Below are 115,343 nucleotides of genomic sequence, written 5' to 3' on the forward strand. Positions count from 1 at the left end.
AATAATCTTCATCACCATAGTAAACATTCGTACGGAAACCAATATTCAGCTTTCCTTGTTTTACATCTTGTGCCTCTTTGATTTCTTTAACATCTGATGTGTTAAGATCACCTTTTCGATCAATTAATTTTGGCGTTCTTTTCTTGAAATCAAACAAATTAGCAGCGAGTCTTTCTACTTCCTCTTCCTTTACATCACCGACTACAAACAAATCGAGTTCATCTTCAGCAAGTGCCTGTTGGTAATATTCATATAAAATCTCTGACGTAATGGAGTCAACATCCTCAAGCTGACCATGTACATATAATGCATATGGTTCCTCTTTACACATTTCCTGAATAACCCGGAAATTAGAATATTTCATTTTGTCATCATAAACAGATTGAATCCGTTGTTTTAATGAACGCTTCTCATTATCCATCGTCGTTTGATTAAAGGTCCGTCCTTCTATATTCGGATTCGTAAGCACCTCGGCAAGAAAACCAAACGCTTTTTCCAATAATGGAGTTGAATCAGATAAAAATTTCTCATTGGCAACTTCCATTGAAAAACTAATGACATGGTATTCACCCTTTTTACCCAAATCTACATGAAACGTCGCACCATACAGTTCATCTAAATAGGATCTTAGCAGCGAGGTTGTTGGAAATTTTTTCGAATTGCTTTGTAACACATGAGGAAGTAAAGCTCGTTTTGTCACGTTTTCCTTTTCCAATGGGGCCTTCATTTTGAATACGATTGTATTGGTTTTATATTTTTCAGTGGGGATAATATGGAGCTTCATCCCATTAACATCTAGTATACTTTCTGTTAAAACACCCATCTACGTTCCTCCTTTAATTTCTGCTTTTTAAAGCATATGTAAACACTAATACGGTTATTTTCTATATTCTCCTCTAAATACCAACATATTCTTACTATACATCTGTTAATTTCTTACAATCAAGTTTTTAGAAAGGAAAACCGATTGCAAGATTATGTCATTGACAACTAATAATAAAATAATCTATAGTTATATTGATTTTTATAGTAAATGATTCGGGTGATATTCACCGGAGAGGTTCATAGCAGATACCCTCTATAAAAAACTATGGCTTTGATGATTAAAATCAACCATATCCAGCTGCGGATATGGTTTTATTTTATTTTTTTCAAGGTTATATGGATGCTATGAGCCTTTCTACATGAGATGAAACATATGGAGGCTTATTTTTTATGTCAACTAGAAAAGAAAATGAGTTAGATGGTGTTACACTTTTAGGCAATCAAGGTACAAAATATGCATTTGATTATGCCCCGGAAATTCTGGAGGTATTTGATAATAAACATCCTAATCGCGATTATTTTGTTAAATTTAACTGTCCGGAATTTACAAGTCTTTGTCCTATCACCGGACAGCCGGACTTTGCAACCATTTACATCAGTTATATTCCTGATCAGAAAATGGTCGAAAGCAAGTCGCTGAAGCTATATTTATTTAGCTTCCGAAATCATGGCGACTTTCATGAGGATTGTATGAATATTATTATGAATGATTTAATCAAGCTGATGGAACCAAGATACATAGAGGTTTGGGGTAAATTCACGCCAAGAGGAGGAATTTCCATTGACCCTTACTGTAATTACGGCAAACCAGGGACTAAATTTGAAAAAATGGCGGATTACCGCCTGATGAATCATGATTTATATCCTGAGACAGTTGATAATCGCTAATATAGAGGTTATGTGAGGAGAATAAGAATGAAAAACGAAAAAGCTGTTGTCGTTTTTAGTGGCGGACAGGACAGTACAACTTGTTTATTCTGGGCGATAAAGAAATTTGCAGAAGTAGAAGCTGTTACATTTGATTATAACCAACGACATGCAACTGAAATTGAATGTGCAAAAAATATTACTTCTACCCTTGGGATTAAACATCATATATTAGATATGAGTCTATTAAATCAATTAGCCCCCAATGCATTAACCAGAGATGATATAGAGATAAAAGAAGACCAAAATGACGGGTTGCCTTCTACATTTGTACCGGGGAGAAACTTATTATTTTTATCCTTTGCAGGTGTTTTAGCCTATCAGATTGGTGCAAGGCATATCATAACGGGTGTGTGCGAGACAGATTTCAGCGGCTATCCTGACTGCAGGGATTCATTCATCAAATCTTTAAATGTCAGCTTAAACCTGTCTATGGACAAATCCTTTGTCATTCATACGCCACTGATGTGGTTAAATAAAGCTGAAACATGGAAGCTAGCAGATGAGCTAGATGCTTTCGATTTTATCCGTGAGAACACCCTAACCTGCTATAACGGTCTAATAGCTGATGGGTGCGGAGAATGCCCTGCCTGTAAGCTTAGAAGAAAAGGTCTTGAAGAATATTTAGACGGAAGAAAGGATTTGTAGTCATGTATGGTTTTCGTATTGTTGATAAACTGCAGAAAATCGATGTAGACATCAAAAGACAGCAGTTAAAATATCATACTAAAAGAGTCCTAGTCAGCAAGGAATTTACCTTTGACGCTGCCCACCATCTTCATGATTATGAGGGAAAATGCAAGAACCTGCACGGACATACGTATAAGGTGATTTTCGGGATTAGCGGATTTGTTGACGAAAGAGGAATCATGATTGATTTTGGAGATATCAAAGAGGTTTGGAAATCAGAAATTGAGATTCATTTAGACCATCGCTACTTGAACGAAACACTTCCGCCGATGAACACGACCGCCGAAAATATGGTCGTGTGGATTTATGAAAAGATGAAGGATGCACTGCAACAGGAAAGTAGAAAGAACCTGTATTCTGGGGCAAGAGTAGAATTTGTCCGCCTTTACGAAACACCTACCTCCTATGCAGAGGCTAGACGGGAGTGGATGGAAAATGAGTAGTATTCCTGTACTGGAGATTTTCGGACCCACTATTCAAGGAGAAGGAATGGTAATTGGACAAAAGACAATGTTTGTCAGAACAGCTGGCTGTGATTATTCCTGCGCCTGGTGTGATTCTTCCTTCACTTGGGATGGAACGGGTAAAGATGATATTAGACAAATGAGCGCAGTTGAAATATGGGAAGAACTGAAAGCGTTAGGCGGGGATGGGTTTTCCTTTGTGACGATTTCAGGCGGCAACCCTGCGTTATTAAAGGGCATTGGTTCTTTCATTGAGATTTTGCAGCAAAATAAAATCAAGATTTGTTTGGAAACACAGGGCAGTAAATGGCAGGATTGGTTTTATGAGATTGATGAATTAACGATCTCACCCAAGCCTCCCAGTTCCGGTATGGTTACTGATTTTGAAGTATTAGATTCGATTCTTGAAAAATTGGAACAAAACCAAAGAAAGCAAAATATTTCTTTAAAAGTCGTGATATTTGACGATATGGATTTTGAATATGCCAAAAGCGTTCACCATCGCTACGTAAACGTTCCGTTCTATCTACAAACTGGGAATGATGATTCCAAAACCTCTGATGATGGTCAGTTGTTACACAGGCTGTTACATAAATATGAATGGCTGATAACCAAGGTTATGCTTGATGACAGCTTAAAGGATGTAAAGGTACTGCCACAATTACACACATATATTTGGGGAAATAAACGGGCAGTTTAATCAAAAAAGTGCAGACTATTGTCTGCACTTTTTTTAAACGATATCTTCTGATGAAGGTTTTGTCATTAATACGGCACGAGGCTTACTGCCTTCATACGGACCGACAATACCTCTAGCTTCCATTTCATCGATCAACCTCGCTGCCCTTGTATAGCCAATACGAAATCTACGCTGCAGCATTGAAACGGAAGCGGTTTGCATGTCAAGAACTAAATCAACAGCTTCACCATATAGCTCATCTTCCACTTCTGCTCGGTTATTCGGAATATCATCCGGAATCATATCTTCCTGATACTGAGCTTTTTGTTGATCAATAACAAAATCCACTATCTCTTCCACTTCTTCATCTGAAAGAAAGGCACCTTGTACACGCACAGGCTTTGAAGCACCAACAGGGAAAAATAACATATCCCCGCGTCCTAAGAGCTTCTCAGCACCTCCCATGTCAAGGATGGTCCTTGAGTCTGTTGCAGATGAAACAGCAAATGCAATCCTAGAAGGGATATTTGCTTTAATAACACCCGTTATTACATCAACAGATGGACGCTGTGTCGCAATAATTAAGTGGATACCTGCTGCACGAGCCATTTGAGCAAGTCTTGTAATTGAATCCTCCACGTCCGAAGAAGCAACCATCATTAAATCAGCAAGCTCATCGACAATAACGACAATATACGGAAGCAGTGGCTGTTGACCTTCTTCCTCAGCATTTTGTCTTCTTATATGCTCATTATAGCCTTCAATATTTCTTGTTCCTGTATGGGAAAATAAATCATATCTTCTCTCCATTTCATTTACTACCTTTTGCAATGCCTGTGAAGCTTTTTTCGGATTTGTCACAACAGGCGCCAGCAAATGAGGGATACCGTTATATACATTTAATTCAACCATTTTTGGATCAACCATCATCAGCTTGACTTCATGTGGTTTTGCCCTCATAAGAATACTTGTAATAATCCCATTAATACAAACACTTTTCCCGCTTCCTGTTGCACCAGCAACAAGTAGATGGGGCATTTTATTTAATTCGGCTAATACTGCTTCACCTGTAATATCACGACCCAATCCAATCATCAGCTTCGATTCAGGCTTATTATTTTGCTTAGATTCCAGGACTTCCCGTAATGAAACCATCGCAATCTCAGTGTTGGGCACTTCAATACCAATGGCTGATTTCCCAGGAATCGGTGCTTCCATTCGAATATCCTTTGCTGCTAAGGCTAAGGCAAGATCATCCGTTAAGCTGACGATTTTACTTACTTTTACACCTACGTCGGGGTGTACTTCATATTTTGTAACAGCTGGTCCAAGGTGTACCTGTGTCACATTCGCTTTTACGCCAAAGCTTTGGAAGGTACGCTCAAGCTTTGCTGCATTTTCTTGAATTAGAGCATATTCCCCACTTTGATCCGTGTATTTAGGCTGTTTTAAAAGATCGATTGGTGGAAGTTCATAATCCACATTTTCAACTTCTATCACTTCGTTAAATGTAATTGGCGGAGTGTCTTCTTCCATTTCGGTCGTCTCTTCTGCCTTTTCTGATTCTGGTTTATCGCTTTGCTGATAAGCACGTTCAGCAAAGCTAGAAATAATCGGTTCCGGCTTAACAATTTCCTCCTGCTCCGCATGTGCCGTATGAATAATTGGATTTGCATCCTTTTTGTCCACTGTCTGCTTTCGTGTATCCGTTTGTTTGACCGTACGTTTTTCTTCTCGCTTCTTTTGCTGATCTTCTTTCCAATTTTGCAAATCATCTTTAAAAGACAGCCATTGTCTACCCATAAAGCGACCAAACGAAGTAAAAACCTTACCGGCAGCCTCGCCGAATGTTTTTCCGGTTAATAGGATAAATCCAATCAATATAAGAACAAAGGCAAGAAGCTTTGTTCCGGCTTCATCAAATAAATAATAAAAAAGCGCAAATAAAACAGCACCTGCCATTCCGCCTCCAAGGTCGGCTGTGCTTGCTTCTCCCCGAACCTCCAGCCAATATAATTCCCATGTATTAGCAATTACACTTGGGTTTACGAATTTATCACCATTTGAGAGCAGTTGAAAAAGAGTAATATGACTTAACAGTAAGAGTGCTGAAATGATGATGTAAATACCGATTAATTTAGTAGATAACAGGAATGGTCGCTTTCGTTTCCACATTAAATAAGCACCATAGATAATCATGCCGATAAGGCCAATCATATACCATTCACCGATAAAAAAACGATAAAACAGTACAACCGCATGACCGACAGCCCCTAAGTTGGCTATTGAAATGATGGAAAGGGCTATTAATAGGAGGGCAACTAATTCATATTGAATCGTTTGTTTGATATGTGTTTTATTTCTGGATTGTCGCCTTTTTCTTTTGGCCATCGTATCACCTTACAGATTTATTGTTTAGTAATGAAGAGAGCAGCCTATTGGCTGCTCTTCATGTTTGCTAGCTTTATTATATCATATCAATGAACCGAACACATATGCTCAAATGTAAAAATCTCCAGCTATTGGTATACCGAAATGCGGAAGCGGCTTGTTCAGACCCGACAAGCATAAGATGGGACGGAGGAAAGGTTGTTCTTTAACCTTTTCACCGGCACAGCTTATGACCTCGAGGGTCTAGCCGCTGCAGCTGGACAATTCGAAATGCGGAAGCGGCTTGTTCAGACCCGACAAGCATAAGATGGGATAGGGGGAAGGTTGTTCTTTAACCTTCTCACTGTCACAGCTTATGACCTCGAGGGTCTAGCCGCTGCAGCTGGACAATTCGAAATGCGGAAGCGGCTTGTTCAATCAGGAAAGTCATGAATACAGCCTATTTGAAAGTATCATCCCCGGACAAAAACGATCATCCATATAATGACTTGGATCACTGCTCATAATTCGTAAGATACGAAAATCATGATTTTCATTCATTTCAACCAATAAAGGGACTCCTTCATACTCAATTACTTTTTGTTTTTCATATTCAAGTTCTTCCGTTTGAAATATGAGTTCCTGCGGCATTGTTGTATATAGTATCATTGCACAAGCCTCTCGTTCTCTTCGCTTTTCAACTCAATTAATTCATTTAATTTCTTCAACGCTTGGCCTATACCGCCTACATCATCAATTAATCCTGAGTTAACAGCATCAATGCCAATCACATTTGTACCAATGTCTCTTGTTAAATTTCCTTTAGCGAACATTAAATCTTTAAACGTTTCCTCACTGATGTTAGAGTGCTTGGTGACGAATCGAATAACACGATCCTGCATTTTATCCAAATATTCAAAGGTCTGAGGAACACCTATGACCAGACCTGTTAATCGAATTGGGTGAATGGTCATAGTTGCTGTTTCTGCTATAAAACTGTAGTCACATGAAACAGCAATTGGAACACCAATCGAATGACCGCCACCCAATACAATCGAAACGGTTGGTTTGGATAATGAAGAAAGCATTTCTGAAATAGCAAGTCCTGCTTCTACATCTCCACCGACCGTATTTAATATAACTAAAAGACCTTCAATTTTAGGATTTTGCTCTATTGCAACAAGCTGCGGAATAATGTGCTCGTATTTCGTCGTTTTATTTTGCGGTGGCAGCTGAAGATGACCTTCGATTTGACCAATAATGGTCAGACAATGTATTTTTGAATCCTGTGATAATTGAGGAACATTTGTCTGTCCAAGCTGCTGGATTTTTTCCATTAATGCCGAAGGCTTATCCTCTTTCGGCTGTTCCTGTTCCTCATTTCCGCTTTCATTTCGAACGAACTCCTTATCCATCCTCTATTCTCCCTTCAAAGACATGATAGGAATAGTATGAGATTAGGAAAGATTTTTCATGCAAACTTAAATGTTAATTATTACTAGTTTTCGTTTTCCACAACTTCTAGCAATTCTATAAAGTGATATAATACTCGAGCCGTTAATCCCCATATCACATGACCTTTATATTGATAAAAATATTCGTCCAAATGGCGCAGCGACCATTTATAATTCTCTCCACCTGGTATTAAATGCAGAGGGAATCTTTCTTCGGGTACTACCTGATAATAAATTTTATACACTTCCGGTTTTGTTTTCTGAAAATACGAAAGTGGTACAGTAAAAACTTCCTCAACCTCCGATTCATTTGGATTTATCTGCTCAGGTTTTGTAATTCGTCCGACAAATGGATAAATAATATTACTAGAAGCATTTAATGTAAAATCCAATGGGATAACGTCTTCAATATCTGATTCCTCTATTCCCAATTCTTCTGATGTTTCACGAATCGCACATTGTCTCTGATCTGCATCTGTTTCATCTATTCTTCCACCTGGAAAGCATATTTCCCCAGGCTGTCTCCGTAAAGTCATGGATCTGACTTCAAATAATATATGTGTTTCATTTTCAATCTCGATAAGAGGCAGAAGCACCGAATATTTAAACAACTCGGCTTGTCCGAGAATAGAAGGCTTTCGGCCCTTTAATTTTTCAATCACTTTTTTTACATTCAACCTATACCACCCCAAGACATAAATTAGTAATAAGTAATATTATCTACTATAACATTCTTTTACTGAGAAATTTGTCAAAGCAATGAATGGCAGCATCATTTGCCTTTATCTTAAGTGAACACTTGAATGACTCAAAAACCCAATAATAAAAATGAGGCCGACTTGAAACGTCATCAGCCTCACTACCCTATTAACTATTATCTATAATGCGTATTGATTATGGCTTTTATTTTACTTCCATAATAATCGGCAAAATCATTGGTCTGCGTTTTGTTTTTTCATATAAAAATTGATTTAAACAATCACGCATATCCTGTTTAATCACTGCCCAATCAAAGGAATCTCTTAAAATACTTTGATCAACAATGTCACGTACCCGTTTTGATGCCTCATCAAGTAGTTTTTCTGATTCCCTGACATAAACAAACCCTCTTGAGATAATTTCAGGACCAGAAGAGATTTTCTTTTCCTTTTTATTTAATGTCACCACAACAATCAAAATCCCATCCTGTGACAATAGCTTACGATCTCGTAATACGATATTTCCAACATCGCCAACCCCACTGCCATCTATCAGTACATTTCCTGCAGATACTCTACCAGCTGGACGTATGCGATCGTTTTTCAACTCTATCACTTCGCCCTTTTCAGGCAGATAGATACGATCATCTGTTAATCCACAATCTTTTGCTACTTTTGCATGTGCCTTCAACATTTTATACTCTCCGTGAACCGGAATGAAAAACTTTGGGTTCATGATATTAATCATAAATTTCAGTTCTTCCTGGCTTCCATGACTGGATGTATGATAGGAATTTTTACCGGCCAATACAATGGCACCTGCACGGAATAACATATCAACTGTTTTAGAAATGAACAGCTCATTGCCGCGAAGAGCTGAAACAGCAAAAACAACGGTATCTCCTTTTTGAATATTCACATGCTTATGGGTTTGCTTTGCCATTTTCTGCAAAGCTTCTATCGGTTCACCCTGTCTTCCTGTAGTTAAAATGACAATCTCATCATCTGGATAATTTTGAATCTCTGAAACAGGAATAATAATCTCATCATGTATCTGTAAATACTCTAGTTTAATGACAATATCAAATATACGCTGTAAGCTCTTACCGACGATTGCCACTTTTCGTCTACTTTCATATGCTGCATCAAAAATATGCTGAATCCGGTTTAAATCAGAGGCAAAGCATGCTGCAATAATTCGTCCTTTTGCATTATAAAACGCATCATTCATTTCCCGTGCCACAACCGCTTCTGAAGGAGTATATCCGGGCTTTTCCGCATCTGTACTGTCAGACAACAAACATAAAACGCCCTTTTCTCCAATTTGTACCATTTTGCCGATCTCAGGTTTGTATAAGTCACTGGCTGATTGATCAAATTTGAAATCACCCGTATGTACAATTACCCCATCAGAGGTATGAACACAAATAGCAACCGAATCCGGAATACTATGATTTGTTTTAAAGAAAGTTATGACTGCCGATTCAAATTCAATGACAGAATCAGAGGTTATTTCTCTAAACACAGCTTTATGCTGAAAATCCTGTTCCTTCATTTTTGTTTCAGCAAACGCAAGCGTTAACTTCGTTCCATATACAGGTACATTTATTTCACGCAAAAGATAGGATAGTGCTCCGATATGATCTTCATGACCGTGTGTTAAAAAGATTCCTTTTACTCTGCTTTCATTTTGTACTAAATAGCTATAATCTGGGATTACAATGTCAATTCCGAGCATTTCATTCTCAGGAAACATCAATCCGGCATCAATGACAAATATGTCCTCATCCACTTCCACGATATACATATTTTTGCCGATTTCGCCTACTCCCCCGATTGCAATAAGTTTAATACTCTCATTTTCTTTTCTCTTCAAGACAAGCTTCCTCCTATGTTGTATTACGCCGATCGAAATCAGATACCCTCATTATACTTGAAATCGGAAAACCTTTACAACTACGAAGTAAGTAATAACTCCATGTATCAGGACCGCATCTAGCTAATACTACACATCTATTTCGGCAATAAGTTACTCCCATAAAAAGTAAAACCAGCCACACAATGTGTTGGCTGGTTTTGAGTTAATTATTTATTTTTCAACTAGTAAAAGCTGGGATAATTCTTCCCGTTCTTTTTCATTTAGTGGTACAAGAGGAAGACGGACAGTGCCGACATCTAACCCTTTTAATTGTAAAGCTGTTTTCACTGGTACAGGATTAGGTGCTTTGAACAATCCTTCCATAATTGGAAGCAGCTGTTGATGAAGCTTTGCCGCACCTTTGATATCACCCTGAAGAAACTTCGAAATCATTTCCTGCATTTCATTTCCAATTACATGTGATGCAACTGAAATCACTCCATTACCACCAATAGCTAGCACAGGTAATGTAACCCCATCATCCCCTGTGAAAAGTTGAAAGTCATCACTCGTATTAGCAATGATTTTTGTCATATTATTTAAATTGCCACTTGCTTCTTTGACTGCAACAATATTATTGATTTTGGAAAGCCGGATGATTGTTTCCGGTTCAATATTGATGGCAGATCTGCCTGGGATATTATACAGCAAGACTGGAAGTGCTGTACTTTCTGCAACCGCCTTAAAGTGCTGGTACAGTCCCTCTTGATTCGGCTTATTATAATATGGGGCAACAAGCATAATCCCGTCAACACCAATATTTTCTGCTTTCTTCGTCAATTCAATCGATTCATATGTGTTGTAATTACCCGTACCGGCAATGACCGATACCCGTTTATCAACTACCTTCACAACATGTTCAAATAATGCTAACTTTTCCTCTTTAGATAATGTCGGTGATTCTCCAGTCGTTCCAGATACAACTAGCGATTCCGTACCATTGGCAATTAAATAATTAATTAGTTGAGTTGTTTTTGGAAAATCAATATGACCTTTACTATCAAACGGCGTTACCATTGCCGTAGATACTCGACCAAATCGTACCATACAACCACTCCTTCCAAATTAGCGATAAGGAGCAGGACCTTATCGGCTAATTTTCTTTATCCAACTCAAACGCATTATGCAGGGCATTGACAGCTGTAGATAAATCAGCTTCTTTAATCAGTACCCAAATCGTCGTATGGCTGTCTGCCGATTGCAGAATACGGATACCGTTCTCAGACAATGCACCAACAATTTTCGAGGTAACACCTGGAACCCCTGCCATACCTGCACCGACAACAGAAACTTTTGCACAATCCCGCTCAACTGCCGGCTCATGTCCAAGCATGCGGAGAACAGAAATTGCCTTGTCTGTCATTTCTTCTGTTACTGTATAGACCACCTGATTAGGAGAAATATTGATAAAATCAACACTAATTTTTTCATTGGCCATTGCTTTAAATACTTCTGCCTGCAAATCATATTGATCCTTTTTGGCAAATACTTTAATTTGGGTGACACCGGACACATGAGCAATTCCCGTCACCATACGGTCTTTAACCATTTTTTCACGAGACATTGACGTAACTAATGTCCCTGGATTATCTGAATACGTTGAACGAATCCGTATCGGAACTTTCGTTTGCATCGCTATCTCAACGGCCCTGGGGTGAATGACTTTCGCTCCCTGATAGGCCATATTACATACTTCTGTGTATGTTACAACTTGCAGGGGTCTTGCATTTTCAGCGATACGCGGGTCGGCCGTCATAATTCCTTCTACATCGGTAAAAATATCGATAAACTCTGCATCTAGCGCTACACCAAGTGCAGCAGCAGACGTATCACTTCCGCCCCTGCCAATCGTGGTGATATCACCATTTTTTGCCTGCCCTTGAAAACCGGCAACTACCACAACATCATAGGTTTTAAAGGCCCACATGACTCTTTCACATCTCATGTCAATGATTTTGGCATTCATATGATCATCATTTGTGCGGAACCCTGCCTGAGCACCGGTTAAAGCTGTTGCGTTAATGCCTTCTTCTAATAACATATTGGTAAAAACAACACTTGAAATAATTTCACCGCATGACAGTAATAAATCTGTTTCACGATTACTGATGGAACTTTTTGAACCATTTACGAGGGAAAGCAGCGTATCAGTAGCATATGGGTCACCCTTACGACCCATAGCCGATACGACAACTGCTACTTTATAACCCTCTTCTAATGCTGATTGAATATGCTTTTTTGCATGCTGGCGACCTTTATCGTCACGGACGGAGGTTCCGCCAAATTTTTGGACGATTATCTTCATCGTAACACCTCTAATATCCATTAGATGTATGGACTATTCATGATTTTTTTTGTTCCTCTAGATGCTGTCTCCATTCATAAACGGGTAGCTGCAGCTACGATTATAACAAGTTCGACCGAGACATACATATATTAGAAAAATAGAATGCTAACAACGATAATTATTTAACTAATCCCAGTTTAATTAGGCTTTCTGCAATCTGAACTGAATTCCATGCAGCCCCTTTTAATAGATTATCGGACACAACCCAAAGATGGAAGCCCTTTTCATCATGTAAATCTTTACGGATACGGCCTACAAATACATCATTTTTTCCAACGCAATCAGCAGGCATTGGATAGATTTGATTTTCTGGATCGTCCTGCAGTACGACTCCCGGAGCATCCTTCAAAAGTTCCTTCAGGTCTGCAGCTGTTACTCCTTCAGTATCCACTTCAATGAAAACTGATTCCGAGTGTCCGACTGCTACCGGAAGACGAACGCACGTTGCAGCAACGCTTAATTCTGGTTTATGCATGATTTTTTTCGTTTCATTAATCATTTTCATTTCTTCATACGTAAAACCATTGTCCTGGAATAAATCAATTTGTGGAATCGCATTAAAGGCGATTTGATAGTGCTTTTTATCTCCCTTGACAGGCAGAATTTTCGGTTCATATTCCTCATTGTTAATGATTGCTTTTGTTTGATCATTTAATTCCTGTACAGCAACGGCACCAGAGCCTGAAACAGCCTGATAAGTAGATACGATGACTTTATTTAGGCCGTATTTTTGTCTAATAGGTTCAAGTGCAACAACCATTTGAATGGTTGAACAGTTTGGATTTGCAATAATTCCATTATGATTTAATAGGTCATTTTCATTTACCTCTGGTACTACAAGCGGTACATTTTCATCCATACGAAATGCACTGGTGTTATCGACGCAAATAGCTCCGCGTTTAACAGCTTCCGGAGCTAATTCCTTTGATACACTTCCTCCAGCACTGAATAAAGCAATGTCAACACCCTCAAAACTTTCTGGTTTTGCCTCTTGTACCGTATATTCAGCTCCATTTACTTGTACTTTTGTACCTGCAGATCGAGCAGATGATAATAAAGTTAATTTTGCAATTGGAAATTGTCTATCTTCCAGTGTTTTAATCATTTGCTGCCCTACTGCTCCAGTTGCTCCAACTACTGCTACGTGGAATCCTTTTTTCTGATCCATTTTTTGCTCCCCTTCCAATTCTGTAAAAATTACGACTATTTTTTTCAATACTAGAACGTCACTTTATTATATGAGGAATATTTCAATTTGGTAAAGCCAAACTAATAAAAAGACGACGTTAATGTTTAGCTATACTATATTATATAGCGAAATGAAGATACACTCTACTTAATTTATTTAATGATGGTAAATTATGCAGATTCTCTCCAAGAAAATGTCTTTGTCACCTCATACAAAGAAGGCGAGGTAATATTGACCTATCGCCATCTTTCTACTATAATAACACTTATTTTAAAACAATCAATCAGGAAACAAATATACTTTTTAGTGAAAAATTAATTTCCATCCTTATATCTTTCAACAATGACTGGTTGTATTTGCTTTCCATTTAATGCTGCTTCAACCGCTTCACTTAGCATGGTCATTCGTGCAACCATTGAATTTGGTTTTTTTATTGGATCATCTTGGCCATATGGAATAAAATAAATGTTTTTAGTTGCCATTAATCTCATTAGATTCACACCATTTAACCCTAGTGCGTCATTTGTTGAAATTCCTAAAACAACAGGTTTTTGATTCCGTAAGGTCGCTTTTGCAGCCATTAAGACAGGAGAATCTGTTAATGCATTTGCAAATTTACTCATTGAGTTACCGGTCAATGGAGCGATAACCATACAGTCAAGCGGAATTTTCGGCCCTAACGGTTCAGCTGCTACAATGGAATCAATTACTTTATTCCCTGTTAATTCCTCTATTCGCGTAACCCAGTCCTCTCCCTTACCAAATCGAGTAGTTGTATTTTTAACTGTAAAGGTCACTACAGGCAGGACTTCCGCACCTGCATTAACTAACTTCTCAATTTCAGGGAAAACCGCATCATATGTGCAGTGTGATCCCGTTAATCCAAATCCAATCCGTTTTCCATTTAAACTCATGATTTTGTCTCCTTTCGCTTATCATAAAGATCCTGTAGTAAAGTAGAAAGGACGCCAGCTAAAATATTCCCCGCTGTTTTAGGGGCCACTATCCCTGGAAGACTTGGTGCTAAAAGAGCTTTTATTCCTCTTTTTTCTGCATATCGAAAATCAGTTCCTCCCGGTTTCGAGGCAAGATCAATGATGAGCGTATGCACAGGCATTTTTGATAGTACGTTTGCATTCACGACCGGATATGGGATTGTATTAATTAATATATCCGTATCTTTAACCCATTGGGTAATATCATCTAGATAGAACGGCGTCAATCCCATTTCAGTAATTCGGGCAATATGTTCGGATTTACGCGCTCCTACATCAACCTTCGCACCTAATAAATGGAATGTTCTTGCAACGCTCATTCCGACTCTCCCTAAGCCAAGGACAGTGACCTTTGATCCATGTATTGTGAAATCTGTGTGCTGAATAGCCATCATAATGGTTCCTTCAACTGTCGGAATTGAATTATAGATGGCAACATCATCTCGTTTAAACAATTGCACTAGAGTACGATCAGCACTTTCAGTTATACTGGTTAAATATGCATTCGTAATACCTGAAAAAATTACGCAGTGCTTCGGTGTCTTCTTAACCATATCCTCTGTGAGAATGACTTTTTCATTTGAAAAAATCGTATCCACGTTACCCTCAAGACTCGTGCCAGCTACCGGCAGGATGATGGCATCTAGTTGAGAAAAATCAAGGTCTGCTATCTTATCCTTTGTTGCTCCAGAAAAAGCATGGTCCAGCTGTTCAAAGCCAACTAAGGAAAGCTTTGCATCCAGTTCTGTTAGTTTTCGAATGATTTCGAGCTGTCTCGCATCACCGCCAATAATGGCAATTTGCATATCTGTCAGCATGAAAGATTCACCTTCTTTTTTAGGGCTTTTGTTAAACAGTCTTTTAGACTATTTTCATTATTTTAGAGTTCGATTCATTTCAAGAAGCCCAATTTTAGATTCATCAACCTAATCCCTACATAGCCATTTGCAATTCAACTAGATGTCTGGTGAGAACTACTTCAACATCATATGTTATATTGACCTAATCGGTGACGCCAATGGAGATTTGTCTTAAGTTAATCAATCCTGATTCCTATTTTTACACTAGGCATTAATCTATTTAATTAAAAAAGACAAAAAAAGGTGACTCAGGAGAGCCACCTTTTTTTATCTTTTTTATTTTTGCATATCAATAATCATCATATCATTGCCAATTTTCTTAATCTGTTCCCATTCAACACGGATCTCTCCACCCTGTTTTTTCATTCCAAACCATTTTAATGTTGGAATAAGCAGTGCTTCTATTTGTCCACTCTGCACATTAATTTCTAGATCAGTCTGTCCAAGAACACCTAATCGTTCTGCACGATTCACATCCACTATTTCTTTCCCGCTTAATTCACTTAATCTCAATTTCTCTCCCTCCATCTAAACAAGTGACCTCCCTATATTCATACTGACAGTTTGGTCCATTTAGACTTTATTTTTTGGAGAAAACTTTGGATTACGTTTTTTTAGTTCATTCTTGTTAAATCCCTTTTGGCAGTTCACCAGAAGGACTTATTAATGAAACAGAGAATTGATCAGTAAACACTCGATTAGCCATTGTATCCACATCTTCTTTCGTTACTGAATCAATTTGTTCCACAATCTCATCAAGTGAACGGTGGAGTCCAAGAAGCAGCTCATTTTTACCATTACGGCTCATTCGGCTGTTTGTACTTTCAAGACTCAGCATTAAGCTCCCTTTTAACTGCTCTTTACTATTTGTCAATTCTTTTTCCGTGATACCGTCTCTTTTTAATACAGAAAGTGTTTCCTGGACCGTTTCAAACAAAAGGTCAAGCTGTTTTGCACCGGTACCTCCATAAATGGTTACAATTCCTGTGTCCTCAAAGGCAGAATGATAAGAGAAAACAGAATAAGCAAGCCCTCTCTGTTCCCTTACATCCTGGAATAAACGGCTGCTCATACTACCGCCCAGAATATTATTGAGAGAAATAAGACTATAGATGTCATCATGTCCGACTTGGAGTCCTTCAAAGCCAAGACAAAGATGGGCCTGCTCTGTTTCTTTCTTACGAGCTACACGATTCATATGAAACACAGGTACTGTTGTCTCTATTTCGCGTTTTCCACCTTCATAGGAGCCAAATAACGCCTCAACTTCTTTAATAAAGGAATCAGAAATATTTCCCGCTATCGAAATCACAACATGTTCAGGTGTATACATATTATGTACATAATCTTTTAACGTATCACTGGTAAAGGTTGATAACGTTTCTTCCGTACCCAGGATTGGATAGCCGAGAGAATGATCCTCGTAAATCGCTTTACTAAGCAAATCATGGACAATGTCATCTGGTGTATCTTCATACATTTTAATTTCTTCATATACCACATTTTTTTCTTTAACCAATTCTTCTTCCACAAAGGTAGAATTAAAGAACATATCTGCTAATACTTCTAATGCAAACTGCGCATGGTTATCAAGAACCTTTGCGTAATAACAAGTATATTCCTTTGACGTAAACGCATTTACTTGACCGCCGATACTATCAAAGGACTCTGCAATCTCCCGTGCAGTCCTTGTTTTTGTCCCCTTAAAGAACATATGCTCTAAAAAGTGTGAAATTCCATTATTAGCAGGAGTCTCATTACGAGAGCCTGTACCGATCCAAACACCGATTGCTACAGACCGTACGGTTGGAATATTTTCTAAAACAACTCTAACGCCATTTTGACATGTATATTTCTTTATCAAGTAAACTCCTCCTGTTCTATACCTCAGTTGCTTTATTCATATCATTCACAATAAAATTCTTCTATGCCAAGTAAGTATATACTAATAACGTTATTTTTTCCAAAAACTTGACTTTTAGGCAAAAATAACTTAATTATTATCTAATTCTTTTACCTTTTTCTCTGGATAGGAATCATCAGGTCTTTCTTCTTTTAATAACTCCGTAATCGTATTGATTTGTAAATCCTTTTCTTTAATCCCTGTAATTAATCTGTCTAAAGACTGTGCTGTTGACGATGTGGGATGCATAAGAATAATGGCTCCATTATGTACCTTGCTCATCACTCTATTGATTAATACATCAGGAGAGGGCTTTTTCCAATCAACTGTATCAACACTCCACATAATGGTACCCATCTGCTCCTGTGCAGCAATTGATATCACCTCATCACGAAAGCTTCCGCTTGGAGGTGCAAACCAAACCGGATTAACTCCTGTTGTTGCTTTGATCACTTCGTTTGTTTTTTCTAATTCCTGACGAATTTTCGCTGATGAACTTACTTTTAAATCTGGATGCGTAAAAGAGTGATTCCCTACCTCATGCCCTGCATCCGTGATCATTTTGGCAAGTTCAGGATTTGTTTGGACCCATCTGCCTTCAAGGAAAAAAGTAGCGTGTATATGATGTTTTTTCAATGTCGCTAACATATCCATTAAATATTCATTTCCCCATGCAACATTGATGATAAAACTTACCATCGGTTTTTCCGGATGTCCTTTATAAATCGGAGCTGCCGGCAGATCTTCAAGATGGACATTGGGTTTTACTTGTTTAAATTGGAGTTTTTCTTCCGAGAATTCTCCGCCCTCTTTCATTTTTCTGTAAGATGCATCGACGTCCACTTTTAAACCATTATACCCAGGTATTGCTTTCCAGATTGGATCTATTTTTGCATCACTTGCAGGAAGCTCATATTTCTCGCTATTCATTTCTATTTCATGATAAAGAGAATCCTTTGACTTACTCACTGCAAGAGAATGATCCCTTTTTTCACTTATAAATTGAGTCGTATATGGATTACTTACCATAATAAAAGCCATCACGAAAATAACTCCAAAAATCATCATTTTTTTCATTGAACCTGCCTCCTCTATATAAATTATGAAAAAGAAGGACAAGGTAGAACGTAAAATGGAATCATGGGAGGTAATGCTTAACAAAAATAAACAGCCAGAGTACTCTGACTGTTTATTTGCGAAAGACGAATATTTATTCTAATTATTTCTGAGCACTTTCTTCATGCTCACGCTGTTCCTTTAAGACAGCCTTACGAGACAGATTCACCCGTCCTTGCTTATCAATTTCAAGAACTTTTACAAGCATTTCGTCTCCAATTTTCACGACATCTTCCACTTTTCCAACGCGTTCCTCTGCTAATTCAGAAATGTGTACAAGACCATCTTTACCTTGGAATATTTCGACAAATGCACCGAACTTCTCAATTCTCTTGACTTTACCAAGATACAGCTGCCCAGCGACAACTTCACGAACAATATCTTCAATGATGTGCTTGGCCTTTTGGTTCATTTCCTCATCAACAGAAGAAATGAATACTGTTCCATCCTGCTCAATATCAATTTTTACACCTGTTTCTTCGATAATCTTATTAATTTGTTTACCGCTTGGTCCAATAACATCACGAATTTTATCAGGATTAATTGACATTGTAAGGATTTTAGGAGCAAATTTAGACAATTGCTCTCTTGGTTTATCAATCGCTGTCATCATGGAGTCTAAAATTTGCATACGCCCTTTTTTGGCCTGCTGCAAAGCCTCTTCCAATATTTCTCGAGAAAGTCCTTCAATTTTAATATCCATTTGTAATGCTGTAACGCCTTTAGCTGTGCCGGCAACTTTAAAATCCATATCTCCAAGGTGATCTTCCATTCCTTGAATATCAGTTAATATAGTATAATGTTCACCAGATTTCACTAATCCCATGGCAATACCGGCTACAGGTGCCTTAATTGGTACGCCTGCATCCATCATGGCCAGTGTACTTGCACAGATACTTGCTTGAGAAGTTGATCCGTTTGATTCCAATACTTCTGACACTAGACGGACTGTATATGGAAATTCCTTTTCATCCGGAATAACTGCTACTAACGCTCTTTCTCCAAGTGCTCCATGTCCGATTTCGCGTCGGCCAGGACCTCTCATTGGACCAGTTTCCCCAACACTAAAATTAGGGAAGTTATAATGGTGCATAAAACGTTTTTCTTCTTCTAGTCCCAAACCATCTAATATTTGAACATCACCTAAGGCACCAAGGGTACAGATGCTTAATGCCTGCGTTTGTCCACGTGTAAATAAGCCTGATCCATGTGTCCGAGGTAAGATGTTAACTTCAGAAGCTAACGGACGAATTTCGTCAACGCCACGGCCATCAGGACGTATTTTATCTTCAGTAATAAGGCGGCGAACCTCTCCCTTAACAAGCTTATCTAAAATTTGTTTAACTTGCTTTAGGGTATCTTCATCCGCTTCTTTTTCTTCATATTTACTCATTACTTGCTCTTTGACCTTTTTAATCGCTTCTTCACGAGCATGCTTCTCTTGGACTTGAATTGCTTGAATCATTTCCGTTTCACAAAGCTCACGAATTTCTGATTCTAAAGCTGAATCAAGTTCAAACAGAACAACCTCGAGTTTCTCTTTTCCAATTTCAGCTACAATGGTCTCCTGGAAAGCAATTAAGCGCTTAATTTCCTCATGCCCAAACATAATGGCTTCCAGCATGATTTCTTCTGGTACTTCATCTGCACCAGCTTCAACCATATTAATAGCATCCTTTGTTCCAGCAACAATTAAATGGATATCACTTTGTTCTTCTTGTTTAACAGTTGGGTTGATGATAAACTGACCATCAATCCTTCCAACTGTTACACCCGCAATCGGTCCTTTAAATGGAATATCAGAAACGCTTAATGCCAGTGAAGATCCAAACATAGCGGCCATTTCAGTCGAACAATCCTGATCCACGCTCATTACCATACTAACAACTTGAACCTCATTACGGAAACCATCTGCAAATAATGGTCGAATGGGTCTATCGATTAAACGACTAGCTAGAATAGCCCGTTCACTCGGACGTCCCTCTCTTTTAATAAAACCGCCTGGAATTTTACCAACTGCATACAAACGTTCCTCGTAATTTACAGTCAGTGGGAAAAAGTCAACGCTTTTTGGTTCTCTTGAAGCGGTTGCAGTACTTAAAACAACTGAATCACCATAACGAACTAATACAGCACCATTGGCCTGTTTTGCTAGCTGTCCAATTTCAACTGATAATTTACGGCCAGCCCAATCTATTGAATATACATGCTTATCTTGTCCCATTCATTTATTACTCCTCTCTACCTGTAATACATTAGAGGTATAGCGAAACATATTCGATCCGCACATACTGATTCTATATATATAAAGCAGTTTTCTTATGTTAAAAAAATAGCTATTACTATTATGTACACTTTTATTAAAAATTAAGCTTTCGTAAAGATACATTTCGAAAACCAACGCAACAATAACCAAAAAATGGTATATGTTTTTTTGCTAATAAAAAAGCGGGAAAATTCCCGCTTTTCATTGACTATCTACGTAAACCAAGTTTATTGATTAGTTCACGGTAACGTTGAACATCTTTATTACGTAGGTAAGTTAATAAATTACGACGCTTACCAACCATTTTCAAAAGACCACGACGTGAGTGATGATCTTTTTTGTGTGTACGTAAATGATCATTCAAGTTATTAATTGATTCTGTAAGGACAGCGATTTGAACTTCTGGAGATCCAGTATCAGTCTCGTGTACTTTGTACTCATTAATAAGTTCGTTTTTGCGTTCTTGAGTGATTGCCATCCTGCTTCACCTCCTAAATTTTCAAATCCCCTATTACTGAGCAAACGTTGGTGAGTCGCTTTGCCAAGCAAAGGTTCAATTTGATACGTTAATAAGAATACATCTTTTTACGATAAAATGCAAGTGTCTGTCCCGTATTTTTCAAAGTAATCAACAGTCTCTGCCTTATCCTTTTCAATTTGTGCAATAAGTCCATCAATTCCTGAAAACTTTTGTTCACTTCGAAGCCTGCGATGCCATTCAATCGTTACCAATTCATCATATATTTCACGGTTGAAGTCCAAAATAAACACTTCAATAGAAGGTTTGTCTGCCTTATCCTTATGAAAGGTTGGTTTATAGCCAACATTGCAAACACCCTGGAATGTCTCGTTATCTTTAGCAATTGTTAACTTTACAGCGTATACACCTGTCGGCGGTAGGAGATAATCATCGTGAATAGCTACATTTGCAGTGGGGAACCCTATTGTCCTGCCTCTTTTTTCCCCATGTATGACTTTGCCATTAGTCTGATAAAAACGACCGAGAAAAGGGGGAAGTTCGTCCATTTCCCCTTCTAAAATGCAGGCTCTGACAGCAGTTGAGCTTATCTTTTGCTCACCAAATTGCAGTTTATCAATGACTGAAAATGTAAATTTTTCTCTTGAATGAAAGGTTAATGTTTCCATTGTTCCCTTTCCCAATCGTCCATATGTATAGTCAAAACCAGCAACAACATGTTTGACGTTTAAATCTATCAAATAACGATCAACATATTCCTGTGGTAATAAATTAGCAAATTCTTCAGTAAATCGAACAACAAAAAAGTAATCAATTCCTAGATTTCGAATTAACCTGATTTTTTCTTCAAGTGGAGTGATATATTTAACATGCTGTACACTTCTCCCCAGAACCACAGAGGGATGAGGATTAAAAGACATAACAGCACTTTTAAATCCCTTTTTGTCAGCTTCTTTTTTGGCAGCAGAAATTACTTTTTGATGTCCAAGGTGCACACCATCAAAAAAACCTAAAGCCATAACTAATGGCGGAATATCTTCTTGTTTCATATGATGCGGATGATCTAGATAATATATTTCCACGTTCTGTCTCACCTTTTCTATAAAGCATGCTTACTCTATGGATCTTAGCACTTTTGATGGTTTCATCAATCCTGGTTTTTCCGGATGATGAATATAAATGGCTAATGCCTTACCGGCTTCTGTTTCAACCACAATTGGATCTTTTTCGTGCTTGCATGTATCAGGGATAGGTAAAACAGCTCCATTTTTGACTTTCTCCGCTATTTTATCACTAATCATATATTTGGGCAAATGGGATAATGCTGCCTCAATTGGATATAAAATATCTTCGATTGTCCCATCTGTCATTTTTGCTTCAATCTCTTCAAATGTAAAACAATCTGTAAGAGAAAATGCCGCTGATTGAATTCTGCTTAAATCTGACATATGTGCAGGATAACCCAGAGCTTCCCCAATCATCACTGCAAGCGTACGTATATATGTGCCTTTACTGCATGACACTCGAAAGCGAAACGAAATTTGCTCTCCACTAAAATACTTGCGGTCATCGAGGAGATCAATAGAGTAAATGGTAACAGCTCTAGTCGGACGCTCAACCTCTATTCCTTGTCTAGCATATTCATACAGTTTTTTCCCATTGACTTTTACGGCGGAATACATAGGAGGTGTTTGTTTAATCGAGCCTGTTAGATCATTTAATACTTTTAGGATTTCACTTCTGTCAATATCGCGATCAATTACTTTTCTTTCAATTATTTCCCCGGATGCATCCTCAGTAGACGTTGAGAATCCAATTGTTACTTCTCCTTCATATGCTTTACCTGCATCCGTTATGTATTCAGCAACTTTTGTAGCTCTGCCGATACAAATCGGCAGTACTCCTGTAACATCCGGGTCGAGGGTCCCTGTATGACCTATTCTTTTCATATGCAGAATTTTTCTTAATTTAAAAACACAATCATGTGATGTCAGGCCCTTAGGCTTATAAAGAGGTATGATTCCTTCCATTATTTCAATGTCCTTTCTTTATTCTGAAAAAAATGGATAGACGAGTGTCTATCCATTTTTTAAATCATTATTGCTCATTTTCATTTTGTTCGTTTGCTTTTTCCTCATCATGAATTTGATGCAGCAAAGTATCAATTCGATGCCCATAATCAATTGATTCATCAAATTCAAACAGGATTTCAGGTGTTTTACGCAAACGAATCCGTTGTCCAATTTCAGAACGAATAAACCCTTTTGCTTTTGCAAGACCTATTAACGTATTTTCGCGTTGCTTTTCGTCACCTAAAACCGATATATAAACGGTAGCCTGCTGCAGGTCACCAGTTACATGTACATCTGTTACAGTAACAAAACCAATGCGAGGGTCTTTAATTTTACGCCCAATGATTTCACCAAGCTCTTTCTTCATTTGTTCCCCAACACGATTTGCTCTCACGCTCATCATTTCACCTCATTTATCAAAGCCATTCTATATCGGTGATGGTCCGTTCCCATTCTGGAAACGAATCAATAAACTTAAGGGCATGCTGCAATTCCACTTCCACTGCTGCACGAGCAGAAGCTACTACAGCAATAGCGATTTTACTTCGTTGCCAAGTATCTTGAAAATCTACCTCTGCAACCGACACATTAAACTTTTGCTTTAACCGTGTCATCACTCGCTGTAAAACTGCCCGTTTTTCTTTCAAGGAGTGAGCATCGTAAATAATGCATTCGAAGGCTGCTAAGCCAACTATCATTAACGTCCCACTTCTTCCATAATGTATGCTTCAATGACATCATTTTCTTTGACATCATTGAAATTTTTAATAGTGATTCCACACTCATAGCCTTGGCTTACTTCTTTTACATCATCTTTAAAGCGTTTTAGATCATCAATTTCCCCTTCAAAAATAACAACGCCATCACGAATTAAACGAATACCGCTGTCACGGGTTATTTTACCGTCTGTTACATAGCTTCCGGCAATTGTTCCCACTTTTGATACTTTAAAGGTTTGACGAATCTCAGCTTGACCAATAATTTTTTCTTCGAATTCTGGATCAAGCATCCCTTTCATGGCAGCTTCAATTTCATCTATCACTTTGTAAATGATACGGTGTAGACGAATATCCACATCTTCTTGTTCAGCAGCACGTTTTGCATTATTGTCAGGACGGACATTAAAACCAATCACAATCGCATTTGATGCAGCAGCAAGAGAAATATCTGATTCATTAATTGCTCCCACAGCCGTATGAATAATTTTAATATTAACGCCTTCTACATCGATTTTTTGTAATGAGGCAGCAAGTGCTTCGGCAGAGCCTTGAACATCTGCTTTAATAATGATGTTAAGCTCCTTCATTTCGCCCTGCTTCATATGCTCGAATAAGTTATCAAGGCTTATTCTTGTTTTTTCACTACGCTGCGCTTGCAAAGCAGATGCTGCTCTTACTTCTCCTACATGGCGGGCTGTTTTCTCATCATCAAATACAACGAATCGATCTCCTGCTTGTGGAACTTCGTTTAATCCGGTAATTTCAACTGGTGTTGATGGACCTGCTTCTTTTACTCTTCGTCCTAAATCATTCACCATCGCACGTACACGGCCAAATGTATGACCAACAACGATTGGATCTCCAACTTTTAATGTTCCGTTTTGTACTAGTAAAGTTGCAACAGATCCCCGGCCTTTATCCAATTGAGCTTCGATAACCGTTCCAACCGCTTTACGATTTGGATTTGCTTTATATTCTTCCACTTCACTTACGAGTAGAATCATTTCGAGTAAGGAATCAATTCCTTCACCTGTTTTTGCAGAGATTGGAACAAAAATAGCATCTCCACCCCATGCTTCTGGAACGAGACCATGTTCTGTTAATTCCTGCATAACCCTGTCTGGATTTGCTGTTGGTTTGTCGATTTTATTGACGGCAACAATAATTGGAACTTCAGCAGCTTTCGCATGGTTAATTGCTTCAACTGTCTGTGGCATAACTCCATCATCTGCAGCGACAACAAGAATGGTAATGTCAGTAATTTTTGCACCTCTAGCACGCATTGTTGTAAAAGCAGCATGTCCTGGTGTGTCTAAGAACGTAATCTTTTTCCCATTCTCGACGACTTGATAGGCACCGATATGCTGAGTGATTCCACCTGCTTCGCCTGCTGTTACTTTTGTATTACGAATTGAATCAAGCAAGGTAGTTTTTCCGTGGTCAACGTGACCCATGATGGTAACAACAGAAGGTCTTTCAACTTGTTCAGCTTCTGCATCATCTGTGAAGTAAACTTCAAGATCTGTTGCATCAATCTTAATCTCTTCTTCCACTTCTACCCCGTATTCACCAGCAATTAATTCAATGGCATCCTTGTCTAAATCTTGATTAATTGTTGCCATTACACCAAGCAAAAATAGCTTTTTGATGATCTCAGATGGTTCTCTATGCAATTTTTTTGCAAGCTCGGCAACAGTTAAAGATTCAGAGAATGTAATTTTAGCAGGTAGTTCCTTTTCCTTCTTCTTCTCCGGCTGTCCCTGATGCTGATATTTACCTTTGTTCTGATTGTTTTTATTTTTATTCTGATTTTGGTTATTTTTACCTTTATTCTTATTAAAGCCGCCTTTTTGATTTGCTTGTGTATTTTGACCTTGAGCAGGCTTTTTAGGTGTCGATTTTATGACATCCTTGGTCTTTACAACATGTTGATCGTCATCCATTTCAGATTGATACTGCTGCTTTGCATTTCCTTGCGACATTGTTGTCTCAGGCTTTTTGTCATCCTTTTTTTGAAAGTAACCATCCAGCTTTTTCACAGCATCATCCTCGATTGTTGTCATATGATTAGAAACCTCTATATTCATGTCTTTTAATTTTGTAATAACTTCTTTACTTGATATATTTAATTTTTTTGCGTATTCGTACACGCGCATTTTACTCATACTTTCACCCCCGCTGATATTTAATCGAGCAGCGTTATCAATTTTTTTGCAAATCCCTCATCTAATAATGCCACCACAACACGCGCATCCTTGCCAATCGCATGTCCTAATATTTCTCGGTTTTCAATGATTTTTAAAGGAACTCCGTAGGATTTACATTTATCTGTAATTTTTTTCGCTGTATTAGTAGAAGCATCGGCCGATAAAAGAATGAGCTTTGCTTTACCGCTTCTAATTTCTTTTACGGATAATTCTTCTCCTGAAATAATTTTCCGCGCTCGATTGGCTAATCCAAGCAGTGATATCCATTGATGTCCATTCATTAGGATAATCGATTCTCCTTTTCGATTAGCTGTAATAACTCATCATATATTGAGTCACCAATTGATACTTGTAAATGATTAGATAACACATTTTTCTTCTTTGCAGACAGAACGGTTTCTTTATCCAAGGAAAGGTATGCGCCACGACCTGATTTTTTCCCCGTTAAATCGACGGACACTTCCCCTTCTTTAGAACGGACGATTCGAACTAATTCTTTTTTTGGTTTCATTTCACCAGTCACGACACATTTACGTAAAGGTACTTTTTTTCGATTGTTCACCCTCATCCCTCCTTGGAATTTTTATCGTTCTTCATCAAAGTCAGTAGATTCCAAATTGAAATCATCATCTACAGCAATATCAAGTTCATTATTTAGTTCAAAATCTAAGTCTTCTTCTGCATCTTCATGATCAAATGTTAATAATGATTCCTCACGAGGGAAAATACCTGCTTCACGAGCATCACTTTCCGATTTGATGTCAATTTTCCACCCTGTCAATTTTGCAGCAAGCCGTGCATTTTGACCGCGTTTTCCAATTGCTAGTGAAAGTTGATAATCAGGCACAATAACCGTTGTTGCTTTATCTCCTTCATTAACTATTACATCAAGCACTTTGGAAGGACTTAGCGCATTTGCTACAAATACAACTGGATCGGCCGACCATTTTACAATATCAATTTTTTCGCCTTTCAGTTCATTGACAATTGCCTGGACACGAGATCCTTTGGGACCTACACAAGAGCCAACTGCATCTACTTCAGGATTATCAGAGTGAACAGAAATCTTTGAACGGTCGCCGGCTTCGCGGGCAACTGATTTAATTTCAACAGTACCATCATAGATTTCAGGTACTTCTATTTCAAATAATCTCTTTAATAAACCCGGATGGGTGCGAGAAACATAGATTTGCGGACCTTTAGTTGTTTTTTCAACCTTTGTCAAGAATACTTTAATACGATCGTGCGGCTTGTATCTCTCATTCGGCATTTGTTCATTGCTAGGCAGAATCGCTTCAATTTTTCCAAGGCTGACATAAATAAATTTAGGATCTTGTCTTTGTACAATCCCTGTCATAATATCCTCTTCACGATCGATAAATTCAGAATAGATAATTCCTCGTTCTGCTTCACGAACACGCTGCGTTACGACCTGCTTCGCTGTTTGGGCAGCAATTCGTCCAAAATCCTTTGGTGTAACCTCAAGCTCTACTACATCTTCAATTTGATAATTTGGATTTATTCGACGTGCATCTTCAAGTGAAATCTCAAGACGAGGATCAAATACTTCATCGACCACTTCTTTGCGGGCAAACACACGCATCGTCCCAGCACCTAAATTAATATCTATTCTTACATTTTGTGCCTGATTAAAATTTCGGCGATAGGCTGAAATAAGTGCTGCTTCTATCGCTTCCATAATAACATTACGAGAAATTCCTTTTTCCTTTTCAAGCAATAACAGAGCATCTAATAATTCACTGCTCATGAGAATGGTTCCCCCTTAATTTACAGTTCTTCCTTTTTAGTTAAGAAAAGCTAACAGCAAGTCTTGCTTGGGCTATCTTTTCATAAGGAATGTCCACATTTTTCTTTCTTGTCTTTATTTTGATTTCAACTGTCACAGTTATTCCATCAAATTGTGTTAATATCCCTTCAAATTGCTTTTCACCTTCGATTGGCTCATACGTTTTAATAAAAACGTTTTTCCCAATTGCATTTTCAAAATCCTTATCCTTTTTTAGGGGGCGCTCGGCTCCAGGTGATGAAACTTCAAGGAAGTAATTGTGTACAATTGGATCAACCTCGTCAAGCTTCTCACTTAACCTCTCACTAACTAATCCACATTCTTCAATATCAATGCCGGCTTCTTTATCAATATACACTCTGAGAAACCAGTCTTTTCCTTCTTTAACATATTCAATGTCAACAAGTTCAAGTCCCATATCATCCAATATTGGTGTGACTAATTGACTAACCGTTTCTGTCACTTTGCTCACGGTATCCCTCCTTTGCGCTTAAGCACCTAAAAATCAAATTCGCCCCGCCGAATTTGCGCCCGGATTTTTATCGAGCTCGCTCGATAAATTACCTTTTAAAACATCCGAGGCATCCGCCGGAGGTATAACTTCATTCATGCTTTTTTGCTTCCTCCACCTCTTATAGAAGAATAGGAATACTGCTGAATGAAGTTAAGATGAATGTAGAAAACTCCTGTATATTGCTTATGCTTTCTTCCTACTGCATGAAGAAAGCTTAGGAGCACAGGAGTTACAAAATCAACCGTATTGTTTAAACAGGGCCGTTTCAAAAAGCAATAACTCACCAGGATATGTATAGACAATACGAAAGAGTGGGTTTCCCCACTCTTAATTACCAGAGTTATCCTTAGTATTTCCAATAAAACTATACCATATCCAAATATTTAATGCAAACAATGAAATGTGGAGACGCCTTGCCCAGCTGCGACAAGCATAAGCTGCAGCTGGACAACACCGTAATGAAAGGGGGAGACTCTGTCTCCCCTTTTCCTGTCATTAGAATAATGATAATTGGTTTTGATCTGGCAGTGCTTCAAGACAGCCTTGATTCTCCAAGAATTCCATAATTGTTTTTGATACCTTTCCCCTTTGCTGAAGATCTTCTTTTGATAGAAACTCTCCTTCTTCACGTGCTTTTACGATATTATAGGCAGCGTTTGTACCTAAACCAGGAATGGCATTAAACGGAGGAATTAATGAATTGCCGTCAATAATAAACTCTGATGCACTTGAACGATATAAATCGACATTCTTAAAGGAATAACCCCGTTCACACATTTCTAGTGCGAGCTCCATCACGGTCAATAGGTTTTTCTCTTTTGTCGAAGCTTCAAGACCTTTTCCATTGATTTCGTCGATTTTTGCCTTTATTGCCGCTGAACCCTTGGCCATTGCATCAAGGTCAAAATCCTCTGCACGAACGGTAAAATAAGCAGCATAATAGAGAATTGGGTGATGCACTTTAAAGTAAGCAACACGAACACCCATTAATACATATGCGGCAGCGTGCGCCTTAGGGAACATATATTTAATCTTTTTACATGAATCAATGTACCATTCAGGTACTTCATTCTTTCGCATTTCCGCTTCCATATCATCTGTCAGGCCTTTCCCTTTCCGCACTGATTCCATGATTTTAAATGCAAGTGATGGTTCGAGACCTTGATAGATTAAATAAACCATAATATCATCACGACAGCCGATAACCTCTGGGAGTGTACAAATATTATTTTGGATTAACTCCTGTGCATTTCCTAGCCATACATCAGTACCGTGAGAAAGTCCTGATATTTGCACCAACTCTGAAAAGGTTGTTGGTTTCGTATCCTCAAGCATCTGCCTAACGAATCGAGTACCAAATTCAGGGATTCCCAATGTACCTGTTTTACACATTATTTGTTCTTCTGTTACACCTAATGATTCTGTACTACTGTATATTTTCATAACTTCCGGATCGTCTGTTGGGATTGTCTTGGGATCAATCCCGCTTAAATCCTGGAGCATTCTAATCACAGTTGGGTCATCGTGTCCGAGTATATCAAGCTTTAATACATTATCATGGATAGAATGGAAATCAAAATGAGTTGTCTTCCATTCTGAATTTCTATCATCCGCTGGAAATTGGATTGGTGAAAAATCGTAAACATCCATATAGTCCGGAATTACAATGATTCCTCCCGGATGCTGTCCGGTTGTCCGTTTAACCCCTGTACAGCCTGAAGCCAGTCTTTCAATTTCTGCCCCGCGCATCTGAAGATTATTATCATTCTGATAGGCCTTAACATAACCGAAGGCCGTTTTGTCAGCTACAGTACCGATGGTCCCTGCACGATAAACATACTCTTCCCCGAACAATACCTTTGTATAGTTATGGGCACGCGGCTGATACTCACCTGAAAAGTTTAAATCAATATCGGGCACCTTGTCCCCTTTAAAGCCCAAGAATGTTTCAAACGGAATATCTTGACCTTCTTTTTTATAGATAGTGCCGCAGTTAGGACAATCTTTATCAGGCAAATCGAAACCGGAACCGACAGAGCCGTCATTAAAGAATTCAGAGTGCTTGCACTCAGGGCAAATATAATGCGGCGGTAATGGATTTACTTCCGTAATTTCGGTCATCGTTGCAACAAGAGACGATCCTACGGAACCCCGTGAACCAACAAGATATCCATCATCCAATGACTTTTTCACTAGCTTATGAGAAATTAAATAAATAACGGCAAATCCATGTCCGATAATACTTTTCAATTCTTTTTCGAGTCTTGCTTCCACAATTTCTGGAAGCGGGTCACCATAAATCTCCTTGGCCATGCTATAGCTCATATTCCGGATTTCATCCTCGGCCCCTTCAATTTTGGGTGTATATAAATCATCCTTAATCGGTTTAATGAAGTCAATCATATCTGCAATTTTATTTGTATTTTCAACCACGATTTCTTTCGCTTTCTCCTTACCAAGAAAGGCAAATGCATCCAACATTTCATTTGTTGTTCTAAAATGAACATCTGGTAGCTTGTGACGATTTAACGGGTTGGCTCCACCCTGTGAGTTGATAAGAATTTTCCGGTAGATTTTATCATTTGGATTTAAATAGTGAACATTCCCTGTTGCCACAACCGGAATGTTTAGCTTTTCACCAAGCATAACAATATTACGGATGATTTCCTCCAACGCTTTATTGTCACGAATAAGTTCTAATTCAATTAAATGTTGATACACTTCTTTAGGATGAACTTCGAGATAATCATAGAATTCTGCAATCTTTTCAACTTCCTCTGGACCCTTTTGCATCATACCTTCAAACACTTCGCCTTTATCACAGGCAGATCCGATAATAATTCCTTCCCGGTACTTAACTAGCTGAGAGCGTGGAATTCTAGGTACCCGATAAAAATAATTAATATGGGCGATCGAAACTAATTTAAATAGATTTTTTAAGCCTATATCATTTTGCGCTAGCAATGTACAGTGGTATGGTCTTGACCTCTGGTAAGCATTTCCTTGGCCCATATTGTCATTTAATTGATCATGGTATTCAATGCCCTTTTCAGCGGTGTCTTTTAACATTTTCATTAGGATATACCCTGTTGCTTCAGCATCATAGATAGCACGGTGATGCTGTGTTAATTCAACATCCAGCTTTTTTGCCAGTGTATTTAAACGATGATTCTTCATCTCTGGGTATAAAAAACGCCCTAGCTCTAACGTATCGATAACCGGGTTAGTTGCCTTCTCTAATCCAATCTTTGTATAGCCCATATTTAAAAATCCCATATCGAAGGAGGCGTTATGGGCAACCAGCACAGCGTCCTCTGCCCATGTATAAAATCTTTTTAATACAGCTTCCACTTCCGGTGCATCCTGTAACATATCATCGGTGATATGTGTCAAATTAATAATTGTTGCGGATAGCGGACGATGCGGGTTTGCAAATGATTCGAAACGGTCAATAATTTCACCGCCTCGGACTTTCACTGCTGCAAGTTCAATGATCGTATCATACACAGCAGATAGACCCGTCGTTTCAACGTCAAATACCACATACGTATCTTCCATTAATTTACGATGGGCCGAGTTGTAAGCGATCGGTACACCGTCATCAACTAGATTTGCTTCAACACCGTAGAGAATCTTGATATCATTTTTTTTCCCAGCACTAAAAGCTTCTGGAAATGATTGTGCGACAGCATGGTCTGTAATCGCAATGGCTTTATGGCCCCATTTTTTTGCTTGACTAACTAAAGAGCTGACAGAAGAAACAGCGTCCATTTGACTCATCGGAGTATGCAAATGTAGTTCAACACGTTTTTCCCCTTCAGGCGCTGTATCTTTTCTGCTTGGAGCCTTTATTTCGTTAACATCATTTCCAATCATGACAAGGTCACGTACAAACGTATCGTTTTGGATGCTCCCGCGAACTTTTAACCACATTCCCTTTTGAACACGATTAAACAATGCCGCATCTTCTTTATCACGAGAAAACATCTTAACAAGAATTGAGCTTGTATAATCAGTAATTTTAAAGGTTAATAACGTACGCCCGCTGCGCAGCTCTTTCGTTTCAGCGGCAAATACATAGCCTTCAATGGCAATACGGCGTTCCTCATCGACTATTTCTTCGAGCTTTCTGAATTCAGCATCATCACGAATGGTTAAACCAATTGTTAAAGGTCCGCTGTCTACGATAACATCCTCTGCATGATCTTCGCGTTTCTGCATTTCAATCAGTGCTTGCATACCGCGCTCTTCATCTTCTTTTTTCTTAGCAAGTAAAAATTGTTGATATTCCTCATTTGCCTGTTCCGTAGAAATTTCTGTATCAATTGCAAATAATGGAAAACCAAACTCTTCATAAATTTGAGTAATTAAGCTGGCATACTTCCTTTTTATAGATAAACCTTCCATGTCATTCCGAACCTTAATTGTCACTTTATTTCCTTGCAATTTGGGAATTTGTTCGTTTAGCAGCTTGGAAAGCGGTGGTGAAATACCGTCTATTTCTTGAATACATTTTCTCCAATAGTCCACTACCAGTTGTTCTGTAATTTGGGGATCTAATACTTTTATTGAGTAAGAAATCTGAGCAATATATGAAAAAGTTGTTTCAAGCTTATTTAAAAAGGTGCTTAGCACATTGTATGGTAAAATTCTCTCGAATAAAAAATGAAAATGCCATTTTCTAGCCTTCTTTTCAATCACCAATTTTTCTATTTGGGCTTTCGAGAAATATGGAACAATGGCATCTTCAGTAAGGTTAAGCTGCTGTAATAAGAGCTGAAAACGCTCATTTTTTCCTGAGTCAATACTCATCTAGATATCTCTCCTCCCGTCTACTATTATTTAAGATAAATACAAACAGTATTATAGCATACTACACTCTTATTTCGATGAAATTCGACCATTCGAAATCGTGCAGAATAGTCTTAAAAAAAGAGTTAGCGCAAAGAAGGATCCGAATAAATCCTTAGACTTAGCGTTAACTCTTTTGATTATTTTTACAGAGCAGAAAGAATTTCAGTAACCTTTCCAATCAATTCATCTATATGAATTTCAAACATTTCTCCTGTTTTACGGACTTTTACTTCTACGATTCCTTCGCTTGCTTTCTTACCGACCGTTATTCGAACAGGTAAGCCAATTAAATCACTATCTGCAAACTTAACACCTGGACGTTCCTGACGATCATCCAGTAAGACATCATAGATTTGATTTAATTCACCGTACAGATTTTCAGCAAGTGCTCTTTGAGCGTCATCCTTCATATTTACAGCGACTAGATGAATCTCAAATGGTGCCACAGCAACTGGCCAGATAATACCCTTTTCATCATTAAATTGTTCGACAATAGAAGCCATTGTTCTAGAGATACCGATTCCGTAACATCCCATGATAAATGGTTGTGTTTTACCATTCTCATCTAAATAGACGGCATTCATCGCTTCACTGTATTTTGTGCCCAATTTAAATACATGACCCACTTCAATCCCTTTTGCAAATACGATCTGTCCTTCACCATCTGGTGACAGATCTCCTTCTTGAATAAATCGCACGTCTTCAAAACGAGTAACAGAGAAGTCACGTTCCGGATTCACATTTACATAGTGGTAGTCCTCTTCGTTTGCTCCGCATACACCATTTACAATGGCCTTGACGGCATGATCAGCAATAATTTCTACTCCCTTTGCATTTACCGGACCAAGTGAACCGATGGAGCATCCAAGAACTTTAATCGTTTCCTCCGGCTCGGCTAATTCTACGATGTCAGCATCATATATATTTTTCAACTTAATATCATTGACTTCATGGTCACCTCGAACAAGAACCAGAACAAACCGATCATCTACCTTAAATAATAATGATTTTATGCATTTCTCTGCAGTAACATTTAAAAAGGCTGATACTTCTGTAATTGTTTTTTGATTTTCGGTTAATACCTTTTTCAATTCCTGCTCTTCCTCATTGCTTCTTTCATATGGAGTTACAACAGGGGCCATTTCAATATTTGCTGCATATGAGGAGGTATCTGAATAGGCAATTGTATCTTCACCGATATCTGATAATACCATAAACTCATGTGTGCCTTTACCTCCTATTGAGCCTGCATCCGCAATAACTGCACGAAAATTTAGACCGCAGCGTGTAAAAATATTGGAATAAGCATTAAAAATTTGAGTATACACTTCATCTAGACTTTCTCGAGAAGAATGAAAAGAATACGCATCCTTCATAATAAACTCTCTACCTCTTAACAAGCCAAAACGAGGTCTCTTTTCATCACGAAACTTTGTTTGAATTTGATATAAAGAAAGCGGCAGTCGTTTATATGATTTTACCTCATCTTTTACGATACTAGTGATTACCTCTTCATGCGTTGGTCCTAAAGCAAATTCCCGGTTATGACGGTCACGTAATCTCATTAATTCCGGACCATATGTATACCATCTACCTGATTCCTGCCAAAGCTCTGCTTGCTGCATTGTCGGCATTAATAATTCAACAGCTCCCGTTGCGTCCATTTCTTCACGGACAATTTGTTCCACCTTTTGAATAACACGTGTTGCTAAAGGTAAGTAACTATAGACACCACTTGCATTTTGGCGGATAAAACCTGCGCGTAATAATAGCTGGTGGCTCTTAATTTCAGCATCTGCTGGGACTTCTCTTAGAGTTGGAATAAGCATCATACTTTGTTTCATCATTTGCACCTCGGATAAGATTAATATGGATAGAATAAGTTTCTTTGTAAGTACCTTATCCTATTATCATTCGTAAATACAAGTGGAGGGCCAATGATTTCGACCCCCACCATCAAGTCCTTTTTTACAAGAAGAACCGTTGTATATCATTCCATGTTACAACCAACATGAGAAGCATGAGCAAGGCAAAACCTAGAAAATGAATCATCCCTTCCTTCTGACGGTCGATTGGTTTACCTCGAACAGCTTCGACTGCGAAGAACAACAATCTTCCTCCATCTAATGCAGGTATTGGAAGAAGATTCATGATTCCAAGATTAATACTTAACATGCCTGCCCATCTCATTAAATAATAAATTCCTGACTGAGCTACCATATCTGTTGATTGATAGATTCCAACTGGACCTGACAATGCATCGATGGAAAATTGACCAGTTAACAGTTTACCAAGTGCCGAGAATATTTCAGTCGTCCAAAAGTAGGTTTCAGTTGCTCCATACGTAATCGCTTTTAGCGGTGATTTTTCAACTGGACTGAATACACCTATTATTCCAACGCTTGTACCGTCTTCTGCTTTTTGCGTTTTTGGTGTTACAGGGATTTCTAGTTCATTTCCGTCCCGTTTAATTAAAAAGGTTAATTCTTTCTCAGGACTTTTCCGGATGACTTCTACTACGTCAGACCAGTTTGATATTTCAACACCATCTATGGACTGAACAACATCGCCTTCTTTCATACCTGCAGAAAGTGCTGCGCCATCCTCTGTCAGCTTACCAAGCATTGGATCGTTTGAAGGTATACCCTGTAATAAGGCAATCAACACGAAGATAACAAAGGCTAAAACGAAATTCATCATCGGGCCAGCAAAAATAGCCATTGTTCGTTGTCCTAGTGTTTTGGAAGCAAATTGACGATTATACGGGGCAATTTGAGATTCTACACCATCTTCAACAATAACAGCATTAGGAAGAATGCTGTATTTTCTCATTACTTCATCATCTTCACCTTCAAGAAAACCTTTTACAAACAGCTCATGCTCGATATCTGCATATTCAACTTCCATAATAATGGCATTAGGAAACTTATCCTTATTATTTAAGATTATTTTTTGTACGTTATCTTCGTTATTCAATACGAGGCCTACTCGATAACCCGGTTTAATTTCAACTACTTCCGGATCTTCACCGGCCATTCTGACAAAACCGCCAATTGGCAGTAAACGAATCGTATAGACGGTTTCATTCTTTTTAAAGGAAAAAACCTTTGGTCCAAAACCAATTGCAAACTCACGACATAGGATACCCGCTCTTTTAGCAAAGACTAAGTGACCTAACTCATGAAAGAATACAAGTGCCCCAAATATAACGATGAAGGCTATTACTGTAGTCAATGTATAACCACCTTTATTTAAAGATAGAGTGTAGAAATGAACGATACTAATCAAAGATCTTTCTCTTATTGTTGCAGAGAATGAACGAAATTCCTTGTTTCACGGTCAATTTCCTCTATTTCCGACAAACTCGGATTCATAATCATGCTGTGACGTTCTAATGCTTGTTCAACTAAATCCTCAATTTGTAAAAAAGTGATTGTTCCCTTTAAAAATTCAGCAACTGCTGTCTCATTTGCAGCATTTAAGACTGTTGGGAATGACCCCCCTGCCTTTCCAGCTTCATAAGCTAATTTTAAACAGCGAAAACGCTCCATATCCATTTCTTGAAAATTCAGCTTTCCGATTTTAGCCAGATTTAATCTCTGTGGAGCAAAAAGCGGGATGCGATCCGGATATGATAATGCATATTGAATAGGAACTCTCATATCAGGACTGCCTAGCTGGGCTATGACACTGCTGTCATGGAACTCAACCATGGAATGAATAACACTTTCCTTGTGAAGCAATACATCAATTTTTTCATACGGGAGATCAAAAAGCCAATGTGCCTCAATAACCTCCAAACCCTTATTCATCATCGTCGCTGAGTCAATTGTAATTTTTGCTCCCATTGCCCAATTAGGATGGTTTAATGCTTCTTCCACTGTTACATTTTGCAGTTCTTCTCTCGTTCGATCTCTAAAGCTGCCGCCGGAGGCTGTTAAAATGATTCTTTCAATAGTCTTTTGGTTTTCTCCTTGCAATGCCTGAAAAATCGCTGAATGTTCACTATCAACCGGTAGAATATCGACACCCTGTCTTTTCGCTGCACTCATAACAAGATGTCCAGCTGTTACAAGTGTTTCTTTATTTGCAAGAGCTATTGTCTTCTTAGCTTCAATCGCATGTAAGGTCGGCTGCAGACCTACACTCCCCATAACCCCATTAACCAGTATATCTGCTTTTTCATAGACTGCTACCTCTGTTAAACCATTTTCACCGTATGTAAAGGAAACATGGGGGAACTCCGACTGAAGTAATTCTGCATCCTCTTTATTCAAGGTTGAAACAAGCTCAGGTGATAAATCAGCAATAATTTTCCGGGCTAATGAGATATTTTTCCCTACTGCCATGGCTGCTAATGAAAATTCATCCCTATGGTTCAATAATATATCTACTGTCTGTGTACCAATTGAACCGGTTGCCCCTAATAAACTGATCTTTTTCATGAAAAACACTCCTAATCCTCAGACAAAACCTTACTTTTTTTAAGATATTAACGAAAATCAATTTACATTCCAAAGTATCGGTTAATCTTATAATAAATGTAAAAAGTGTAGTAAAGGCCAAACAAAAAGAAGACTGTCAAATCTATCTAAAATTCCACCATGCCCAGGTAGGATTGTACCTGAATCCTTTACTTGATAATGACGCTTTAATGCTGATTCAACAAGATCACCAATTTGTCCAAAAACAGAAAGAAAAATAGTCACGAAGGCGAGTAATATGACCGAGGTGTCCATTTGAGAAAATAGACCAAATGGAATACTAACGATAACAGCGCTAACGATACCTCCGATGAACCCCTCAACCGTTTTGTTCGGACTTATATCAGGCCAAAGTTTCCGTTTACCCATTGCACGTCCGGTAAAATAAGCCCCTGAGTCCGTCGCCCAGATGATAAATAACGAATAGAAAATGTACGATAAACCTGCTTCTCTTGTCTCAATGAAATAATAAAACCCCATTCCAACATACAGAATTGACATAATCGAGAAAGCGACATCATCATAAGTAAAACGATTCTTTGTCAATACCGTATAGGCAAATAAGAGAAGGACGGCAATTAATATGATTTCAATTTTTGTTATCTGGATACGCTCTAACAAATCCAGGTATTTTGTTGGAAGGAGAAATATCCATAATGTAAATAACGTTATGATACCTGAAAAAGAAAATAAATTCAGTTTCCTCATTTTTAATAATTCATACATGGCAATCGATGCGAATAAATACGCAAGGATGACAAATGGAATTCCACCCATTAACGTCAGGGAAATGAGGATTGCCCCGAAAATGACGGCTGTAATGATTCTTTGCTTCATCTATATGTCAACACCTTTGTTAGACTCCACCAAACCGACGTTGGCGCCTCTGAAATGTTTCAATTGCTTCAATTAAATGAACCTCTGCGAAATCCGGCCATAAAACATCTGTAAACCAAAACTCAGTATAGGCAAGCTGCCATAACATGAAATTGCTAAGCCTAATTTCACCACTTGTACGTATCAATAAGTCTGGATCTGTCAATCCACTTGTCATCAAATGATTTGAAAAGACTTCCTCATTAATTTCCTGTTCGTTCAGTGTACCATTCTTATAGTCGTTTATTATACTTTTAACCCCTGCAATGATTTCGGATCTGCTTCCATAGTTTAGAGCAAAATTCAAAATTAAACCAGTGTTATCTTTTGTGTCCCTTACTGCCTTTTCTACTGCATTATACGTATGGGATGGAAGCTCCTCTTTGCTTCCGATTATTTCCACCTTAACATTTTCTTCAATTAATTCAGGGAGAAATGTACCGAGAAACTCCTCCGGCAGCTTCATTAAGTATTCAACTTCTGTTTTCGGCCGTTTCCAATTCTCTGTTGAAAAAGCATACAATGTAAGTGTTTTAACCCCTAATTGATTAGCCATTTTCGTAACCTTTCGAACAACCTTCATTCCTTCATGATGTCCGGCTATTCTTGGTAAGGCTCTTTTTTTCGCCCAGCGGCCGTTTCCGTCCATAATAATTGCAATGTGCTCTGGAATAGGCTGTTGTTGCACTTTCTCTATTCGTTCTCGGAGATTGGAAGAAATCTTTGTCTTCTTCCAAATTTTTAATTTACTAAACATGTATAGCTCCTCCAAAAGGTTAATCTCACCCTCCGACAAAAGATGAATCCCCTATTAGTTCAAGGCATACGATTCTACCTTGTTCTATCATACCAAAAATATTCTTTGATAGCTCGATAATCAGGAATCACATCAGCAAAAAAAAATTTTATCCAATTCAGCTCAGTATTCTTACTGTTACCTTTCCATGAGTAAAAAAACCCCCTAATCGATAGAGGGTCCTTTCATTTTCTAAAAATAAAGAATAAAACAAGAAGGTTATACTTCTAGGATTTCTTTTTCCTTTTCTTTCGTCATCGAATCTATTTTGCTGATATTTTCATCGGTCACTTTTTGAATATCGTCTGAATATCCGCGAAGATCATCCTCTGTAATGTCCCCAGCCTTTTCACGCTTTTTCAAGTCATCATTCGCATCACGACGGATATTACGTATCGCAACTTTCGCTTCTTCAGCTTCCTTCTTCACTACTTTTACAAGCTCTTTACGGCGTTCTTCTGTTAAAGCCGGTATCGCAATTCGAATAATACTTCCATCATTTGTTGGGTTTAAACCTAAATCAGACTTTAAAATTGCTCTCTCGATTTCACCAAGGATTGTTTTATCATATGGTTGAATAACTAAGAGACGTGCTTCAGGAACAGAAATACCAGCTAATTGATTGACAGGAGTAGGAGCACCATAGTAATCCACTGTAATGCGGTCTAATAATGATGCATTTGCTCTGCCTGCTCGAATACTAGCCAGCTCACGAGAATATGCCTGAATTGCTTTTGTCATTTTTTCTTTAGCACTCGTAATAATTTGTGTTGGCATAATTATTTCCCCCTAACAATTGTTCCAATTTTTTCGCCCATAACTGCACGTTTGATATTTCCATTCTCCATAATTGAAAATACAATTAACGGAATGTCATTGTCCATACATAAGGAAGAAGCTGTTGAATCCATTACTGCCAATCCTTCTTTAATAACATCCAAATAGGATAATTCATCATATTTTTTTGCATTTTTATTAACGCGAGGATCAGCTGAATAAACACCATCAACGTTATTCTTTGCCATTAGAATAACTTCTGCCTCAATCTCTGCAGCTCTTAATGCAGCTGTTGTATCTGTTGAGAAATAAGGGTTCCCAGTTCCGGCAGCAAAGATAACAACACGTTTTTTCTCTAAATGACGAATGGCTCTTCTACGAATATACGGCTCAGCAACCTGCCGCATTTCAATTGATGTTTGAACACGAGTTTCGCAGCCTGCATGTTCAAGACTATCCTGAAGGGCTAACGAATTCATGACAGTAGCTAACATACCCATATAGTCAGCCGTCGCTCTGTCCATTCCCATTTCTTCACCAATTTTTCCACGCCAAATGTTACCGCCGCCTACTACAACTGCCACCTCGACGCCTAAATCAGCCAGTTCCTTCACCTGTGCAGCAACCGATTTGATTACAGCCGGATAAATTCCAAATCCTTTTTCTCCAGCTAATGCCTCTCCACTTAATTTTAAGACAACGCGTTTATACTTTGGTTTGGTCATAAAAACCTCCATATGTATTATACTATTTATTTACCTGCTTTAAAAACAGGGAACACATTGTGTTCCCTGAAAAAGTTCGTATTTATTATGCGCAAAAATTATTTTTTCATTTGGTTCATAACTTCTTCAGCGAAGTTTTCTGAACGCTTTTCAAGACCTTCTCCAACTTCGTAACGAACAAATTCGCGAACCTTTCCACCTTTAGATTCAACAAATTGACGTACTTTTTGGTCTGGATTCTTAACAAATGCTTGATCAAGCAGACATACATCTTCAAAATATTTTCCTAAACGGCCTTCAACCATTTTAGCAACGATATTTTCCGGCTTGCCTTCGTTCATTGCTTGTTGAGTTAATACTTGGCGCTCATGCTCAACTTCTTCAGCTGAAACTTCATCACGTGAAACAAACTTAGGGTTTAGTGCTGCAACATGCATTGACACATCTTTAGCAGCATCTGCATCTGTAGTTCCTTCTAACACTGTAAGAACACCAATGCGTCCACCCATATGCAAGTATGCGCCAAATGCGTCATTATCAGTTTTTGTTTTGATTTCAAAACGACGAAGGTTCATATTTTCACCAATCTTAGAGATGGCAGCATTAATATGAGCTTCTACAGTTGCACCGTTATCCAATGTTGAAGCAAGTGCTTCTTCAAGAGATGCTGGCTTCGCTTTAAGTAATTGCTCACCTAATTCTTTTACAAGCGTTAAGAACGCTTCATTTTTTGCAACGAAATCTGTTTCAGCATTTACTTCTAAAATAACAGCATCGTTTCCTTCTACAACTACAGAAGTGATACCTTCAGCAGCAACACGATCCGCTTTTTTAGCAGCAGAAGCAATTCCTTTTTCACGTAGGAAATCAATTGCTTTTTCCATATCTCCATCAGTTTGTTGAAGTGCTTTTTTACAATCCATCATACCTGCACCAGTTTTTTCACGAAGTTCTTTAACCATTTGTGCTGTAATAGCCATTATGTGTTTCCTCCTTAAAATTATATGTATTTAGTTCAGTTCATCACTTTTTTACAAAAAAGGTGATAAAGGGAGTTTCCCTCTTATCACCTTTCCCTGTACGGTCTAGCCTATTCTTTACAATTAGAGAATATCTTAAACGCACTTTAAGCAATTACAATTAAGCGTTTGTTTCAACTACTTCTGTTTCTTCCCCTTGCTTCGCTTCTAAAATAGCATCTGCCATTTTACCTGTTAATAATTTAACAGCACGAATTGCATCATCGTTTGCTGGGATCACAACATCGATTTCATCTGGATCACAGTTGGTATCAACCATACCTACGATAGGAATATTTAATTTATGTGCTTCTGCAACAGCGATACGCTCTTTACGAGGATCGATAATAAATAATGCATCAGGAAGTTGTTTCATATCTTTAATTCCGCCTAAGAATTTCTCAAGACGTTCTTGTTGTTTTCTCAATTGAACTACTTCTTTCTTAGGAAGCACTTCAAAAGTACCATCTTCAGCCATTCTCTCGATTTCTTTCAAACGAGAAATACGCTTTTGAATCGTTTCAAAGTTAGTCAATGTTCCACCTAACCAACGTTGATTTACATAGTACATACCAGAACGAATTGCTTCTTCTTTAACAGAATCTTGAGCCTGTTTTTTTGTACCAACGAATAGAACAGTACCACCGTTAGCAGCTAATTCTTTTACCCATTTGTAAGCTTCTTCAACCTTTTTAACTGTTTTTTGAAGGTCGATGATATAGATGCCGTTACGCTCCGTGAAAATATACTTCTTCATTTTTGGGTTCCAACGACGTGTTTGGTGTCCGAAATGTACACCTGCTTCAAGTAATTGCTTCATTGAAATAACTGACATGATGTTTCCTCCTAATGGTTTTTATTTTCCTCCGCCCATTTCATCTCTATATGAAAACTGTCGAAACAGCACCATTCATGTAGATCCGTGAGCGTGTGTATTAACACCGTTTTATAATATAACATATGTATTGATGACATTCAAGCTATTCTTCGTGTTTTTCATGATTTTCATGAAATTTAAGTAATAAAGCAATTTCTGACTTCCCTTTATTAAGCCGCTTTGCCATCTCTTCTACTGTAAAACCCTGCTGCTTCATGATGAGAACTTGAAATAATAATGATTCTTTCAATAGTTCGTTATTTCGGCGTTCAATTAATTTTTCATTCGTTTGCGGAACCTGATTCAGAACCTCTTGTGGTGGCATGTCAGCATGAAAGCTAATAGGCTCCGGCACTGACTCGCTTTCTGATTGGTTTTTCTTTTGCCTTTGATAAGCCCTGACAGCCTGAAGGTTAACAGTGCTCTCTAGTCGTGATGCAAGATCATGCTTTTCTATCTTAGATACAGTAGGCTCGGCCTTTCTATCAGGTTCTTTCATCGTAATCGTTTCGCTTGTTGGGACCTTATAGGTTGAAAGCTGCTCTTCATTCATTTCCTTTACTCGTTCGATAAAACGCTCATTTTCATCCTTCATTTCTAAAAGATATGATGACATTAATTCTTCCATATCTTTTACCGTTTTTTTCTGATTTTCTTCAACCTGCATCAATTTATTTTGTCTTAAAAATAAGATAACGATACCCAAAATAGCAATAATATTTAATACAAAGCTAATTATAATAAAAAAAACGGTCATATGATCCCTCTATCCACTATAATCAATAAACGTTCCTTTATATGGATGCTGCTTTTTCTGCTGTACATCCGTTCTTTTTGTTTTCTTCTCTCTATTCTTCTGTTCATGAGACTGTTTTTCACGATCCTTCAGAAATTTAGAACGATCTAGATGTTCGTTTTTGGTAACCCTGTTTGTCTTGCGTTCAACATCCTTTTGCAGCGCTTCATTTGCATGTTCCACTATATTCTGCCCTCGTTGCTGCAGCTGTTCCTGTATTTTCCCGGCATCCAGTGTTCTTGGAATGGCTATCTGCATTTCGACAGATTTTAGACTCATCCTTTGCACGCCCTTTTAGACAATCACATTCCCTTTTCTAATGATTGCCTTAGTTTATAAATACATTTAGAGTGAATTTGCGAGATCCTTGATGTCGATAACCCCAATACCTGTCCAATTTCAGTTAATGTTAATTCATCTTTATAAAATAAGCTGATTACCAGCTGTTCTTTCTCATTAAACGTAGAAATGATAGCTGCTATTTCATCTATTGCTTCATTTTTCAACAGCGTTTCTTCTGGATTTTCTCCTCTTTCATCTTTTATTATAAACGATGCAATGCTTTTATCGTCAGTTTCATCTGGCTGTTCATCAATTGATAACACATTAGCAAAGAATTGTTCATTCATGGTTGCATAAACTTCTTCTATCGGAATATTTAGTTCTTTTGCAATTTCTTCTTCTGTTACGCGCCGTAAATACTTTTGTTCAAGTCTTTCAATCACAGCATCCAATTTCTTTGCTTTTTCCCTTGTACTTCTAGTTAACCAATCTTCTTTTCTCAGCCCATCTAAGATTGCACCGCGAACACGAAATGAAGCGTACGTATCGAACTTCAAATCCCTAGTTGGATCAAACTTCTCAAGTGCATCATACAAGCCAAGCATCCCTAAACTAGTAAGGTCATCTCTCGAAACGGATTTAGGGAGAGAAACAGAAACTCGCTGTACATGATAACTAACAAGTGATAAATACTTTCTGATAAGAACATTTCCTGCTTCTTTATCACGTGAGGTTACCCATTTATCCCAGTATAGCTGTTCATCCGGTGTTGTTACATGTACCATGTCATTCCTCCTTCTCTTAAAAAAACATTTTCTATTATGCATGTTTCGATTTCATATATGACCAGCCTGATTGAATAAGCTGCATTCATCCTTATGTTTTTCTAAAAAAACCTCTCTCATTCGCTGAGAGAGGGAGACGATTCCAGAAATGATACAGCATGCTTAGCAAAATGTTCCACAAATCTATAAATATGTAATTCCTTTGTTAACGGTTTTTATCGCTAGGATACTTGTTTTTGGGTCGAACTCAATCGTACGGCCGCTACTACCTCCTACGTCTTCTCCAACAATCTCAATACGCAAGGAAAGTAAATGTTTTTTTACTGCTTCAACATTTCTTGGTCCTATTCTCATCAATTCACTCCCAGAGGTAAACTGAAACATTTGCGCACCACCGGCAATTTTAGCTTTTAGTGCTGTTTTTCTTGCACCCTGTTTAACTAAACGTGAAACAAGATCATAAACAGCAGTATCAGCATATTTAGCAGCAGATAGAGACCCATTCTTGGCGAGTGAAGAATCCGGTAGCATAATATGTGCTAACCCAGCAATTTGTTGTAATTGATCAAATACAACAACTCCAACACAAGATCCAAGTCCTGATGTACGGATCACATACGGAGCCTTCACTATATTCATATCTGCAATCCCAACTCTGACGATTTGTTGATCATTCATCTAAGGTAACCCCAAGTGCTTGAAAAATGATTTCAAACGAATGTGGATCAGGTAATAGAAAAAAATGACCGTCAACTTGTTCAACCGTTTCAACATTCGTTTCGTTTAATGCCGTATCAATAACTATCACATAATCGCTAAACTGGGACAGCTCGATAAATCCATAACTGATTATTGCACCAACCATATCAATACTTGTCGCTGGGACAGAAGGATATAAATGTAATCTAGTGAAATCAGATAAAGAAGTTAAATAGGAGCCTGCCAGAATATTTCCTAATTCTTTTAGTGCTGATAAAGCCAGATCATCGTATGAGAGTGTTTCAAACGATACATTTTCTCCTGTCATTTGTTGAATATACTTATTTGTTTGTTCTAAAGGAAGAACAAAAAACATGTGACTTGGAGCGTCCCCCTCTATACGCAAATAGACACTGGCCACAACGTTTTCCGCTCCACCAGCCATTTCGATCATTTCATCAAAAGTGACAATCCTAACATTGGGTACACGCATTTCTATCTTTTTATTCAGAATGATAGAAAGTGCTGTTGCTGCATGTCCTGCACCAATGTTTCCAATCTCTTTTAATATATCAAGATGGGTCGATGAAATTTTATCAATAAAATTCATATTGTTACCCTTCTACTTTTAATTTTTCACGGTCAAGAATTTTGTAGAGATCGATGATAATCAAAAGTCGGTTTGCCACTTTGACAACACCCTTCACATATTCATCCTCCTCAACTCCAACTAAATCCGGAGATGGCTCAATTGAATCTTCTGTTATGTCAATTACATCATTAGCAGCATCTACTACCAAACCTACTTCGATATCATCAAGAGCCACAATAATAATTCGGGACAAATCTGTATACTCACATTCCTCTATGCCAAATCTCTTTCTAAGGTCAATAATGGGAGTGACAACACCGCGCAAATTAATTACGCCCTTAACAAACTGTGCAGTACCTGGAATTCTAGTAATATGTTGAACTTTTTCAATCCCATGGACATAATGGACAGAGATTCCATACTCTTTTCCATTTAACTGAAAAACGATTAGTTTAATATCTTTGGAGACTGATTCGGACATTGGACACACCTCTTTTTCGTCGCCTTCTTTACTCATTTATTATCCAAAGGCAGCTGATTATTTAAGCAAGGCATTGCAATCAACGATCAATGCAACCTGACCGTCTCCAAGTATCGTTGCACCTGGAATGGCAAAGACATTTGTTAGGTAATTACCAAATGATTTTAACACCACTTCCTGTTGACCGATAAAGGAGTCTACAACAAGACCTGCCATCTTTTCCCCTTTTCGAATGATGACAATGGAGACGAATTCACTTTCTTCTTTTACAACAGGTACTTCAAATAAGTCTTTTAAGTATAATAATGGAACAATTTTCCCGCGGAAATCGATAACCTTTTGATTATGAGCGTGAAGAATTTCATCCTTTTTAATAATAGCTGTTTCAATGATCGATGATAATGGAATTGCATACTTTTCCATTTGGATTTCAACCAGCATGACCGAAATAATAGATAAGGTCAGCGGCAATTGAATCGAGAAGATTGAGCCTTTTCCAGCCATTGAATCAACTGAAACGTTCCCCCCAAGATTTTCAATCGTATTTTTCACCACATCTAAACCGACTCCGCGTCCAGAAATATCAGAGATTTTGTCTGCAGTTGAAAAACCTGACGCAAAGATTAATTCATAGACCTGCTTGTCCGTTAATGTAGCAGCAACCTGTTCAGTTACAATACCATTTCTCAAGGCAATCTGTAGTACCTTGTCACGGTTAATTCCTGCACCATCATCTTCTATTTCAATAAAAACATGATTGCCGCTATGATACGCCTTAAGCGTAACAGTGCCTTCCTCACTTTTTCCATTCGCTTTTCTTATTGCAGGAGTTTCAATCCCATGATCCAATGAATTGCGGATTAAATGAACAAGGGGATCTCCTATTTCATCAATAACCGTTCGATCAAGCTCCGTTTCAGCACCAATAATTTCTAAATTTACTTTCTTATCCAAATCCCGTGCAAGCTGTCTTACCATGCGCGGAAAACGATTAAAGACCGTTTCAATCGGCACCATGCGCATATTTAAAATAATATTTTGCAGGTCACCAGTATTTCTTGAGATCCGATCAACCGTTTCCTGCAATTCTTGATTTCTAAGCTCTGAGGCAATTTGTTCGAGTCTTCCTCTATCAATCACTAATTCTTCAAATAAATTTAATAGAATATCAAGCCGTTCGATATTCACCCTTATCGTTTTACTAGCTGCTTTTCCACCCGTCCCGGTTTTGTTATGGTCAGGCTCGGTTGACTTTTGTTTACTGTCTAACGTGTTCTCAGGCTGTGTTACAGGCATTTCTTTTGCTTCCTGTTTGTCCGTACTTTGACTTTGCATCATTGCACTAGTATTTGACGCAATAGCTAAAGGAGAAACAACAGTCACCGTAACAACTTCGACTTCAGAAACATTCAGCACTCTCTTTTCAATATCCTGAGGATTCTCCTTCGAAATCAATGTAACTGTAAAGGCTTTATCAAATTGTTCTTCTTCAAGCTGGTCTACGGATGGCAGCGATTTAATAATTTCACCTTGTTTTTCCAGAACCTCAAAAATCATATAGACCCTTGCTGCTTTCAATAAACAATCATCCCGTAAAGCGACAGATACTTCATACGTTGTAAATCCCTGTTCATGAGATTCCTCGATGAGCGTTCGTTCAAATTCATCATAATCAATTTGCACAGCTGTCTTTTCTTCAACCGCTGCAGCTGCTGCAATCTCTTTTTGCGCTTCTAGATAGGCCGCATTTCCTGTTTCTATCATTTTAAGTTTTCCAACAACAATGGAAACATCTCTTTTTCCATCTCCGCCTTCCGCAATAGAATTAACCATTGCTTCCAAATCATCAACAGCCTGAAAAACAACATCTAATAGTTCAGGTGTAACAGAAATTGTATGATGTCTTATTGCATCCAAAACATTCTCCATTTGATGGGTTAGTTTGGCTAGATCATCATACCCCATAGTCGCAGACATCCCTTTTAATGTATGCGCTGATCGAAAAATTTCATTAATAATTGTCATATCATCTGGTTTTTTCTCTAATTCAAGTAAATTATCGTTACAGGCCTGTAAATGTTCTTTACTTTCTTCAATAAAAACTTCTAAGTATTGATTCATATCCACTTGGCTCACACCCCTCGGAATCAAAGATATTTCAAAATTGTCTTGGCTATATGTTCAACATTTACTACGTCATCAATCAGCTCTGTTGCAATAGCTGCCCTGGGCATACCATACACGATACATGTGTCTTCTGATTCAGCTATCGCCTTAACCAGCCCTGTTTTCTTTAATGTAATTAGCCCTTTTGAACCATCCGACCCCATCCCTGTCATAACGACTGCAATCTTCCCGTATCCGGTTAAATCAGAAGCTGTTTCAAACAAAAGGTCAACGGAAGGACAATGCGTAAAGCTAGTTGTTGTATAATCAAGTTGTAAAGCAATTCTATCCCCGGATGGCTTTATTCTTAAATGACAGCCACCCGGAGCAATATAGGCAGTACTATTCTGCAGAATCTCACCATCCTCCGCTTCCTTTACCGTAATACCCGATAGTGAGTTAAGACGGTTAGCTAACGACTTTGTGAAACCAGCCGGCATATGCTGCACAATCACTATTGGAGCAGCTATCTTTTCCGGTAACGCAGAGAGAACCGTTTGAAGTGCACTTGGACCACCTGTGGAGGTTCCAATCAAAATAATCTTATTTGTTATTTGATACCAATTCATTTTTGAATTTGTTTTATTTGGTTCTATTTTACTATATCTTTCATCGGTGATAGTAGTCTTTTTTCCTTCTAAAGGCTTTATTATTTCTTTATTCACATACATGCACTACCTTTCAAAAAGGAATTGCTTTAACCTGACAACAAAATTCGGCTTTTTGAAGTAAGCTGGCCGGTCAAATTCCTGTTGACGATACTTTTCTACCATACTGAATAAAGCCATCGAGGCGGGGGCTTTTTCATTCAACTGAATAAAAGGTGTTTGCTTTTTAACTGCCTGGGGAATAATAGGGTCCTCTGGCAGGACACCAAGCAAAATAGAACCTTTTTCCAAAAAGTGATCGAGTACCTTTGAAATTCTTTGGTACGTATCAATTCCTTCTTGTTCTGTTTGAGCCCGGTTTACAATAATAATAAACGGGATCGTCTTATTGGTGAGTGTGATATATTTCATTGCCGCATACGCATCCGTTATCGAAGTCGGCTCACACGTCGTAATAACAATCACCTCATCAACCGTCAAAATAAATCGTAAGGAGCTTTCACTCATACCGGCGTCCATATCAAAAATCACATAATCATAATCATTTACTAGATTGGAAAACTGCTCAAAAAAGTCTTGTAATGATTCCTCTGTTATTTTTGTCAGCTGGGTTAAGCCAGTCCCGCCTGAAATATAGTGGATGCCGCCGGGTATTACTGTAATCATGTTTTTAAGCGGAACACCATTTGTAAAGAAATCAGCAATAGAATACATGGATGATGACCCCAAAAGGATGTCAATATTCCCCATTCCAATATCCATGTCAACCAAGAGGACTTTATGTCCCTTATTATGTAATGTAATGGAAAAGTTCAAAGAAACATTTGATTTCCCGACTCCGCCTTTACCACTAATAACAGCAATGGTTTTTGTATTGATGTTGGAATGCTGCTGTAATTTTTCTCTTAATCTTTCTGCTTGATCTTCCATGTTAATCGACTCCAATTATGCGATTTACTACATTCTCAGGAGTAGCTGTAATAAAATCATCTGGTACATTTTGACCATTTGTTATGTATGCGACTGCCTTTTCCTTTTTATAGATCATATTAAAAAGTGAGCCAAACGTCGACGTTTCATCCGCTTTAGAAAATATCATTTTATCAATCGTGATAAGTGAAAATTGTTGATAAATTTCCTCCATATCAATTTGTTTCGATGTTAGTGAAAGGACAAGAAAGGTTTCGATATCCTTTTGAAAATCAATAATTTGATTCAAGTCTTCCACATATTTGCGGTTTCGAAAATTCCTTCCTGCTGTGTCAATAAACACTAGATCATAATCAGAAAAGATTTGCGCTGCTTTTTGAAAATCCTCTAGATTATAGCAAACCTCAATTGGGACATTTAGAATATTTGCATACGTTTTTAATTGTTCAATAGCTGCAATCCGATATGTATCCGTAGTAATGAAAGCTACCTTTTTTTTATATTTCAAGATACAGTCTGCAGCTACCTTAGCTAACGTTGTTGTTTTCCCAACCCCTGTTGGTCCAACAACAAGAATGTATTTCTTCGCAAAGGAAATTCCGCCAAAAGGCAAATGGTTAATTTGCTTGATTAAATAATCTCTTGCCCATTTCCGTACTTCATCACGAGACATTTCCCCACCGTTAGTATACCAAAGCTCGATGGAAGCCTTCATTAGGGAATCCATCAACTCCTGATCAATTCCCTGATTAGTCAACCATCGTTTTGTATCTTGAATTGGATCCGGCAAAGGAATCCCTTCATTACTTTCAAGCTTTACATTTTTAAGAAGCGCCTTTAACTCGGTCAATTCTTTTTGCAGGTCTTCTGAGAGCAATGCATTTTGATTATCGGCGCTTTTCTTAATAGGTGTTTTCGTCGGAGGTGCTAACGTTTCTACAGGCTTCTGTTTTTCTTTTATAGCAGGTTTATTCTGTTCTCCTGGCATTGCATCAAGAGCAGCAATAACCTCAATGCTGTTCTTCTTAAAAAGTCCTAGAAATCCGCCTGTTTGAATCACTCTTGAGTTTAGTATGATGGCTTCATTGCCAAGTTCGCTTCGTATGAGCTTCATGGCTTCCGGCATTGAAGCAGCTCGATATTTTTTTACCTTCAATCTATATTCACCACCCCAACACTTTGAACTTCAACATTAGCTTCCAACTCATTGTAAGATAGAATTGGAATTTGCGGAAAATAACGCTCCGTTAATTGGCGGACATACATACGGACAGCGGGAGAACATAGAACAATTGGCGAATTCTCCATTAACGAAAGATGTTCAACTTGTGCTGCAATAGACTCTAATATTTGCTGTGATGCTTGTGGATCTATGGCTAAATAGTTTCCATGCTCCGTTTGTTGTATTCCATCAGCAATCACTTTTTCAACTTTTCCTGATAACGTTACAACCTTTAATAGATCATTTCCTTGTAAAAATTGATTTGTTATTTGGCGTGCTAGCGATTGTCTTACATATTCTGTCAATAAATCGGTATCAGAAGTAATCTTCCCAAAATCAGCCAGCGTTTCAAAGATAATTGGTAAATTACGAATGGAAATATTTTCTCTTAGTAGTTTAGCCAAAACCTTTTGAACTTCTCCAATAGAAAGTGGATTTGGCGTTACCTCTTCGACAAGTATCGGATAATTCTCTTTAAGGTGGTCAATCAATTGTTTTGTTTCCTGTCTGCCTAATAAATCGTATCCATTTGTTTTGATAACCTCTGTGATATGTGTAGATACAACTGATGGCGGATCAACAACCGTATAACCGAGGATTTCTGCTTCCTCTTTCATATCTTCGGTTATCCATTTTGCAGGCAGACCGAAAGAAGGCTCGATTGTATCAATTCCAACAATTGAATCATCATCAGTACCCGGACTCATGGCTAAATAATGATCTAATAGCAGCTCACCATGCGCCATCTCGATGCCTTTTATTTTCAATCGATATTCGTTTGGCTGTAATTGAATATTATCTCGGATTCGTACAACAGGAATGACTAAGCCAAGTTCGATAGCAAGCTGTCTTCGAATCATGACAATTCGATCAAGTAGGTCTCCACCTTGGTTTGTATCAACAAGCGGTATTAAACCATAGCCAAATTCAAATTCAATTGGGTCCATGTTTAACAGGCTCACAACGCTTTCAGGACTTTTCATTTCATCTGTCTCAACGTCTTCAGCAGCATCTGGCAGGAGTTCTTTTGCTTGCTCAGGTATATTTGTAAACCTCCAGCCAGCAAAAATCAGAAGTCCGGCAATCGGAATGGTCAAAACATCATTAATAGGCGTAAATAACCCTAAACAGAGAATCGTCCCACCAGTTACATACAGCATTTTAGGAAAGTTTAGCAATTGGGATACAATATCCTCACCTAGATTTCCATCTGATGTAGCTCTTGTTACAACGATTCCTGTTGCAGTAGAGATTAATAATGCAGGTACCTGGCTTACAATTCCATCGCCTACCGTTAATAGAGAAAAGTGGCTTGCTGCGTCTGCAATGCCCATACCCTGCTGCAGGACACCAATAATAATTCCAAAAATCAAGTTAATTAATACGATGATTATACCAGCTATTGCATCCCCTTTAACAAATTTACTGGCACCATCCATTGAGCCATAAAAATCTGCCTCGCGGCTGACTTTTTCACGTCTTTCCCTAGCCTGTTGTTCAGAAATCATTCCCGCATTCAAATCAGCATCAATACTCATTTGCTTACCTGGCATGGCATCCAGCGTAAATCGCGCAGCTACTTCAGATACACGTTCAGAACCTTTTGTAATAACAATGAAATTAATGATAACCAAAATAAGGAAAACAACCATACCAACAATTAAATTCCCACCGACAACAAAGGATCCAAAGGTTTCAACTACTCCACCAGCATCACCATGTGTAAGAATTGCTCTCGTAGTTGAGATATTCAGTCCTAAGCGAAACAGTGTCAAGAGCAGCAAAAGAGATGGGAATACAGAAAATTGGAGCGGCTCTGTCATATTCATTGATGTTAACAGAACTAACAATGCTAACGAAATATTTATAATAAGTAAAATACTTAATAACCATGTCGGAAGAGGAATAATGAGCATCGCAACAATCATGATGACGCTTATTATGACAATTAAATCTCTTGCTTTCATGTTATTCCCTCCCCATAAGTAAAGCACAATGCCTGATTCTTTATTCCTAGCTGTACATCTGCATTTCTGTTTGCAATGTCAGATTCATCCCCCAAAAGCTACTTGACCATTTTTTTCGTTCGGTATACATAGGCTAAAACTTCAGCGACCGCTTTAAAAAATTCTTCAGGAATGACATCCCCGATATCGGTTTGACTATATAGAGCCCTTGCCAACGGTCGATTTTCAATCATGATAACTTCATTTTCCTTAGCGACTAATTTGATTTTCTGAGCCACAAAATCAACACCCTTTGCCACGACAAACGGTGCATCAAATTTGGTTTCATCGTATCTTAAAGCAATTGCATAATGAGTTGGATTAGTAATAATGACATCTGCATTCGGGACCTCCTGCATCATACGGCTCATCGCCATTTCACGCTGCTTTTGCTTAATCTTTGACTTGATTAGCGGATCCCCTTCGGAATTCTTATATTCGTCTTTAATATCCTGCTTTGACATTCGGATATTTTTTTCAAAATCATATTTTTGGTAAAGAAAGTCCAGAAGAGCTAAAAATAATAAGGCGCCACCTGCATACAACCCCATCTTAACAGTCAAATCTGCTAGAAAGGCAAACGCAGCCCCAACTGTTTTTTGAGATAATGTCAAGATTTCATCCAAGCTGTTCCAGATTACTAGAAAGGTAATCATACCGACAATGCAAATTTTTAAAATGGACTTTAAAAATTCAACAATTGAGCGAAGTGAGAAAATACGCTTAAATCCTTTAATCGGATCTATTTTTTCTAGTTTCATCTGAATCGCTTCCGTTGAAAAAATGAACCCGACCTGAAAATAATTAGCTGCCACACCCGCCACCAAAGCCACCAGCATAATGGGACCGACAAAAAGAACCAGTTCTTTTAACAGCTCGATAAGGATCATAAAAATCGTTTCTTCTGTCAAATCCATCAGCATATAATCTTGAAAAGAATGCTCAAGAATAGATACTAGTTTTTTCAATAAATACGAACCGGCAAATAAAAAAAACATAAAAACAGCAAGTAAACCAATTGCAGTATTCACATCTTGGCTTTTTGCAACCTGACCCTTTTTTCTTGCATCCGTTCTCTTTTTAGGAGTTGCTTTTTCTGTTTTCTCACCGGCAAAAAATTGCAAATCCAATGTAACTAGTTTCAATGTTACAGACCCCCAAGAAGATTCAACAGCCCTCTCATTGTAGTCAGCATCGTTTCAAAAATTCGCGAAACAACAGCCATCATCGTGCCCATAACGACTATTAATATCAAAAAGCTGACACCAATTTTCAGCGGAATTCCCACTACAAAGATATTTAACTGTGGAAATGTTCGTGCAGTAATACCAAGTGCAACATCAACAAGAAACAGGCTCCCTACAATCGGCAGAGACATTTGCAGTGCGATCATAAACATCGTACTAAATGATTTTAATATAAATTGCAGCATTTTCTCAGACCCTAGCGGCAGCCAAGCCTTATCAAGCGGAATAAATTGATAGCTATAATAAATTCCATCTATGATTAAATGATGTCCGTTAACCATTAAAAGAAAAAATAAGCTAATGATATATAAATACTGACCCATCAGGGGGCTTTGGGCTCCTGTTTGCGGATCCATCACATTCACCATGCCAAATCCCATTTGAAAATCAATAAATCCACCTGCTGTTTGGATTGCAGACATAATCAAATAGGCTATGAAACCTAGAAGAATGCCAATTAGTGCTTCCTTAAGGATTAGCAAAATATAAAATCCATCAATTTCTAACACAGCCGCATCTACATCAGCAAACAAAATCATAGCTAAAAAAAAGCCAAACCCTACTTTAAAAGTAGTCGGGATTGTCCGATAAGAAAAAAGAGGCATCATTAAGAAAAAGGATGTTACCCTGACAAATATGAGCAAAAATACAGGGAACATTTCGATTATCTCCACCATAACAATCAGCCTATAAACCTAATTAAATTTGAAAATATATTGTTTGTATACGAAATTAAATGGCTGAGCATCCAAGGGCCAAAAAATACAATACCCAATAATACAGCGACAATTTTCGGAATAAACGCTAATGTTTGTTCTTGAATTTGTGTTGTAGCCTGAAAAATACTTACGACCAATCCAACGACAAGTGCAAGTGCCAAAAGCGGGCCGCTAATCAAGAGAACGACCCATATTCCTTCTTCCGCTATTTCAATGACCGTTTCAGGAGTCATTCTTTTCACCTACTTAAAAACTTTGTAGCAGAGATTTCACAACTAAGTTCCATCCATCTACAAGGACAAATAACAAGATTTTAAACGGTAATGAGATCATAACAGGAGGAAGCATCATCATCCCCATAGACATTAAAACACTGGCCACCACCATATCGATCACTAAAAAAGGGATAAAGATCATAAACCCTATTTGAAATGCTGTTTTCAGCTCACTGATCGCAAAGGCAGGAACAAGAGCAGTAAGCGGTATATCCTGAATCGACTTAGGGCTTTCTGTTTTTGCATAATTTAGAAATAATGCCAAATCCTTTTGTCTGGTATTCGCACTCATAAACTCCTTAAATGGAACAACAGCTTTATCATAGGCCTGTTCTAAATTGATTTCATTGTTAAATAAGGGTGTCAATGCCTCTGTATTTACCTCCTGAAAGGTAGGTGCCATAATAAAGAAGCTCAAAAACAATGATAATCCAATAATTACCTGGTTTGGCGGCATTTGCTGTGTGGCAAGAGCCGTTCTGACAAAGGACAGTACAATGACGATTCTGGTAAAACAAGTCATTAGGATCAGAATACTCGGTGATAGAGAGAGAACCGTTAATAAAAGTACAAGCTTTACAGACGTAGATACATTTTCAGGTGAACTATTGTTAAAAAACTCCATGAACTCATTCATTGCTTGTCCGAACCCTTCTCTTTCTCTATTTCATCGTATAGTTCCTGTCTCCCTTTTGATAGATCACCTAACTGCTTTTTAAGCAAAGATTGAAAACTGCTGCTCTCATTCTTTTTCTCGGAACTACCGCTCTTCTTCATCAATACCTTTGACAGTATATCACCAGGTTGTGTCAGCTGATCCATTCTGCTGTTATAAGCAGAAAGCAGCGCTTCATATTCTTGCAGATCATCAATTTCCTTTATCAATTGGACATTTTCCCCAACACCGACCACAAGAATTTTCTTTCCTACTTTGATTAATTGAACAGATCGGTTTGCACCAAGTGTTGCACCGCCTAAATTTTCTATTAGTTGCGAACCTTTATATAAATGTCCTTTTTTATTAACAAACTTCAAAATAATATAAAGCAGTGCGACAACAAAAACGGTTGCTGCTATCATTTTGATAAAATCCCATATTGTTAATCCTACCGTACGATTAGCAGCTGATTGATTTGAATCAGTACTGTCAGTTGTCATACTCTGTTTTGTATCCAATTGTTCTCCACATGCATCAGGTTGTTCCAAGCAGTCTTTTACACTTTTATTAACTTGCTCTGCTGAGGTTTGTGTCTGAAACCCCAATAGAGCAAGTATAAGAAAAAAGACTATGAAACAGAATTGTTTGTTACGCAACATCCTGCACCCTCTAAAAATAAGTCTTAACCAAGCGTCTTCGAGATGGCTTCCAATACACGGTCAGCTTGAAATGGTTTAACAATAAAATCCTTTGCCCCCGCTTGAATCGCATCAATAACCATAGCCTGCTGTCCCATTGCAGAACACATGATCACCTTAGAATTTGGGTTCATTTTTCTAATTTCTTTTAATGCAGTGATACCATCCATTTCAGGCATCGTGATATCCATTGTAACAAGGTCAGGATGCAGTTCTTTATATTTTTCAACAGCCTGTTGACCATCTGCAGCTTCCCCGACAACCTCATAGCCATTCTTTGTTAATATATCCTTTATCATCATCCTCATAAATGCAGCATCATCTACAACTAAAATTCTATGCGCCATTAATCTTCTACCCCCATAGTGATTTTTGTATTGATCTTGTTGAAATGATTTAACTTTACGTTATTTTAGCTTTTTGATTCGGTCTGATTGGCTAATAATGTCAGTAACCCTAACACCAAAGTTTTCATCAATCACAACCACTTCTCCCTTGGCGATCAATCTGCTGTTGATAAGAATATCGACTGGTTCACCAGCCAGCTTATCTAGTTCAATGATTGAACCAGGAGACAGCTCAAGTATTTCTTTCACTGACCTTTTCGTTCGGCCTAATTCAACCGTAACTTGTAACGGTATATCAAGCAGCATATCAAGGTTTTTTGGTTCATTTTCTTGCATATGGTACGGTTCAAAATTTGAGAACATCGCCGGCTGTACATTTGGTTGAACACCAGGATGATTCGCAGAACCAAAATGCTGTGGACCAATAGGTTGATTCACAGGATTCGCACCCATTTGATTACCCGAATAATTCTGTTGGTAAAAAAACTGTTCATGCTGCTGGCTGCCTGAACCAAAAGGAGCCTGTACCGTATTGCTTTGTTGTCCAGGATAGTCAAGCTGGTTTTGAGACACTTGATTATTCTGCAGTTCCTGATAGTTTTCAACAGGCTGCGGTGGTACATTCACATCTTGAATGGTATCTGCAATCGGGTTTAATAATTCATCTACTAACCCTTTGGCAAAGTCGAGCGGAAGCAGCTGCATAATATTGGAATCAATTAAATCACCAATTTTTAAGCGAAAAGAGACCTTTACCAGCTTATCTTCATTTGGAATTTTATCAGTTCCAGTACCTTGGAGCATATCTAATATATCAATAGAAGGTGGCGAAATATCCACTCGTTTACTAAAGATGGTTGACATTGATGTTGCTGCAGAGCCCATCATTTGATTCATGGCTTCTTGAACTGCACTCATTTGGATTTCGTCCATCATCTCCGATGGGTTTCTTCCATCACCTCCAAGCATTAAATCCGCAATAATAGCGGCATCACTTTGTTTAATCACTAATAAATTCGTACCGGAAAAGCCTTGTGTATAGCTTACTTGAATGGCTACATACGGATGAGGAAATTCCTCGGTTAATCGATGCTGTAGTACAACTGAAACTTCCGGAGTTGTAATATCAACCTTTTGATTTAATAGAGTAGACAACGCAGTAGCAGAGCTTCCAAATGAAATATTGCCTATTTCTCCCAGCGCATCTTTTTCCATTTCAGATAAAAATTCATCCATATTGAAATCAGAAGTGACCACAGATACATCATCACTACCTCTGAGTAAAGCATCAATCTCTTCCTGTGAAAGCATTTCATTACTCATGTTCGTCATCTCCCCCCTTCCATGTATCTAATACTTGAAGCGCTAATTTTTTATTCATTTTCCCTGGCTGCCCGACGAATTTAGGAACCTCGCCAACTTTTAACAGTAAAGGTTCATCAATCGATTGATTTAATTCAATCACATCGCCAATATCAAGCATGAGAAAATCCTGTATCGATATGTTTGCCGAACCCAGCTCGACTGAAATGGGGATTTCCGCCTGTTGAATTTTCTTTTCAATCCGTTTGACCTCTTCCGGCTCCCGGACTTTTTTGTCTGTCTGCATCCAATATTGAATCGATAATTTGGGTATAATCGGCTCGAGCACAACATGTGGTATACAGATATTAATCATCCCACTCGTATCTGCAATGGCCGTATTCAGAGAAATGACAACAACCGTCTCATTTGGTGATACCATGCGTAAGAACTGTGGATTCACTTCAAATTCTGACAAAATTGGGTCTATCTCAACAATGGTTTCCCATGCTTCTTGAAGATAATCACATGCCTTTTCAAAAATAGCTGACATAATCTTTGTTTCGATTTCTGTTAAGTTATCTACCTTATTAATACTTGTCCCCTTACCACCCATCATTCTATCCATCATGGCATACGCAATATTAGGATTGACTTCCATTAGGATTCGACCTTCTAACGGTGGGACATCAAATACATTTAGTATCGTCATTTTTGGTATGGAGCGAATAAATTCTTCGTATGGAATTTGATCAGCAGATGCGACACTAATTTGGACATATGTTCTTAATTGAGCAGAAAAAAAGGTTGTTAAGAGTCTTGCGAAGTTTTCATGGATCCGCGTTAAGCTGCGGATTTGGTCTTTTGAAAAACGCAGAGCCCTTTTGAAGTCATATACTTTTACCCGCTTCTCATCTTCCTCTTTCTTTAATTCATCTGCATTCATTTCCCCTGTTGACAGCGCGGACAATAATGCATCTATCTCATGCTGAGAAAGTACATCTCCTGACATCAAACTCACCTCCATGTATTAAACTTTTCTTGGGATGTCTCTTACTGGAGGAGGAATTGCGTGATATACACCTTTTCAACTTCACCATCCTGCATAACCTCATTGATACCAGTCTTAAGCTTTTCTTCCAGCTGCATTTGACCTTCTTTCCCTTTTATCGTGTCAGAAGTTAGTTCAGATAATTCCAGGATAATAATATTGTTCACTTGAAAATTACGTTTTTCTAATTCTTCTTTCGCTTCTTTACTATCTGTTTGAATTTTAAATGAAATACGGATAAAAGCATCATCAGCAAGGTTCGTTGTAATTTCCGGAATATCTACAGAAGCCTCAAGGACTTCATCAATCGTCGGTTCTGCATTTTTATCTTGACCATTATGATTCAACACCATTACAACAGCCACTGCTCCAACTAGGGCAATCGCAACAAGAAGGATTAACATGATCATGACAAGCTTATTATTCTTCACTATCATTTCCCCCTATCTGTTGACCAAGAAGATTTACAGTTTGGTAGAATTCACGAATCAACTCCAGCACCTTATCTTCCTTTTCTTTGACAATATACTTACTGCCATTTGTCAGTGTAATGGTTGTATCTGGAAAAGACTCTATTGTTTCTATGTATAACGCATTAATTATAAATGGTTTCCCGTTTAATCGCGATACTCTAATCACTGTTAAATTAAGGGTTAAAGGAGGCCCTTTAACCCTATCCCTCCCTTAAATTAGCGTTTTAGATTTACTAATTCCTGCAGTATTTCATCTGATGTTGTGATAATTCTTGTATTAGCCTGGAATCCCCGCTGTGCTACAATCATGTCGGTAAATTCTTCCGAAAGGTCAACGTTTGACATTTCCAGAGCACCAGATACGATGGTACCTTGTCCGTTGGCTCCTCCAGGAACATCTACTTTTGGATCCCCAGAGTTCGTTGATTCTTGATAGTTATTAGCACCAACTTTCTCTAACCCACCGTTATTGGCAAATTTAGCAATTGAAATCTGACCAGCTGTTTGCAGAGCACCTGCATTATCTATATAAGAAACGGTACCGTCATTACCGATACTGAAGCTTTTTGCATTAGTAGGAATGTTTATTTTTATTTTTCCCTGACCTTGAAGATATTTCCCATCAGAATTGACAACATTTCCTTCATCGTCTAAATAAAAATTACCTGCCCGTGAATAAGTCTTTTCATTTCCATCTCCTTTGGCAAGGATAAAATATCCATCACCTGATATAGCTAAGTCCAATGTTCTAGCAGTGGTTTGTAAGCTTCCTTGAGTGTCTATGGTATCGATAGTCGATAACTGTGATCCTAATCCCACCTGCTTAGGATTAACACCACCCATTTGTGTCGTAGTAGAAGGTGCACTAGCACCGGAAATACTTTGACTCACCAAATCCTGGAACGTTACACGGCCTTTTTTGAATCCGTAAGTGTTAACATTTGAGATATTATTTCCGATTACATCTAATTTTGTTTGAAAGTTTTTCATTCCGCTGATTCCGGAATACATTGATCTTAGCATGTCCCATTTCTCCCTTCAGAACTAGCTGCGTCAGTCGGTCGGCAGCTTTAAGGCTTCCTTATAGGTCCAGCCTTATTCATCCATTAAAATTGTGCCATTGATGTTCGTGAATATTTGAGTTGCGGCTTCAGCCCTGTTCATGGCTGTAATAACCGTATTATTTTTCGCACTGACAATTAAGGCCGCATCTTCTAAAAGTACAAGGGATTCTTTCACGCCCATGTTTTTAGCCTGCTTCACTTTTTCATCAATCTGCTCCCAGCGTGCCTCATTAATGGTAATGCCTCTTTGTTCAAGCCTCTCCTTAGCATGCTTTGATATCGTTAGTTTATCTTGATTCGGTTTGATCGCCGATTGGAGTTCCGCTGCAAAGGATGTACCAGACTGCTGGTCTGATTTTTGCATTTTTTTCATATTTCCCTGAATAAGTGGCTGTGTCAGCGGTCTGTATACTCGCATGAAATACCCCCTTTATTCGATTTTAATCATTTGTGATGCTGTTATTGCCGTGTTATCTGCATCGTCTAATTGAAAGGCTGCTTTTCCATTTTTAAACGAAACTGATTTGATTGTGGCAGTTACTTCCTCATTTGATTCATTTACGAACGTTACTTTTTTGCCAATCATCATGCTCGCTTGAATCATGTTTGACTCAGGAGTGGTTTCGTTTACTTGTGAAATATTGGCCGGTTCAAGCTCTGTACCGTCTTCAAGAATAAAAAGTACATTTTCATCCTTATACTGAATACTCGCAACCTTACCTGACCCTTCCTTCACTTCTTGTGTACCATCCTCTCGTTCGATCAGTTTATGCCAGGTAATCTCTTGACCAACAAATTGATTATAGGAAATGAGTAAACTTTGCTGCTGCTGTGACATAAACCGTTCGAGCGTACTGTTCATATTTGTCATCTGCTCCAAAGAAGAAAATTGTGCCATTTGAGCAATAAACTCAGTATCCTGCATTGGGTTTGATGGATCTTGATTTTGCAGCTGTGTCATTAACAGCTTTAAAAAGTCATCCTTACCTAGCTCTGATGACCCAGTCTTCCTTTCCGCCTTCTGGTAATTGGAGAGATAAAGATTAGAATCAATAGTATTGGTCATTTGCTTTCACTCCTACGCTTCTACATTTAACAGGACTTCCTCGAAAGAAGCAGCAAGCGACTGATTTCCACCACTTTCCTGCTTTTCATCCTGCTGGCCCGGCTGCTGTTGTTCCGGCTCCTTTTGTGGATCTCGATTAAAGAATCGCTCCTGTTGAAACTGCTGAGCAATTTCAATTTTTTCCACTTGAAGATTTTGAGAAACAAAAGCCTGCTTTAGACTTTGAATTTGCGATTCTAATAGATCCTTAGCATTTGCAGTTGTAGTTAAAATTTTTGCTGTCAGTAAAGAATCCTGCTGTGTTAATTCAATTCGTAACGCCCCTAAATGTTCTGGGTACAGCTTAATAAACAGCTTTTGACTCCCGCCTGAAGTAATGAACTGACTTTTGGCCAGGATCGATTCGAATTGTTTGATGAGCTGATCTTTTGTAACCATTTGACCTGATTGCTCCTGCAGCAATACTAATTGGTCCTGTTTTGACAGGAATGAAAGAGAATGCATCTGACCACTTGGATTAAACCTGGTGTTATAGTTTCCATCTGTCGAACTCTTAATCTCTTCAGACTGATTTAATTCTTTTACAAGCGGAGCAAACACTTTATCTAGCAATTCTGCTTTGCTATTAGAAGAATTTCCGTTCAAAATAGCTTCTAGCTGATCAGTAGTTTTTTGTAGAAGCTTTTCCATCTGTAAATTGTTTTCATTGGGCTTTTCATAGTGTAAAAGTAATTCAAGAAGTTTGAAGGTTTTGGCTAACTGAATTCCTTGCTGGTCTGTCGTAAACGTCGTTTGATCGATATTTACTGCCGGTAGAAGTCCAAGCACTGACATCAATGCTTCATTTAAATCCATGTCAGGCAACTTCTCTAGTAGCTCCGAAAGCTCTTCCCCAGTTTGAAGTTTATTTCCATCATTCTTTTCTACTTTCAACCCCTGTAAGAAACCCTTTATTGCCGATTTTAATTCAGCTTCATCTAGATGCAGCTCATCTAAAATTAGTTTAGATACATCAGCATTTCCTTCTCCAAGCAATTGCTCTATTATGGCACTTCCTGATTCAATTTCGGTTAAGTCAGAGGCTTGTAATAGCTGGACAATTTCTTTAAGCTCTTCACTCGAAAGCATAAGTGTGTCCTGACTTGTAGACAGTTCCCTTTCGCCGCTTGTTTTTGGCTGCCCCAGACCGGATAATATATGAGCAAATCCTTGTTTATTAGAAATGTTCGTTTTTGCTGTTTGCGATACAGGAGATTGTGAAATACTGCCTAATGCTCCGATTTGCATCTCTACTAATTCACCTCCTTTCAGTACATAATTAAATCGATGTCTATTCTCTACTGCTGTTATTTGTTAATAATGCTGTATATTTAGCTGCATCTGCCGCATTCATTTTTTCAAGTATTGCTGCTAATATATCGGGCTTTAAGCTTGATAATATTTTTAATGCTTCATCATCATTCATTTCAGCAATAATAGGTGCTGCCTTTTTGGCTGAAATGGATTCAAATGTATTGACAATATCATTAAAGCTCTGCTGTCCTGTCTTCTCGTCTAAAAGCAACTCATCTATTTGTGATTGTAATTGTTCCTTTTCCAGCAGAAGTGTCTCAATTTCTGAATCTTTTCCTTTTATGTCTGCTTCAAGTTTTGCGATAGCCGCTTCTCTATCTTTCATTTCTGCCTTCAACTTTGTTACTGAACTTTCCGCTTCATTAAGTGCCTGCTTATCACTCGCTTCTTCCCTTGTCGGTACAAACGGAATTTTGTCTCGAAGCTCGTCAGCTTTTTCAAATACATTTATACCTGCAACAGTTAATACAAGGACAGCTACAGTTAAGGCAAATAAGGCCGGAATGACAATCACTACAAAAAACCATTGTATTTTACTGTATTTCTTTTCTTCCTGTTCTTCTATTAACTTTTCCATGGTTACACCTAGCTTCCTCGATGTACAAAGTGTTGAATCGAGATATCGTCCATTTGTTTCGCTTCCACCTGCTTTACTTCATCCAGGAACTCACGCAAGCCCTTTTCCTTCATTTTTTCATATTTTTTCACTTCGATATTCCTTTGCATCAGCTTTTCCTGTTGAAAAATCATATGATTACGGGCATTCAACACCATTTGCTGATATTGCTCAATTGATTTTTGCAGGTTTACAATAAATTGCTGATGATGTCTTATCTCCTGAACAGGTAAGCCGCTTACAAGCTTCATTGACTGATAGCTTTCTAGATCCTCTTTCTTTTTCAGCAATTCATAAAGCTTTTCAGCTACTTCTTCAAATCGCTTTACTGAATCATTATAGACAGTAAGTGCTTCGTTTTTCTCGCGTTCCTTCACAGACATAATTTTTTCAAGCTTAAATTGGTACCCCATGATGTTATTCTCCATTTCCGATTAATTGATATAAGGTATTGACACTATCCTTTAAGGACATCTTTTCATGGGTTGCCTGCTTTAAAAAGGAAATAATCTCAGGATATAATTGGATGGCCGTGTCTATCTCCCTTGAAGATCCCTTTTTATATGCACCAATATTAATTAAATCCTCTGCATTATAATACGTACTTAAAAGCTCCCTTAGCCTCTCAGCTGATTTAACATGTTCCCGATTAACGATATTATTCATCACGCGGCTGACGCTTTTTAGTACATTAACGGCAGGATACTGACCTTTATTTGCCAGGCTTCGATCAAGTACAAAATGCCCGTCAAGTATGCCTCGTACTGTGTCAGCTATCGGCTCATTCATATCATCACCATCAACAAGAACGGTATAAAAAGCAGTAATAGAACCAAGTTCATTTGTTCCTGTTCGCTCCAATAACTTTGGTAGTAAAGCGAAAACAGATGGTGTATATCCTTTTGTCGTAGGGGGTTCGCCTATTGCCAGTCCAACTTCCCTTTGTGCCATGGCAAACCGCGTGACAGAGTCCATCATTAACATCACATTCATACCTTGATCGCGAAAATATTCAGCAATTGCTGTGGCTGTAAGGGCTCCTTTTATACGCATCAAGGCAGGCTGATCAGAGGTTGCTACAACAACTATGGAACGCTGCAATCCCTCTGACCCAAGATCTTTCTCGATAAATTCTCGTACCTCTCGGCCCCGTTCACCAATCAAGGCTATAACGTTTAAATCAGCTTTTGTATTTCGTGCCACCATCCCAAGCAGTGTACTTTTACCCACACCACTTCCGGCAAAAATACCGACACGCTGACCATTTCCAACCGTTAATAAACTATCAATCATCCGTACACCTACTTCGATTGGTTCAGATATCGGCGGCCTTTTTAACGGATTTGGCGGGGATTGCTCTGTAGGTACAGTGATTAGACCCTTTGGTAAATCGTTTCCGTCAAGTGGGTTTCCTAATGCATCAATTACATTGCCAATTAACGCAGACCCAACTTTAATTTCTAGCGGCTTCAATGTAGCTTCGACAAGGCTGCCCGGCGCAATATCATTTACAGATGTATAGGGCATCAGAATGACAATTTCCCCCTTAAACCCTACCACCTCTGCTTGAATCACCCTGTGTTTTCGATGTCGGACGTGGATAAGACACAAGTCTCCAATCGAGCTTTCTGGTCCTTGCGATTCAATCATAAGACCGACAACTTGTTTGACTCTCCCATACCGTTTATAGGAGTCAATGTCATCAAGACTGTGAACTAATTCAGCTGCCTTCATGATGATCACGCTCCAGCCATTCAGACAGTTTTCGTTTTATTTCTGAAACCTGGGTATCGATACTTGCATCAATACGGCCATATGGAGATTCTAACCGGCAGCTGCCTTCAGATAAATCACTATCCGGATAAATAAAAAGCGTTGTATCATGTGGAAAAACAGCTAGCAGTTCTTCCTTTTTGGAAAGAAGGTATTCGTAGTTTTCAGGATGTACGTGTATTTCCACTTCCTGAAATTCCTTTACCTCCCGGACTGCCTTTTTTACCAGTGATAAAAAGTAACCATGATCATCTTCAATCTTTTGATTAACAATTTTCTCAGCAATTCCCACGGCCAATTCTAAAATGGTGTTTTCGGATGTGTCTAAATATGCATGATAATCCTTTTGGGCAGCATGAATGATTTGTTCAGCTGACTGCAGTTTTTCTTGATACTCAGAATATCCCTTCGTTTCACCTTGCACCCAACCAGCACTATAGCCTTCTTCCCTGGCTTGATTTATCAACAATTCCCGTTCCTCTATCCATGCATCCCGGGCTTGCTGCGCCTGAGCAAAGAGTTGTTCGGCCTCACTTTTTGCCTGCGACTTGATTCTGTCGGCTTCAAGCAGTGCCTCCTCAATTATTTGAAAAGAGGTTTCTGATTCTGGTTCTGGGGCTGCCTTTGCAGAGAAATCCTCATTTACTTCAGGGATATTAAATAATTTTATTGAAATGACTTTTTTATCTGATGGGGCATCCGGCCATTGTGACTTAATGAGCCTAGACAATGATATCATCTCCTCCACCACGGGCTATGACAATTTCTCCTGCTTCTTCTAAACGGCGTATGATTGCAACAATCCGTGATTGAGCTTCTTCTACATCACGTAATCGAACAGGGCCCAAATACTCCATTTCTTCCTTAAATGTTTCAACCATTCGTGTTGACATGTTTTTAAAGACTGTTTGCTTCACTTCATCACTAGATACTTTGAGTGATAGTAAAAGATCTTCATTTTCACATTCACGAATAATCCGTTGAATGGAACGATTATCCAATGTAACAATATCTTCGAAAACAAACATTCGTTTTTTAATTTCTTCGGCCAGTTCGGGATCCTGTATTTCGAGTGCATCTAATATCGTTCTCTCAGTTGTTCTATCAACACCATTTAAAACCTCAACAACAGCCTCAATACCACCTGTTTGCGTGTAGTCCTGCGTAACCGTTGTTGACAGCTTTCGTTCTAATATCTGTTCGATCTCATTTATTATTTCTGGAGACGTGCTGTCCATAACGGCAATTCGTTTTGCAATATCCGCTTGCATCTCCTGTGGCAGCTCTGATAGGATTTGACCAGCCTGCTGCGCATCTAAATAGGAAAGAATTAAGGCAATGGTTTGCGGGTGCTCATTTTGAATAAAATTTAGAATCTGGGCAGGGTCCGCCTTTCTGGCGAAGTCAAAAGGACGTACCTGTAATGAAGACGTAAGGCGGTTTAAAATAACAGTTGCCTGCTCTTCACCAAGCGCCTTTTCAAGAACGGTTTTTGCATAACCAATCCCGCCCTGTGCAATATAATCCTGTGCAAGCGCGATTTGATGGAACTCTTCCACTACTTCTTCCTTAGCCTGACTGTCCACCCTTTTTACTCCGGAAATTTCTAAGGTTAATTTTTCAATTTCTTCTTCGCTTAAATGCTTATAAACTGATGCAGAAACATCAGGACCGAGAGAAATTAAAAGAATGGCCGCCTTTTGCTTTCCACTTAATTCCTTTTGTTCTTTTCTCGCCATCTTAATCCTCTCCCTTTAGTCCTCAGCTATCCATGAGCGCAACAGTTTTGCAAATTCCTCCGGCTTTTCCTTTGCCATTTTTTCTAGCTGTTTTTTGCGGAGACTGTTTTCCGTTTCATGACTTTCATTTACATCAGGAACTTCAATAGGCTGAATGAAATCTTCCATACTAACCTCTTCTTCCTTAATGCGCTGTCTACGGGCTCTCATAAACAGGAATACCAACAATCCAATTACCGCAACAAGCACTCCACCAATAGCATAAACCCACCATGGAACTCGGAACTTCTCTCCATCATCAAATGTAACTTTTCCTTTAAAAGGCTGAACAGATACAGATATTTTTTGATTAATGTCATCATCTGTTAGCTCAGGATTTTCATTTTTATCAATGGAAGTTCTAACAATCGTTGCAAGCATATTTTTAATATCGTCTATTCGTTCCCCAGATAATGATTCAGGATTATCCGCTTCTGGCGGCTCTACCATCACCTGAATCCCGAGATCTCTCACCTTGTACGGACTTTCAACAATTTCTTTTCGAATTCTATTAATCTCGTAATTAATCGTATCATCTACTTTTTCGTAATCACCGTTATTAGTACTTCCAGATGCTTCCGTATATCCAGTATCTCCTGTTGTCTCTGCTTGAGGAACTCCTTCAGGTGCATTGCCCGTACCTGTGTACGCTTCGGTAATTTTTTGGGCGCTGATTGCAATCCCTTCCATATTTTCCTCATCAACAGGTGTCACGAGGTTCTCTTCACGATTTTCCTGGGAAAAGTCGATATCTGCTGTTACAGAAACAACAACTTTATCCTGCCCCATCAATGTGCCTAGCATAGTTTGTACTTGTCGCTGTACATCTCGTTCAATTTCCTTTTTTACTTCCTGTTGGTTCGCAAACATAGAGCCGGCTAAATTATTTTCACTTTTTAAATCAAAATACTCAAAGTTTTGGTTCATTATGACGATATTATCTGTAGGCAGGTTTGGAACACTTTTTGAAACCAATTGATATAAAGCTGTAATTTGATTTTGTTCAAATTGATAGCCTGGTTTTGTATTTAATACAATCGAAGCTGAGGCCTCTTTGACTTGATCGTTGACGAATAAACTAGCTTCAGGGAGATTAATCATTACATTTGCATCAGTAATTCCTTCAATCCCTTTTATAAGATTTGCCAGCTCTGTTTGCATAGCATCCAGCTTCAGCACATTAAATTCATTTTCAGTTGTTCCCATACCCGCATTTTGACTAAAAAAGGAATAATCAATACTGCCTGATTTAGGCAAGCCCTCTGCAGCCAGTTCGACTTTCAATGAATCTACAATTTCCTCTGGAACGTTAATCGTTTGACCCCCATCAGTTATTTCTGATTCAATCCCTCTTCCATCGAGGCTTTCTTTAATAGAACCGGTCTCAGAAGGAGTGAGATTGCTATATAGAGGCACTAGGTTTGTCCTTGTTGTCAAAAAAGTAATGACCCCGGCGGCCAATAAAATACAAGCTACAGCACTTATCCAAACAATTCGCTGTTTTTTGGTGCGGCTTGTCCAGTACTCTTTTAGTGGATAGATAAATTTTTGTAACATTTCCTTCATGGTTTTCCCCCGGTTATTAAATCTGATTGGTCAGTAGTAAATAACCGCCAAACTAAACAAAATTTCCTATTAAACTTGCATTCTCATCATTTCTTGATATGCTTCAACAGCTTTATTGCGAATTTCAAGTGTCATCTGCATGGTAATACTCGCTTTTTGTGAAGCAATCATTACCTGATGCAAATCAACGTTTTGCCCAAGTGCTAATTTTTCAGTCAATTTATCTGATTCAACTTGTGCCTGGTTAACTTTCTCTATTGAATCCTTAAGAAAGGATGAAAAACTTTTCTGTGCCTGAGCAGGAGTTACAGCAGATTGTGAAGCTTTCAACATATTGGTTGATGCTGCCGGTGTAAACGAAATAGGGTTCATTTATCAGTCATTCCTTTACTTACCAATTTCTAGTGCTTTCATCAGCATGTTCTTAGATGCATTTAAAACCGTAACATTCGCCTCATATGATCTTGTTGCACTCATTAGATCAACCATTTCCTTCAATGGGTCAACATTTGGTTTTTGTACATATCCTTCTTCATTTGCATCTGGGTGCGTCGGATCATACACAAGCTGAAATGGCGTTTCATCTTCAACGATTTTGCTTACTTTTACACCGTTGCCAGCACCCTGGCTGCTAGTATTTAAGGCCGTCTGCAGATAAGAAGAAAATTGATCTTCCTTTGCCTGCATAACAACCGATTTCCGTCGATAGGGCTCCCATTCTCCGTTAACTAGCTTAGCACGCGTTGTATCAGCATTGGCCATATTTGATGATACAACATCCATTCGGAGACGCTGCGCTGTTAACGCTGACGCTGTTGTATTCATACTATGGAAGATTGACATTACTTCCCACCTCTAATCACATTCTGCAGTGTTGAAAATTTCCCGCTGATTCTTTCTGTCAATGCATTGTAGTAGATTTGATTTTTGGCTAAATCTGACATTTCCTGATCGATGTCAACACTATTGCCATTCTCGTTATAAGAAACTGATTTTTTGTTCATAATCGAGATGGATGGGTCTAATGATTTTGTAAAGACATAATGTCTATTGTCGGAACGATTTGTTGGGATTGATTGTCCAACAGCTTGATCAAGGGCAGCTTTGAAGCTGACATCCTTTGCTTTATAATTCGGTGTATCCACGTTCGCAATATTTTGTGAGATGACCTTTTGTTTTGCGGATGAATAATTTAGCGCATTCTCCAACGTGGATATCGTGCCTGAAAATAAGCTCATAATTACACCTCTATATCCCTATAATAATTAAAATAGAAGAAATATGTAGAATTTTGAGGAAATAGGACGAATCCATAGTTACAAATCTTATTGTAATGAAATCGTAATAATATGTCTACGACTGTAGTGTTAATTTTATTAAGTAAATAGTCCCATTTTGAACAAACACGCCCAATATCCCTTTGTTTATTGTAATTGATTAAAGACCTGCTATACAATACCGACAAAAATAAATTAAGATATTTAATCCAATATACCTATAAACGCTTAATTAGATAGAAGATGACTAATAAATATTAACTATTAATTTTAGTAATCACAAATTGTAAAAACTATATTTATTACTATCTTTACAATTTGTCGAAAAATATTCACACTTTGTTACAAAAAGTTTTCTTATATAACAACAACAAAAAAATAAAAAAAATCATCTGCATACAAACAGATGATTTTCCATTGATTTATTAGTTTGTCTTTAATTTTTCTAGTTCAAGTAAAAATTTATCATTTAGAACCTTAATGTAAGTTCCCTTCATTCCTAATGAACGCGATTCAATAACGCCTGCACTTTCAAGCTTACGAAGTGCGTTCACAATTACAGAACGAGTAATACCTACTCGGTCAGCAATCTTTGAAGCAACCAACAGTCCTTCCGTACCGTTTAATTCTTCAAATATATGTTCAATTGCTTCTAGTTCACTATATGATAATGAGCTGATAGCCATTTGAACAACCGCTTTACTACGTGCTTCCTCTTCAATTTCCTCTGCCTTCTCATGAAGAATTTCCATCCCGACAACCGTTGCACCATATTCCGCAAGAATTAAATCATCATCACAGAACTGTTCTTCTAATCTTGACAAAATAAGTGTACCAAGGCGATCTCCTCCGCCAATAATTGGCACAACCGTTGTTAAACCGCTAGCAAAAAGGTCCTTGTTTTCTGATGGAAAAGCAGAATAATCACTTTCAATTGAAAGGTTTGGTGTTGTTTCATTAATGCTGAATAAATTTTTTGTATATTCTTCAGGGAATTGACGATCCTCTAGCATTTTTTTCATCCGGTCATTTTCAATCTGTTGATTAACAGAGAAACCAAGCAATTTACCTCGACGGCTTACCACAAAGATGTTTGAATTAATGACATCACTCAATGTTTCAGCCATCTCTTTGAAGTTAACTGACTTTCCAGTAGCCTTTTGCAGCATTGCATTAATTTTTCTTGTTTTTGATAATAAATCCATTACATTCTTCCTCCTATTAACTAACACCCAAATATTCTTTATCTATTTTTTAGTTTTATTTCCCTCATAATCCTATCCGTTTTACACAAATTAGTACTTAGAGAATAAAACGACTTAAATCTTTATTCCGCGAAATCGCACCGAGCTTCTCTTCCACATATTGCGGTGTAATAATAATCTTCTCCATTGTGATTTCCGGTGCCTCAAAGGATAAATCCTCAAGCAGCTTTTCTAATATAGTGTGCAGACGTCTTGCCCCGATATTATCAGTATTTTGATTCACCTCAAAAGCAACTTCAGCTATCTTAGTAATAGCATCGTCAGAAAATTCAATTTGTATACCTTCAGTTGCCAATAATGCTTCATATTGTTTAATTAATGCATTATCTGGTTCAATAAGTATTTTCACGAAATCTTCTGTTGTTAATTTTGTAAGCTCAACCCGGATTGGAAATCTCCCCTGCAGCTCTGGAATTAAATCAGACGGCTTCGCAATGTGAAAAGCACCTGCAGCAATAAAAAGAATATGATCTGTTTTCACAGAGCCGTATTTTGTAACTACCGTAGACCCTTCTACAATTGGTAGAATGTCCCGCTGTACACCCTCGCGTGACACATCCGTTGATGATCCACCGCTGTTTTTGCTTGCAATTTTATCAATTTCATCAATAAAAATAATTCCCGATTGCTCTGCACGATATATCGCTTCTTGTGTTACCTCGTCCATATCGATTAACTTCTGGGCTTCTTCTTGTGTCAATACTTTTCGCGCTTCATGAACGGCTAGCTTCCTTTTCTTGCGGCGCTTTGGCATTAAATTTCCTAATGCATCCTGCATGTTCAAGCCCATCTGCTCCATACCAGAACCCTGCAGCATATCAAACATGGACGGCTGATTTTCTTCCACTTCGACAGTTACAATCTCATTTTCTAATTCTCCTGCAGCTAACTTGGCCTGAATACTTTGCCGTTTTTCTTGAAGATTAGCTTCATCCGAACCGCTTGTATCCTGTTGATCCTGATTGCTTCCGCCGCCAAAAAGCATTTCAAGAGGGTTTTTAATGGAAGCCGTTTTTTTATTTGACGGTACAAGCAGTTCAATTAACCGCTGATTGGCGTTCTTTTCTGCTCTTCCCTTTACACTCTGCATTTTTTCTTCTTTTATGAGCCTAACAGATGTTTCAATAAGATCCCGGACCATTGATTCAACATCACGGCCAACATAGCCAACTTCAGTAAATTTAGTTGCTTCTACTTTCACAAATGGTGCCTGTACCAGTTTTGCTATCCTTCTGGCAATCTCTGTTTTACCTACACCGGTTGGCCCAATCATTAAAATATTTTTCGGACTGATTTCATCGCGGATTTTTTCATCAAGCAGACTGCGGCGATAGCGGTTACGAAGTGCAACGGCAACTGCTTTTTTAGCATCGCTTTGCCCGATTATATATTGGTTAAGTCGTTCAACAATTTGACGGGGTGTTAAATTTATTCCTATTCCCATGTACACGGACTCCTTTCCCACTATAACTCTTCAACGATAATATTGTCATTTGTATAAACACAAATTTCAGAGGCAATTTCAAGGGATGCCTTTGCAATTTCCTTCGCCGTCAAATGCTCTCCAGCAAATTTCTTTAAAGATCGTCCGGCTGATAATGCGTAGTTCCCGCCTGAACCAATTGCTAAAATCCCATCATCCGGTTCAATGACTTCCCCTGTTCCTGATACAAGGAGTAAATCTTTTTCATCCATGATGATTAACATAGCTTCCAATCTTCTTAGAACCTTATCGCTTCTCCATAATTTTGCCAGCTCAACAGCCGCACGCTGCAAATTCCCATTATACTCCTCGAGTTTACCTTCAAATAATTCAAATAATGTAAAGGCATCTGCTACAGAGCCGGCAAAGCCAGCTAAAACTTTACCATTGAAAAGCTTTCTTACCTTTCTAGCTGTATGTTTCATGACAACTGCGTTTCCAAAGGTAACTTGACCATCACCAGCCATTGCACATTTCCCTTTGTGCTGAATGGCAAAAATAGTGGTCGCATGAAATTCCGTCATCAAAAAACCTCCTTAATATCGCTTATCAAATTCATCTATGCTAACGTTCTGTTCATTCCTGGACGAACTGCTTCCTCTTTTCTTCTTTATGCCCTAGGATGGTGGGACATGTAGGATTTTCTTAAATACTCATTTGTTACATGGGTATATTTTTGTGTTGATGAAAGAAAGGCGTGACCTAACAACTCTTGAACCGTTCTCATGTCTGCCCCATTTTGCAGCAGATGTGTTGCAAACGTATGACGGAGCATATGAGGATGGATTTTCCCGTTATAAGAGGATTCCTCAAGTATTTTATTTAAAATAACACCTATTCCCCTTGTTGTTAGAGGACCGCCACGATAATTAACGAAAAGAAAGTCGTGAGTATTTTGGGTTTTCATTAACTGTTTTCGACCGTTATGTATGTATTGTTCTAATGCATCATGAGCAAAACTGCCAAAAGGTACGTATCGGTCTTTATGGCCTTTTCCGTGAACGAGAATCGTTGATAAAAAGAAATCCACATCCTTTAGCCGCAATTGACTGCACTCGCCAACACGAATCCCAGTCGCATACAATAATTCCAGTATCGCTAGGTTTCTTACTCCAAGCGGCGTTTCTGTATTACACGCATCAAATAATGACTGCATTTCATCACCATAAAAAAAGTTCGGCAGCCGCTTTTCTGCTTTTGGAATCGATACAAGCGTAAATGGATTTTCCTCAATCATTTTTTCCCGAAGCAGGAATTTGTAAAAGCTGCGAAGACTGGAAATTTTTCTTGCAACAGATTTCCTCGCAAGCTTTTCTTCATACAACTTTGTTAGGTAGATACGGATATCTAAGTAAGCAACATCCTCTACACCTTTAATATTTTGTTCACTCATGAACATAAAAAAATCTTTCACATCATATTCATAAGACCCAATTGTATATTGTGAATAATTTCTTTCAATTTGTAAATATTCAATAAACAACTTTAACATAACGTTCACATTTTCAGCCATACCAATCACCTCATATAGGCTACTATAGCATACCATATTATAGCAGCCTACAGCAAATAAATCACAAACTCTTCTTAAAGTTCTGAATTGTTTCTAATGCCCTCGTAGCATGCTGTTCATTTCTTTCTTGCTTTCCTCTTATTTTGACAGGCAGTTCAGGAAATAGTCCAAAATTCGCATTCATTGGCTGGAAACTTTTTGCATTCGTCGTGGTAATATAATGGGCCATACTCCCGATTGCTGTTTCAACAGGAAACTTAATTGTTTCTTGACCATTAATCAGCCTTGCAGCGTTAATACCAGCAACTAGTCCACTTGCAGCAGACTCCACATAGCCTTCCACACCAGTCATTTGTCCTGCAAAAAACAAATCTTCACGAAGATTAAATTGGTAGGTCGCCTTTAACACTTTTGGTGAATTAATAAAGGTATTTCGATGCATGACACCATAGCGGACAATTTCTGCCTGTTCAAGACCAGGGATTAATTGCAGCACCTCTTTTTGTGCACCCCACTTTAAATGAGTCTGGAAACCGACAATATTATATAATGTTCCGGCCGCATCATCTTGACGAAGTTGTACTACAGCATACGGCCTTTTACCTGTTTTTGGATCCTCCAAACCAACCGGTTTCATGGGACCAAATAACATGGTTTTTTTTCCTCTATTGGCCATTACCTCAATTGGCATACACCCTTCAAAGAAAATTTCCTTCTCGAATTCTTTTACAGGAGCTGTTTCAGCAGTTATTAATGCATTATAAAAACGATCGAATTCTTCTTCGGTCATTGGGCAGTTTAAGTATGCTGCTTCGCCTTTATCATAGCGTGATTTTAAGTAGACTTTATTCATATCAATACTGTCTTTTTCTACGATTGGCGCAGCCGCATCATAAAAATACAAATAATCTTCCCCGGTCAGCTGTTTTAATTGTTCTGCCAAACCAGAGCTGGTTAATGGACCTGTTGCAATGATTGTTACACCCTCTGGAATCTCTGTAACTTCTTCATGAATAACAGTCACATTTGGATGGTTTTTCACTTTTTCCGTAACAAGCCCTGCAAATTCATGCCGATCAACAGCTAAAGCTCCACCCGCCGGTACAGCACATTCATCTGCCGAGCTGATGATAACTGAATCTAGTTGCCGCATTTCCTCCTTTAACACACCAACAGCGTTCGTTAAATTATTTGCTCTTAATGAATTACTGCAAACCAGCTCAGCAAATTTGTCTGTATGATGTGCAGGCGTTTGTTTCACAGGTCTCATTTCATACAGCCTTACAGCAATACCCCTTTTCGCTAGCTGCCATGCAGCCTCACTTCCAGCAAGGCCTGCACCAATCACATTTACATATCTATCTGTCATACTAAACCTCCTAAATTATAAAACATAAACAAAAAGCAGGGTTAATTCAAAAGCAACTATATGAATTCAAGGTTTACCAATTAAAATACATTCCAATACCTAAAATAGTTTATTTTTTAGCATCCACTCTGCATTGTACACAAAATTCGTAAGTTAATAAAGTTTCAAGTGTTGTTTTTTGTCGAATTTTATATATTTTTGTCATCCAGCAATCATTTTCTGCATTTTTTATACATTTTTAGAAAAACTTGTTCTTAGTACATAGGAAAAGAGTGAGTATATTACTCACCCTTAGCTTTGTGGTTCTTCTTTATAATCACATTCCACGCATTGCACCTGTACACCCTTTTTAAGCTTCTTCTCCACTAAAAGAGATTCACATTTAGGGCATTTACGTGGTAATGGCTTATCCCAAGACAGAAAATCACATTCAGGAAAGCGGTCACAGCCATAAAAGATTCGTTTTTTCTTACTTTTTCTTTCAATAATATTGCCTTCGTTACATTTAGGACATTTAACACCAATTTCCTTCACAATGGCCTTAGTGTTCCGGCAATCAGGAAAATTACTGCAGGCCATGAATTTACCATAACGTCCCATTTTAAACACCATTGGATTTCCGCATTGCTCGCAATCTTCACCTGCAGGTTCATCTTTTATTTCGACCTGTTCCATTTCTTTTTCAGCTATTTCAAGATTTTTCTCAAACCCACGATAAAAATCATCAATAATTTTTACCCAGTTAATTTGCCCCTCTTCAATGTTATCCAAATCTTGTTCCATTTTTGCTGTAAATTCAACATTGAGTATCTCCGGGAAAAATTCAAACATCAGCTCTGTCACAATCTCTCCAAGCTCAGTTGGAACAAAGCGTTTATTATCAAGAGCTACATACCCTCTCTTTTGAATCGTATCCAATGTTGGTGCAAATGTAGAAGGGCGGCCAATCCCAAGTTCTTCAAGTGTTTTAACAAGTCTTGCCTCCGTATATCGTGGAGGTGGCTGTGTAAAATGCTGTTTCGGATCAATGTCCTTCTTTAAAACCTCGTCACCCACCTGTAAATCCGGCAGAATACGATCCTTTTTTTCTTCAGCATTATCGTCTGTACCTTCCACATATACCTTCATAAATCCAGGAAATTTGATTTTTGAACCTGTTGCCCTGAATAGGACTGGACCATTCCTTAAGTCTACACTCATCGTATCCATGACAGCTGCAGACATTTGACTCGCTACAAAGCGTTCCCATATTAATTTATATAACCTCAGCTGATCTCGCGATAGAAATTCTTTTAAGCTGCTTGGTTCCCGTAACGTGCTGGTCGGGCGGATCGCTTCATGGGCGTCCTGTGCATTGGAACTTTTCTTTTCCTTCCGCTCTTCCACTTGTAAATAGCTCTCACCGTAGGTGCTGCCAATATAATCTGCAGCCTCAGCCTTGGCTATATCCGATATACGAGTGGAATCAGTTCTCATATAGGTTATTAGACCAATGGTACCTTCACTACCTATATCCATACCTTCATAAAGCTGCTGTGCAAGCATCATTGTTTTTCTTGCTCTGAAATTTAATTTCCTTGCAGCTTCCTGCTGTAAGGACGAAGTGGTAAATGGCGCTGCCGGATTGCGGCGTCGTTCTTTTTTCGTAACACTTTCCACTGTGAAACGATTTCCATTCATTTGCTTTAATACTTCTTTAACATCAGCCTCAGAGTTTAAATCTAGTTTTTTCTTATCAATTCCATAAAAAGATGCATCGAAGCTTTCTGTACCCTTTAAAAACTCACCATCTATTGTCCAGTATTCCTCAGGAACAAAGGCTTTGATTTCTTTTTCTCTGTCAATAATTAAGCGGACAGCTACTGATTGAACCCTGCCTGCACTTAACCCTTTTTTTACCTTTTTCCAAAGTAATGGACTGATATTATAACCTACTAAGCGATCAAGCACTCTTCGTGCCTGCTGAGCATCGACTAAATTCATATTGATTGGCCGAGGATGCTTAAAGGACTCTTTAATGGCATCCTTTGTTATTTCATTAAACACAACACGGCAATCTGACTCTACGTCAACGTTTAGACTATTCGCTAAGTGCCAAGCAATCGCTTCACCTTCGCGATCAGGGTCAGCTGCCAGATATATTTTCTTTGCTTTTTTAGCAGCCGTTTTTAAATCCTTTAAAATTGGACCCTTGCCACGAATCGTAATATATTTCGGTTCAAATTGTTTGCCATAGTCAATACCCATTTGACTTTTAGGTAAATCCCTTATATGTCCCATGGATGCTTTTACCTTATATTTTTTTCCTAAATACTTCTCAATCGTCTTTGCCTTTGCAGGCGATTCAACGATTACAAGAAACTCTGACATTCCTAAATCCTCCTTAAGAGGGATTATATCCGCACTATTTCTATCATTATAACTGTAAACTTAAAATATTCATTATTATTGTCCAAATTCATCACGTCTGTCAACAAAAGTTGTTAAATAATTTACAATATTTCCTTCCTTGTTTGACAATTCCTTAAAGGAAAACGGTTTCAGGTCACTAAAATAAGTATTAAAAGTCTATTACCATTTATTCATTTTATCATCCATACGAACGGATATTTTCCAACACATTTCAATTTCAATTCTCTTCATTATAATACATTTTTTGAATTTCAGTAATGACATAACTTATGTTGCAAAATGTATAACAGATTAAAAATAATTTCAACCTTTTTATTCATTTATTCACAAAAAATTGGCTAAAACATCAAAAAACGGTTATTTTTCTTCATTATATTATGAAATGTAAATTTTAGACCGTATTCTAAATTAGAATTCTTCTAAAATATCCTTTGACGTAATAATAAGCTTTGCACCTTGTTGAATAAGTTCATTTGTTCCGACAGAATATGGTGAAAGTATATGTCCAGGAATGGCAAATACCTCTCTTCCTTCTTGCAGTGCGTAATCTGCAGTTATGAGTGACCCGCTTCTTTTTTTTGCCTCAATAACAAGCGTTCCATGGCTGATACCAGCAATAATACGGTTTCTCATGGGAAAGTGCCACTTTTGGGGAGATGTGGACGGAGGATATTCAGAAATAACTAAGTGGTTTTTCATCATATCTTGGGCAAGCTTTTCATTCTGCTTTGGATAGATATGTTCAAAACCGCCGGCAATGACGCCAATTGTCCTGCCGCCTAAGCGAATAGCAGTTTGATGTGCTTCTGCATCTATTCCAGCTGCTAAGCCGCTTACAACGACTACCTGATGTGTCACTATCTGTGGAAACAATAATTCAATAGACTTTTTGCCAAATGCGGTAGCCTGCCTAGAACCTACAACAGCAAGTTTTTTTTCCGCTGATAAAAGGACAGGGTCACCTTTTGTATAAAGAACCCATGGCGGCTTATACGTTTCTTTAAGTAGCTGGGGATATTCCGGGTCAAAAATTGTGATTATTTGAATATTTTCTATCTCATATTGTTGTATGCGATTTAAAATAGACTGGGACTCTAACTCTCGATGAATAGAGGCATCTATTTTTAATGTAGAGAGAAGATGGGAATTAAGATCATAAAGGGAGTTTAATTGCGGATCTTTTTTGAGGATTGTGTATATACTATTCCAGCTTGCTCCTCTGCAATGATGAAGATGGACCAGTTTTTGTTTAAAGTTCATGCTAATTCTCCTATTCTAAAATTATTTTAATAAGAATCGAAGGAAAGGAACGATGTAGACAATGGGAAAAAGCCCCTCAAGGTAGAGGGACTTAATACTATACTAATCTTATTAATGTGTTTTGCACTTTTCGTAAAGACCTTTTTCTTTTAATACAGCAATTAACGTTTCACCCATTACAGATGGTGTATCAGCTACTTTGATTCCACATTCGTTCATAACACGGATTTTTTCATCAGCTGTACCTTTTCCGCCGGAAATGATGGCACCTGCATGTCCCATACGTTTTCCAGGAGGTGCTGTACGGCCTCCAATAAAGCCGACAACAGGTTTCTTCATATTTGCTTTTACCCATTCTGCAGCTTCCTCTTCAGCTGTTCCACCAATTTCACCAATCATAATAACCGCTTCAGTTTCAGGGTCTTCATTAAACGCTTTTAATACGTCGATGAAGTTTGTACCGTTAACAGGGTCTCCACCGATACCAACAGCAGTTGTCTGGCCGATACCAGCTTGTGTTAATTGATGAACCGCTTCGTATGTTAATGTTCCAGAACGAGAAACTACACCAACATGTCCTTTTTTATGAATATATCCTGGCATAATACCAATTTTACATTCATCTGCTGTAATAACACCAGGGCAGTTAGGACCTACAAGGCGGGTTTTCTTCCCTTCCATGTAGCGTTTTACTTTTACCATATCTAATACTGGAATATGCTCAGTAATACAAATTGCCAGATCAATTTCAGCATCTACTGCTTCAATAATTGCATCAGCTGCAAAAGGAGCAGGAACATAAATAACAGAGGCAGTTGCGCCTGTAGCATCCACAGCGTCTTTTACTGTATTAAAGACCGGTACTCCTTCAACCTCTTGACCGCCTTTACCAGGTGAAGTACCTCCTACAATTTTCGTACCATATTCTAGCATTTGTTTTGTATGAAAAAGGGCAGTTGAACCTGTAATCCCTTGAACAATTACTTTTGTATCTTTATTAATAAATACGCTCACGTCAATTCTCCTTTCTATTATTTCACTAGTGTAACGATTTTTTGTGCTCCGTCGGCCATAGACTCAGCAGGAACAATGTTAAGACCTGATTCACGTAAAATTTGCTTACCAAGATCTACGTTTGTACCTTCTAAACGTACAACAAGTGGAACTTCAAGGCCTAATTGCTTCGCAGCTTCGACAACACCCGTTGCAATAACATCACACTTCATGATTCCGCCAAAGATATTGACAAAGATACCTTTAACATTTGGATCAGAAAGGATAATTTTGAAAGCTTCTGTTACCTTTTCAGCTGTGGCACCGCCCCCAACATCAAGGAAGTTTGCCGGTTCCCCGCCATAGTGTTTAATAATATCCATCGTTGACATTGCAAGACCAGCACCGTTTACCATACATCCGATATTTCCATCAAGTGAAACATAGCTTAAGTCATATTTAGAGGCTTCAATTTCCTTTGGATCTTCCTCTTCAAGGTCACGATATTCTAAAACATCTTTTTGTCTATATAATGCGTTAGAATCAAAATTTAACTTTGCATCAAGTGCCATAACTTTTCCATCACCTGTTACAACAAGCGGATTAATTTCAGCAATTGAACAATCTTTCTCAATATAAGCATTGTATAGTCCAATCATAAACTTAACAGCTTGGTTGATAAGATTATGAGGAATATTGATATTAAATGCGATTCTGCGTGCTTGATATGGCATTAATCCTAATACCGGATCAATTTCTTCTTTAAAGATTTTCTCAGGTGTTTTTTCTGCCACTTCTTCAATCTCAGTTCCGCCTTCTTCAGAGGCCATTAAAGTGACTCTTGAAGTAGCACGGTCTAATACTAGACCAACATAGTATTCCTTCTTAATGTCACAGCCCTCTTCAATAAGTAAGCGTTTGACTTCCTTACCTTCTGGACCTGTTTGATGTGTGACAAGTGTCTTGCCTAGAATTTCAGTTGCGTATGTACGAACCTCATCCAAATTCTTTGCTACTTTTACACCGCCAGCTTTTCCTCTTCCACCTGCGTGAATCTGCGCTTTCACGACACAAACAGCTGATCCAAGTTGTTTTGCTGCTTCAACTGCTTCTTCGACAGTAAATGCAACCTTACCATTTGGAACTTCTACCCCATATTTTCTGAGGATTTCTTTCCCTTGGTACTCATGAATATTCATTTCCCATCCTCCTATTAAACTAGTTGAAAGTTTCTGCATATACAGTGACTTTCATTATCAATATATTTTTACTATTGAATAAAGTTAAAATATACTGCGCTTTCATTCATTTTATATTAAGGAAATGTAACTTGTCTACAATAATGAATCAAAAATTTACTTTTTTTTAAATATTCTAATAATAAACACTTTGCAAACGTTTACATTTGACAATTATTATACTTAAATAACAAAATTTGTTATTTTATATTCTGATTATACTATAACTTTTAATTATAGCATTTACTTTAATCTATGTATTTTTATTCTATATAGCTATTTTTTATTCACGATCTGATCCGTACGATAAATGAAAGCAAATACTTCCGCGACAACCTGATAAAGCTCCTCCGGAATCTTTTCGTTGATATTAAGCTTCCCTAATAATTCCACGAGCGAAGGATCTTCCTGGATCGGAATTTGGTGTTTTTTGGCTTCTTCGAGAATTTTGTCGGCTGTCAGGCCTTTCCCTTTAGCTACAATAACAGGAGCGTCAGCTTGTTTCTCATCATAGGTAAGTGCAACTGCTTGTTTTCTTTTCTCAAACTGATTAGTCATATACGTATATCAACTCCTGAATAACGGCTTGTAAGATAGGGAGATAAAGCCTGTGTTTCTTTTTTTATTTTATGCTCTGAGTGTTTTACAAAGTGGACAGACGACAGCGTAAAGGAAAGTTCCTCCAAATTCTCCTTAAGTATATCAATATAAGGTGCGGCGATTTGTTTCAGATCTTCAAACTCGTTTACGATCGTCAATGTAATAATACGATTCTGCACCTGCATGTCAACCATCGTGTCATGCAAATGTTCAAGTTCCAAATAGAATATAATCCGACAAAAGGCAGAATCAATTTGACCATTCCCACACTTTCTTCCACTCCATTGCATCGTTAAATCGACTGTTTTGTGCATAAGCGGAAGGGGAATTTGAAGCGCAAATTGTTCAATTGGAGCAAAATCCTGTGCTAAAAGCTGAAGTCCGGTTATTTTATGCAAAATTGTTTCTGCTTTGTCCCGTACAAGACCAGCTTGTTCTTCCATGATAAAATCCAACAACAGCGGCTTTAAAGCATCTGAATTGGAGGGATTATCTGAAATACCCTGTAAAAACTTTCCGATTTCATGCTCATATGTGTAGCCAAGGCGATTCACAAGCTCTTTTATATGATTCACAAAAGACGAAGTAGTCATTAGCGGAGAATCATTCGGCATTGTTTGCGATTGACCTCCTGCTGCTATTTCCGCATTAGGAGCTGATGATACCACTGGATACTCTTCATTATCGAATAGTTGCTTTATAATGGCAGCTAATTGCTGTCCAGATTTTGATAATGGCTCCTTTTGCAGAAGACTGCCTAGTGTTTCAATACTTTCTGTTAGTGAATCAGGATTAACAGCTGCTGCTATTGCCTGAAAGGCAGCTTTTGACATGGGGAGCTCTCTCTTTACCATCTGTTTAACTGCTTCTAATCCTGCTTCAACAGTAGGGGATTCTATTAGCCAACGTGCGGTTTGTTCAACCAAATCCTTATTTACCGGAAGCTGCTCCTTTAGTAAGTATGTGGTGATTTTCAGATTCTCGGCAGTGTGTGGAATATGCAGTTCTTTAACTAACGAGGCTATTGTGTCAGTAGAACGAGCGTGTTGGGCCATGGACGCAAGCACTTTCAACCTGACCTTTCCTTCACCGGGCTGAACTTGAAACCAGTATCGTTGATTAGCCTCCAACGAAGCCTCCAATTGGGCCACAATCTTCTGTGACCCTACCTGCAATGAGGCAATACCATTTGGAAACAGTTTAACAATCTTCCCGTTCAATATTTGGCCTGGCTGAAAGGCAGTTGTTCTTATTCCGGATAAAGCCCCGTTTTGATTCAGACCTGTTAATAAATGGTTGATTATGTTCATGATGTCACCCTTATAGTATGTATTCCTTTATTGGTGCAAAGCTTTTCCGATGAATTGGTGTAATTCCATAGGCCTGAATGGCTTCTAAATGCTCTTTTGTACCATAACCGGAGTTACTCGCAAACCCGTAATTAGGGTACAGGATGTCATACTCCTTTAGTATTCTGTCACGTGTTACCTTTGCCACAATTGATGCTGCAGCAATCGAGATACTGAGCCCGTCCCCCTTAATAATCGCTTCCAGCGGGTACGGTGTATCGAGCTTTACGGCATCAATCAAAAGAAAATCAGGTTTCGGCATTAATTGTGAAACGGCTTGAGACATTGCTTTTTTAGTAGCAGCAAAAATATTAATGGCGTCAATTTCAGCATTGTCTATAATACCGAGTCCAATTGCGATTGCCGTTTCTTTAATATGCGTATAAAATTGCTCACGTTTTTGCTCAGTGAGTTTTTTTGAATCATCAATACCTGGCAGATAAAAGTCAGAAGGCAGGATTACAGCAGCCGCAACTACCGGTCCAGCAAGCGGCCCTCTTCCAACTTCATCAATCCCAGCAATTAATTGATAGCCCTCTTGCCTATATTTTTTTTCAAAGGCAGTCATTGTAATAAACTTATCATGGTGCAATTTCTCCAGCTCACGTACACGTTTCCATCTTTTAATAATCGCTTGGACACCTTTTCTCTCATCCTGTTGAAGCTGCAGGAAAAATTCATCCTGCTCATCCTTGATCGTTACTAGCTTTTCTTCTATTTCTTTAATGGTCCATTTCAACTAAATCTACCCCTATAATCTCTTAATTATTTTTTATATCGGTAAAAAAACAAAAAAATCAAGACGATCATTAGAATAATGGTCTTGATTTCTTAGTTCAATTTTCACTTTTCTTATGCTTCAGTTACCGGTTGATCCACGATTGAACCAGGTCTTTCAAACGAAAGAGCTCCCATTTTTTCGGTCCTAATTTCCCGAATAATGAGCTCTGTTACTTTATCGTAGTCAACTTCACCTTTTCCCAATAAACAGCCACGCTGCTTCCCAATGATATCAAAAAACTCAACGATATCTTCCGGGAATCCCTCGATATGAAATCGTTCTTTAAAACGCTCAGGATAATTCTTCTCTAAAAAACGGATGGCATAAATCGCAACATCATGGAGATTTAAAATGGCATCCTTGATTGCTCCTGTTAACGCTAGCTTTAAACCAACTTCTTGGTCTTCAAATTTCGGCCACAGAATTCCCGGTGTGTCTAGGAGTTCAAGTTCCTTACCCACTTTAATCCATTGCTGGGCTTTTGTAACCCCTGGTGTATTTCCTGTTTTGGCAATATTCTTCTTAGCTAAACGGTTAATTAGCGTTGATTTTCCAACATTAGGGATTCCCACAATCATCGCTCTAATCGCTCTAGGCTTTACACCTTTTGCCTTCATTCTATCGAATTTATCTTTTAATATTTCTTGAGCAGCTGATACAATCTCCTTCATCCCTGTACCAGCATGAGAGTTTATCGCTAGTGCCTTTATCCCCTGCTCCTCGAAAAACCGCACCCATTCCTTTGTAATTGCCTTATCAGCCATATCAGCTTTATTCAATAATACAAGCCTTGGCTTATGCTGAATGATTTCGTCAATCATTGGATTACGGGAAGAAAGCGGGATACGGGCATCCACCAATTCAAAGATAATATCTACAAGCTTTAACTTTTCTGTTACCTGTCTTCTTGCTTTAGCCATATGCCCAGGAAACCATTGAATCGTCAAATTACAACACCTCCTGTTACTTTATAAAACGTGCATCTTCAATCGGCCAATAAATGACACTCGTTTTTCCTAGTACCTTTTCCATTGGAACGGTTCCTATATGGCGGCTGTCCTTACTAAACCGACGGTTATCCCCCATTACGAATAGTTCTCCTTCCGGTACTGTTGCCTGACCAATTTTTTCTTCTAATGTAAAAGGCTCTGTTAATGGTCCATCAATCACTTGTTTTTTATACTCATCCAAATACGGCTCTTCATAAGCTTTACCATTGATATAAAGTGTATCATCCTTATACTCAACCGTATCACCCGGAAGACCTATGACTCGTTTAATGTAATCTTTTTCTTCAGGTGCATGGAACACGATGATGTCAAAACGCTTTGGCTCACCTATTTTATAACTAAATTTACTGACAATCATTCTGTCTTGATCATGTAACGTCGGCATCATGGAAAGACCATCAACGACAATCGGAGCAAATAAAAAATAACGGATAACTGCTGCTAATAGTACAGCGATAATGAGCGCCTTAATCCATTCCCAGAGTTCATTCTTTTTCTTTGCCAACTAGAATCCCCACCATTCTCGGGTTATATTTTATGAAACAGTCGTAATCAGAGGAACTAAACTTACTGTTGCCTATACGTATGTATGTTTCTACTATTATCTTTTATAAGACTAGGACTGATTCATTCCCTCTGCTTTATTTTACAATAATTTCATATAAAAATAAAAATACTGAATTAGAATCAATAAAAAGGAGCCTGTTACCAAGCTCCTTTTTGATTGCTCTTTATCGAATTTCTTTGATACGAGCTTTTTTACCACGTAGGTTACGTAGATAGTAAAGTTTCGCACGACGGACTTTACCGCGACGAATAACTTCAAGCTTCGCAATTTTTGGTGTGTGAACAGGGAAAGTACGCTCAACGCCTACTCCGTAAGATACTTTACGAACTGTAAAAGTTTCGCTGATTCCACCACCACGACGCTTAATCACAACACCTTCATATACCTGAATACGTTCACGAGTTCCTTCGACAACTTTTACGTGTACACGTACAGTGTCACCAGGACGGAATGTAGGAAGATCTGAACGAAGTTGTTCTTTTGTGATTTCTTCGATTAATTTATGCATCGTTTTCCACTCCTTCCAACAGATGCTCATGCATGACAAAAATTCATTTTCTTAACTGCAGCGGAACATCGTTATAAGACTTAATACCACTGGTCTAAGTCACAAAAACTATAATAGCATATAATAGACATGAGTTCAATAGTCTTGATGCTTTTCAGATAATAAAATTAACTTGCCTAACAATAAAATTACTTTTCGCTTTTTCCTTCTTGTTCCTTGATAAATTCTTGCAGCCACTTCTTTTGCTTATCATCCATTTGAAAATCCTCTAGTAAATCAGGGCGTCGCGAAAACGTTCTTCTTAATGATTCTTTCGCACGCCATTCATCGATTAAGCGGTGATTACCAGAGAGCAGGACCTCTGGAACCTTCATGTCGCGAAAATCAGCTGGACGAGTATAATGTGGATGCTCTAGCAGACCCGTACTAAATGAATCCCTCATATGTGATTGTTCATTTCCCAATACGTCAGGGAGAAGCCGGACAATGCTGTCAATAATGACCATTGCCCCTAGTTCGCCACCTGTTAATACAAAATCCCCGATTGAAATTTCATCTGTCACCACATGCTCTCGAATTCTTTCATCATAGCCTTCATAATGCCCGCAGACAAAGATTAAATGCTCAGCCTTCGCTAGTTCCTCCGCTTTCTTTTGATTAAAGCGCTCTCCCTGTGGACACAGTAAAATAACACGCGGCTTCCCCGATTCAGAATTCGTTGATAAATCCTCTACCGCATCAAAAATAGGCTGTGGTTTTAATACCATTCCAGCTCCCCCGCCATATGGATAATCGTCGACTGTATGATGCTTGTTATCAGCATAATTTCGAAAATTTACCACTCGATAGGAAACAGCCTTTATATCCTCTGCCCGTTTTAAAATGGAAGACCCAAGAACACCGGGAAACATTTCAGGAAAAAGGGTAAGAACATCTATTTTCATCATAACAAGAGCCCCTCTAACGGAGTGATAATAATTTTCTTCGCTTCCACATCTATCTCCTTCACAACATCCTCTATGTACGGAATTAGTTGTTCTTTTCCCTTGCCTCTCACGACCCATACGTCATTGGCTCCAGGTGTTAAGATTTCCTTTACTGTGCCGATTTCTTCACCATTGTCAGTTATCACGGTACAGCCTATGATTTCGTGGAAATAATACTCGTCCTCATCAAGCTCCCCAAGCTGACTTTCCGGAACCTTCAATAGACCATCTTTAAATTGTTCAATTTGGTTAATATCGTCAAACCCTTCAAAGGATAACAAATCAAAGTTTTTATGGTTACGGTGGGTTTTCACAATTAGTTCAATTGGCTTTTCCTCGCCCTGTTTAAATAGAAATAAAGAATTCCCTTTTTTATATCTCTCATCTGCGAAGTCCGTTTTGGAAATTACACGTACTTCACCTTTGATTCCATGAGTATTAACAATTTTTCCAACATTAAACCATTTCTCCATCAGAATCCTCACCTCTAACGTATTTCAATCACAATATCATCTTTAACAACGATTGTTTTTCTTTGTGCTAGTTCACTCCAGCGATCACCTAAACCAACATCCACCAATGCCTGAACTTCACTTTCTTTCAATTCGCTTCCTAAAGGTAGCATATGTAATTGTTCTAATTGGAACTCAATCAATTTTACTTTTTCAAGCCTGTTTTGAATTTCCTTATCAAATTGATTAGTAAGCGTATGCTGCTGGAACTTTTTCGATCTTTCTAGCTTTTTTAACTCAAAGCGCAGCTGATCGCATTCCTTCTGAAGCTGAATTAGACTTGTTTGATATTTCTTTTGTAGTTCACCTTTACTCTTTTCTGTTAAAACCTGTTTTACCACAACTGATTGCAGCAGCTTCATGTAGACGCCCCCTATCATCCTAATAATATGGTACAAGAGAAGCATATGCACTTGATTTTAGTCTAATGATGTATGTACATGGTGTTAATTCAACTATATTAAAAAAGCGCAGGAGCCTTAAGGCACTTGCGCTTTTCATTCTTATCGACAGCTCTATTATTTTACTAACAAGAACTGTCATGATGCTACTCTTTAATTTCTAAGAAAACCTTTTTTTGCAGGTTCGTGGTTGCAGCCGCATATACTACTGTTCGTATTGCTTTTGCAACCCTTCCTTGCTTACCGATCACTTTTCCCATATCCTTTTTGTTGACAGATAGCTGATAGATGATTCGATTATCCTCTTCAAGGACATTCACTTGAACATCATCAGGATAGTCAACAAGGGGTTGAACAATCGTTTCGATAAGTTCCTTCATAATTAGAAGAATTACTTAGCGTTTTTGATATTATGGAATTTCTCCATAATACCTTGTTGTGAGAATAGGTTACGAACTGTATCAGATGGTTTTGCACCGTTTTGTAACCATTTTAACGCAAGTTCTTCGTCAATGTTAATCTGTGCTGGTTGAGTAACCGGATTGTAAGTTCCTACTGTTTCAATAGAACGTCCATCACGAGGAGAACGAGAATCTGCTACAACAATACGATAGAAAGGAGACTTTTTTGCTCCCATACGTTTTAAACGAATTTTTACTGCCATTTTAATAAGCACCTCCGAATAGTTTCACACAAGATAATATATTATCAATTGTTAAAAGCTTTGTAAAGTCTTTTTTCTTGTCAGTTTAAAAAAACTGACTACTTGAGATTAAAACGGCTTAAATGGAAATTTAAAACCGCCCTTTTTCTTTCCTTTTTGCTGCATGCCTGCCATTTGCTTCATCATTTTTTTCATGTCATCAAATTGCTTCAGCAATCGATTTACTTCTGGAACAGAAGTACCACTGCCCTTCGCAATTCTTTTCCGCCGGCTGGAATTGATTATTTCAGGCTGAGCTTTTTCCTGCTTTGTCATTGATTTAATAATTGCCTCAACATGAGAAATTTGTTTGTCATCAATCTGCAGATTGTTTAAGCCCTTTATTTTGTTTGCACCAGGCATCATTTTTAACAATTCGTCCAATGGACCCATGTTCCGAACCTGACCAAGCTGTTCAAGAAAATCATCAAAGGTAAAGGAGGCTGTGCGCATCTTTTGCTCCAGTTCCTTTGCTTTTTCCTCATCAACATTTGCCTGAGCTTTTTCAATAAGCGTCAGAACATCACCCATACCAAGTATTCTTGAGGCCATTCTTTCAGGATGAAATGCTTCAATTGCATCCATTTTTTCCCCAAGTCCAACGAATTTAATCGGTGTATTTGTAACGGAACGAATTGAAAGCGCCGCACCGCCACGGGTATCACCATCGAGCTTCGTTAAAACAACGCCTGTTAAGCCAAGCTGCTCATTAAAACTAGAAGCTACATTAACGGCATCCTGACCTGTCATGGCATCGACAACAAGAAAAATTTCATCGGGCTTCGTAAGCTCTTTAATATCTTTGAGCTCATCCATCAACGCCTCATCGACGTGTAAACGCCCTGCCGTATCAATCAAAACATAATCATGATGATCCTCTTTTGCTTTTAATATAGCCTGCTTTGCTATTTCGACAGGACTCACTTGGTCCCCAAGCGAGAAAACTGGCATACTTAATTGCTTTCCGAGCGTTTCAAGCTGCTTGATTGCTGCTGGTCGATAGATATCAGCGGCAACAAGCATAGGATTGCGGTTATATTTCTTACGAAGTAAGTTTGCAAGCTTCCCTGTCGTGGTTGTTTTACCCGCACCCTGTAGTCCAACCATCATAATGACTGTTGGAGGCCGGTTTGAAACCGCAATCTTACTCTGTTCGCCGCCCATTAGTTCTGTTAGCTCTTCCTTAACCACCTTTATTACCTGCTGCCCTGGTGTTAAGCTTTTCATTACTTCTTGACCGACAGAACGTTCGCTAACCTTTTTAACAAAATCCTTTACGACTTTGAAGTTAACATCGGCTTCTAAAAGAGCTAGGCGTACTTCACGCATCATTTCTTTAACGTCTGATTCCGTGACCTTCCCTTTACCACGAATCTTTTGAATTGTACTTTGCAGTCGGTCGGCTAAACCTTCAAATGCCATGTATGCCGCCTCCTAATCTAAATTCGCTATTCTCTCAACCATTTCAGACAATTGCTGTCGAGATAATGTTTCATCTTGCTTCAGTATCTCTTTCATTTCCTCAATTAACTTTGTACGCTCTTGAAACTTTTTGAATAATAACAGCTTTTCTTCATATTCTTCAAGCATCGTTTCCGTCCGTTTGATATTATCATAAACAGCTTGACGGCTAACATTATATTCTTCCGCAATCTCACCCAAGGAAAAATCATCTAAATAGTAGAGAGCCATATAACTGCGCTGCTTCGGCGTTAACAACGATTGATAGAAGTCATACAAATAGTTCATTCTCGTTGTTTTCTCAAGCATCGCTATTCCCCCTATGTTAAGTGAAAAGCCTTTACAAAAGTTAGTCTACACACATCTGAACAAGATGTCAAGAAAATATCTTTACAATGAATTTTATTCAGCCTTCTCTACTAGGTCAGCAAATAAGCCGTAAACATATTGTTCTGCATCAAAGGATTGCAGGTCATCCATTTTTTCACCAAGACCGACAAATTTAACTGGTATGTTAAGCTCATTTCGTATCGCAAGAACGATACCGCCTTTTGCAGTACCGTCAAGTTTCGTTAATACAATACCTGATACATCTGTTGCATCCTTAAATGTCTTTGCCTGGATCATTGCATTTTGCCCTGTTGTTGCATCTAACACAAGTAGTACTTCATGTGGAGCACCTGGAATTTCCCGCTCAATAACCCGCTTCACTTTCTCTAGTTCCTTCATCAAATTAACTTTATTTTGCAGGCGGCCTGCCGTATCACATAATAGAATATCAGCATTACGTGATTTTGCTGCCTTAATCGCATCAAACATAACAGCAGCTGGATCTGAACCTGCCGCTTGCTTAATCACCTCTACACCAACACGTTCTCCCCATACCTCTAATTGTTCTATTGCACCCGCTCTGAAGGTATCTCCGGCTGCCATTAATACCTTTTTGCCTTCTGATTTGAATTGATAGCCTAATTTGCCAATTGTTGTCGTTTTACCGACACCATTTACACCTACGAACAAGATTACCGTTAAGCCATTTTCCTGAATATTTAATGAAGATGACGATGTATCGCCTCCCTCATAAATGGCAACAAGCTTCTCGGAAATTACACTTTGTACTTCATTTGGATCTTGGATATTCTTTCTCTTAACCTCCATTTTCAACTCTTCAATAAGTGTCATTACTGTATCGAAGCCGACATCCGCTTGAATGAGTATTTCTTCCAGCTCTTCGAAGAAATCTTCATCCACTTTTCGATAACGAGAGACAAGCTCATTTACACGGCCTGAGAAATTGTCCCTTGTTTTTGTTAAGCCCTCTTTAAATTTTTCCGTTACGCTATCCGTTTGCTTTGTAATTTTTTCTTTTAATCTTTTAAAAAAACTCATAGAATCACTTCCTTTATGATTATTTTACTCCCGAGTACACACTTAAAACCAGCCTCTTATGAAAGACAGTCCCTCTTTAGGGTGCTGCTAATTCATTGGTCTCTTCAAGGCGGACGGACACGAGCTTAGAAACACCTGATTCCTGCATGGTTACACCATATAGAACATCTGCTTCTTCCATCGTTCCTTTACGATGAGTAATGACGATAAATTGAGAATCCTTACTGTACCGCTTTAAATATTGGCTGAAACGGTACACATTCGCTTCATCAAGAGCTGCTTCCACTTCATCTAAAATACAGAAAGGTACAGGTCTAATCTTCAAAATGGAGAATAATAGTGCTATAGCTGTTAACGCACGTTCTCCTCCCGATAACAGTCCTAAGTTTTGTAACTTTTTACCGGGGGGCTGTGCCACAATTTCTACACCCGTGTTTAATAAATCCTGCGGGTTAGTTAATCGCAAATCTGCTCTACCGCCGCCAAACAATTCTCTAAAAACCGATTCAAAATGAAAGCGAACCCCTTCAAAGGTCTGCTGAAATCGTCTTTTCATTTCAACATCCATCTCATCGATTACTTGGAATAACGTATTCTTTGCCTCCAAGAGATCATCTCTTTGCTCCATTAAAAATTCATACCGTTCTGAAACCCGCTCATATTCCTCAATGGCACCAAGATTAACCGTCCCTAGTTCCTCAAGTGCCAATTTTATTAATTTGACTTTCGTACGAGCCTCATCAATTGGAAGTATTAATGGATAAGCTTCCTTTGCCCCTTCAAACGATAATAAATATTCTTCCCGCAGCTGGGCAAGTTTGTTTTCCAGTTCCACATCTAGGCGGTTTAGCTGTACCTCTTCATCCCTTAAATAAACAGTCAATCCTCGATGCTGACGCTTCAGCTCTTTAATTTCAAGATCAAGATCGTCAAGTGCACTCTGCATTGACAAACGTTCTTCACGTCTCTCGGCAATTAGCTTCACCGTTTCCGTTTTATCTCGAAGCTTCTCGACTGCTGCTTCCTCCAATTTACTTTCACCTGATGAGCTCTCAGTCATTTCCGAATCTAACAGTTGCAAATCCTCCTGATAGAAAGCGAGCCTTTTTTCGCTATCTTCCAGTTCAAACGAAACGGAAGATAGCTTTTCCTTCGTATGGTTCACCTGTTCATTTTTAGCAGCAAATACAGCTCTTAATTCACTGATTTCTGAAAGCAGTGTATCCTTAGACAGTGTTTGTGAAGTTTTCTGCTCACTTAATTGTTGGATCTGGCCTTCAAGCTGCTGAATGTCTGCTTGCAGCTTTACTAATAAAGTCGCAAGACTCTTCTTTCGATCTGTAATTCTTTCCTTTTCGCTTATAAATTCTTTTTTATTGAGGTCATAGATTGAAAGACGTTCATTCATATTTTTTTCCTGAAGCTCCGCTTCTCTTAATTCACCTTTGACAGCCTGTTCTTTCAATCTTAGTGCTTCGCCATTTTTTCGTATTTCCTCCAGCACATGCTCCTTTGCCGCAACCTCATTCTTTAACCCTTTAATTTCCGCCTCCAAATTAGCTGTTTTACTTTCCATATCAGCTAATTTTCCCTTTATCCCATCAAGTTCACTTTTCCTCGATAAGAGAGAAGAGGAATTTTGCTTTACGGCTCCTCCTGTCATAGACCCTCCTGCATTGACAAGATCACCATCGAGAGTCACAAATCTGCAGCGATAGCCCAAGAGCTTGGCCATTTCATTGGCACCCTTTAAATTCTTCGTGATGACAACCATACCTAAAAGGTTTTTCACGACCTCGCCATAAACTGAACTGTAGCCGATCATATCAGATGCAACCCCAACAAATTCAGGGTGGTTAGCAATTAATTGCAATTGGTTACTTGCCAACGATTTTCCCTTTATGACATTGAGAGGCAGAAAAGTAGCCCGTCCAAATCGGTTGTTTTTTAAATACTGAATCGCAAGTCTTGCATCCTGCTCATTCCGAACAACAATATGCTGCATGGCGGCCCCTAAGGATGTTTCTATAGCAACTTCATATTCCTTTGGCACGGAAATCAATTCAGCAATGGCACCTTCAATTCCCTGTAACTTTTCCTCCCGTGCCTTTAATATCTCTTTTACTCCTTGAAAGAATCCGGCAAACCCTTCTTCCATTTCTTCAAGCATATCTTTACGGGATTTCGTTTGCTGTAAATATTGATAGGCTTGATACAGGGTTTTCTCCTGTTTTTCATAGGTGCTTTTTAAACCTTCAAAGTTTTTCTGTTCATCTCGATAAAGATGAACCTGGGCCTCTACCTCTCGTTGAACAGCGGAAAGTAAATTCTTAGCTTCAGTTATCCTTTTCTGAAGCACTTCACGTTCAGCAATATATTTGGCATTATCGCCTTCCTGCCTATTATTTCTTTCGCTTAACTGAAGTAACTGCTGTTCAATCAAATGTAATTCATTTTTCGCAGCAGCCTGCTCATTTAATACTTCTATATATTCACTTTTTCTATCATCAATCGTTTGCTCGATATTTTCGCTCAGGAGATTCATCTGAACCTGTTTTTCTTTTAACTGGTCCTTTAATACAGCCGCTTCTTGTCCCAGCTTTATGACTTGCTCCTGCAGATTTTCTTTTTGGCTGGTTAAGCTTGCCACTTTTCCAGTTAGATCTTTTACATTAGTCTCCAGCTGCACTTTGTTTTGCGCAGCATTTTTCTTTCTTTCCTTTAAAACTTCTTTCCTGCCCTCAAGCTTTTCAAGCTCCTCACTTGCATGAAGCAGGACATTTTGCAAATCGCTTATCGATTCATCTAATGCTGTCATATGGTCTCTTAATTCTTCTAGCTTTGCTTCCTTCCCCTGCAAATGCGTGGACAGACTAATTTCGTTTTGCTTTTGCTCCTCTACCTTCTCGGACATCGACTTCCATTTCGTATGCAATTCCTCGATTTCGAAAACAGTAACGGCAACTTCAACCTTCTCCAGTGCTTCTTTTTGTTCAAGATAGTCTTTAGCCATTGAACTTTGAATTTTTAGTGGTTCGATCTGGCTTTCTAATTCGTAGAGAATATCGTTCACACGATTCAAGTTCTCTTCGGTATCATTTAGTTTTCCTTCAGCCTTCTTTTTTCTTGTTTTATATTTCAGTACACCGGCTGCTTCCTCAAAAATAGTCCGTCTATCCTCTGCTTTACTGTTAAGGATTTCTTCCACTTTGCCTTGGCTGATAATCGAAAAGGCTTCTCTGCCAAGCCCTGAATCCATAAACAGATCCACAATATCCTTTAAACGGCACGATTGTTTATTAATGAAGAATTCACTATCACCAGAACGAAAGACGCGCCTTGTGACGCTGACTTCGTTATAATCGACAGGCAGAAACTGGTCTTCGTTGTTTAATGTTAATGTGACTTCTGCAAAGTTAAGAGGCTTTCGTGAATCGCTCCCCGCAAAAATAATATCTTCCATTTTTGCTCCTCGAAGTGATTTAGCCGATTGTTCCCCTAAAACCCAGCGAATAGCATCGGTAATATTGCTCTTTCCACTTCCATTAGGACCGACAACAGCAGTGACGCCTGGAACAAAATCCACTGCTATTCGCTCAGCAAACGATTTAAAGCCCACAATATCCAATCGTTTTAGAAACACTGTATTTCCTCCTTACTCTGGACGCGTTTCTGTTAAATTATCATGTAGATGTGCTTTCAGCTTTTCCAGAGCCATTTGGGCTGCATGCTGCTCAGCAGCTTTTTTCGAACGGCCTGAACCAGTACCTATCTCTGCACCATTCAACAGAACTACAGAGACAAATTCTCGGTTATGAGCAGGTCCTTTTTCAAGGAGAATTTTGTATTCAATTATCCCGGTGCTATCTCGCTGTACTAATTCTTGCAATTGGCTTTTGAAATCCATAACATGTGAAAAGGCACCGGCATTAACCTTTGGAAAAACATATTTTTCCAAAAACGAAACAACTACATCAATGCCTTTGTCTAAGAAAAGCGCGCCAATAAACGCCTCAAATACGTCAGCCAACAAAGCAGGTCTCTCCCTGCCTCCGGTCAATTCTTCTCCTTTTCCGAGCAAAATAAATTTCCCGAACTGAAGCTCATTTGCAAATGCTACAAGTGATGGTTCACAAACAATCGCTGCCCGGAGCTTAGTCAACTCCCCTTCACTCATCATCGGATATTTTAAAAACAAAAACTTCGAAACCGTTAACTCAAGTACGGCATCACCCAGAAATTCAAGCCTTTCATTATCCTCATAAGGTTTTCTTCTATGCTCATTTACATAGGATGAGTGTGTAAAAGCTTGCTTTAATAGCTTGACGGTTGTAAATTGAATCCCAATCGTTTCTTGTAACTCTTTAAATTGCTTATCATTTGTGCGTATACCTTTTTTCTCTTTTCCATTCTTACGCATGTAAAATTCCACCTTAATTAGAAACTTAACTACCTATAAAAGTTTAATTAATAACAATAAAAAAGGCAAAGAAACTTTTAAAAAAAGCTCTATTTTTGCTTTACCCGAATTTATTCATACAAGCTACCAAAAATGATCATGGTTCTGTTTACAAAGCTTCATAAAAGAAAGCCCCGTAAGAATACGGAGCTTTGTGTGAATCCAACGATTATTGTTTTGCTTGTATGTAAGTCACAGCATCACCGACTGTTGCGATTTTTTCAGCATCATCGTCAGAAATTTCCATGTCAAACTCATCTTCAAGTTCCATAACAAGTTCAACTACATCAAGGGAATCTGCACCAAGATCATCTTTGAAAGAAGCCTCTAAAGTTACTTGAGATTCTTCTACACCTAAACGGTCTACAATGATTTTTGTTACACGTTCTAAAACCTCTGCCATTGGTCATTCACCTCCCCTCAGGTCATTATAGAGTATTTCATTTAGATAATCTAGACAAAATTTTAACTGTTTGTTAAAAGCACAAAATAGCTTTGTTACATCACCATACCGCCATTAACATGAATGGTTTGACCTGTTATATAGCGGCTCTCGTCAGATGCGAGAAATACAACTGTATGAGCTATATCCTTTGGCTCACCAAACTGAGCTAATGGAATTGCTTTTAACATTTCAGCCTGAATTTCTTCAGGTAATTTATCAGTCATTTCAGTTGTAATAAAACCTGGGGCAACTGCATTTACCGTAATCCCTCTTGCAGCAAGCTCCTTGGCAGTTGTTTTCGTTAAACCGATAACACCAGCTTTAGCTGCAACATAGTTAGCTTGTCCAGCGTTCCCCATAGAGCCGACGATCGATGAAATATTTATAATTCGGCCGCTCCTTTGCTTCATCATTTGTCTTGTTACCGCTTTTGTACAAAGGAATACACCTTTAAGGTTGATATTCAAGACATCGTCCCATTCATTTTCCTTCATCCGCATTAAGAGATTGTCTTTCGTAATCCCGGCATTATTCACAAGAATATCAAGTCTTTCGAACCTTTCAACCGTTTCTTTTATCATATTTGCCACAGAGTCACTATTTGAAACGTCACATTGAATGGCAAAGGAATCTCTTCCCATTTCTTTAATTTCAGCAACAACCTCTAATGCCTTGGCCTCACTGCCGGCATAATTAACCGCAACGTCAGCACCTTGTCTCGCAAGTTCCAACGCAATTTCTCGGCCAATCCCACGAGAAGCTCCTGTCACTAACGCTTTTTTACCCTCAAGCTTCATCTTGTCCCCTCCTTCAATGCATCCATTACCTCTTGGCATGTTTTTTCATCAGAGACTGCATATGTGCTAGCTGAGCGGCTTACCTTTTTAACTAATCCGGATAATACTTTCCCAGGACCAATTTCAATAAAAGTGGTAACCCCTAAATCAAGCATCTTCTGCACGCTTTTTTCCCATTGCACAGGAGAGTATAGCTGCTCAATCAATTTTTCTTTAATTTCAGATGCAGCCGTCATCTCGGTTGCTGATACATTTGCAATAACAGGCACCCTTGCATCTGATATATCCATTTCATCCAATACGGCTTTAAGCTTTTCTGCAGCTGGCTTCATTAATTCCGAATGAAAAGGACCGCTTACTTCAAGTGGAAGCACACGTTTTGCTCCAGCTTCTTTTGCCTTTATCCCAGCAAGTTCGACACCTTTTCTTGTTCCGGAAATAACAATTTGTCCAGGGCAGTTAATGTTAGCTAATTGCACAAGATGTCCGCTTTCTGTAATTTCATTCGTAACAGCTTCCAATTTGTCTCTGTCAAGTCCAAGTACTGCAGCCATTGTTCCCTCGCCATTAGGGACAGCGATCTCCATAAATTCGCCTCTTTTATGAACCGCATATACACCCTCTTCGAAGGAAAAGGCTCCTGCCGCAACAAGTGCTGTATATTCGCCGAGACTATGACCTGCTACATAATCAGGTGTAATGCCAGACTGTTTAAAGTATTCCAAAATTGCAATGCTCGTTGTTAATAAGGCAGGCTGAGCATTAGAAGTCAATGTAAGATCTGATTGGGGCCCTTCAAATATCAGCTTAGAAAGAGGATATTCCAGTTTTTTATCCGCGTTCAGAAAAAATTCATTTGACGGCTGATATGACTCAGCTAAAGACTGTCCCATACCAACTGTTTGTGAGCCTTGTCCAGGAAATATAAATGCTATTTTACCCATCAGTTTCCTCCTATGTATTACTAGTGATTGTTGTGTTTTCAACCGCAACTTTAATGGTTTCCACTACCTGTCCTTCTACCATTTCATGTGCTTGTCTTACCGCATTAAAGATGGCTGTTGCATCAGATGATCCATGCGCTTTAATAACAGGTGCCTTCAGTCCAAACAATCCTGCACCGCCATATTCCGAATAATCCATTTTCGACTTTAATTGATATAAATTAGGCTTTAGAACTGCGGCTGCAAGCTTGCTTTTCCAGTCGGACATTAAGGCGGATTTTAACATTTTCATAATTGACATAGCCGTTCCTTCAACCGTCTTCAACACCATATTACCGGTAAAACCATCTGTAACTGCGACATCACAAACACCTTCCATCAGGTCACGAGCTTCAACGTTGCCAATAAAATTAACATCTAATTTTTGCATTAATTCATATGTATGTTTTGTGAGTTCATTCCCTTTTTTCTCTTCCGTACCGATATTCAATAAGCCAACGCGAGGATTAGAAATGCCCCTCACCTTTTGACTGTATATGGAACCCATCAATGCGTATTGAAGGAGGTGTTCAGGCTTCGCATCAGCATTAGCACCAACATCTAAAAGAACAAAGCCTTCTCCGCTAATTGTCGGAAGGGTCGGTGAAAGAGCAGGACGTTCAATCCCTTCAATTCTTCCAACAACAAACAAGCCTGCAGCCATCAATGCACCAGTATTACCGGCAGATATACAGGCATCCGCTCTTCCTTCGGCAACTTCTTTTGCGGCGAGAACCATTGAGGCGTTTTTCTTTCTTCTTACGGCCCGGACAGGCTCATCCTCGCTTGAGATGACTTCTTCTGTATGAATAATGGAAATTCGGTCATTTCCCTTAAGGAATTGTTTTATTTTCGTTTCATCCCCAACAAGGACGATTTGAACATCAGTAAAGGTTTCGACTGCCTTAACCGCACCAAGCACGATTTCCTTCGGCGCATGATCTCCACCCATAGCATCAATAGCAATTTTCATGATGTCTGTTCACTACTCCTTTTACCTGCATTCATTCATTTTTCGAACGATACATTTCAAATTCACCTTTACACACGAGGTGATTATTGACAAAGCTCTGAACTTCCACGACGGTTCGGCCCATTTCGTTATCAATTTTACTTACCTTTGCCTTCGCAACTACCCGCTCACCTTCTTTAACAGAATGGATAAAGTGAATATTTGCTTTTGCTGTTAGGGCAAGCTCATCATTAATAACAGCAACAGCAAGTGAATTGGCCTGAGCAAATAAATGATGACCACGGGCGATATGATTCCGCTTGAAAACATGCTCTGGTTTCACATCAAAGATTGAAATGGCTGTTTTATCTAATTCAATATCAATAATTTCTCCAATGACCTCTTCAATAGGCAGTGAGCGAACTTCATCTTCAAATTTTGTTGCCGCAACATGTTTAATTCTTTCCCTTAATTCCGGAATTGATAATTCAAGCCTGTCCAAACGAATGGTTTGAACGCTTACAGAGAATTTTTCCGCCAATTCTTCATCAGTTATAAACGGATTTTCTTTAATTGTTTCCTGTAAGTGTTTTTGTCTATCCCGCTTATTTCTTTTCATTTTTGACACCGTCCACGATACTAAGACTAGGTACTAACAGTAGTATATAATTTAAAAAAACAGATTGCAAGAATAAAAGCGAAAGCACTCAACAAATTGATAGTTGAGTGCCTTGAAGCAAACATCAATCTAATTTTTCACCATCGAAAACGCCTGTCAACTCAAGATAGATCCGTAATGGCTGATATTCGTCAGCATGCCAAAAATAGGTAGATTCCACAAGTACACTTGCATCCTGTCTGGCTGTTTCCAAGGCTCTGTAATCATGAACCATATCTGCTACCTTAAACTCGGGCAGACCGCTTTGCTTTTTCCCAAAGAAATCACCAGGTCCGCGCAGTTCAAGGTCTTTCTCACTCAGAACAAAGCCATCATTCGTTTCGGTCATAATCTTCATTCTTTCTTTACCCGATTCTGATTTTGGATCTGCTAACAATATGCAATAGGATTGTTCGCTACCTCGCCCAACCCTTCCCCTAAGCTGATGGAGCTGGGATAGACCAAAACGTTCAGCATCGTAAATCACCATAAGCGTAGCATTTGGAACATTTACCCCGACTTCAACAACGGTTGTAGAAACGAGAACTTGGAGTTTATTTTCACTGAATTCCTTCATGACGATGTCCTTTTCATCTGCCGGCAGCCTGCCATGCATCAGACCGATTTGATAACGATTTTGGAAGTAATGTACTAGTGTACTATGAACATCAATTGCATTTTGAACGTCAAGCTTGTCCGATTCCTCAATTAATGGGCAAATCACATAGACCTGACGTCCTTTAAGTAACTCCTTATTCATAAAACCGAGAACTCTGTCCATCATATCAGGCTTGACCCAGTATGTTTCAATGGTCTTTCTGCCCGCAGGCATTTCATCAATAATTGAAACATCCATTTCACCAAAAGCAGTAATTGCTAATGTACGCGGGATTGGGGTGGCCGTCATAAACAATACATCAGGATTTTCACCCTTCTCCCTTAGAACTCGACGTTGTTCAACTCCAAAGCGATGCTGCTCATCTGTGATCACCAAGCCGAGATTTTTAAATTCTACTTCCTCTTGAATTAACGCATGAGTTCCAATTAAGATGTTAATCTCACCTGCTTTTAGTCCGGCAAGAATTTCTTTACGTCGCTTACCTTTTACAGAGCTAGTTAACAGCTCACAGGAAATACCGGAAGACCCTAACAGTTCCTTTAAGGATTCAGAATGCTGTTCTGCAAGAATTTCTGTCGGGACCATCAGCGCTCCCTGAAAACCTGCAGAAACGCTGGCAAATAAGGAAATGGCCGCCACAACTGTTTTACCCGATCCCACATCACCTTGAAGCAGCCGGTTCATCCGGTAACTTGATTTCATATCTGAAAGGATTTCGTTAACGACTCTATCCTGTGCTTTTGTCAATGGAAATGGAAGCTGCGCAATAAAGTTAGCTGTCCTATCTTCCTCATATACTTGTGATATACCTTTTGACGACTCTCGCTCTATTTTTCGAAGCGTCTGCATTTTCAATTGAAACAGAAGAAACTCCTCGTAAACGAATCTTCTCCGTGCTTGTTTTAAATCCTCTTGACCCACAGGATAATGAAGGGCCTTTAATGCTTCTTTTCTGTTTAATAATTTATATTTTTTCCTTAGGGATTCCGGCAAGGTTTCCTCAACCAAATGACCAAATTGCGAAAAAGCCAGTTGAATGCAGCGTCTTATGCCCTTTAGATTCATTTCCCCTTTTATAGCGTACACTGGTTCAAAGTCCTTTGTGGAGTTGGACGAGCTGATTTTCAATTCGCTCGCGGTTATCATTTGTCTATGCCCGTCCCATTTCCCTGAAACAGTCACCTGCTCGTTAATCGAGATTTTTTTCTTTACATATGGCTGATTAAATAACACTACTTGAATCAAATAACGCCCCACTAAAAGACGTATGGTTAAACGAGAACGTTTTCGACCATAATAGGTAAGAGAAGGCTCACTATGAACCTTCCCTTCAACTGTTATTTTTTCATCATGCTTCACTTCTGCTAAATCACGCAGGCGATAATCTTCATACCGATATGGGAAATGCTCTAATAAATCCTTAATTGTATATAATTTCATCTCAGCTAATGCTGATGCAGTTTCTTCTCCTATGCCTTTTACGGCTGTTACAGATTGCATTAATGGATTTGTCACTTATTTTATCGGCTTACCAAAGATCTTTGCTTCAAGCTTACGACCAGTTGGTGTAGCCGCCAACCCTCCCTGTCCTGTTTCTTTAAGTGCAGTCGGCATCGATTGCCCAATTTTAAACATCGCATCAATCACTTCATCGCATGGAATTTTGCTTTTAATACCTGCGAGTGCCATATCAGATGCCACTATAGCATTAGCCGCTCCCATTGCATTCCTTTTTACACATGGAACTTCCACTAAACCTGCCACAGGGTCACATACTAATCCTAACATATTTTTTAATGTTATCGCCATTGCTTCTGCACATTGATTTGGAGTTCCACCCCGCATCTCCACAATAGCCGCTGCAGCCATGCCTGCTGCAGAGCCAACCTCTGCCTGACATCCGCCTGCCGCCCCTGATATTGACGCATTATTGGCAATAACATAGCCAAATGCGCCTGCGGTAAAAAGATAGGCAAGCATTTGTTCACGAGTGGGGTTCAGCTTATTTTTCAGTGCAAATAGGGTTCCTGGAACGACTCCTGCGGATCCAGCAGTTGGAGTTGCACAAATGATTCCCATTGCAGCATTCACTTCATTAGTTGCCATTGCTTTACTAACTGCATCAAGAATGGTATCCCCTGCCAAAAATTGTCCTTTCTGAAGATATTTTTGCATTAAGACCGCATCACCACCCGTTAATCCGGAGTGTGATTGAACGCCGTTGATGCCACGTTCAACAGCCTTTTCCATTACAATTAGATTTTGCTCCATCATCGAAAGAATGTCATTCCTTGAACGTCCGGTTACTTCTACTTCTTGATCAATCATAATGTCTGAGATTTTCTTTATTTCTTGATTGGCTTGTTCAACTAACTCTGCAACGGTACGAAACATATATCCTCAACCTTCCCTCATTGTTGCTTTTCACTTGTGTTTTTGGACCATGCGGAAGGGTTTTAGTCGGCAATTTTTGTTACCTTGCTAATGTTATCGAGCTTCTCCAATTCTTTTATGATAGAAGGATCAATCATTTGATCGACTTCGATGGTCATAAGGGCCTGTTTTCCAACTTCTTTTCTAGCTACCTCCATATGTCCAATATTGATTAAATACTTTGACAGCACATTCGATACACTTGCAATCGTTCCATATTTATCATGATGAAAAACAAGGATGGCAGGATGATTACCCGAAAGGCGTAATGCAAAGCCATCAACCTCAATCACTTCGATTTTACCACCGCCAATTGAAATACCAACAAGCTCCAATTCCCCATTTTCATCACCAATGCGGACGCGAGCAGTATTTGGATGATAGGGAATAGCCTCTTCTATGAGAAATTGAACTACGATTCCTTTTTGCTGTGCGATGGTTATCGAATCAATAATTCGTTTATCGAAGGTATCAAAATCAAATAAGCCGCCAACAATGGCTACATCTGTTCCATGCCCACGGTAGGTTTGGGCAAAGGATCCATATAAAGATATCTTTACCCATTTCGGTTCCCTGCTGAATAAACTGCGTGCAACTCTGCCAATTCTTGCAGCACCTGCTGTATGAGAGCTAGAAGGTCCAATCATGATGGGCCCGATAATATCAAATACACTTCTATACTTCACTTCACAACCTCCAGATTAACGGAGTAGTTTCTTCATAAAATAAAAAATGGGTATAATCGTTCTTGATAGTTTATCGTAACAAGTCATTAATTGTTACAATAAAAATCAAGAGGATTATAACCCATTTAATATCACACTATCGTTGTAGGAGCATGAGGCCTAAAGCTTGTCACTCCTAGGCATATGCTCCATAATACTTTTACATTATTCCACCGCAATGATGAATGGATATAACGGCTGCTGACCGTTATGCACTTCCACTTCAACATCTGAAAAGCGTTCCTCGATAAACGCAACTAATGCTGCCAAATCTTCTTCAGATGCGTCTGTCCCTTTTAAGATGGTTACTATTTCTGAATCATCATCAATCATTTTCTCTAACAGTTCATTTGCAGTGAGTTGCTTGTCTTTATTTTTAACTACAATTTTGCCGTCCAATATTCCCATAAAATCATCTTTCTCAATTTCAAGTCCATCAATGGTTGTATCCCTTACAGCAAAAGTAATTTGACCTGTTTTAACGTGCTGCATTGCATCAGACATATTCTTTTTATTTGCAGCTAGGTCAATAGTAGAATTAAATGCCAACAAGGCAGATAATCCTTGTGGTACCGTTTTAGATGGAATGACAACTACATCCTCATCACAAAGCTCAACTGCCTGCTCAGCGGCCATAATAATGTTTTTATTATTTGGCAGGATGATTACTTTATGTGCGTGTACTTCTTTTATGGCTTTTACAATGTCTTCCGTGCTTGGATTCATCGTCTGTCCGCCCTCGATAACAGCATGTGCACCAATACTTCTAAAAAGATCAGCTACACCGCTTCCCATCGAAACCGCTACAATACCGAATTCCTGCTTTTCCTTTTTAGGTGCAGGCGCTGCTTCTTTTAAAACAGAATGTGTTTCACCAACGATATTCGTATGCTGCTGACGCATATTTTCTATTTTCATGTTAATCAGGCTTCCATAGCTTTGACCATAATTTAGCACATTGCCCGGTTCTTCTGAATGAATATGCACTTTTACAACCTCATCATCAGAAATAACCAGCAAGGAATCACCTAATTTGCTTAAATCCTGTCGGAAGGCTTCTTCGGAAAAAGGCTTATTCACCAGCTTCTTATCCTCAAGCTTTACCATAAATTCAGTACAATAGCCAAAAACAATATCAGATGTATTGATATGGCCTTGAACACTTTTATGGTGCTCAGCACTTACCAGCTCATCCATCGATGGTAAGCTTGCAGGTGAATCAGGCAGCTGTTCCCCTTTAAGTTCAGCAAGGAAGCCTTCATAGACAAAAACCAGACCTTGTCCGCCGCTGTCAACGACACCGACTTCCTTTAACACTGGCAGAAGATCAGGTGTACGGTTTAATGATGCTTTCGCTTCTTTCACAACCTCTTCCATAATGTAAATAAGGTCATCGCTTTTTTGGGCAGCTTGTACCGCCATTTTTGCTGCATCTTTTGCAACGGTAAGGATCGTTCCTTCCACAGGCTTCATAACGGCTTTATAGGCTGTTTCAACTCCAGCCTCAAATGCACGAGCAAAATCATTTCCGTTAATTATTGCTTTTTGCTCAATAGCTTTAGAAAAGCCGCGAAATAGCTGTGATAGTATAACGCCCGAGTTTCCACGTGCACCCATTAACAGGCCTTTTGATAGTGCTAACCCAACTTTTCCAATATGTTCTTGAACATTTTGTTTAACTTCTTTCGCCCCAGAAGTCATTGATAAATTCATATTTGTTCCAGTATCACCATCCGGAACAGGGAAAACGTTTAATGCATCAACATAATTGGCATTGGTTGCTAAATGATTAGCTCCCTGTATGACCATTTCTGCGAAACGCTTTCCGTCCAAAACTGTAATTGACACAATTCTTCCTCCCTCACTACGGATTCGTTACACGAACACCCTGAACGTATATATTTACTGTGTCAACGGCAAGTCCAACTGTTTTATCCAATGTGTATTTCACTTTTGATTGTACATTATGGGCAATCTCTGAAATTTTTGTTCCATAGCTAACGATAATATACATATCAATATGTACTTTTTCCTCTTCTTGACGTACAATAACGCCGCGTGTAAAGTTTTCTTTTCGTAGAATATCTGTTAGACCATCTTTAATTTGGTTTTTTGAAGCCATCCCGACTATTCCATAACAATCAACTGCAGCACCACCTGCAATGGTTGCTACAACGTCATTTGATATATCTATTTGTCCGTATGTTGTTTTTAATTCAATGGACATGAGTTTTCCCCCTTTTGGAAATTGCTCCTTGACTAATGACATTTTACTATAAGCTTTCCTTTTTTAAAAGGTATACTTATTATGCGTCAATTTTCGTGAAATTATCTCACTGTGCAGTTTGTATGTAAAAAGGGCAAGCGCCCTCCGCATCTAATACTATCGAGCTGCAGGCGCTAGGGACTCGGGTCATAAGCCAATCGCTTCTGAAGGCAAAGAACGCCTTCTGCCAGCGCTCGTCTTATGCCGGTCGTCCCTGGGCAAGCGCCCTCCGCATCTAATATTGTCAAGTAATTTTTCTTGAAAGGTTTGGTTTTGAGTATTGCATTCGGTAAGGTTGTGTGATAAATTATTAAGGTATCTTTAATGGATGAAAAACGGAGTCTGTCCAGTTTTTCTCATTTTTCCAGATTATGCAAAGATCTGATTAATAAAAATGTAACTGAACTGTATGAATCGATTCAGTTTTTCTAGTAAGGAGGGAAAATATATGCCACGTAAATGTGTTGTAACTGGTAAAAAGACAACTACAGGTAATGCACGTTCCCACGCGATGAACGCTAACAAACGTACATGGGGTGCTAACCTTCAAAAAGTTCGTATTCTTGTGAACGGAAAGCCAAAGCGTGTTTGGGTTTCTGCAAGAGCGTTAAAATCAGGTAAAGTTGAACGTGTATAATAAAGATTGACGTCCTTATCAAAGGACGTCTTTTTTGTGTATGCCTATTTGAGATAAGAAAACGCTGGAGCTAGACCATGAACAAAAACACCCAGTATTGGGTGTATAAAGATAAAATTTTGTGTTGTCTTCCCCTTTTGATTCTATCTAAATTTCTAAGAATACTCCTAAAAATGCTTGTTATCCCTTTTTAAAGGTACCTAACATCGCCCGGACAAGACCGCCTAAAAATTTAGGCAATTTAATTGTATAAAATTTCATAATTATGTCCCTCCTCAAACATCATACAAACTAGGTAGCATTATCCAACTAGTGAATTTTTCAACCACATTATCTTATTCAAAGATCTGTAATAAGTACGTTTATATTCAAGCATTTTTTAATCGGTACTTCTTACAATCATTAATATGCCTTCAGAAAAAGAAAAAGTACCATAATCATCAATAAGCTCATTACTAATACATAATGTCGAACCAAGCGAAATATGACGATTTGTCAAAGGATATTTAAAACCCTTTAATGTTATCCCCTTCACGTCATTTGAAAGAGGGATAAAAGAAATATATTTCTTCTCAGCCAATTTTTGAATTTGATATTCCCCAGCCGTTCGGATATAAATTGTGTTTTGCACGTCAATCATTTCAATTTGAACTAGAGGATTATCCAGGCTTGCCTGAAGTAATAATTGAACATTTCCAAACATATGGTCAAGTCTTCCACCCGTTGAACCAAACAATCGAACGAGGAGCGGCTCTTGGGTAATAGCCCAATTAAGCGCATGCTCCATATCTGTTTCATCCTTCTCAGGTTTATATTTTTTTAATTCATGGACCCTCTCTTCAATCATTGAAAATTCCGCTTCTGAAACAGAATCAAAATCACCGAATGCAATTGCAGGTTGAATTCCTTTTTCAATTAATGTATAGACACCGCGGTCAACCCCTACCCATACGACATCCGGCTCTTGATACAAGCTTAAATCTGGAAGGAGATAGTCTGGTCCGCCACCTAATAAATGTATGATCACTTTTCTCAATCCTTTCTTTATGTATAATAAATTCTTTGAAAATCAAAGAAAGAAGCCCGCATTCTAGCTGACTTCTTTTTTTAAATTATTTATCCCTTTAAAGCTGCAATGGCTTGCTGTCTATCCTTTTGATCATAAACGGCAGAGCCAGCTACTAGAACAGTTGCACCAGCTTCAATGCAAAGGGGTGCCGTTTCTTTATTTACACCACCATCTACCTCAATCTCAACCGTTAATCCTTTTTGATCGGCCATTTCTTTGACTTGTTTGATTTTTCCAAGCACTGATGGAATAAACTTTTGTCCACCAAAACCAGGATTTACAGACATTAATAATACCATATCGAGATCGTCTATAATGTGTTCAATCATTTGCACAGGAGTTGCTGGATTTAGAACAACACCAGCTTTTACACCGAAGGATTTAATTAGTTGAATCGTCCGATGCAAATGTCTGCATGCTTCCACATGGACGGTAATATAATCAGCACCTGCTTTTGCAAAGGCTTCAATATATAAATCTGGATTTTCAATCATTAAATGTACATCGAGTGGCAGCTTTGTAACTGGTCTAATGCTTTCAACAATTAGTGGGCCAATCGTTATATTTGGGACAAAATGTCCGTCCATCACGTCCACATGAATATAATCGGCTCCGCCTTTTTCTACGTCCTTAATCTCGTCTCCCAATTTAGAAAAATCAGCAGATAGTATAGATGGTGCAATTTTTATCATCGCTAATACCTCGGCTTTCTATTTTTTATTTCGTCCAGGAACTCTAAATAATGTTCATATCGGTAGGCTGGCAGTTCCCCATTCTCATAGGCAGATTTAACCGCACATTTCGGCTCAGAGATATGCAGACATGCGCGAAACTTACATTCTTCACTAAGTGTTTGAATTTCAGGGAAACAGAAAGTTAGCTCCTCTGCCTCAATTTCAGTAAACTCTAATGAACTAAACCCCGGTGTGTCTGCGACAAGTCCCTCACCAATATGAATGAGTTCAACATGACGAGTTGTATGCTTTCCCCGGCCAAGATGGTTTGATATATCATTTGTTTTTAAGCTTAAATCCGGGCGAAGAACATTCAATAAAGAGGATTTGCCAACTCCTGACTGCCCGGCAAAGACAGAAATGTCCCCCTTTATATATGGTAATAATTCGTTAATCCCTTCCTCTGTTTCTGAGGAGGTTAATAAAACTTCATAGCCTGCTTTCCGATAATTATCTGCAAATTTGTGGATGTTGTTTTTTTCTGCTTCACTCGTCAGATCCATTTTTGTAATACAAATCAATGGACGGATTCGATTATATTCAATTAATACCAGGAACCGATCCAGCAAAGCTGTACTAAAATCAGGTTCCACTGCCGAAAAAACGAGGATAGCTTGGTCAACATTTGCGATCGGTGGACGAACCAACTCATTTTTTCGTTCTTTTATTTCCAGAATGTAGCCTTCCGTGTCATTTTCAGCTTGAAACACTACTTCATCTCCAACTAATGGAGTTATTTTATTTTTACGAAAAATTCCCCGACCACGGCATTGAACTAATTTATCATTACTTAAAACATAATAAAAACCACTCAACGCTTTTACAATTTTGCCTTCAGGCATAGCAACGCTCCCTTAATTTTTATATTATTTTCAACGAATCACCTTTTCTTTACTCCTCCGGATATGGGACTGTCTCATCAAAGATGACATTTTTATCACGCATTACTTTATAGCCAGCTGATTCTCCGCGAACAATAGTCAGCTCTATTACTTCTCTTACGTTTTCTGTAATATAGATTGTTTTAAAGGCCTCTGTCATATTATTGTTCATATCCTCAATAAAGATTTGAACTTCCTGTGGAATTCCTTCAACCTCAGGCTCATATGGGATTTCAATTTCCCTTGTAACGGTTTTCGGAGGAATCTCCTCAGGACCTTTTGATATAATGACCTTTATTTCCGAACCTTTTTTCACAGCTGTACCAGGTGCTGGGGTTTGTGATATGACAAGACCTTTGGCAACAGAATCACTGTATTCCTCCTGTGAGACATCAGCCGTTAACCCTTCGGACCCTGCATATGTTTGTACACCGGCGGCATTATAACCTGTTAAGTCCTTAACATCAATCATTCCGGGTCCTTTAGAGATGGTAAATTCAAGGATTGTTTCCTCTGGAATAACTTCTTCGCCAGCCGGATAATTTTGCTCTAGTATTATTCCAACAGCAGCATGATCGTCATTCACTTCTTTTTTCTTAATATCTTTAAATCCTTTTTCTTTTAAAAGCGTAACAACATCGTCATACATTCTATCTGTATAATCCAATAATTCAAAGCTTTGTTTTCCGGAGCTTTCAAAAATAGTGATTTTTGTCCCTTCCTTCACCTTTTTGCCTGCTTTCGGTTCTGTTTTAACAACATACCCTTCTTCTAGCTCCTCATGGCTAATTTCCTTTGTTTCACCAACTACAAATCCTGCTGTAACAAGCTCTGAAACAGCTTGATCCAATTCCATGCCTGATACATCAGGAATCGCGATATCCTTTGGTGATAAAAGACCAGGAAGAACGGTAATAGTTAAAACAACAAGAATAATTAATATGCTTAATATAGAAAATAAAATAATCGGTAATTTTTTTCTTTTCTTTTTAACCTTTTCATTAACTGGTTCTTGTACTGGTGTCGGATCAGAATGAAGCTTGGGATCTTTTGCATGAACAAGGGTTTCATCAAGATTAGAATAAGGCCGATCATCCGTAATAATAGGTATTGCTTTCGTTGCTTCAATATCCAATGGTACTGAAAATTTGGGTTCATCCAAACGATCGGGCTCTAAAGCCGTTCTGATATCCTCCTGCATCTCTACAACACTTGAATAGCGATGGAAAGGATCCTTTGCTGTTGATTTTAATACAATATTTTCAACACTTTGCGGGATGGACGGATTCCATCTTCGTAATGAGGGAGTTTCAGCCTGCAGATGCTTTAAGGCTATGGATACAGCTGACTCTCCAGAAAAAGGTAACCGGCCCGTTAATAATTCGAACATGACTATCCCAAGTGAGTAAATATCGGATTTATTAGTGGCGACTCCGCCTCTTGCTTGTTCAGGTGACAAATAGTGTACAGAACCGAGTACTGAATTTGTCTGCGTTATGCTTGTTGCACTTAATGCCATGGCTATACCGAAATCAGTAATTTTGACATTTCCATTTTGATCCATAAGTATATTTTGCGGTTTAATATCTCTGTGAATAATATGATTTTGATGCGCATGTAAAATGGCGGATGTCAGTTGCTGCATAATATCTAGTGCTTTTTCGATCGGAATAGATGAATGCATTTGTATGTATTCTTTGAGAGTTTGTCCTTTCACATATTCCATGACAATATAATAAATGGAATCCTCTTCTCCAACATCAAAAATATTCACGATATTCGGATGGGCAAGGCTTGTAGCCGACTGAGCTTCCCTGTGAAACCTGCGAATAAATTCCTCATTATTGGCAAAGTCAAGCCGTAAAACCTTAACGGCAACATCTCGGTCGAGGATCATATCGTGAGCTAAATAAACATTAGCCATTCCCCCGCCGCCAACCATCTCTAATATTTTATAGCGGCCGCTTATTCGTTTCCCAATCATCACTTTACATCACCCTTAGGGCTATTAGGATCATACTCTACGATTATTAATGAAATATTATCCTCACCGCCATAATCATTAGCGAGCTTTACTAGTGTATTAGCCTTTTCCTCAATTGCAAGATGATTTTCAAGAATATTGACTATTTCCGTTTCAGTCACCTTATTGGATAATCCATCAGAACAAAGTAAAAGACGGTCACCCTCTTCAAAAAGAATTGTTTTTATGTCCATTTCAACAGAAGTCTCAGTACCTAAAGCCCGTAAAAGTACATTCTTTCGCGGATGATTTTCAGCATCTTCTTTTGAAATTTCACCTGATCGTACGAGCTCATTTACAAGCGAGTGATCTTCCGTTACTTGTGAGAAACCAGTCTCATTATAAATATAGCAGCGGCTGTCTCCAATATGGGCGATGGTGGAAAATAACTCTGTAATAATTGCTGCCACAATGGTTGTACCCATGCCTTCACATTCGGAATGCTTTTTCGAATGTTCATAAAGGACCATATTCACCTGGTCAATATGGTCCTTCAGCCAATTTTCGGCTTGGTCTGCTGTCTCAATCTTTTCTGCCTTTTCCCATTCCTCCTGCAGTTTTATCAGTGCCATTTTACTTGCAACATCTCCTGCACGATGTCCACCCATCCCGTCAGCGACAATGGCAAGACGCTGACCAGATTGGCTAAAGAATACGCCGCCGCTGTCTTCATTATGCTGACGAATCTTTCCTTTGTGTGTCACGAAAATAGCCTTCATCCTTTCACCTCGTCTCTTCTTTTCGTTCCTTTGCACGAAGCTGTCCACATGCTGCATCTATATCCGAACCTTGTTCCCGCCGAATCGTTACATTCACACCTGCGTCTTTTAAGGTTTTCTCAAATAGAAAAATTTGATCACGCGGTGTTCGGACATAGTCACGTTCAGGAACATAATTTACTGGAATTAAGTTGACATGGCATTTTATACCTTTAATTAAACCAGCTAATTCTTTTGCATGTTCAACTTGGTCATTGACCCCGCCGAATAATCCATATTCAAAGCTGATGCGTCGACCCGTTTTATTAATATAATATCGTACAGCCTCCATCAAGTCTGGTAGTTTATAAGCCTTATTAATTGGCATTAATCGGCTGCGTAACTCAGTATTTGGTGCATGTAATGAGATAGCAAAATTAATTTGCAAATTCTCATCTGCAAATTGATAGATTTTCGGAATGATTCCACTTGTTGAAACGGTAATATGTCTTGCACCGATATTTAAGCCTTGGTCATGGTTAATAATTTTCAAAAAGGAGAGCATGTTATCAAAATTATCGAATGGTTCACCTATACCCATGATTACTACAGAGCTTACTCGTTCATCCGTTTCATCGAGTGCCTGTTGAACCTTCACAACCTGTGCAACAATTTCACCTGCTTCTAAATGGCGTTTAAGACCGCCCAGTGTTGAAGCACAGAACGTACATCCGATTCGGCAGCCCACTTGGGTCGTTACACAAACTGAATTTCCATAATCATGCCGCATTAAAACAGTCTCAATCGAATAGCCATCGTGAAGTTCAAATAAAAATTTTATGGTTCCATCAGCCGACTCCTGTTTAATGATTGTATTTAATGTAGTCAGCGTAAAATGTTCTGAAAGAATGTCCCGTAAGTTCTTTGATAAATTACTCATTTGATCAAATTCTGAAACTCGTTTCTTATATAGCCAATCAAAAATCTGTTCTGCCCTGAATGCTTTCTCATTATGTTCCTTTAACCATTCCTTTAACGCTGAAAGCTGCAGCGAATAGATGGAGGGCTTTGCGGTTATTTCTGTTTTATTCTCATGGATGGTCGTGTTCTCCATCATTTACACCTTCTTCCTTAAACAAGCAATATAAAAGCCATCTGAATTCATGCATTGTGGTAAAATTTGCATTTCACCATTTTTGACGATTGGTTTTATTTTCTCAGGCATTCTATCTTTTACTGATTCGTCACGCTCAAAATCAGGATGTTGATCTAAAAACGCTTGAACCACCTGTTGATTTTCTTCCTGATCAATTGTGCACGTACTGTAAACTAGAATACCACCTTTTCTTAATAAAGGGGAAACAGAATCTAGTAATGTTTTTTGAATTTTTTGCAGTTGAAATAGATCCTCTTCTTTTTTTGTATATTTGATATCTGGTTTTCGTCTCATGACTCCAAGTCCTGAACAAGGAGCATCCAAAAGGATCCGGTCAAAGGATTCCTTTTCAAAATGTTCTTGAACATGCCGACTGTCAAGCGTTTGCGCTTTAATATTCGGGAGTTCCAGTCTTTTGGCATTCTCACGTATCAGCTTTACCTTATGCTCATGTAAATCAAGGGCAACTACTTCACCAGTACCATTTAATCTCTCAGCAATATGCGTCGTTTTACCACCAGGTGCCCCACAGGCATCCAGTACCTCCTGATTTTCCTTAACACCAAGAGATAGAGCCACAAGCATGGAGCTCTCATCTTGAATTGTTACAAGCCCTTGTTTAAAAACAGTAGAATTAGCTAGGTTTCCTTTATAGCATAGGATGGCCTCAGGTACCACCTCGCTTGCTTCCACTGAAAATCCTTCTTCCTTTAAAAGCGATAAGCATGTTTCCCGGTCAATCCTAGTTGTATTCACGCGGCCTGTCATGACTGGAGCCGTTAAATTGAGTTCACACATCTCTTTTGTGTCCTCATATCCAAATTGCTGAACCCAGCGTTTTACAAGCCAAAGCGGGTGGCTTGTCGATACGGCCAGCCTTTCAATTGGATCCTCCATTTGTTCAAAGGAAGGAAGCCCTTCTCTTTGAATGCTGCGAAGGACGCCATTAACTAAACTAGAGATACCTTTATGACCTCTTTTTTTGGCAATCTCAACTGCTTCAAATATAGCTGCCCGGTCGGGGATTTTGTCTAAGTACACCATTTGAAAAACAGTCATCCTTAGCAATTGTCTAACCCACTGTTCCATTTTTTTATTTTTTATTAAAAAGGGAGCTAGATAAAAATCAAGTGTCATTTTTCTTTGCAGCGTCCCGTATGTTAATTCCGTTAATAGCCCAATGTCCTTCGGATCTAGTTCATTCTTTTTGATTACGTTATTTAAAAGAAGATTGCTATAGGATTGATTTTTTTCAATTTGTTCCAAAATTT

117 protein-coding genes (2 of these 117 running past the window's edge) are annotated in these 115,343 nt (G+C 38.6%); 5 read left to right on the plus strand and 112 right to left on the minus strand.

Annotated features, from left to right (window positions below; translation table 11 throughout):
• Nucleotides 1-823, minus strand: the 5' portion of a protein-coding gene (gene yfmF, locus ACHUFV_RS04835; protein ID WP_394232466.1) for an EF-P 5-aminopentanol modification-associated protein YfmF. Its footprint begins 455 nt before the window's first position; the window shows 823 of its 1,278 coding nt (coding positions 1-823); it begins with the start codon at nt 821-823; its stop codon lies beyond the left edge, outside the window.
• Between the two features lie 392 nt (nt 824-1,215).
• Here yfmF and queF point away from each other — a divergent pair, with 392 nt between their 5' ends.
• Genes queF through queE form a run of 4 tightly spaced genes read left to right on the plus strand, consistent with a single transcriptional unit; the run spans nt 1,216 to nt 3,606 of the window.
• A complete protein-coding gene (queF, locus tag ACHUFV_RS04840) occupies nt 1,216-1,713 on the plus strand; it encodes a preQ(1) synthase (RefSeq protein WP_394232467.1) in 498 nt (165 codons plus the stop codon).
• Nucleotides 1,714-1,740: 27 nt separating this feature from the next.
• Nucleotides 1,741-2,400 carry a 7-cyano-7-deazaguanine synthase QueC gene (queC, locus tag ACHUFV_RS04845; RefSeq protein WP_394232468.1) on the plus strand — a complete coding sequence of 220 codons (660 nt, stop codon included), beginning with the start codon at nt 1,741-1,743 and terminating at the stop codon, nt 2,398-2,400.
• Between the two features lie 2 nt (nt 2,401-2,402).
• On the plus strand, nt 2,403-2,885 hold the full coding sequence (gene queD / locus ACHUFV_RS04850; protein WP_394232469.1) for a 6-carboxytetrahydropterin synthase QueD: 483 nt from the start codon (nt 2,403-2,405) through the stop codon (nt 2,883-2,885).
• Nucleotides 2,878-3,606, plus strand: coding sequence for a 7-carboxy-7-deazaguanine synthase QueE (gene queE / locus ACHUFV_RS04855; protein ID WP_394232470.1), 729 nt, complete (start codon nt 2,878-2,880; stop codon nt 3,604-3,606). Before queD ends, queE begins: the two co-directional genes overlap by 8 nt.
• Before the next feature lie 33 nt (nt 3,607-3,639).
• On the opposite strand, the gene ACHUFV_RS04860 is transcribed toward queE, so the two are convergent.
• The 103 genes from ACHUFV_RS04860 to ACHUFV_RS05370 form a co-directional block, all read right to left on the minus strand.
• Entirely contained in the window at nt 3,640-5,976 is a 2,337-nt protein-coding gene (locus tag ACHUFV_RS04860; protein WP_394232471.1) for an FtsK/SpoIIIE family DNA translocase, read from the minus strand.
• Between the two features lie 426 nt (nt 5,977-6,402).
• The gene (locus ACHUFV_RS04865) at nt 6,403-6,624 is read right to left on the minus strand and encodes a YlzJ-like family protein (protein WP_394232472.1); all 222 of its coding nucleotides are present in this window, start codon (nt 6,622-6,624) and stop codon (nt 6,403-6,405) included.
• Nucleotides 6,621-7,370: a ClpP family protease gene (locus ACHUFV_RS04870; RefSeq protein WP_394232473.1), complete on the minus strand. Its 750-nt coding sequence runs from the start codon at nt 7,368-7,370 to the stop codon at nt 6,621-6,623. The genes ACHUFV_RS04865 and ACHUFV_RS04870 overlap by 4 nt, the downstream gene beginning before the upstream one ends.
• Before the next feature lie 83 nt (nt 7,371-7,453).
• Entirely contained in the window at nt 7,454-8,086 is a 633-nt protein-coding gene (locus ACHUFV_RS04875; RefSeq protein WP_394232474.1) for an NUDIX hydrolase, read from the minus strand.
• A 226-nt stretch (nt 8,087-8,312) separates the two neighbouring features.
• Nucleotides 8,313-9,983 carry a ribonuclease J gene (locus ACHUFV_RS04880; RefSeq protein ID WP_394232475.1) on the minus strand — a complete coding sequence of 557 codons (1,671 nt, stop codon included), beginning with the start codon at nt 9,981-9,983 and terminating at the stop codon, nt 8,313-8,315.
• Nucleotides 9,984-10,196: 213 nt separating this feature from the next.
• Nucleotides 10,197-11,072, minus strand: coding sequence for a 4-hydroxy-tetrahydrodipicolinate synthase (gene dapA / locus ACHUFV_RS04885; RefSeq protein WP_394232476.1), 876 nt, complete (start codon nt 11,070-11,072; stop codon nt 10,197-10,199).
• Nucleotides 11,073-11,118: 46 nt separating this feature from the next.
• Entirely contained in the window at nt 11,119-12,330 is a 1,212-nt protein-coding gene (dapG, locus tag ACHUFV_RS04890; protein WP_394232477.1) for an aspartate kinase, read from the minus strand.
• A gap of 160 nt (nt 12,331-12,490) precedes the next feature.
• Complete coding sequence (gene asd / locus ACHUFV_RS04895) at nt 12,491-13,540, minus strand: aspartate-semialdehyde dehydrogenase (RefSeq protein WP_394232478.1); 1,050 nt, start codon at nt 13,538-13,540, stop codon at nt 12,491-12,493.
• Between the two features lie 335 nt (nt 13,541-13,875).
• Nucleotides 13,876-14,475: a dipicolinate synthase subunit B gene (gene dpaB / locus ACHUFV_RS04900; protein ID WP_394232479.1), complete on the minus strand. Its 600-nt coding sequence runs from the start codon at nt 14,473-14,475 to the stop codon at nt 13,876-13,878.
• Complete coding sequence (dpaA, locus tag ACHUFV_RS04905) at nt 14,472-15,374, minus strand: dipicolinic acid synthetase subunit A (RefSeq protein ID WP_394232480.1); 903 nt, start codon at nt 15,372-15,374, stop codon at nt 14,472-14,474. The genes dpaB and dpaA overlap by 4 nt, the downstream gene beginning before the upstream one ends.
• Before the next feature lie 318 nt (nt 15,375-15,692).
• Complete coding sequence (locus tag ACHUFV_RS04910; protein ID WP_394232481.1) at nt 15,693-15,929, minus strand: YlmC/YmxH family sporulation protein; 237 nt, start codon at nt 15,927-15,929, stop codon at nt 15,693-15,695.
• 115 nt (nt 15,930-16,044) lie between these two features.
• Nucleotides 16,045-17,280, minus strand: a complete 1,236-nt coding sequence (locus ACHUFV_RS04915) for a M16 family metallopeptidase (protein WP_394232482.1) — start codon at nt 17,278-17,280, stop codon at nt 16,045-16,047.
• Nucleotides 17,281-17,409: 129 nt separating this feature from the next.
• Nucleotides 17,410-18,396 (minus strand): polysaccharide deacetylase family protein, encoded by a 987-nt coding sequence (locus tag ACHUFV_RS04920; RefSeq protein ID WP_394232483.1) that lies wholly within the window; start codon nt 18,394-18,396, stop codon nt 17,410-17,412.
• Between the two features lie 142 nt (nt 18,397-18,538).
• Complete coding sequence (gene pnp / locus ACHUFV_RS04925) at nt 18,539-20,659, minus strand: polyribonucleotide nucleotidyltransferase (RefSeq protein WP_394232484.1); 2,121 nt, start codon at nt 20,657-20,659, stop codon at nt 18,539-18,541.
• A 250-nt stretch (nt 20,660-20,909) separates the two neighbouring features.
• Nucleotides 20,910-21,179 (minus strand): 30S ribosomal protein S15, encoded by a 270-nt coding sequence (gene rpsO / locus ACHUFV_RS04930; RefSeq protein ID WP_394232485.1) that lies wholly within the window; start codon nt 21,177-21,179, stop codon nt 20,910-20,912.
• A gap of 107 nt (nt 21,180-21,286) precedes the next feature.
• Nucleotides 21,287-22,228: a bifunctional riboflavin kinase/FAD synthetase gene (ribF, locus tag ACHUFV_RS04935; RefSeq protein ID WP_394233386.1), complete on the minus strand. Its 942-nt coding sequence runs from the start codon at nt 22,226-22,228 to the stop codon at nt 21,287-21,289.
• Nucleotides 22,229-22,291: 63 nt separating this feature from the next.
• Nucleotides 22,292-23,209, minus strand: coding sequence for a tRNA pseudouridine(55) synthase TruB (truB, locus tag ACHUFV_RS04940; protein WP_394232486.1), 918 nt, complete (start codon nt 23,207-23,209; stop codon nt 22,292-22,294).
• 67 nt (nt 23,210-23,276) lie between these two features.
• Nucleotides 23,277-23,651, minus strand: coding sequence for a 30S ribosome-binding factor RbfA (gene rbfA / locus ACHUFV_RS04945; RefSeq protein WP_394232487.1), 375 nt, complete (start codon nt 23,649-23,651; stop codon nt 23,277-23,279).
• Between the two features lie 16 nt (nt 23,652-23,667).
• Nucleotides 23,668-23,949: a DUF503 domain-containing protein gene (locus ACHUFV_RS04950; RefSeq protein WP_394232488.1), complete on the minus strand. Its 282-nt coding sequence runs from the start codon at nt 23,947-23,949 to the stop codon at nt 23,668-23,670.
• On the minus strand, nt 23,949-26,135 hold the full coding sequence (gene infB, locus ACHUFV_RS04955; RefSeq protein ID WP_394232489.1) for a translation initiation factor IF-2: 2,187 nt from the start codon (nt 26,133-26,135) through the stop codon (nt 23,949-23,951). The genes ACHUFV_RS04950 and infB overlap by 1 nt, the downstream gene beginning before the upstream one ends.
• Nucleotides 26,136-26,155: 20 nt before the next feature.
• Entirely contained in the window at nt 26,156-26,458 is a 303-nt protein-coding gene (locus ACHUFV_RS04960; RefSeq protein ID WP_394232490.1) for a YlxQ family RNA-binding protein, read from the minus strand.
• On the minus strand, nt 26,458-26,739 hold the full coding sequence (gene rnpM, locus ACHUFV_RS04965) for an RNase P modulator RnpM (RefSeq protein ID WP_394232491.1): 282 nt from the start codon (nt 26,737-26,739) through the stop codon (nt 26,458-26,460). Before rnpM ends, ACHUFV_RS04960 begins: the two co-directional genes overlap by 1 nt.
• Before the next feature lie 21 nt (nt 26,740-26,760).
• Nucleotides 26,761-27,945 (minus strand): transcription termination factor NusA, encoded by a 1,185-nt coding sequence (nusA, locus tag ACHUFV_RS04970; protein ID WP_394232492.1) that lies wholly within the window; start codon nt 27,943-27,945, stop codon nt 26,761-26,763.
• Nucleotides 27,946-27,985: 40 nt separating this feature from the next.
• Nucleotides 27,986-28,456: a ribosome maturation factor RimP gene (gene rimP, locus ACHUFV_RS04975; protein ID WP_394232493.1), complete on the minus strand. Its 471-nt coding sequence runs from the start codon at nt 28,454-28,456 to the stop codon at nt 27,986-27,988.
• Between the two features lie 537 nt (nt 28,457-28,993).
• Entirely contained in the window at nt 28,994-33,310 is a 4,317-nt protein-coding gene (locus tag ACHUFV_RS04980; protein ID WP_394232494.1) for a PolC-type DNA polymerase III, read from the minus strand.
• 185 nt (nt 33,311-33,495) lie between these two features.
• A complete protein-coding gene (locus tag ACHUFV_RS04985; protein WP_394232495.1) occupies nt 33,496-35,196 on the minus strand; it encodes a proline--tRNA ligase in 1,701 nt (566 codons plus the stop codon).
• A gap of 124 nt (nt 35,197-35,320) precedes the next feature.
• The gene (gene rseP, locus ACHUFV_RS04990; protein WP_394232496.1) at nt 35,321-36,586 is read right to left on the minus strand and encodes an RIP metalloprotease RseP; all 1,266 of its coding nucleotides are present in this window, start codon (nt 36,584-36,586) and stop codon (nt 35,321-35,323) included.
• A gap of 65 nt (nt 36,587-36,651) precedes the next feature.
• Complete coding sequence (gene dxr, locus ACHUFV_RS04995; RefSeq protein WP_394232497.1) at nt 36,652-37,797, minus strand: 1-deoxy-D-xylulose-5-phosphate reductoisomerase; 1,146 nt, start codon at nt 37,795-37,797, stop codon at nt 36,652-36,654.
• An 87-nt stretch (nt 37,798-37,884) separates the two neighbouring features.
• Nucleotides 37,885-38,673, minus strand: a complete 789-nt coding sequence (locus ACHUFV_RS05000) for a phosphatidate cytidylyltransferase (RefSeq protein ID WP_394232498.1) — start codon at nt 38,671-38,673, stop codon at nt 37,885-37,887.
• 19 nt (nt 38,674-38,692) lie between these two features.
• Complete coding sequence (locus ACHUFV_RS05005) at nt 38,693-39,469, minus strand: isoprenyl transferase (RefSeq protein WP_394232499.1); 777 nt, start codon at nt 39,467-39,469, stop codon at nt 38,693-38,695.
• 258 nt (nt 39,470-39,727) lie between these two features.
• Nucleotides 39,728-40,285 (minus strand): ribosome recycling factor, encoded by a 558-nt coding sequence (gene frr / locus ACHUFV_RS05010; RefSeq protein WP_394232500.1) that lies wholly within the window; start codon nt 40,283-40,285, stop codon nt 39,728-39,730.
• Between the two features lie 2 nt (nt 40,286-40,287).
• The gene (gene pyrH / locus ACHUFV_RS05015; protein WP_394232501.1) at nt 40,288-41,010 is read right to left on the minus strand and encodes a UMP kinase; all 723 of its coding nucleotides are present in this window, start codon (nt 41,008-41,010) and stop codon (nt 40,288-40,290) included.
• A gap of 98 nt (nt 41,011-41,108) precedes the next feature.
• A complete protein-coding gene (tsf, locus tag ACHUFV_RS05020; protein ID WP_394232502.1) occupies nt 41,109-41,990 on the minus strand; it encodes a translation elongation factor Ts in 882 nt (293 codons plus the stop codon).
• Between the two features lie 160 nt (nt 41,991-42,150).
• Nucleotides 42,151-42,864 (minus strand): 30S ribosomal protein S2, encoded by a 714-nt coding sequence (gene rpsB / locus ACHUFV_RS05025; protein WP_394232503.1) that lies wholly within the window; start codon nt 42,862-42,864, stop codon nt 42,151-42,153.
• A 145-nt stretch (nt 42,865-43,009) separates the two neighbouring features.
• A complete protein-coding gene (locus ACHUFV_RS05030) occupies nt 43,010-43,663 on the minus strand; it encodes a hypothetical protein (RefSeq protein ID WP_394232504.1) in 654 nt (217 codons plus the stop codon).
• Nucleotides 43,664-43,672: 9 nt separating this feature from the next.
• The gene (locus ACHUFV_RS05035; RefSeq protein WP_394232505.1) at nt 43,673-43,981 is read right to left on the minus strand and encodes a hypothetical protein; all 309 of its coding nucleotides are present in this window, start codon (nt 43,979-43,981) and stop codon (nt 43,673-43,675) included.
• Between the two features lie 23 nt (nt 43,982-44,004).
• Nucleotides 44,005-44,769 (minus strand): FliA/WhiG family RNA polymerase sigma factor, encoded by a 765-nt coding sequence (locus tag ACHUFV_RS05040; RefSeq protein ID WP_394232506.1) that lies wholly within the window; start codon nt 44,767-44,769, stop codon nt 44,005-44,007.
• Nucleotides 44,770-44,952: 183 nt separating this feature from the next.
• The gene (locus tag ACHUFV_RS05045) at nt 44,953-45,447 is read right to left on the minus strand and encodes a chemotaxis protein CheD (RefSeq protein WP_394232507.1); all 495 of its coding nucleotides are present in this window, start codon (nt 45,445-45,447) and stop codon (nt 44,953-44,955) included.
• Nucleotides 45,440-46,078, minus strand: a complete 639-nt coding sequence (locus ACHUFV_RS05050) for a chemotaxis protein CheC (RefSeq protein WP_394232508.1) — start codon at nt 46,076-46,078, stop codon at nt 45,440-45,442. The genes ACHUFV_RS05045 and ACHUFV_RS05050 overlap by 8 nt, the downstream gene beginning before the upstream one ends.
• A gap of 4 nt (nt 46,079-46,082) precedes the next feature.
• Entirely contained in the window at nt 46,083-46,541 is a 459-nt protein-coding gene (locus tag ACHUFV_RS05055) for a chemotaxis protein CheW (RefSeq protein WP_394232509.1), read from the minus strand.
• Between the two features lie 57 nt (nt 46,542-46,598).
• Nucleotides 46,599-48,668 (minus strand): chemotaxis protein CheA, encoded by a 2,070-nt coding sequence (locus ACHUFV_RS05060; protein WP_394232510.1) that lies wholly within the window; start codon nt 48,666-48,668, stop codon nt 46,599-46,601.
• 20 nt (nt 48,669-48,688) lie between these two features.
• Nucleotides 48,689-49,372, minus strand: a complete 684-nt coding sequence (locus ACHUFV_RS05065) for a CheB methylesterase domain-containing protein (protein WP_394232511.1) — start codon at nt 49,370-49,372, stop codon at nt 48,689-48,691.
• Nucleotides 49,373-49,381: 9 nt separating this feature from the next.
• Nucleotides 49,382-50,245, minus strand: a complete 864-nt coding sequence (locus ACHUFV_RS05070) for a MinD/ParA family protein (RefSeq protein ID WP_394232512.1) — start codon at nt 50,243-50,245, stop codon at nt 49,382-49,384.
• Nucleotide 50,246: 1 nt separating this feature from the next.
• Nucleotides 50,247-51,401 (minus strand): flagellar biosynthesis protein FlhF, encoded by a 1,155-nt coding sequence (gene flhF / locus ACHUFV_RS05075; RefSeq protein WP_394232513.1) that lies wholly within the window; start codon nt 51,399-51,401, stop codon nt 50,247-50,249.
• Nucleotides 51,398-53,434: a flagellar biosynthesis protein FlhA gene (gene flhA / locus ACHUFV_RS05080; RefSeq protein WP_394232514.1), complete on the minus strand. Its 2,037-nt coding sequence runs from the start codon at nt 53,432-53,434 to the stop codon at nt 51,398-51,400. The genes flhF and flhA overlap by 4 nt, the downstream gene beginning before the upstream one ends.
• A 98-nt stretch (nt 53,435-53,532) precedes the next feature.
• Entirely contained in the window at nt 53,533-54,618 is a 1,086-nt protein-coding gene (flhB, locus tag ACHUFV_RS05085; RefSeq protein ID WP_394232515.1) for a flagellar biosynthesis protein FlhB, read from the minus strand.
• A gap of 2 nt (nt 54,619-54,620) precedes the next feature.
• Entirely contained in the window at nt 54,621-55,397 is a 777-nt protein-coding gene (fliR, locus tag ACHUFV_RS05090; RefSeq protein WP_394232516.1) for a flagellar biosynthetic protein FliR, read from the minus strand.
• 5 nt (nt 55,398-55,402) lie between these two features.
• Nucleotides 55,403-55,672 (minus strand): flagellar biosynthesis protein FliQ, encoded by a 270-nt coding sequence (gene fliQ, locus ACHUFV_RS05095; RefSeq protein WP_394232517.1) that lies wholly within the window; start codon nt 55,670-55,672, stop codon nt 55,403-55,405.
• Nucleotides 55,673-55,685: 13 nt separating this feature from the next.
• Nucleotides 55,686-56,351, minus strand: a complete 666-nt coding sequence (gene fliP / locus ACHUFV_RS05100; RefSeq protein ID WP_394232518.1) for a flagellar type III secretion system pore protein FliP — start codon at nt 56,349-56,351, stop codon at nt 55,686-55,688.
• On the minus strand, nt 56,348-56,920 hold the full coding sequence (locus ACHUFV_RS05105) for a flagellar biosynthetic protein FliO (protein WP_394232519.1): 573 nt from the start codon (nt 56,918-56,920) through the stop codon (nt 56,348-56,350). The genes fliP and ACHUFV_RS05105 overlap by 4 nt, the downstream gene beginning before the upstream one ends.
• A 134-nt stretch (nt 56,921-57,054) precedes the next feature.
• Nucleotides 57,055-57,417: a response regulator gene (locus tag ACHUFV_RS05110; RefSeq protein WP_394232520.1), complete on the minus strand. Its 363-nt coding sequence runs from the start codon at nt 57,415-57,417 to the stop codon at nt 57,055-57,057.
• Nucleotides 57,418-57,477: 60 nt separating this feature from the next.
• Nucleotides 57,478-58,740 carry a flagellar motor switch phosphatase FliY gene (fliY, locus tag ACHUFV_RS05115; protein WP_394232521.1) on the minus strand — a complete coding sequence of 421 codons (1,263 nt, stop codon included), beginning with the start codon at nt 58,738-58,740 and terminating at the stop codon, nt 57,478-57,480.
• Nucleotides 58,733-59,731, minus strand: coding sequence for a flagellar motor switch protein FliM (fliM, locus tag ACHUFV_RS05120; protein WP_394232522.1), 999 nt, complete (start codon nt 59,729-59,731; stop codon nt 58,733-58,735). The genes fliY and fliM overlap by 8 nt, the downstream gene beginning before the upstream one ends.
• A 41-nt stretch (nt 59,732-59,772) precedes the next feature.
• A complete protein-coding gene (gene fliL, locus ACHUFV_RS05125; protein WP_394232523.1) occupies nt 59,773-60,201 on the minus strand; it encodes a flagellar basal body-associated protein FliL in 429 nt (142 codons plus the stop codon).
• Entirely contained in the window at nt 60,191-60,409 is a 219-nt protein-coding gene (locus ACHUFV_RS05130) for a flagellar FlbD family protein (RefSeq protein WP_394232524.1), read from the minus strand. Before ACHUFV_RS05130 ends, fliL begins: the two co-directional genes overlap by 11 nt.
• 50 nt (nt 60,410-60,459) lie before the next feature.
• On the minus strand, nt 60,460-61,266 hold the full coding sequence (gene flgG, locus ACHUFV_RS05135) for a flagellar basal body rod protein FlgG (RefSeq protein ID WP_394232525.1): 807 nt from the start codon (nt 61,264-61,266) through the stop codon (nt 60,460-60,462).
• Between the two features lie 72 nt (nt 61,267-61,338).
• Complete coding sequence (locus ACHUFV_RS05140; RefSeq protein ID WP_394232526.1) at nt 61,339-61,725, minus strand: TIGR02530 family flagellar biosynthesis protein; 387 nt, start codon at nt 61,723-61,725, stop codon at nt 61,339-61,341.
• Nucleotides 61,726-61,737: 12 nt separating this feature from the next.
• Complete coding sequence (flgD, locus tag ACHUFV_RS05145) at nt 61,738-62,373, minus strand: flagellar hook assembly protein FlgD (protein WP_394232527.1); 636 nt, start codon at nt 62,371-62,373, stop codon at nt 61,738-61,740.
• Nucleotides 62,374-62,385: 12 nt separating this feature from the next.
• On the minus strand, nt 62,386-63,660 hold the full coding sequence (locus ACHUFV_RS05150; RefSeq protein ID WP_394232528.1) for a flagellar hook-length control protein FliK: 1,275 nt from the start codon (nt 63,658-63,660) through the stop codon (nt 62,386-62,388).
• Nucleotides 63,661-63,703: 43 nt separating this feature from the next.
• Nucleotides 63,704-64,303: a MotE family protein gene (locus tag ACHUFV_RS05155; protein WP_394232529.1), complete on the minus strand. Its 600-nt coding sequence runs from the start codon at nt 64,301-64,303 to the stop codon at nt 63,704-63,706.
• A gap of 8 nt (nt 64,304-64,311) precedes the next feature.
• On the minus strand, nt 64,312-64,755 hold the full coding sequence (fliJ, locus tag ACHUFV_RS05160; protein ID WP_394232530.1) for a flagellar export protein FliJ: 444 nt from the start codon (nt 64,753-64,755) through the stop codon (nt 64,312-64,314).
• Between the two features lie 4 nt (nt 64,756-64,759).
• Nucleotides 64,760-66,076: a flagellar protein export ATPase FliI gene (fliI, locus tag ACHUFV_RS05165; RefSeq protein WP_394232531.1), complete on the minus strand. Its 1,317-nt coding sequence runs from the start codon at nt 66,074-66,076 to the stop codon at nt 64,760-64,762.
• Nucleotides 66,063-66,845, minus strand: a complete 783-nt coding sequence (gene fliH / locus ACHUFV_RS05170) for a flagellar assembly protein FliH (protein WP_394232532.1) — start codon at nt 66,843-66,845, stop codon at nt 66,063-66,065. Before fliH ends, fliI begins: the two co-directional genes overlap by 14 nt.
• Nucleotides 66,838-67,854: a flagellar motor switch protein FliG gene (gene fliG / locus ACHUFV_RS05175; protein WP_394232533.1), complete on the minus strand. Its 1,017-nt coding sequence runs from the start codon at nt 67,852-67,854 to the stop codon at nt 66,838-66,840. The genes fliH and fliG overlap by 8 nt, the downstream gene beginning before the upstream one ends.
• Before the next feature lie 15 nt (nt 67,855-67,869).
• On the minus strand, nt 67,870-69,459 hold the full coding sequence (gene fliF, locus ACHUFV_RS05180; protein ID WP_394232534.1) for a flagellar basal-body MS-ring/collar protein FliF: 1,590 nt from the start codon (nt 69,457-69,459) through the stop codon (nt 67,870-67,872).
• Nucleotides 69,460-69,528: 69 nt separating this feature from the next.
• Nucleotides 69,529-69,831: a flagellar hook-basal body complex protein FliE gene (gene fliE, locus ACHUFV_RS05185; protein WP_394232535.1), complete on the minus strand. Its 303-nt coding sequence runs from the start codon at nt 69,829-69,831 to the stop codon at nt 69,529-69,531.
• Between the two features lie 15 nt (nt 69,832-69,846).
• Complete coding sequence (gene flgC, locus ACHUFV_RS05190) at nt 69,847-70,302, minus strand: flagellar basal body rod protein FlgC (RefSeq protein ID WP_394232536.1); 456 nt, start codon at nt 70,300-70,302, stop codon at nt 69,847-69,849.
• Nucleotides 70,302-70,697 carry a flagellar basal body rod protein FlgB gene (flgB, locus tag ACHUFV_RS05195; RefSeq protein ID WP_394232537.1) on the minus strand — a complete coding sequence of 132 codons (396 nt, stop codon included), beginning with the start codon at nt 70,695-70,697 and terminating at the stop codon, nt 70,302-70,304. Before flgB ends, flgC begins: the two co-directional genes overlap by 1 nt.
• A gap of 464 nt (nt 70,698-71,161) precedes the next feature.
• Nucleotides 71,162-71,941, minus strand: coding sequence for a GTP-sensing pleiotropic transcriptional regulator CodY (gene codY / locus ACHUFV_RS05200; RefSeq protein ID WP_394232538.1), 780 nt, complete (start codon nt 71,939-71,941; stop codon nt 71,162-71,164).
• A gap of 97 nt (nt 71,942-72,038) precedes the next feature.
• Nucleotides 72,039-73,445 carry an HslU--HslV peptidase ATPase subunit gene (hslU, locus tag ACHUFV_RS05205; protein WP_394232539.1) on the minus strand — a complete coding sequence of 469 codons (1,407 nt, stop codon included), beginning with the start codon at nt 73,443-73,445 and terminating at the stop codon, nt 72,039-72,041.
• 20 nt (nt 73,446-73,465) lie between these two features.
• Nucleotides 73,466-74,008, minus strand: a complete 543-nt coding sequence (gene hslV / locus ACHUFV_RS05210; RefSeq protein WP_394232540.1) for an ATP-dependent protease subunit HslV — start codon at nt 74,006-74,008, stop codon at nt 73,466-73,468.
• A gap of 86 nt (nt 74,009-74,094) precedes the next feature.
• On the minus strand, nt 74,095-74,997 hold the full coding sequence (gene xerC / locus ACHUFV_RS05215; RefSeq protein ID WP_394232541.1) for a tyrosine recombinase XerC: 903 nt from the start codon (nt 74,995-74,997) through the stop codon (nt 74,095-74,097).
• Nucleotides 74,998-75,058: 61 nt separating this feature from the next.
• Nucleotides 75,059-76,366: an FADH(2)-oxidizing methylenetetrahydrofolate--tRNA-(uracil(54)-C(5))-methyltransferase TrmFO gene (trmFO, locus tag ACHUFV_RS05220; RefSeq protein ID WP_394232542.1), complete on the minus strand. Its 1,308-nt coding sequence runs from the start codon at nt 76,364-76,366 to the stop codon at nt 75,059-75,061.
• A 291-nt stretch (nt 76,367-76,657) separates the two neighbouring features.
• On the minus strand, nt 76,658-78,736 hold the full coding sequence (gene topA / locus ACHUFV_RS05225; protein ID WP_394232543.1) for a type I DNA topoisomerase: 2,079 nt from the start codon (nt 78,734-78,736) through the stop codon (nt 76,658-76,660).
• 450 nt (nt 78,737-79,186) lie between these two features.
• Complete coding sequence (gene dprA / locus ACHUFV_RS05230) at nt 79,187-80,038, minus strand: DNA-processing protein DprA (protein WP_394232544.1); 852 nt, start codon at nt 80,036-80,038, stop codon at nt 79,187-79,189.
• 111 nt (nt 80,039-80,149) lie between these two features.
• Nucleotides 80,150-81,052, minus strand: coding sequence for a succinate--CoA ligase subunit alpha (gene sucD / locus ACHUFV_RS05235; protein ID WP_394232545.1), 903 nt, complete (start codon nt 81,050-81,052; stop codon nt 80,150-80,152).
• 17 nt (nt 81,053-81,069) lie between these two features.
• Entirely contained in the window at nt 81,070-82,230 is a 1,161-nt protein-coding gene (gene sucC / locus ACHUFV_RS05240; RefSeq protein ID WP_394232546.1) for an ADP-forming succinate--CoA ligase subunit beta, read from the minus strand.
• 315 nt (nt 82,231-82,545) lie between these two features.
• On the minus strand, nt 82,546-82,827 hold the full coding sequence (locus ACHUFV_RS05245) for an EscU/YscU/HrcU family type III secretion system export apparatus switch protein (protein WP_394232547.1): 282 nt from the start codon (nt 82,825-82,827) through the stop codon (nt 82,546-82,548).
• Nucleotides 82,824-84,179, minus strand: coding sequence for a hypothetical protein (locus ACHUFV_RS05250; RefSeq protein WP_394232548.1), 1,356 nt, complete (start codon nt 84,177-84,179; stop codon nt 82,824-82,826). Before ACHUFV_RS05250 ends, ACHUFV_RS05245 begins: the two co-directional genes overlap by 4 nt.
• Nucleotides 84,180-84,189: 10 nt before the next feature.
• A complete protein-coding gene (locus ACHUFV_RS05255; RefSeq protein ID WP_394232549.1) occupies nt 84,190-84,957 on the minus strand; it encodes a ribonuclease HII in 768 nt (255 codons plus the stop codon).
• 113 nt (nt 84,958-85,070) lie between these two features.
• Complete coding sequence (gene ylqF / locus ACHUFV_RS05260; RefSeq protein WP_394232550.1) at nt 85,071-85,946, minus strand: ribosome biogenesis GTPase YlqF; 876 nt, start codon at nt 85,944-85,946, stop codon at nt 85,071-85,073.
• A gap of 16 nt (nt 85,947-85,962) precedes the next feature.
• Nucleotides 85,963-86,514, minus strand: a complete 552-nt coding sequence (lepB, locus tag ACHUFV_RS05265; protein WP_394232551.1) for a signal peptidase I — start codon at nt 86,512-86,514, stop codon at nt 85,963-85,965.
• A 226-nt stretch (nt 86,515-86,740) separates the two neighbouring features.
• A complete protein-coding gene (gene rplS, locus ACHUFV_RS05270) occupies nt 86,741-87,085 on the minus strand; it encodes a 50S ribosomal protein L19 (protein ID WP_150439551.1) in 345 nt (114 codons plus the stop codon).
• A gap of 188 nt (nt 87,086-87,273) precedes the next feature.
• Nucleotides 87,274-88,029, minus strand: coding sequence for a tRNA (guanosine(37)-N1)-methyltransferase TrmD (gene trmD / locus ACHUFV_RS05275; protein ID WP_394233388.1), 756 nt, complete (start codon nt 88,027-88,029; stop codon nt 87,274-87,276).
• Nucleotides 88,029-88,544 (minus strand): ribosome maturation factor RimM, encoded by a 516-nt coding sequence (rimM, locus tag ACHUFV_RS05280; RefSeq protein ID WP_394232552.1) that lies wholly within the window; start codon nt 88,542-88,544, stop codon nt 88,029-88,031. The genes trmD and rimM overlap by 1 nt, the downstream gene beginning before the upstream one ends.
• A gap of 14 nt (nt 88,545-88,558) precedes the next feature.
• A complete protein-coding gene (locus ACHUFV_RS05285; protein WP_394232553.1) occupies nt 88,559-88,945 on the minus strand; it encodes a YlqD family protein in 387 nt (128 codons plus the stop codon).
• Between the two features lie 185 nt (nt 88,946-89,130).
• A complete protein-coding gene (locus tag ACHUFV_RS05290; RefSeq protein ID WP_394232554.1) occupies nt 89,131-89,364 on the minus strand; it encodes a KH domain-containing protein in 234 nt (77 codons plus the stop codon).
• An 11-nt stretch (nt 89,365-89,375) separates the two neighbouring features.
• Entirely contained in the window at nt 89,376-89,648 is a 273-nt protein-coding gene (gene rpsP / locus ACHUFV_RS05295; protein ID WP_071395362.1) for a 30S ribosomal protein S16, read from the minus strand.
• A gap of 108 nt (nt 89,649-89,756) precedes the next feature.
• Nucleotides 89,757-91,109: a signal recognition particle protein gene (gene ffh / locus ACHUFV_RS05300; protein ID WP_394232555.1), complete on the minus strand. Its 1,353-nt coding sequence runs from the start codon at nt 91,107-91,109 to the stop codon at nt 89,757-89,759.
• 12 nt (nt 91,110-91,121) lie between these two features.
• The gene (locus ACHUFV_RS05305; protein ID WP_394232556.1) at nt 91,122-91,457 is read right to left on the minus strand and encodes a putative DNA-binding protein; all 336 of its coding nucleotides are present in this window, start codon (nt 91,455-91,457) and stop codon (nt 91,122-91,124) included.
• A 93-nt stretch (nt 91,458-91,550) separates the two neighbouring features.
• Nucleotides 91,551-92,537 carry a signal recognition particle-docking protein FtsY gene (ftsY, locus tag ACHUFV_RS05310; protein WP_394232557.1) on the minus strand — a complete coding sequence of 329 codons (987 nt, stop codon included), beginning with the start codon at nt 92,535-92,537 and terminating at the stop codon, nt 91,551-91,553.
• Nucleotides 92,538-92,613: 76 nt separating this feature from the next.
• On the minus strand, nt 92,614-96,180 hold the full coding sequence (gene smc, locus ACHUFV_RS05315) for a chromosome segregation protein SMC (RefSeq protein WP_394232558.1): 3,567 nt from the start codon (nt 96,178-96,180) through the stop codon (nt 92,614-92,616).
• 12 nt (nt 96,181-96,192) lie between these two features.
• A complete protein-coding gene (gene rnc, locus ACHUFV_RS05320) occupies nt 96,193-96,957 on the minus strand; it encodes a ribonuclease III (protein ID WP_394232559.1) in 765 nt (254 codons plus the stop codon).
• A 208-nt stretch (nt 96,958-97,165) separates the two neighbouring features.
• Nucleotides 97,166-97,399, minus strand: a complete 234-nt coding sequence (locus tag ACHUFV_RS05325; protein ID WP_394232560.1) for an acyl carrier protein — start codon at nt 97,397-97,399, stop codon at nt 97,166-97,168.
• Nucleotides 97,400-97,494: 95 nt separating this feature from the next.
• Nucleotides 97,495-98,238, minus strand: coding sequence for a 3-oxoacyl-[acyl-carrier-protein] reductase (gene fabG, locus ACHUFV_RS05330; protein ID WP_394232561.1), 744 nt, complete (start codon nt 98,236-98,238; stop codon nt 97,495-97,497).
• Nucleotides 98,235-99,182, minus strand: a complete 948-nt coding sequence (fabD, locus tag ACHUFV_RS05335; protein WP_394232562.1) for an ACP S-malonyltransferase — start codon at nt 99,180-99,182, stop codon at nt 98,235-98,237. Before fabD ends, fabG begins: the two co-directional genes overlap by 4 nt.
• A 10-nt stretch (nt 99,183-99,192) precedes the next feature.
• Entirely contained in the window at nt 99,193-100,194 is a 1,002-nt protein-coding gene (gene plsX / locus ACHUFV_RS05340) for a phosphate acyltransferase PlsX (protein ID WP_394232563.1), read from the minus strand.
• Between the two features lie 31 nt (nt 100,195-100,225).
• On the minus strand, nt 100,226-100,792 hold the full coding sequence (gene fapR / locus ACHUFV_RS05345) for a transcription factor FapR (protein ID WP_394232564.1): 567 nt from the start codon (nt 100,790-100,792) through the stop codon (nt 100,226-100,228).
• A 124-nt stretch (nt 100,793-100,916) separates the two neighbouring features.
• Nucleotides 100,917-102,950, minus strand: a complete 2,034-nt coding sequence (gene recG / locus ACHUFV_RS05350) for an ATP-dependent DNA helicase RecG (protein ID WP_394233390.1) — start codon at nt 102,948-102,950, stop codon at nt 100,917-100,919.
• A gap of 15 nt (nt 102,951-102,965) precedes the next feature.
• Nucleotides 102,966-103,844: an L-serine ammonia-lyase, iron-sulfur-dependent, subunit alpha gene (sdaAA, locus tag ACHUFV_RS05355; protein ID WP_394232565.1), complete on the minus strand. Its 879-nt coding sequence runs from the start codon at nt 103,842-103,844 to the stop codon at nt 102,966-102,968.
• A gap of 62 nt (nt 103,845-103,906) precedes the next feature.
• Nucleotides 103,907-104,569: an L-serine ammonia-lyase, iron-sulfur-dependent subunit beta gene (gene sdaAB, locus ACHUFV_RS05360; protein ID WP_394232566.1), complete on the minus strand. Its 663-nt coding sequence runs from the start codon at nt 104,567-104,569 to the stop codon at nt 103,907-103,909.
• Nucleotides 104,570-104,773: 204 nt separating this feature from the next.
• Nucleotides 104,774-106,456, minus strand: coding sequence for a DAK2 domain-containing protein (locus ACHUFV_RS05365; RefSeq protein WP_394232567.1), 1,683 nt, complete (start codon nt 106,454-106,456; stop codon nt 104,774-104,776).
• Between the two features lie 16 nt (nt 106,457-106,472).
• The gene (locus ACHUFV_RS05370; protein ID WP_394232568.1) at nt 106,473-106,835 is read right to left on the minus strand and encodes an Asp23/Gls24 family envelope stress response protein; all 363 of its coding nucleotides are present in this window, start codon (nt 106,833-106,835) and stop codon (nt 106,473-106,475) included.
• Nucleotides 106,836-107,322: 487 nt separating this feature from the next.
• Here ACHUFV_RS05370 and rpmB point away from each other — a divergent pair, with 487 nt between their 5' ends.
• Complete coding sequence (gene rpmB / locus ACHUFV_RS05375; RefSeq protein ID WP_071395377.1) at nt 107,323-107,511, plus strand: 50S ribosomal protein L28; 189 nt, start codon at nt 107,323-107,325, stop codon at nt 107,509-107,511.
• A 180-nt stretch (nt 107,512-107,691) separates the two neighbouring features.
• Here rpmB and spoVM read toward each other — a convergent pair whose 3' ends face one another.
• From spoVM to rsmB, 8 genes are all read right to left on the minus strand, one after another.
• Nucleotides 107,692-107,772: a stage V sporulation protein SpoVM gene (gene spoVM / locus ACHUFV_RS05380; protein WP_071395378.1), complete on the minus strand. Its 81-nt coding sequence runs from the start codon at nt 107,770-107,772 to the stop codon at nt 107,692-107,694.
• A 118-nt stretch (nt 107,773-107,890) separates the two neighbouring features.
• Nucleotides 107,891-108,538, minus strand: a complete 648-nt coding sequence (locus ACHUFV_RS05385) for a thiamine diphosphokinase (RefSeq protein ID WP_394232569.1) — start codon at nt 108,536-108,538, stop codon at nt 107,891-107,893.
• Between the two features lie 89 nt (nt 108,539-108,627).
• On the minus strand, nt 108,628-109,272 hold the full coding sequence (gene rpe, locus ACHUFV_RS05390) for a ribulose-phosphate 3-epimerase (protein ID WP_394232570.1): 645 nt from the start codon (nt 109,270-109,272) through the stop codon (nt 108,628-108,630).
• Nucleotides 109,273-109,274: 2 nt separating this feature from the next.
• Nucleotides 109,275-110,156, minus strand: a complete 882-nt coding sequence (gene rsgA, locus ACHUFV_RS05395; RefSeq protein ID WP_394232571.1) for a ribosome small subunit-dependent GTPase A — start codon at nt 110,154-110,156, stop codon at nt 109,275-109,277.
• A gap of 49 nt (nt 110,157-110,205) precedes the next feature.
• On the minus strand, nt 110,206-112,179 hold the full coding sequence (pknB, locus tag ACHUFV_RS05400) for a Stk1 family PASTA domain-containing Ser/Thr kinase (RefSeq protein WP_394233392.1): 1,974 nt from the start codon (nt 112,177-112,179) through the stop codon (nt 110,206-110,208).
• Nucleotides 112,179-112,937, minus strand: a complete 759-nt coding sequence (locus ACHUFV_RS05405; RefSeq protein WP_394232572.1) for a Stp1/IreP family PP2C-type Ser/Thr phosphatase — start codon at nt 112,935-112,937, stop codon at nt 112,179-112,181. Before ACHUFV_RS05405 ends, pknB begins: the two co-directional genes overlap by 1 nt.
• Nucleotides 112,938-112,941: 4 nt before the next feature.
• Nucleotides 112,942-114,030, minus strand: a complete 1,089-nt coding sequence (gene rlmN / locus ACHUFV_RS05410; protein ID WP_394233394.1) for a dual-specificity RNA methyltransferase RlmN — start codon at nt 114,028-114,030, stop codon at nt 112,942-112,944.
• Nucleotides 114,031-114,033: 3 nt separating this feature from the next.
• A protein-coding gene (gene rsmB / locus ACHUFV_RS05415) for a 16S rRNA (cytosine(967)-C(5))-methyltransferase RsmB (RefSeq protein WP_394232573.1) crosses the window boundary here: on the minus strand, nt 114,034-115,343 show its 3' portion. 40 nt of this gene lie beyond the right edge of the window; only the last 1,310 of its 1,350 coding nucleotides appear in the window; the start codon falls outside the window, past its right edge — the gene reads right to left on this strand; its stop codon occupies nt 114,034-114,036.

Source organism: Niallia oryzisoli, assembly GCF_043641075.1.
GTDB lineage: Bacteria > Bacillota > Bacilli > Bacillales > Cytobacillaceae > Bacillus_BD > Bacillus_BD oryzisoli_A.

Bases quoted from the DNA above. Each gene is read 5' to 3' on its own strand.
- queF (WP_394232467.1), top strand. From the start codon at position 1,216: ATGTCAACTAGAAAAGAAAATGAGTTAGATGGTGTTACACTTTTAGGC.
- queC (WP_394232468.1), top strand. From the start codon at position 1,741: ATGAAAAACGAAAAAGCTGTTGTCGTTTTTAGTGGCGGACAGGACAGT.
- queD (WP_394232469.1), top strand. From the start codon at position 2,403: ATGTATGGTTTTCGTATTGTTGATAAACTGCAGAAAATCGATGTAGAC.
- queE (WP_394232470.1), top strand. From the start codon at position 2,878: ATGAGTAGTATTCCTGTACTGGAGATTTTCGGACCCACTATTCAAGGA.
- ACHUFV_RS04860 (WP_394232471.1), bottom strand. From the start codon at position 5,976: ATGGCCAAAAGAAAAAGGCGACAATCCAGAAATAAAACACATATCAAA.
- ACHUFV_RS04865 (WP_394232472.1), bottom strand. From the start codon at position 6,624: ATGATACTATATACAACAATGCCGCAGGAACTCATATTTCAAACGGAA.
- ACHUFV_RS04870 (WP_394232473.1), bottom strand. From the start codon at position 7,370: ATGGATAAGGAGTTCGTTCGAAATGAAAGCGGAAATGAGGAACAGGAA.
- dapA (WP_394232476.1), bottom strand. From the start codon at position 11,072: ATGGTACGATTTGGTCGAGTATCTACGGCAATGGTAACGCCGTTTGAT.
- dapG (WP_394232477.1), bottom strand. From the start codon at position 12,330: ATGAAGATAATCGTCCAAAAATTTGGCGGAACCTCCGTCCGTGACGAT.
- asd (WP_394232478.1), bottom strand. From the start codon at position 13,540: ATGGATCAGAAAAAAGGATTCCACGTAGCAGTAGTTGGAGCAACTGGA.
- dpaB (WP_394232479.1), bottom strand. From the start codon at position 14,475: ATGAGTTTAAATGGAAAACGGATTGGATTTGGATTAACGGGATCACAC.
- dpaA (WP_394232480.1), bottom strand. From the start codon at position 15,374: ATGCTGACAGATATGCAAATTGCCATTATTGGCGGTGATGCGAGACAG.
- ACHUFV_RS04920 (WP_394232483.1), bottom strand. From the start codon at position 18,396: ATGAAAAAAATGATGATTTTTGGAGTTATTTTCGTGATGGCTTTTATT.
- pnp (WP_394232484.1), bottom strand. From the start codon at position 20,659: ATGGGACAAGATAAGCATGTATATTCAATAGATTGGGCTGGCCGTAAA.
- rpsO (WP_394232485.1), bottom strand. From the start codon at position 21,179: ATGGCAATCACTCAAGAACGCAAAAACGAACTTATTAATGAGTACAAA.
- ribF (WP_394233386.1), bottom strand. From the start codon at position 22,228: ATGAAACAAGAAGATATTCCGCCATTAGTTATGGCTTTAGGTTTTTTT.
- truB (WP_394232486.1), bottom strand. From the start codon at position 23,209: ATGGAAGGAATCATACCTCTTTATAAGCCTAAGGGCCTGACATCACAT.
- rbfA (WP_394232487.1), bottom strand. From the start codon at position 23,651: ATGAGCGTGAGAGCAAATCGTGTTGGGGAACAAATGAAGAAAGAGCTT.
- ACHUFV_RS04950 (WP_394232488.1), bottom strand. From the start codon at position 23,949: ATGATAGTTGGCTTAGCAGCCTTCGAATGCATTATTTACGATGCTCAC.
- infB (WP_394232489.1), bottom strand. From the start codon at position 26,135: ATGAGTAAAATGCGCGTGTACGAATACGCAAAAAAATTAAATATATCA.
- ACHUFV_RS04960 (WP_394232490.1), bottom strand. From the start codon at position 26,458: ATGAATGGACATCAATGGATATCACTGCTTGGATTAGCCAATCGAGCG.
- nusA (WP_394232492.1), bottom strand. From the start codon at position 27,945: ATGAGCAGTGAATTATTAGATGCTCTGTTATTGCTTGAAAAGGAAAAA.
- ACHUFV_RS04980 (WP_394232494.1), bottom strand. From the start codon at position 33,310: ATGAGTATTGACTCAGGAAAAAATGAGCGTTTTCAGCTCTTATTACAG.
- ACHUFV_RS04985 (WP_394232495.1), bottom strand. From the start codon at position 35,196: ATGAAACAAAGTATGATGCTTATTCCAACTCTAAGAGAAGTCCCAGCA.
- dxr (WP_394232497.1), bottom strand. From the start codon at position 37,797: ATGAAAAAGATCAGTTTATTAGGGGCAACCGGTTCAATTGGTACACAG.
- ACHUFV_RS05000 (WP_394232498.1), bottom strand. From the start codon at position 38,673: ATGAAGCAAAGAATCATTACAGCCGTCATTTTCGGGGCAATCCTCATT.
- ACHUFV_RS05005 (WP_394232499.1), bottom strand. From the start codon at position 39,469: ATGTTTAGTAAATTAAAAATTTGGAAGAAGACAAAGATTTCTTCCAAT.
- frr (WP_394232500.1), bottom strand. From the start codon at position 40,285: ATGCCAACACAAATTATTACGAGTGCTAAAGAAAAAATGACAAAAGCA.
- pyrH (WP_394232501.1), bottom strand. From the start codon at position 41,010: ATGACCAAACCAAAGTATAAACGCGTTGTCTTAAAATTAAGTGGAGAG.
- tsf (WP_394232502.1), bottom strand. From the start codon at position 41,990: ATGGCTATTACAGCACAAATGGTTAAAGAACTTCGTGAAAAAACTGGT.
- rpsB (WP_394232503.1), bottom strand. From the start codon at position 42,864: ATGTCAGTTATTTCAATGAAGCAATTACTTGAAGCAGGTGTACATTTC.
- ACHUFV_RS05030 (WP_394232504.1), bottom strand. From the start codon at position 43,663: ATGACCGTTTTTTTTATTATAATTAGCTTTGTATTAAATATTATTGCT.
- ACHUFV_RS05035 (WP_394232505.1), bottom strand. From the start codon at position 43,981: ATGAGTCTAAAATCTGTCGAAATGCAGATAGCCATTCCAAGAACACTG.
- ACHUFV_RS05040 (WP_394232506.1), bottom strand. From the start codon at position 44,769: ATGGTACATGTAACAACACCGGATGAACAGCTATACTGGGATAAATGG.
- ACHUFV_RS05045 (WP_394232507.1), bottom strand. From the start codon at position 45,447: ATGAATGATCAACAAATCGTCAGAGTTGGGATTGCAGATATGAATATA.
- ACHUFV_RS05050 (WP_394232508.1), bottom strand. From the start codon at position 46,078: ATGAATTTTATTGATAAAATTTCATCGACCCATCTTGATATATTAAAA.
- ACHUFV_RS05055 (WP_394232509.1), bottom strand. From the start codon at position 46,541: ATGTCCGAATCAGTCTCCAAAGATATTAAACTAATCGTTTTTCAGTTA.
- ACHUFV_RS05070 (WP_394232512.1), bottom strand. From the start codon at position 50,245: ATGGAAGATCAAGCAGAAAGATTAAGAGAAAAATTACAGCAGCATTCC.
- flhA (WP_394232514.1), bottom strand. From the start codon at position 53,434: ATGAAAGCAAGAGATTTAATTGTCATAATAAGCGTCATCATGATTGTT.
- fliR (WP_394232516.1), bottom strand. From the start codon at position 55,397: ATGGTGGAGATAATCGAAATGTTCCCTGTATTTTTGCTCATATTTGTC.
- fliQ (WP_394232517.1), bottom strand. From the start codon at position 55,672: ATGACTCCTGAAACGGTCATTGAAATAGCGGAAGAAGGAATATGGGTC.
- fliP (WP_394232518.1), bottom strand. From the start codon at position 56,351: ATGAATGAGTTCATGGAGTTTTTTAACAATAGTTCACCTGAAAATGTA.
- ACHUFV_RS05110 (WP_394232520.1), bottom strand. From the start codon at position 57,417: ATGGCGCATAGAATTTTAGTTGTAGATGATGCTGCATTTATGAGGATG.
- fliY (WP_394232521.1), bottom strand. From the start codon at position 58,740: ATGAGTAATGAAATGCTTTCACAGGAAGAGATTGATGCTTTACTCAGA.
- fliM (WP_394232522.1), bottom strand. From the start codon at position 59,731: ATGTCAGGAGATGTACTTTCTCAGCATGAGATAGATGCATTATTGTCC.
- flgG (WP_394232525.1), bottom strand. From the start codon at position 61,266: ATGCTAAGATCAATGTATTCCGGAATCAGCGGAATGAAAAACTTTCAA.
- ACHUFV_RS05140 (WP_394232526.1), bottom strand. From the start codon at position 61,725: ATGCGAGTATACAGACCGCTGACACAGCCACTTATTCAGGGAAATATG.
- flgD (WP_394232527.1), bottom strand. From the start codon at position 62,373: ATGACCAATACTATTGATTCTAATCTTTATCTCTCCAATTACCAGAAG.
- ACHUFV_RS05150 (WP_394232528.1), bottom strand. From the start codon at position 63,660: ATGCAAATCGGAGCATTAGGCAGTATTTCACAATCTCCTGTATCGCAA.
- ACHUFV_RS05155 (WP_394232529.1), bottom strand. From the start codon at position 64,303: ATGGAAAAGTTAATAGAAGAACAGGAAGAAAAGAAATACAGTAAAATA.
- fliJ (WP_394232530.1), bottom strand. From the start codon at position 64,755: ATGGGGTACCAATTTAAGCTTGAAAAAATTATGTCTGTGAAGGAACGC.
- fliI (WP_394232531.1), bottom strand. From the start codon at position 66,076: ATGAAGGCAGCTGAATTAGTTCACAGTCTTGATGACATTGACTCCTAT.
- fliG (WP_394232533.1), bottom strand. From the start codon at position 67,854: ATGGCGAGAAAAGAACAAAAGGAATTAAGTGGAAAGCAAAAGGCGGCC.
- fliF (WP_394232534.1), bottom strand. From the start codon at position 69,459: ATGAAGGAAATGTTACAAAAATTTATCTATCCACTAAAAGAGTACTGG.
- fliE (WP_394232535.1), bottom strand. From the start codon at position 69,831: ATGAACCCTATTTCGTTTACACCGGCAGCATCAACCAATATGTTGAAA.
- flgC (WP_394232536.1), bottom strand. From the start codon at position 70,302: ATGTCAATCTTCCATAGTATGAATACAACAGCGTCAGCGTTAACAGCG.
- flgB (WP_394232537.1), bottom strand. From the start codon at position 70,697: ATGAGCTTATTTTCAGGCACGATATCCACGTTGGAGAATGCGCTAAAT.
- codY (WP_394232538.1), bottom strand. From the start codon at position 71,941: ATGGATTTATTATCAAAAACAAGAAAAATTAATGCAATGCTGCAAAAG.
- hslU (WP_394232539.1), bottom strand. From the start codon at position 73,445: ATGGGAATAGGAATAAATTTAACACCCCGTCAAATTGTTGAACGACTT.
- hslV (WP_394232540.1), bottom strand. From the start codon at position 74,008: ATGACGGAATTTCATGCGACCACTATTTTTGCCATTCAGCACAAAGGG.
- xerC (WP_394232541.1), bottom strand. From the start codon at position 74,997: ATGGCTGAAAATGTGAACGTTATGTTAAAGTTGTTTATTGAATATTTA.
- trmFO (WP_394232542.1), bottom strand. From the start codon at position 76,366: ATGACAGATAGATATGTAAATGTGATTGGTGCAGGCCTTGCTGGAAGT.
- topA (WP_394232543.1), bottom strand. From the start codon at position 78,736: ATGTCAGAGTTTCTTGTAATCGTTGAATCGCCTGCAAAGGCAAAGACG.
- dprA (WP_394232544.1), bottom strand. From the start codon at position 80,038: ATGAACTTTAAACAAAAACTGGTCCATCTTCATCATTGCAGAGGAGCA.
- sucC (WP_394232546.1), bottom strand. From the start codon at position 82,230: ATGAATATTCATGAGTACCAAGGGAAAGAAATCCTCAGAAAATATGGG.
- ACHUFV_RS05245 (WP_394232547.1), bottom strand. From the start codon at position 82,827: ATGACTAATCAGTTTGAGAAAAGAAAACAAGCAGTTGCACTTACCTAT.
- ACHUFV_RS05250 (WP_394232548.1), bottom strand. From the start codon at position 84,179: ATGAACATAATCAACCATTTATTAACAGGTCTGAATCAAAACGGGGCT.
- rplS (WP_150439551.1), bottom strand. From the start codon at position 87,085: ATGCATAAATTAATCGAAGAAATCACAAAAGAACAACTTCGTTCAGAT.
- trmD (WP_394233388.1), bottom strand. From the start codon at position 88,029: ATGAAAATAGATGTTCTTACCCTTTTTCCTGAAATGTTTCCCGGTGTT.
- rimM (WP_394232552.1), bottom strand. From the start codon at position 88,544: ATGGAGAAATGGTTTAATGTTGGAAAAATTGTTAATACTCATGGAATC.
- ACHUFV_RS05285 (WP_394232553.1), bottom strand. From the start codon at position 88,945: ATGAAGCTGCTGCAATCAGTTGTGGTAAAACAGGTTTTAACAGAAAAG.
- ACHUFV_RS05290 (WP_394232554.1), bottom strand. From the start codon at position 89,364: ATGAAGGAACTTATCGAAACGATTGTTCAACCCCTTGTTGACTATCCT.
- rpsP (WP_071395362.1), bottom strand. From the start codon at position 89,648: ATGGCAGTAAAAATTCGTTTAAAACGTATGGGAGCAAAAAAGTCTCCT.
- ffh (WP_394232555.1), bottom strand. From the start codon at position 91,109: ATGGCATTTGAAGGTTTAGCCGACCGACTGCAAAGTACAATTCAAAAG.
- ACHUFV_RS05305 (WP_394232556.1), bottom strand. From the start codon at position 91,457: ATGCTTGAGAAAACAACGAGAATGAACTATTTGTATGACTTCTATCAA.
- ftsY (WP_394232557.1), bottom strand. From the start codon at position 92,537: ATGAGTTTTTTTAAAAGATTAAAAGAAAAAATTACAAAGCAAACGGAT.
- rnc (WP_394232559.1), bottom strand. From the start codon at position 96,957: ATGCGTAAGAATGGAAAAGAGAAAAAAGGTATACGCACAAATGATAAG.
- ACHUFV_RS05325 (WP_394232560.1), bottom strand. From the start codon at position 97,399: ATGGCAGAGGTTTTAGAACGTGTAACAAAAATCATTGTAGACCGTTTA.
- fabG (WP_394232561.1), bottom strand. From the start codon at position 98,238: ATGAAGCTTGAGGGTAAAAAAGCGTTAGTGACAGGAGCTTCTCGTGGG.
- fabD (WP_394232562.1), bottom strand. From the start codon at position 99,182: ATGGGTAAAATAGCATTTATATTTCCTGGACAAGGCTCACAAACAGTT.
- plsX (WP_394232563.1), bottom strand. From the start codon at position 100,194: ATGAAAATTGCTATTGATGCTATGGGTGGAGATCATGCGCCGAAGGAA.
- fapR (WP_394232564.1), bottom strand. From the start codon at position 100,792: ATGAAAAGAAATAAGCGGGATAGACAAAAACACTTACAGGAAACAATT.
- recG (WP_394233390.1), bottom strand. From the start codon at position 102,950: ATGCAATCTGTAACAGCCGTAAAAGGCATAGGAGAAGAAACTGCATCA.
- sdaAA (WP_394232565.1), bottom strand. From the start codon at position 103,844: ATGTTTCGTACCGTTGCAGAGTTAGTTGAACAAGCCAATCAAGAAATA.
- ACHUFV_RS05370 (WP_394232568.1), bottom strand. From the start codon at position 106,835: ATGTCCATTGAATTAAAAACAACATACGGACAAATAGATATATCAAAT.
- rpmB (WP_071395377.1), top strand. From the start codon at position 107,323: ATGCCACGTAAATGTGTTGTAACTGGTAAAAAGACAACTACAGGTAAT.
- spoVM (WP_071395378.1), bottom strand. From the start codon at position 107,772: ATGAAATTTTATACAATTAAATTGCCTAAATTTTTAGGCGGTCTTGTC.
- rpe (WP_394232570.1), bottom strand. From the start codon at position 109,272: ATGATAAAAATTGCACCATCTATACTATCTGCTGATTTTTCTAAATTG.
- rsgA (WP_394232571.1), bottom strand. From the start codon at position 110,156: ATGCCTGAAGGCAAAATTGTAAAAGCGTTGAGTGGTTTTTATTATGTT.
- pknB (WP_394233392.1), bottom strand. From the start codon at position 112,179: ATGATTGGGAAACGAATAAGCGGCCGCTATAAAATATTAGAGATGGTT.
- ACHUFV_RS05405 (WP_394232572.1), bottom strand. From the start codon at position 112,937: ATGAAGGCTATTTTCGTGACACACAAAGGAAAGATTCGTCAGCATAAT.
- rlmN (WP_394233394.1), bottom strand. From the start codon at position 114,030: ATGGAGAACACGACCATCCATGAGAATAAAACAGAAATAACCGCAAAG.